Annotated in this window: 106 protein-coding genes, 3 tRNA genes and 1 CRISPR repeat array (1 of these 110 running past the window's edge); of the genes, 52 read left to right on the top strand and 57 right to left on the bottom strand. The window is 61.1% G+C overall.

The window, feature by feature from the left end; genetic code table 11:
• Nucleotides 1-991: the 5' portion of an MFS transporter gene (locus tag ASAC_RS07280; RefSeq protein ID WP_013267354.1), read on the bottom strand. Its footprint begins 299 nt before the window's first position; only the first 991 of its 1,290 coding nucleotides appear in the window; the start codon lies at nt 989-991; its stop codon lies off the left edge, out of view.
• A 152-nt stretch (nt 992-1,143) separates the two neighbouring features.
• Here ASAC_RS07280 and ASAC_RS07275 point away from each other — a divergent pair, with 152 nt between their 5' ends.
• From ASAC_RS07275 to ASAC_RS07260, 4 genes are read left to right on the top strand one after another with little or no spacing between them, the layout of a single operon-like run.
• A complete protein-coding gene (locus ASAC_RS07275; RefSeq protein WP_013267353.1) occupies nt 1,144-1,959 on the top strand; it encodes an HpcH/HpaI aldolase/citrate lyase family protein in 816 nt (271 codons plus the stop codon).
• The gene (locus ASAC_RS07270) at nt 1,956-3,125 is read left to right on the top strand and encodes a CaiB/BaiF CoA transferase family protein (RefSeq protein WP_013267352.1); all 1,170 of its coding nucleotides are present in this window, start codon (nt 1,956-1,958) and stop codon (nt 3,123-3,125) included. The genes ASAC_RS07275 and ASAC_RS07270 overlap by 4 nt, the downstream gene beginning before the upstream one ends.
• A 40-nt stretch (nt 3,126-3,165) precedes the next feature.
• Nucleotides 3,166-3,531 carry a hypothetical protein gene (locus ASAC_RS07265; RefSeq protein ID WP_013267351.1) on the top strand — a complete coding sequence of 122 codons (366 nt, stop codon included), beginning with the start codon at nt 3,166-3,168 and terminating at the stop codon, nt 3,529-3,531.
• Nucleotides 3,532-3,563: 32 nt separating this feature from the next.
• A complete protein-coding gene (locus ASAC_RS07260) occupies nt 3,564-4,319 on the top strand; it encodes an enoyl-CoA hydratase/isomerase family protein (protein ID WP_013267350.1) in 756 nt (251 codons plus the stop codon).
• Here ASAC_RS07260 and upp read toward each other — a convergent pair.
• Nucleotides 4,316-4,951 (bottom strand): uracil phosphoribosyltransferase, encoded by a 636-nt coding sequence (gene upp / locus ASAC_RS07255; RefSeq protein ID WP_013267349.1) that lies wholly within the window; start codon nt 4,949-4,951, stop codon nt 4,316-4,318. The genes ASAC_RS07260 and upp overlap by 4 nt on opposite strands.
• Before the next feature lie 227 nt (nt 4,952-5,178).
• Here upp and ASAC_RS07250 point away from each other — a divergent pair, with 227 nt between their 5' ends.
• The 3 genes from ASAC_RS07250 to ASAC_RS07240 are packed head-to-tail and all read left to right on the top strand — an operon-like array spanning nt 5,179 to nt 7,325.
• Entirely contained in the window at nt 5,179-5,517 is a 339-nt protein-coding gene (locus ASAC_RS07250) for a hypothetical protein (RefSeq protein WP_148217213.1), read from the top strand.
• A 10-nt stretch (nt 5,518-5,527) separates the two neighbouring features.
• On the top strand, nt 5,528-6,556 hold the full coding sequence (locus ASAC_RS07245; RefSeq protein ID WP_013267347.1) for a V-type ATPase subunit: 1,029 nt from the start codon (nt 5,528-5,530) through the stop codon (nt 6,554-6,556).
• Between the two features lie 46 nt (nt 6,557-6,602).
• Nucleotides 6,603-7,325, top strand: coding sequence for a class I SAM-dependent methyltransferase (locus tag ASAC_RS07240; protein ID WP_013267346.1), 723 nt, complete (start codon nt 6,603-6,605; stop codon nt 7,323-7,325).
• Here the strand turns inward: ASAC_RS07240 and ASAC_RS07825 are convergent.
• Both ASAC_RS07825 and ASAC_RS07235 read right to left on the bottom strand, forming a co-directional pair.
• Nucleotides 7,309-7,476: a hypothetical protein gene (locus ASAC_RS07825; RefSeq protein ID WP_013267345.1), complete on the bottom strand. Its 168-nt coding sequence runs from the start codon at nt 7,474-7,476 to the stop codon at nt 7,309-7,311. The two genes, ASAC_RS07240 and ASAC_RS07825, sit on opposite strands and share 17 nt — an antisense overlap.
• Before the next feature lie 104 nt (nt 7,477-7,580).
• Nucleotides 7,581-7,925 (bottom strand): hypothetical protein, encoded by a 345-nt coding sequence (locus ASAC_RS07235; protein WP_013267344.1) that lies wholly within the window; start codon nt 7,923-7,925, stop codon nt 7,581-7,583.
• 72 nt (nt 7,926-7,997) lie between these two features.
• Here ASAC_RS07235 and ASAC_RS07230 point away from each other — a divergent pair, with 72 nt between their 5' ends.
• Nucleotides 7,998-9,062 (top strand): FAD-dependent oxidoreductase, encoded by a 1,065-nt coding sequence (locus tag ASAC_RS07230; protein ID WP_048812896.1) that lies wholly within the window; start codon nt 7,998-8,000, stop codon nt 9,060-9,062.
• Here the strand turns inward: ASAC_RS07230 and ASAC_RS07225 are convergent.
• Both ASAC_RS07225 and ASAC_RS07220 read right to left on the bottom strand, forming a co-directional pair.
• A complete protein-coding gene (locus tag ASAC_RS07225; RefSeq protein ID WP_013267342.1) occupies nt 9,028-9,483 on the bottom strand; it encodes an NUDIX hydrolase in 456 nt (151 codons plus the stop codon). The two genes, ASAC_RS07230 and ASAC_RS07225, sit on opposite strands and share 35 nt — an antisense overlap.
• Before the next feature lie 87 nt (nt 9,484-9,570).
• Nucleotides 9,571-9,897, bottom strand: coding sequence for a transcriptional regulator (locus ASAC_RS07220; RefSeq protein ID WP_148217212.1), 327 nt, complete (start codon nt 9,895-9,897; stop codon nt 9,571-9,573).
• Nucleotides 9,898-10,076: 179 nt separating this feature from the next.
• Here ASAC_RS07220 and gapN point away from each other — a divergent pair, with 179 nt between their 5' ends.
• Nucleotides 10,077-11,609 (top strand): NADP-dependent glyceraldehyde-3-phosphate dehydrogenase, encoded by a 1,533-nt coding sequence (gene gapN / locus ASAC_RS07215; RefSeq protein WP_048812895.1) that lies wholly within the window; start codon nt 10,077-10,079, stop codon nt 11,607-11,609.
• A gap of 79 nt (nt 11,610-11,688) precedes the next feature.
• Nucleotides 11,689-12,102: direct repeats of the CRISPR family, unit length 24 nt; unit sequence CTTTCAATTCCATTGAGCGGATTC.
• Nucleotides 12,103-12,515: 413 nt separating this feature from the next.
• Here gapN and ASAC_RS07210 read toward each other — a convergent pair.
• The gene (locus ASAC_RS07210; protein ID WP_013267339.1) at nt 12,516-13,955 is read right to left on the bottom strand and encodes an ABC transporter substrate-binding protein; all 1,440 of its coding nucleotides are present in this window, start codon (nt 13,953-13,955) and stop codon (nt 12,516-12,518) included.
• A gap of 134 nt (nt 13,956-14,089) precedes the next feature.
• Here ASAC_RS07210 and ASAC_RS07205 point away from each other — a divergent pair, with 134 nt between their 5' ends.
• Nucleotides 14,090-15,625: an ABC transporter substrate-binding protein gene (locus ASAC_RS07205; RefSeq protein WP_013267338.1), complete on the top strand. Its 1,536-nt coding sequence runs from the start codon at nt 14,090-14,092 to the stop codon at nt 15,623-15,625.
• Nucleotides 15,626-15,637: 12 nt separating this feature from the next.
• Here the strand turns inward: ASAC_RS07205 and ASAC_RS07200 are convergent, their stop codons facing one another.
• Entirely contained in the window at nt 15,638-19,471 is a 3,834-nt protein-coding gene (locus ASAC_RS07200; RefSeq protein ID WP_048812894.1) for a protease pro-enzyme activation domain-containing protein, read from the bottom strand.
• A 405-nt stretch (nt 19,472-19,876) separates the two neighbouring features.
• Here ASAC_RS07200 and ASAC_RS07195 point away from each other — a divergent pair, with 405 nt between their 5' ends.
• Nucleotides 19,877-21,196 carry an MFS transporter gene (locus tag ASAC_RS07195; protein ID WP_013267336.1) on the top strand — a complete coding sequence of 440 codons (1,320 nt, stop codon included), beginning with the start codon at nt 19,877-19,879 and terminating at the stop codon, nt 21,194-21,196.
• Between the two features lie 121 nt (nt 21,197-21,317).
• On the opposite strand, the gene ASAC_RS07190 is transcribed toward ASAC_RS07195, so the two are convergent.
• From ASAC_RS07190 to ASAC_RS07165, 6 genes are all read right to left on the bottom strand, one after another.
• Nucleotides 21,318-22,772 carry an APC family permease gene (locus ASAC_RS07190; protein WP_013267335.1) on the bottom strand — a complete coding sequence of 485 codons (1,455 nt, stop codon included), beginning with the start codon at nt 22,770-22,772 and terminating at the stop codon, nt 21,318-21,320.
• A 164-nt stretch (nt 22,773-22,936) separates the two neighbouring features.
• Nucleotides 22,937-23,015: transfer RNA gene (locus ASAC_RS07185), tRNA-Gly, on the bottom strand.
• A 237-nt stretch (nt 23,016-23,252) separates the two neighbouring features.
• On the bottom strand, nt 23,253-25,061 hold the full coding sequence (locus ASAC_RS07180) for a peptide-N4-asparagine amidase (RefSeq protein WP_148217211.1): 1,809 nt from the start codon (nt 25,059-25,061) through the stop codon (nt 23,253-23,255).
• A 102-nt stretch (nt 25,062-25,163) separates the two neighbouring features.
• A tRNA-Arg gene (locus ASAC_RS07175) sits at nt 25,164-25,239 on the bottom strand.
• A 41-nt stretch (nt 25,240-25,280) separates the two neighbouring features.
• On the bottom strand, nt 25,281-27,866 hold the full coding sequence (locus ASAC_RS07170) for an ABC transporter substrate-binding protein (protein WP_013267333.1): 2,586 nt from the start codon (nt 27,864-27,866) through the stop codon (nt 25,281-25,283).
• Between the two features lie 274 nt (nt 27,867-28,140).
• Nucleotides 28,141-29,016, bottom strand: a complete 876-nt coding sequence (locus ASAC_RS07165) for a GH12 family glycosyl hydrolase domain-containing protein (RefSeq protein WP_013267332.1) — start codon at nt 29,014-29,016, stop codon at nt 28,141-28,143.
• Between the two features lie 114 nt (nt 29,017-29,130).
• Here ASAC_RS07165 and ASAC_RS07160 point away from each other — a divergent pair, with 114 nt between their 5' ends.
• Nucleotides 29,131-30,273 carry a glycosyltransferase family 4 protein gene (locus ASAC_RS07160; protein ID WP_013267331.1) on the top strand — a complete coding sequence of 381 codons (1,143 nt, stop codon included), beginning with the start codon at nt 29,131-29,133 and terminating at the stop codon, nt 30,271-30,273.
• Here the strand turns inward: ASAC_RS07160 and ASAC_RS07155 are convergent, their stop codons facing one another.
• Together ASAC_RS07155 and ASAC_RS07150 are read right to left on the bottom strand one after the other, a co-directional pair.
• A complete protein-coding gene (locus ASAC_RS07155; RefSeq protein WP_013267330.1) occupies nt 30,274-30,990 on the bottom strand; it encodes an ABC transporter permease in 717 nt (238 codons plus the stop codon). It abuts the gene before it with no gap.
• A complete protein-coding gene (locus ASAC_RS07150) occupies nt 30,974-31,807 on the bottom strand; it encodes an ABC transporter ATP-binding protein (protein WP_013267329.1) in 834 nt (277 codons plus the stop codon). The genes ASAC_RS07155 and ASAC_RS07150 overlap by 17 nt, the downstream gene beginning before the upstream one ends.
• Nucleotides 31,808-31,826: 19 nt before the next feature.
• Here ASAC_RS07150 and ASAC_RS07145 point away from each other — a divergent pair, with 19 nt between their 5' ends.
• Nucleotides 31,827-32,030 carry a hypothetical protein gene (locus ASAC_RS07145; RefSeq protein WP_013267328.1) on the top strand — a complete coding sequence of 68 codons (204 nt, stop codon included), beginning with the start codon at nt 31,827-31,829 and terminating at the stop codon, nt 32,028-32,030.
• Here the strand turns inward: ASAC_RS07145 and ASAC_RS07140 are convergent.
• The 5 genes from ASAC_RS07140 to ASAC_RS07120 all read right to left on the bottom strand — a co-directional run bounded on the left by ASAC_RS07140 (nt 32,011) and on the right by ASAC_RS07120 (nt 36,538).
• Nucleotides 32,011-33,081 (bottom strand): winged helix-turn-helix domain-containing protein, encoded by a 1,071-nt coding sequence (locus ASAC_RS07140; RefSeq protein WP_013267327.1) that lies wholly within the window; start codon nt 33,079-33,081, stop codon nt 32,011-32,013. The genes ASAC_RS07145 and ASAC_RS07140 overlap by 20 nt on opposite strands.
• Nucleotides 33,082-33,206: 125 nt before the next feature.
• Nucleotides 33,207-33,947, bottom strand: a complete 741-nt coding sequence (locus ASAC_RS07135) for a DUF5131 family protein (protein ID WP_013267326.1) — start codon at nt 33,945-33,947, stop codon at nt 33,207-33,209.
• Between the two features lie 52 nt (nt 33,948-33,999).
• Nucleotides 34,000-35,055 carry a TIGR04084 family radical SAM/SPASM domain-containing protein gene (locus ASAC_RS07130; RefSeq protein ID WP_013267325.1) on the bottom strand — a complete coding sequence of 352 codons (1,056 nt, stop codon included), beginning with the start codon at nt 35,053-35,055 and terminating at the stop codon, nt 34,000-34,002.
• 20 nt (nt 35,056-35,075) lie between these two features.
• Entirely contained in the window at nt 35,076-35,987 is a 912-nt protein-coding gene (locus ASAC_RS07125; protein WP_013267324.1) for a hypothetical protein, read from the bottom strand.
• Nucleotides 35,988-35,992: 5 nt separating this feature from the next.
• On the bottom strand, nt 35,993-36,538 hold the full coding sequence (locus tag ASAC_RS07120) for an aspartate racemase/maleate isomerase family protein (protein WP_013267323.1): 546 nt from the start codon (nt 36,536-36,538) through the stop codon (nt 35,993-35,995).
• Between the two features lie 188 nt (nt 36,539-36,726).
• Here ASAC_RS07120 and ASAC_RS07115 point away from each other — a divergent pair, with 188 nt between their 5' ends.
• Together ASAC_RS07115 and ASAC_RS07110 are read left to right on the top strand one after the other, a co-directional pair.
• Nucleotides 36,727-37,653: an MBL fold metallo-hydrolase gene (locus ASAC_RS07115; RefSeq protein ID WP_013267322.1), complete on the top strand. Its 927-nt coding sequence runs from the start codon at nt 36,727-36,729 to the stop codon at nt 37,651-37,653.
• 77 nt (nt 37,654-37,730) lie between these two features.
• Nucleotides 37,731-38,378 (top strand): ribosome biogenesis protein, encoded by a 648-nt coding sequence (locus ASAC_RS07110; protein ID WP_013267321.1) that lies wholly within the window; start codon nt 37,731-37,733, stop codon nt 38,376-38,378.
• Here the strand turns inward: ASAC_RS07110 and ASAC_RS07105 are convergent.
• The gene (locus ASAC_RS07105) at nt 38,375-39,574 is read right to left on the bottom strand and encodes a M24 family metallopeptidase (RefSeq protein ID WP_013267320.1); all 1,200 of its coding nucleotides are present in this window, start codon (nt 39,572-39,574) and stop codon (nt 38,375-38,377) included. The two genes, ASAC_RS07110 and ASAC_RS07105, sit on opposite strands and share 4 nt — an antisense overlap.
• Nucleotides 39,575-39,743: 169 nt before the next feature.
• Here ASAC_RS07105 and ASAC_RS07100 point away from each other — a divergent pair, with 169 nt between their 5' ends.
• Both ASAC_RS07100 and ASAC_RS07095 read left to right on the top strand, forming a co-directional pair.
• Entirely contained in the window at nt 39,744-41,132 is a 1,389-nt protein-coding gene (locus ASAC_RS07100) for an RAD55 family ATPase (protein WP_013267319.1), read from the top strand.
• Between the two features lie 33 nt (nt 41,133-41,165).
• Entirely contained in the window at nt 41,166-42,479 is a 1,314-nt protein-coding gene (locus tag ASAC_RS07095) for an FAD-dependent oxidoreductase (protein WP_013267318.1), read from the top strand.
• Between the two features lie 50 nt (nt 42,480-42,529).
• Here the strand turns inward: ASAC_RS07095 and ASAC_RS07090 are convergent, their stop codons facing one another.
• Nucleotides 42,530-42,952 (bottom strand): putative metallopeptidase, encoded by a 423-nt coding sequence (locus tag ASAC_RS07090; protein WP_013267317.1) that lies wholly within the window; start codon nt 42,950-42,952, stop codon nt 42,530-42,532.
• A gap of 163 nt (nt 42,953-43,115) precedes the next feature.
• Here ASAC_RS07090 and ASAC_RS07820 point away from each other — a divergent pair, with 163 nt between their 5' ends.
• Both ASAC_RS07820 and mobA read left to right on the top strand, forming a co-directional pair.
• A complete protein-coding gene (locus ASAC_RS07820; RefSeq protein ID WP_013267316.1) occupies nt 43,116-43,379 on the top strand; it encodes a hypothetical protein in 264 nt (87 codons plus the stop codon).
• On the top strand, nt 43,363-44,199 hold the full coding sequence (mobA, locus tag ASAC_RS07080; RefSeq protein WP_048812889.1) for a molybdenum cofactor guanylyltransferase: 837 nt from the start codon (nt 43,363-43,365) through the stop codon (nt 44,197-44,199). The genes ASAC_RS07820 and mobA overlap by 17 nt, the downstream gene beginning before the upstream one ends.
• On the opposite strand, the gene fdhF is transcribed toward mobA, so the two are convergent.
• On the bottom strand, nt 44,177-46,837 hold the full coding sequence (fdhF, locus tag ASAC_RS07075) for a formate dehydrogenase subunit alpha (RefSeq protein WP_013267314.1): 2,661 nt from the start codon (nt 46,835-46,837) through the stop codon (nt 44,177-44,179). The two genes, mobA and fdhF, sit on opposite strands and share 23 nt — an antisense overlap.
• Before the next feature lie 5 nt (nt 46,838-46,842).
• Nucleotides 46,843-48,306 (bottom strand): complex I 51 kDa subunit family protein, encoded by a 1,464-nt coding sequence (locus tag ASAC_RS07070; RefSeq protein WP_013267313.1) that lies wholly within the window; start codon nt 48,304-48,306, stop codon nt 46,843-46,845.
• A 185-nt stretch (nt 48,307-48,491) separates the two neighbouring features.
• On the opposite strand from ASAC_RS07070, the gene ASAC_RS07065 reads away from it, so the two are divergent.
• From ASAC_RS07065 to bgaS, 6 genes are all read left to right on the top strand, one after another.
• Nucleotides 48,492-49,499 carry an ABC transporter substrate-binding protein gene (locus tag ASAC_RS07065; RefSeq protein WP_013267312.1) on the top strand — a complete coding sequence of 336 codons (1,008 nt, stop codon included), beginning with the start codon at nt 48,492-48,494 and terminating at the stop codon, nt 49,497-49,499.
• A gap of 1 nt (nt 49,500) precedes the next feature.
• Nucleotides 49,501-50,241, top strand: coding sequence for an ABC transporter permease (locus tag ASAC_RS07060; RefSeq protein ID WP_013267311.1), 741 nt, complete (start codon nt 49,501-49,503; stop codon nt 50,239-50,241).
• Nucleotides 50,229-50,918: an ABC transporter ATP-binding protein gene (locus tag ASAC_RS07055; RefSeq protein WP_158303801.1), complete on the top strand. Its 690-nt coding sequence runs from the start codon at nt 50,229-50,231 to the stop codon at nt 50,916-50,918. The genes ASAC_RS07060 and ASAC_RS07055 overlap by 13 nt, the downstream gene beginning before the upstream one ends.
• On the top strand, nt 50,915-52,339 hold the full coding sequence (locus ASAC_RS07050) for a UbiD family decarboxylase (RefSeq protein ID WP_013267309.1): 1,425 nt from the start codon (nt 50,915-50,917) through the stop codon (nt 52,337-52,339). Before ASAC_RS07055 ends, ASAC_RS07050 begins: the two co-directional genes overlap by 4 nt.
• Before the next feature lie 64 nt (nt 52,340-52,403).
• Nucleotides 52,404-53,222, top strand: coding sequence for a prenyltransferase (locus ASAC_RS07045; RefSeq protein WP_238523606.1), 819 nt, complete (start codon nt 52,404-52,406; stop codon nt 53,220-53,222).
• Nucleotides 53,223-53,266: 44 nt separating this feature from the next.
• Complete coding sequence (bgaS, locus tag ASAC_RS07040) at nt 53,267-54,739, top strand: beta-galactosidase BgaS (protein WP_013267307.1); 1,473 nt, start codon at nt 53,267-53,269, stop codon at nt 54,737-54,739.
• A 50-nt stretch (nt 54,740-54,789) separates the two neighbouring features.
• Here bgaS and ASAC_RS07035 read toward each other — a convergent pair whose 3' ends face one another.
• The 5 genes from ASAC_RS07035 to ASAC_RS07890 form a co-directional block, all read right to left on the bottom strand.
• Complete coding sequence (locus tag ASAC_RS07035; RefSeq protein WP_148217209.1) at nt 54,790-55,923, bottom strand: MFS transporter; 1,134 nt, start codon at nt 55,921-55,923, stop codon at nt 54,790-54,792.
• 59 nt (nt 55,924-55,982) lie between these two features.
• Nucleotides 55,983-56,408 carry a universal stress protein gene (locus ASAC_RS07030; protein WP_013267305.1) on the bottom strand — a complete coding sequence of 142 codons (426 nt, stop codon included), beginning with the start codon at nt 56,406-56,408 and terminating at the stop codon, nt 55,983-55,985.
• Entirely contained in the window at nt 56,405-57,649 is a 1,245-nt protein-coding gene (locus tag ASAC_RS07025; protein ID WP_013267304.1) for a phosphoglycerate kinase, read from the bottom strand. The genes ASAC_RS07030 and ASAC_RS07025 overlap by 4 nt, the downstream gene beginning before the upstream one ends.
• A 259-nt stretch (nt 57,650-57,908) precedes the next feature.
• Nucleotides 57,909-59,030, bottom strand: a complete 1,122-nt coding sequence (locus tag ASAC_RS07020; protein WP_013267303.1) for a GH12 family glycosyl hydrolase domain-containing protein — start codon at nt 59,028-59,030, stop codon at nt 57,909-57,911.
• Nucleotides 59,031-59,143: 113 nt separating this feature from the next.
• Nucleotides 59,144-61,318 carry an ABC transporter substrate-binding protein gene (locus tag ASAC_RS07890; RefSeq protein WP_173072227.1) on the bottom strand — a complete coding sequence of 725 codons (2,175 nt, stop codon included), beginning with the start codon at nt 61,316-61,318 and terminating at the stop codon, nt 59,144-59,146.
• Between the two features lie 160 nt (nt 61,319-61,478).
• Between ASAC_RS07890 and ASAC_RS07010 the strand changes: the two genes are divergently transcribed.
• The 9 genes from ASAC_RS07010 (at nt 61,479) to ASAC_RS06970 (ending at nt 72,536) form a co-directional block, all read left to right on the top strand.
• Complete coding sequence (locus tag ASAC_RS07010; RefSeq protein WP_013267301.1) at nt 61,479-62,471, top strand: ABC transporter permease; 993 nt, start codon at nt 61,479-61,481, stop codon at nt 62,469-62,471.
• 7 nt (nt 62,472-62,478) lie between these two features.
• A complete protein-coding gene (locus ASAC_RS07005; protein ID WP_013267300.1) occupies nt 62,479-63,366 on the top strand; it encodes an ABC transporter permease in 888 nt (295 codons plus the stop codon).
• Between the two features lie 3 nt (nt 63,367-63,369).
• The gene (locus ASAC_RS07000; RefSeq protein WP_013267299.1) at nt 63,370-64,359 is read left to right on the top strand and encodes an ABC transporter ATP-binding protein; all 990 of its coding nucleotides are present in this window, start codon (nt 63,370-63,372) and stop codon (nt 64,357-64,359) included.
• Nucleotides 64,356-65,327 (top strand): ABC transporter ATP-binding protein, encoded by a 972-nt coding sequence (locus tag ASAC_RS06995; RefSeq protein ID WP_013267298.1) that lies wholly within the window; start codon nt 64,356-64,358, stop codon nt 65,325-65,327. Before ASAC_RS07000 ends, ASAC_RS06995 begins: the two co-directional genes overlap by 4 nt.
• A 13-nt stretch (nt 65,328-65,340) precedes the next feature.
• Entirely contained in the window at nt 65,341-66,537 is a 1,197-nt protein-coding gene (locus ASAC_RS06990; protein WP_148217207.1) for a hypothetical protein, read from the top strand.
• Between the two features lie 291 nt (nt 66,538-66,828).
• A complete protein-coding gene (locus ASAC_RS06985) occupies nt 66,829-69,060 on the top strand; it encodes a beta-glucosidase (protein ID WP_013267295.1) in 2,232 nt (743 codons plus the stop codon).
• 10 nt (nt 69,061-69,070) lie between these two features.
• Nucleotides 69,071-69,649, top strand: a complete 579-nt coding sequence (locus tag ASAC_RS06980) for an endonuclease dU (RefSeq protein ID WP_013267294.1) — start codon at nt 69,071-69,073, stop codon at nt 69,647-69,649.
• Between the two features lie 196 nt (nt 69,650-69,845).
• A complete protein-coding gene (locus ASAC_RS06975) occupies nt 69,846-71,507 on the top strand; it encodes a hypothetical protein (RefSeq protein WP_013267293.1) in 1,662 nt (553 codons plus the stop codon).
• A gap of 324 nt (nt 71,508-71,831) precedes the next feature.
• Nucleotides 71,832-72,536: an HAD family hydrolase gene (locus tag ASAC_RS06970; RefSeq protein WP_013267292.1), complete on the top strand. Its 705-nt coding sequence runs from the start codon at nt 71,832-71,834 to the stop codon at nt 72,534-72,536.
• Here ASAC_RS06970 and ASAC_RS06965 read toward each other — a convergent pair.
• The 3 genes from ASAC_RS06965 to ASAC_RS06955 form a co-directional block, all read right to left on the bottom strand.
• Nucleotides 72,523-73,359 (bottom strand): ABC transporter permease, encoded by an 837-nt coding sequence (locus ASAC_RS06965; RefSeq protein ID WP_013267291.1) that lies wholly within the window; start codon nt 73,357-73,359, stop codon nt 72,523-72,525. The genes ASAC_RS06970 and ASAC_RS06965 overlap by 14 nt on opposite strands.
• Complete coding sequence (locus ASAC_RS06960; protein ID WP_013267290.1) at nt 73,356-74,273, bottom strand: ABC transporter ATP-binding protein; 918 nt, start codon at nt 74,271-74,273, stop codon at nt 73,356-73,358. Before ASAC_RS06960 ends, ASAC_RS06965 begins: the two co-directional genes overlap by 4 nt.
• 81 nt (nt 74,274-74,354) lie before the next feature.
• A complete protein-coding gene (locus ASAC_RS06955) occupies nt 74,355-75,038 on the bottom strand; it encodes an endonuclease of RecB family (RefSeq protein WP_013267289.1) in 684 nt (227 codons plus the stop codon).
• Between the two features lie 22 nt (nt 75,039-75,060).
• Here ASAC_RS06955 and ASAC_RS06950 point away from each other — a divergent pair, with 22 nt between their 5' ends.
• Nucleotides 75,061-76,440 carry a dihydrolipoyl dehydrogenase family protein gene (locus ASAC_RS06950; RefSeq protein WP_048812886.1) on the top strand — a complete coding sequence of 460 codons (1,380 nt, stop codon included), beginning with the start codon at nt 75,061-75,063 and terminating at the stop codon, nt 76,438-76,440.
• Between the two features lie 22 nt (nt 76,441-76,462).
• Here the strand turns inward: ASAC_RS06950 and ASAC_RS06945 are convergent, their stop codons facing one another.
• From ASAC_RS06945 to ASAC_RS06935, 3 genes are read right to left on the bottom strand one after another with little or no spacing between them, the layout of a single operon-like run.
• Nucleotides 76,463-77,539, bottom strand: coding sequence for a tyrosine--tRNA ligase (locus ASAC_RS06945; protein ID WP_013267287.1), 1,077 nt, complete (start codon nt 77,537-77,539; stop codon nt 76,463-76,465).
• A 43-nt stretch (nt 77,540-77,582) separates the two neighbouring features.
• Nucleotides 77,583-78,854: a UbiD family decarboxylase gene (locus ASAC_RS06940; protein WP_013267286.1), complete on the bottom strand. Its 1,272-nt coding sequence runs from the start codon at nt 78,852-78,854 to the stop codon at nt 77,583-77,585.
• A gap of 40 nt (nt 78,855-78,894) precedes the next feature.
• Nucleotides 78,895-79,404: a hypothetical protein gene (locus ASAC_RS06935; RefSeq protein ID WP_013267285.1), complete on the bottom strand. Its 510-nt coding sequence runs from the start codon at nt 79,402-79,404 to the stop codon at nt 78,895-78,897.
• 214 nt (nt 79,405-79,618) lie between these two features.
• Between ASAC_RS06935 and ASAC_RS06930 the strand changes: the two genes are divergently transcribed.
• Nucleotides 79,619-82,582 (top strand): alpha-mannosidase, encoded by a 2,964-nt coding sequence (locus ASAC_RS06930; RefSeq protein WP_148217205.1) that lies wholly within the window; start codon nt 79,619-79,621, stop codon nt 82,580-82,582.
• Here ASAC_RS06930 and ASAC_RS06925 read toward each other — a convergent pair.
• Nucleotides 82,566-83,597, bottom strand: coding sequence for a Clp1/GlmU family protein (locus tag ASAC_RS06925; RefSeq protein WP_083774112.1), 1,032 nt, complete (start codon nt 83,595-83,597; stop codon nt 82,566-82,568). The genes ASAC_RS06930 and ASAC_RS06925 overlap by 17 nt on opposite strands.
• A gap of 41 nt (nt 83,598-83,638) precedes the next feature.
• On the opposite strand from ASAC_RS06925, the gene ASAC_RS06920 reads away from it, so the two are divergent.
• Nucleotides 83,639-83,716 (top strand) — tRNA-Asp (locus ASAC_RS06920).
• Nucleotides 83,717-83,731: 15 nt separating this feature from the next.
• On the opposite strand, the gene ASAC_RS06915 is transcribed toward ASAC_RS06920, so the two are convergent.
• The 5 genes from ASAC_RS06915 to ASAC_RS06895 are packed head-to-tail and all read right to left on the bottom strand — an operon-like array spanning nt 83,732 to nt 87,513.
• A complete protein-coding gene (locus tag ASAC_RS06915) occupies nt 83,732-84,721 on the bottom strand; it encodes an NAD(P)-dependent oxidoreductase (protein WP_202965449.1) in 990 nt (329 codons plus the stop codon).
• Nucleotides 84,722-84,773: 52 nt separating this feature from the next.
• Nucleotides 84,774-85,367 carry a KH domain-containing protein gene (locus ASAC_RS06910; protein WP_013267281.1) on the bottom strand — a complete coding sequence of 198 codons (594 nt, stop codon included), beginning with the start codon at nt 85,365-85,367 and terminating at the stop codon, nt 84,774-84,776.
• Nucleotides 85,349-86,131, bottom strand: coding sequence for a serine protein kinase RIO (locus ASAC_RS06905; protein WP_013267280.1), 783 nt, complete (start codon nt 86,129-86,131; stop codon nt 85,349-85,351). Before ASAC_RS06905 ends, ASAC_RS06910 begins: the two co-directional genes overlap by 19 nt.
• The gene (locus ASAC_RS06900) at nt 86,128-86,460 is read right to left on the bottom strand and encodes a S1 domain-containing protein (protein ID WP_013267279.1); all 333 of its coding nucleotides are present in this window, start codon (nt 86,458-86,460) and stop codon (nt 86,128-86,130) included. The genes ASAC_RS06905 and ASAC_RS06900 overlap by 4 nt, the downstream gene beginning before the upstream one ends.
• 6 nt (nt 86,461-86,466) lie before the next feature.
• Nucleotides 86,467-87,513, bottom strand: coding sequence for an NMD3-related protein (locus tag ASAC_RS06895; protein ID WP_148217204.1), 1,047 nt, complete (start codon nt 87,511-87,513; stop codon nt 86,467-86,469).
• A 68-nt stretch (nt 87,514-87,581) separates the two neighbouring features.
• On the opposite strand from ASAC_RS06895, the gene ASAC_RS06890 reads away from it, so the two are divergent.
• A complete protein-coding gene (locus tag ASAC_RS06890) occupies nt 87,582-88,436 on the top strand; it encodes an NAD(P)-dependent oxidoreductase (RefSeq protein ID WP_013267277.1) in 855 nt (284 codons plus the stop codon).
• A 146-nt stretch (nt 88,437-88,582) separates the two neighbouring features.
• Here ASAC_RS06890 and ASAC_RS06885 read toward each other — a convergent pair whose 3' ends face one another.
• The 4 genes from ASAC_RS06885 to tmk all read right to left on the bottom strand — a co-directional run bounded on the left by ASAC_RS06885 (nt 88,583) and on the right by tmk (nt 90,903).
• Nucleotides 88,583-89,035 carry a hypothetical protein gene (locus tag ASAC_RS06885; RefSeq protein WP_013267276.1) on the bottom strand — a complete coding sequence of 151 codons (453 nt, stop codon included), beginning with the start codon at nt 89,033-89,035 and terminating at the stop codon, nt 88,583-88,585.
• Complete coding sequence (locus tag ASAC_RS06880) at nt 89,028-89,798, bottom strand: DsbA family protein (protein WP_148217203.1); 771 nt, start codon at nt 89,796-89,798, stop codon at nt 89,028-89,030. Before ASAC_RS06880 ends, ASAC_RS06885 begins: the two co-directional genes overlap by 8 nt.
• An 81-nt stretch (nt 89,799-89,879) precedes the next feature.
• Nucleotides 89,880-90,197: a hypothetical protein gene (locus tag ASAC_RS06875; protein WP_013267274.1), complete on the bottom strand. Its 318-nt coding sequence runs from the start codon at nt 90,195-90,197 to the stop codon at nt 89,880-89,882.
• Between the two features lie 61 nt (nt 90,198-90,258).
• Complete coding sequence (tmk, locus tag ASAC_RS06870) at nt 90,259-90,903, bottom strand: dTMP kinase (RefSeq protein WP_013267273.1); 645 nt, start codon at nt 90,901-90,903, stop codon at nt 90,259-90,261.
• Between the two features lie 131 nt (nt 90,904-91,034).
• On the opposite strand from tmk, the gene ASAC_RS06865 reads away from it, so the two are divergent.
• Both ASAC_RS06865 and ASAC_RS06860 read left to right on the top strand, forming a co-directional pair.
• Complete coding sequence (locus tag ASAC_RS06865) at nt 91,035-92,240, top strand: NRAMP family divalent metal transporter (RefSeq protein WP_013267272.1); 1,206 nt, start codon at nt 91,035-91,037, stop codon at nt 92,238-92,240.
• 40 nt (nt 92,241-92,280) lie between these two features.
• Nucleotides 92,281-94,689: a DNA-directed DNA polymerase gene (locus ASAC_RS06860; protein WP_013267271.1), complete on the top strand. Its 2,409-nt coding sequence runs from the start codon at nt 92,281-92,283 to the stop codon at nt 94,687-94,689.
• A gap of 31 nt (nt 94,690-94,720) precedes the next feature.
• On the opposite strand, the gene dnaG is transcribed toward ASAC_RS06860, so the two are convergent.
• Both dnaG and ASAC_RS06850 read right to left on the bottom strand, forming a co-directional pair.
• Nucleotides 94,721-96,040, bottom strand: coding sequence for a DNA primase DnaG (gene dnaG / locus ASAC_RS06855; protein ID WP_013267270.1), 1,320 nt, complete (start codon nt 96,038-96,040; stop codon nt 94,721-94,723).
• Between the two features lie 145 nt (nt 96,041-96,185).
• Nucleotides 96,186-96,734, bottom strand: a complete 549-nt coding sequence (locus ASAC_RS06850) for a hypothetical protein (protein ID WP_013267269.1) — start codon at nt 96,732-96,734, stop codon at nt 96,186-96,188.
• Nucleotides 96,735-96,825: 91 nt separating this feature from the next.
• Here ASAC_RS06850 and ASAC_RS06845 point away from each other — a divergent pair, with 91 nt between their 5' ends.
• The 5 genes from ASAC_RS06845 to ASAC_RS06825 are packed head-to-tail and all read left to right on the top strand — an operon-like array spanning nt 96,826 to nt 101,056.
• On the top strand, nt 96,826-97,383 hold the full coding sequence (locus tag ASAC_RS06845) for a DUF1616 domain-containing protein (protein WP_013267268.1): 558 nt from the start codon (nt 96,826-96,828) through the stop codon (nt 97,381-97,383).
• Nucleotides 97,384-97,428: 45 nt separating this feature from the next.
• Complete coding sequence (locus ASAC_RS06840) at nt 97,429-98,136, top strand: hypothetical protein (protein ID WP_013267267.1); 708 nt, start codon at nt 97,429-97,431, stop codon at nt 98,134-98,136.
• Complete coding sequence (locus tag ASAC_RS06835; RefSeq protein ID WP_013267266.1) at nt 98,123-98,365, top strand: hypothetical protein; 243 nt, start codon at nt 98,123-98,125, stop codon at nt 98,363-98,365. Before ASAC_RS06840 ends, ASAC_RS06835 begins: the two co-directional genes overlap by 14 nt.
• A complete protein-coding gene (locus tag ASAC_RS06830) occupies nt 98,355-100,136 on the top strand; it encodes a DUF4129 domain-containing protein (RefSeq protein WP_048812884.1) in 1,782 nt (593 codons plus the stop codon). The genes ASAC_RS06835 and ASAC_RS06830 overlap by 11 nt, the downstream gene beginning before the upstream one ends.
• Complete coding sequence (locus tag ASAC_RS06825; protein WP_013267264.1) at nt 100,133-101,056, top strand: DUF4350 domain-containing protein; 924 nt, start codon at nt 100,133-100,135, stop codon at nt 101,054-101,056. The genes ASAC_RS06830 and ASAC_RS06825 overlap by 4 nt, the downstream gene beginning before the upstream one ends.
• Here ASAC_RS06825 and ASAC_RS06820 read toward each other — a convergent pair.
• The 3 genes from ASAC_RS06820 to ASAC_RS06810 form a co-directional block, all read right to left on the bottom strand.
• Complete coding sequence (locus tag ASAC_RS06820; RefSeq protein WP_013267263.1) at nt 101,024-101,317, bottom strand: hypothetical protein; 294 nt, start codon at nt 101,315-101,317, stop codon at nt 101,024-101,026. The two genes, ASAC_RS06825 and ASAC_RS06820, sit on opposite strands and share 33 nt — an antisense overlap.
• On the bottom strand, nt 101,308-101,625 hold the full coding sequence (locus tag ASAC_RS06815) for a winged helix-turn-helix domain-containing protein (RefSeq protein WP_013267262.1): 318 nt from the start codon (nt 101,623-101,625) through the stop codon (nt 101,308-101,310). The genes ASAC_RS06820 and ASAC_RS06815 overlap by 10 nt, the downstream gene beginning before the upstream one ends.
• Before the next feature lie 105 nt (nt 101,626-101,730).
• Nucleotides 101,731-103,782 carry a hypothetical protein gene (locus tag ASAC_RS06810; protein WP_013267261.1) on the bottom strand — a complete coding sequence of 684 codons (2,052 nt, stop codon included), beginning with the start codon at nt 103,780-103,782 and terminating at the stop codon, nt 101,731-101,733.
• A gap of 175 nt (nt 103,783-103,957) precedes the next feature.
• On the opposite strand from ASAC_RS06810, the gene ASAC_RS06805 reads away from it, so the two are divergent.
• Nucleotides 103,958-104,536, top strand: a complete 579-nt coding sequence (locus ASAC_RS06805; protein WP_013267260.1) for an O-methyltransferase — start codon at nt 103,958-103,960, stop codon at nt 104,534-104,536.
• Here the strand turns inward: ASAC_RS06805 and ASAC_RS06800 are convergent.
• Nucleotides 104,533-105,198, bottom strand: coding sequence for a LysE family transporter (locus ASAC_RS06800; protein WP_013267259.1), 666 nt, complete (start codon nt 105,196-105,198; stop codon nt 104,533-104,535). The two genes, ASAC_RS06805 and ASAC_RS06800, sit on opposite strands and share 4 nt — an antisense overlap.
• A gap of 17 nt (nt 105,199-105,215) precedes the next feature.
• On the bottom strand, nt 105,216-106,379 hold the full coding sequence (gene nagA / locus ASAC_RS06795) for an N-acetylglucosamine-6-phosphate deacetylase (RefSeq protein ID WP_048812883.1): 1,164 nt from the start codon (nt 106,377-106,379) through the stop codon (nt 105,216-105,218).
• A 50-nt stretch (nt 106,380-106,429) separates the two neighbouring features.
• On the opposite strand from nagA, the gene glmS reads away from it, so the two are divergent.
• Together glmS and ASAC_RS07980 are read left to right on the top strand one after the other, a co-directional pair.
• On the top strand, nt 106,430-108,196 hold the full coding sequence (gene glmS / locus ASAC_RS06790) for a glutamine--fructose-6-phosphate transaminase (isomerizing) (protein ID WP_013267257.1): 1,767 nt from the start codon (nt 106,430-106,432) through the stop codon (nt 108,194-108,196).
• Between the two features lie 111 nt (nt 108,197-108,307).
• Entirely contained in the window at nt 108,308-108,430 is a 123-nt protein-coding gene (locus ASAC_RS07980) for a hypothetical protein (RefSeq protein WP_013267256.1), read from the top strand.
• Nucleotides 108,431-108,442: 12 nt separating this feature from the next.
• On the opposite strand, the gene ASAC_RS06785 is transcribed toward ASAC_RS07980, so the two are convergent.
• Nucleotides 108,443-109,852 carry an FAD-binding oxidoreductase gene (locus ASAC_RS06785; RefSeq protein WP_238523605.1) on the bottom strand — a complete coding sequence of 470 codons (1,410 nt, stop codon included), beginning with the start codon at nt 109,850-109,852 and terminating at the stop codon, nt 108,443-108,445.
• A gap of 54 nt (nt 109,853-109,906) precedes the next feature.
• On the opposite strand from ASAC_RS06785, the gene deoC reads away from it, so the two are divergent.
• Nucleotides 109,907-110,653, top strand: a complete 747-nt coding sequence (gene deoC / locus ASAC_RS06780; RefSeq protein ID WP_013267254.1) for a deoxyribose-phosphate aldolase — start codon at nt 109,907-109,909, stop codon at nt 110,651-110,653.
• On the opposite strand, the gene ASAC_RS06775 is transcribed toward deoC, so the two are convergent.
• From ASAC_RS06775 to ASAC_RS06765, 3 genes are all read right to left on the bottom strand, one after another.
• Complete coding sequence (locus tag ASAC_RS06775; RefSeq protein ID WP_013267253.1) at nt 110,639-110,830, bottom strand: hypothetical protein; 192 nt, start codon at nt 110,828-110,830, stop codon at nt 110,639-110,641. The two genes, deoC and ASAC_RS06775, sit on opposite strands and share 15 nt — an antisense overlap.
• 90 nt (nt 110,831-110,920) lie before the next feature.
• Nucleotides 110,921-111,442, bottom strand: coding sequence for a hypothetical protein (locus ASAC_RS06770; RefSeq protein ID WP_013267252.1), 522 nt, complete (start codon nt 111,440-111,442; stop codon nt 110,921-110,923).
• Nucleotides 111,443-111,535: 93 nt separating this feature from the next.
• The gene (locus tag ASAC_RS06765) at nt 111,536-112,867 is read right to left on the bottom strand and encodes an MFS transporter (RefSeq protein ID WP_148217202.1); all 1,332 of its coding nucleotides are present in this window, start codon (nt 112,865-112,867) and stop codon (nt 111,536-111,538) included.
• 157 nt (nt 112,868-113,024) lie between these two features.
• Between ASAC_RS06765 and ASAC_RS06760 the strand changes: the two genes are divergently transcribed.
• The 3 genes from ASAC_RS06760 (at nt 113,025) to ASAC_RS06750 (ending at nt 115,294) form a co-directional block, all read left to right on the top strand.
• A complete protein-coding gene (locus tag ASAC_RS06760) occupies nt 113,025-113,222 on the top strand; it encodes a DUF7128 family protein (protein ID WP_013267250.1) in 198 nt (65 codons plus the stop codon).
• 40 nt (nt 113,223-113,262) lie between these two features.
• A complete protein-coding gene (locus ASAC_RS06755; RefSeq protein WP_013267249.1) occupies nt 113,263-113,862 on the top strand; it encodes an alpha/beta fold hydrolase in 600 nt (199 codons plus the stop codon).
• Nucleotides 113,863-113,935: 73 nt separating this feature from the next.
• Nucleotides 113,936-115,294, top strand: coding sequence for an APC family permease (locus ASAC_RS06750; protein WP_013267248.1), 1,359 nt, complete (start codon nt 113,936-113,938; stop codon nt 115,292-115,294).
• Nucleotides 115,295-115,343: the final 49 nt, after the last annotated feature.

Below are 115,343 nucleotides of genomic sequence, written 5' to 3'. Positions count from 1 at the left end.
AGCTGCCGCTGTAGAGCATGCGGAGCACTGGATAGGAAGTAGCCGCTATCAGCGCGTAGGCAGCCGCCAGGTAAAGCTTCCTGGACCTTATTATGTCGCTTATGTAGCCGAAGAGGGGTGAGGTCACGAACCAGACGATGTTTGTGACGAGGACAACCATGGCGATCTCGCCGGATGGCATACCGACGTTGTTCTGGAGGAAGTCGGGCATGAAGGCGACCACCCCGTAGTAGACGGTGGCCTCGCCAACTATTATTAGGGTCGAAATTATCACGAGGCTCCACCACCTCCTGAACACGGTGAGTATTGGCACCTTCTCCGGGTCGCCCCTGGCCTTGGCCAGCCACTCCACGCTCTCCGAGACCCTCCACCTCACGGCGAGGGCTATTGCTAGGGGGATAGCGCCGAACCAGAACATTACCCTCCAGCCATATGACGCGAACTGCGCCGGCGTCGGGGCGAAGTAGCTTGCGACCTCGGAGGCTATGGCCGCAAATATGAGGCCGAGGGCAGCCCCTCCCTGCTGTATCCCGCCCAGGAGGCCGCGGAGGTGGTCAGGGGCGTTCTCAACGACAAAAGTCATCCCGCCGCTCCACTCGCCCGCCACGAAGAGCCCCTGGACCACCCTGAGGAGCACTATTGCAATGGGCGCCGCTATGCCTATGGCTGCGTAGGTCGGCAGGAAGCCTATGGCTATCGTGGAGATGCCCATGCCCAGGAGCGAGACGAACCAGAGCCTCTTCCTGCCCAGCCTGTCGCCGTAGTGGCCGAATATGACGCCGCCTACGGGCCTTGCGAGGTAGCCTATGACAAGGGTCAAGTAGAACTCCAGGAGGCTTGCTATCTTAACGCTTGACGGGAAGAAGAGCTCAGCCATAGTGGTTCCAGCGTAAAGGTATACGACGAAGTCGAAGAGCTCAAAGCCCCACCCCAGGTTCGCGGATATAGCCAGCTTAAGGGCCTCGCCCAGGCTCTTGCTGGACCCACTCAACCTGCGCCACCTGAGCTATTGCCTGAGGCTGAGCTGCGGCAGGATTAAAAGTATAGACAATTGTCAAGTAGACTTTAGACGAAAGTTATAATTAAAGCAAAAGGGCCTGTGCGTAATAAACGCTTCTCAGCGAGACAGCGGCGGTGCCGGGCTTGAGGAGGAGGTCCCAGCTCTACGTGCCCGGGAACAACGAGCACATGATAAGGAAGAGCACCGAGCTGGAGGCGGACAGCGTGATAATAGACCTTGAGGACGCGGTGCCGCCCGACAAGAAGGACGAGGCGAGGGACCTGCTCAGGAGGCTGGTCAAGGAGCTTGACTGGGGCAGGAGGGAGCTGGCCGTCAGGGTAAACTCGCCTTCTACCAAGGAGGGCCTCAAGGACCTTGCCCTGCTCTCTGAGCTCGACGTAGACCTGGTCGTCATACCTAAGGCGGAGGGGGACCTGAGCTTCATACACAGGTCCCTGGGGGTCAGCCTGGAGCCCATAGTTGAGACCGCCAGGGGGCTCGCGAGGATCGAGGACCTGGTGACCTCCGAGGGGGTGGCGGCCATAACCTACGGCCCAGCTGACCTGGCCCTGAGCGTCGGGGGACAGGCGCAGAGGTACCAGAGGAACGAGTACGCCAAGACTGCCATAGTGGTCTACGCCAAGGCCTACGGGGTGGACCCCATAGACTCCGTGTTCTTCGACCTGAGGGACCTCGCCGGCTTTGAGGCCGAGTGCAGGGAGGCCAGGGCCCTTGGGTACGTGGGCAAGCAGGTCATACACCCCTCCCAGATACCTATAGCAAACGCCGTCTTCACGCCGTCCAAGGAGGAGCTGGAGCTTGCCAGGGAGATAGTTAAGGCCTACGAGTCCGCGGCCAGGCAGGGCAGGGGGGCCATAAGGTTCAGGGACCAGCTGGTGGACTACGTGCACTACGCCACCGCCAAGAGGCTGCTCGAGGACTACGGTGAGGGCGCTTGAGCGGCCTGCCGCTTGAGGGCGTGAGGGTCCTTGACTTCACCCACGCGGTGGCCGGCCCCTTCGCCTCCATGCTACTGGCCGACATGGGGGCCGAGGTCATAAAGGTCGAGCCGCCCGAGGGCGACGAGGTCAGGCAGGCGGCCCCGGTGGTGGGAGGGCTCAGCGCCATATTTGCTGCGTCTAACAGGAACAAGAAGAGCGTGGCGGTTAACCTAAGGCACCCGAGGGCCAGGGAGGTCATAGCCAGGCTGGCTGGGTCCTCGCACGTGGTCCTCGAGAACTTCAGGCCAGGCGTAAGGGAGAGGCTCGGCGTCGACCCCGAGTCCCTGTTCAAGGTCAACAGGGACCTGGTGTACGTCAGCATAAAGGGCTTCAGGCCCGACTCTCAGTACGGCGACCTGCCGGCCTATGACATGGTAGTCCAGGCCATGAGCGGGCTCATGATGTCCCTCGGGACCCCCTCGGACCCTCCCCTCAGGGTCCCCTTCGCCCTCTTCGACATATTCACGGGCTACATGGCGGCCCTCGAGGCCCTGGCGGGGCTCTACTCGGGCAGGAGGCCCTACTACGCCGAGGCCTACCTGTTTGACGTAGGCCTATACTCCATGAACTACCTGGTCAACGCCTTCCTGGCCACCGGCAGGGACCCGGAGAGGCTGGGCCACGAACACCCGTCATATGCGCCTCACCAGGCCTACGTGGGCTCTGACGGCAGGTGGTTCGTGGTTGCTGTGGTTAACGACAGGCAGTGGGCCAAGCTGTGCGAGGCCCTTGGCCTGAGGGACCTGGCGGAGGACAGGGAGCTCCAGGGCAACCTGGCCAGGGTGAGCAGGAGGGAATACATAAACAGGAGGCTCCAGGAGGTCTTCTCGACGAGGCCCAGGGACCACTGGGTCGACCTCCTCAGGAAGGCTGGGGTGCCTGTGGCCCCCGTCTACACGCTGTCAGAGCTGTTCTCTGACCCCTACTCGAGGGAGGACATGGAGCGGGTCAGCGGGTCCCCCTACGGCCTCATCTCGTTCCCGGGCAGGCTCAACGGGGTCAGGCCCCAGATCAGGTCCCCGCCGCCCGCGAGGCAGGGGGAGCAGACGGAGGAGGTGCTCAGGGAGCTGGGCTTTGACGACAAGGAGTTGGAGTCCCTGAGGGCTGACGGCGTCGTTGGCTGAGCATTTATCTCCCGCGGCCCAGGCCGCTGCGGGGCTGAGCTTGAGGGCCGAGGGCCTCGCCATATCCTACAGGGTGGAGGGCGACGAGGTAATCCTGGTTACCCCAGGAGGGGAGCTCAGGCTCAGGGGCAGCGCCTCCCTTGGGAGGGCCAGCCTTGGGGGCTCCAGGGCCCTGGCGTCTCTGGCAATATCGCTCGCCCTGGCGGCCCTGATGGTGGCCTCCTACCCGCCGTGGTCGCTCAGGGCGGGCTTCGCGATAACTGTGGCATACTACGGCATACTCCTTGGCCTCGCCTTCGCCGCTTACCTCTCGGCCGACGCCGCGAGGCCCAGGAGGGCAGTCATAGTGTCGGGCCCGGGGTACAGGAGGGCCTTTATACTGCTGGACGACAATGAAAGGCATTAATACCTTGAGCGCGTTGGCTCACTGGGGATAACATGGCCATAAGGGTTGAGAGGAGCGAGCACACCTCCTGGATAATAGTTGACAGGCAGGAGGCCGGCAACTCGCTGGGCTACAGGGACCTCCAGGAGCTCACGCAGGCGATAAACGCCGAGTGCTCCAGCGGCTCGACGGCAACCGTAGCTATAACCGGGGCCGGCGAGAAGTTCTTCATAACTGGCATAGACCTCAAGGAGACCGCCGAGGCCCAGAGCGAGGAGGACGCCTGGAGGCTCATGTATGACGGCCTCGGGGGCTTCTGCAGGGCCGCCTTCAACTGCAGGAAGCCCGTCATAGCCGCGGTTAACGGCTACGCCCTGGGCGCCGGCTTTGAGGTGCTCTACGCCGCCGACCTGGCATACGCAGTTAAGTGGGCCAAGTTTGGCCTGCCGCCGCTGAGGTACGGCATGGTGCCCCCGGCCTCCTCGACCATAGGCATGCTGCTCGGCATGCCCAAGGTGATCTCATACCTTGTGCTCACGGGCGACCTCATAACTGCGGAGGAGGCGGCGAGGTACGGAATAATAAACGGCGTCGTGGACGGCGTGGAGCAGCTGAGGTCGACGGTCGAGGAGGTCTCAGCCAAGATAGCCGAAGCCGAGCCCGAGGCAGTTGCGGCGGCCAGGGCCCTCATGGCTGAGGCCAAGATGCAGGCCCTGAGCGACAAGGGGCTGAGGACCCTGGCTGCGTTCACCGCGAGGCCGGTGGTGCGCGAGAGGGTGCTGCAGTTCCTCAACAGGAAAAGGGCCTAAGGCGGCGAGACCCCGAGGCCCCTGTCCCCCGCGTCGCCCAGCCCCGGGACTATGAAGAACGACGTGTTAAGCTCTGGGTCCACGGCAAGCGTGTAAATGGACACGTCCGGGTGCCTTGAGAGTATAAAGGACAGCCCCTGCTTTGACGCTATGACCGAGCCAACTATCACCTTGCCAGAGCCGAGGGACTTGACCTCCGATATCACCCTGTCAAGGGTCCTGCCGGTGGCCAGCATAGGGTCGAGGACGACTGCAACCCCCTCGTGGACCCTCGGCAGCCTCCTGTAGTAGAGCTCGACTTTAACGCCGTCCCTGTCCTCGAGCCTCCTGGCCGCCACGAGGCCAACCGGGGCCTGTGGGTAGACCTCGGAGAAGCCCTCGAGGAGCGGCAGGGCGGCGCCCAGGACGCCCACAAGCAGCGGAGGGGCCGCCAGGTTAAGCTCCTCCGTCTGCACCCCCAGCGGCGTGGTGACGGACTCCTTGGTCCACTCCAGCTCAGCTGACGACATTATAGCCAGGAGCCTGCCCGCCTCCCTCATGTAGTACCTGAAGGTAGGCGAGTCGGTCCTCCTGTCCCTCAGCTTCAGGAGCAGCCACCTTGCGTATGGCAGCTCGTCACCTAAGACCCGCACGCGCTCCAAGCTCAGACGCCCTAACTATCTCCCTGCGGAGGTTTTTAGGGCCTCTTGCTCAGGCAGAGGCCTAGGGCATGGTCACGTTGGAGGGCAACTGTGAGTCCTCTCAGCGCTTAAAACAGGCTGCTGCAACCGTTAACGTTGGCCCTGACGACCCTGCTGACGAATAGCGCTGGCCTTAAACGCTTTTAACCAAGGCCGTGGCCAACTTACCGGTGCTGGGCTTGTCATCCAAGGGCGCCGTGGACAGGCTGCTGAACGCCGTGGTCAGCTTTGAGTCCAGGCTGAGGGACGCCGAGGCCTACGTGAAGGAGCAGCAGGCCAACATTGTTAAGGCCGCCGACGAGCTGTCATCGAGGCTGGCCTCCTCAGTTGACCCCCTAATAGCGGAGGCCTCCAGGGAGCTGGAGGAGGCCTACAACGCCGAGAAGGCCAAGGTCGATGAGGACCTGAGGAGGAGGCTGGCTGAGGCGGAGGAGAGGCTCAACAAACTCGCCCAGCAGAACAGGGAGGCGGCCGTTCAGGCTGTAGTGGAGGCCGTCAAGAAGGCCCTCTCCGGCTGAGGTGTAGCCCTTGGCTGGGCCTGCTGACTACGCTAAGGTAGTCCCCCTGCTGAGGTACCTCAAGTCTAGGATGCTTGGCCCCAAGGTGAGGGAGCTGGCCCCTCCGCTCGCCGAGGCCGTAGCAGTCCTCAGGGACAGCATGTACGCGCCCGTGGCCGAGGCCAAGGATCTGGAGGGCGTGGAGAGGGCCCTGGCGTCGCTCTACTTCTCGACGGTGGAGGAGGTCTACAGGCTCTCCCCTGACGAGGCCAAGGGGCTGGCAGCCGCTTTCGCCAAAGCTAAGGAGGTCGAGGACCTTATGATAGTGGCCAGGGCGATAGCTGAGGGCCAGAGGCCGCCGAGGTGGCTGCCCTCAGCGGAGTGGAGGCTCGGCTCCATGGCTTACGTCCTGCAGGAGGTCGAGGCCTCGCCCACGATGACGAGGCTCCAGGAGGTGGTGAGGGACAGGGACCTGGCCAAGACCCTTGCCATGGCCTCTGAGGCCTACGCTGAGCTCAGGCAGCCCGAGGTCTTCACGTTCTTCTCGCTCACCGGCTCGTTCATCATGTTCAGGAGCGCGGTGGCGGGCTTCACCAGCAAGGACGTGGGCGACGTAGAGAGCGTCGTGTGCCCGCTTATAGAGGAGAGGGCCGCCCTGGGCGTCCTGGAGGCCTGGGCCATAAGGGTGAACCCCAAGACCTTCGCCAGAGCCATAGAGGGGCCCAAGGTCTGCGGCGTCAGCTGGGACCTGATGGCAGCTGCCTACGAGAGGGGCTTCGAGGGCGAGCTCTCGGGGCTGATCCTCGACGTGGCCCCGCTGCTGAGGCGCTCAAGGCTTGAGGGGAAGACCAGGAGGGAGCTCATGGTCTCGGTCAGGAGGTCAGCCAGGCTGGCCGCCCAGAGGGCCGCCGAGGCCGTATACGAGGGCTACCCGTTCACGCCGGCCCTGGTGGCCGCCGCCCTGACGCTGCTTATGCTAGAGGTCGACAACATAAGGTCCGCGCTCAGCGGCATAATGCTCAACCTGACCCAGGAGGAGCTGGAGCAGGCCCTGGCCTAGCCTTTTAATTCCCAAGCGCCCAGGCCGCTAAAGGGCCTTTGACCTCATGTCCGGCCTCGAGGGCGAGCTGTGGAACCTGATAGTTGACGACATACAGAGGCTCTCGACCAAGGGCTGCTACGAGCCCGTGAGCGACGCCATAAGCTTCTACCTAGCCAGGAAGCTCAGGGTGCTCGCCGCCGCCCTGATAGGCCTTAACAGGGACCCCCCTGAGGCCATACTTGACGCGGGCTGCGGCCCGGGCACCTCAACCAAGGTGGTCAGGGCCCTGTACCCCAGGGCCAAGGTAGTGGCCATGGACCCCGGCGCGCTCAACCTGCTCAGGGCCTCAAGGGCTGCCGGGGACGGCACGGGGGCCGCGCAGGGAATGTTCGAGCACATGCCCTTCAGGGAGGGGAGCTTTGACGGGGCCGTGGCCATGTTCTCCTTCAGGGACGCGGCCAACTACCTGATGGCGCTGGACGAGTTCTCAAGGGTGCTGAAGGACGACGGGAGGCTCGCCATACTTGACCTCTACAGGCCCGAGAACTCCCTGGAGCTGGCCATGTCGCTCATGCAGTTCAGGTACATAGGCCCCGCCATAGGCCTTGCCATGGGGTGCGGCAGGGACGGCCTCAAGTTCGGCGACATCTACAGGACTGTGCTCAGCATGCTGACCCCGAGCCAGCTGGTGAGGGAGGCCTCGAGGAGGTTCAGGAGGGTGTCCTTCAAGCCCACGCCGTTCCTGGTGGGCATACTGTACGCCGAGGGGCCTAGGAGACCCTCGTGAACCTGAACCTTATCACGTTGCCGTCCTTGTCAACGTCGACCCTGACCTTCCTGTTCTCCTTGAGGGAGTAAATTATCATGGCGGCGCACCTCCAGGAGTCCATGAGCACCTCCGCCTCCTCGCCAACGCTGAGCCTGTCTATCACCCTCATGGCCAGGACGTAGCCCTCGGGGCACTCCTTCCCCCTGTAGTCGAAGACCTGCAGGGCCCACCACCAGCTACGCCGAGGGGTCCAGCGATTTTAACGGCAGGTACTTAGAGGGGAAACATCACACTGGTTATTATGTACTCAACCACGGCCTTGTGCGGGTCCCCCTCGAGGACCTCGTCGACCCTGTTCATGAGCTCCTCCTTGACCCTCTGGGCGCAGGCGGGGTTGTTGAAGTCCTCGTTCCTCATGGCTAGGTAGAAGCCCGCCCCGGCCTCGTTGAAGTAGAGGAAGTAGGCCCACTCCATGTCCTGGGAGACCGCGGGCAGCAGGGAGCCCGGCCTGAGGTACCTGAAAGGTTTAGCCGCCTCCCCGATGGCCCCTGGGAGGCCTGAGGAGCAGACAATCCACGAGACGCTGCAGTCCCCGATAGTCCCCCTCTCGCACTGCAAGGCGCCGCACCAATGTCCTGGGCCTCTTAATGCATAAATTCTTTGACACGTGTGAAGCAAGGGGTGCTCGGCTTGAAGTTCCTGAGGTGTAAGCCCAACCAGGTGCCCCCGAGCAACGGGAAGAAGGTTGCCATCATAGGCGCTGGGACCGCCGGCCTGGGGGCGGCCGGAGTCCTTAAGTGCAAGGGATACGACGTCACCGTATACGACATGCTGCCCGAGCCGGGAGGCATGCTGATATTCGGCATTCACGTTGACAGGATACCGAAGCCCCCCATAAGGGAGGGGGTCAGGGAGCTCATGGACGCAGGCGTGGAGTTCGTCCTCAACACCAAGGTCGGCAACAGGGACCTTGAAAGGATGGACGAGCTTGTGAAGGCTAAGAACGTGGTCGACCTTGAGGACATAATAAAGTCCTACGACGCCGTCCTGATAGCCACGGGCACGTGGACCAGCAACAAGTCAAAGGTGCCCGGCGAGGAGCTGCCCTGGGTGTACCCCGCGATGGAGTTCCTCGTTGCGACCCACCTGGCTAAGTTCGGCTACAGGCCCTGGGACATAGTGCCCGACGTCAAGGGCGACCTGCTGGTCGTGGGTGGAGGTTACACTGCCGAGGACGCGGCCTACGTGCCGAGGACATACCCAGAGTACAGGGACAGGATGAGGAGGATAGTGCTAAGCTACAGGAGGACCAGGAACGAGGCCCCCATGGGCCCCATGGAGATGACTAACATAGAGGCCTCCGGCGTCGAGATCTGGGAGCTAACAGTGCCCATAGCTTACAGGGAGGAGAACGGCAGAAGGATTGCAAGGATCATAAGGAACAGGCTGGTCCAGGCGCCGGGCGAGAAGAGGCCGAGGCCAGAGCCCATACCTGGGAGCGAGTTTGACGCCTACTTTGACTTCGTGCTGGAGGCCATAGGCGAGAGGCCCACCCCGCCGTTCGAGGGGAAGGAGTGCTGCGGCATAAAGCTGACAGACTGGGGCACCATAGTTGTCGACAAGGACATGATGACCTCCAGGAAGGGGGTCTTCGCGGCCGGCGACGTGGTCCACGGGCCGAGCCAGCTGGGCCCGGCCCTCAAGAGCGGCATGGACGCCGCTAACGCGATAATGAAGTACCTGAGCCAGAGGTGACCGAGTCCAGGGCCACGGCGAGCCTCACGATCCTTTTTACGTTCTCATAAGTCCTTGACCTCTCCACCTCCTCGGGCGTCATCCACGTGCCCTCCCTGAGCTCCCCTCCGACCCTCCTGACCCTGAATATCAGGTCGTAGTGGAGGTGCGTCTCCTGGGGGTACCTCACTGTCTCAAGCAGTATCGCCATGGGCATGGGCTCGTCGCTGACCTCGCCCGAGCCCAGGTTGTAGACAGGGCCCACGGCCTCCACGTCAAGTCCCGTCTCCTCCTTGAACTCCCTCACGACGGCCTCCCTCGGGGTCTCGTTGGGCTCCACGTGCCCTCCCGGGTAGAGCCAGACGCCGAGCTTCCTGTGCCATATCATGAGTACCCTGCCGTCCTCCACGAGGACCCCGCTGGCCACTATGCACTTCCTCAAGGCGTCCCCCAGAAAGCCTTGCCAGCCCCGGTTAAAGGGGCTAGAGCCCAAAAGAAAAAATCAGAAAGGTAATGGAGCGCGGTCGCCTCACTTGAGCAAGGACATGACCTTGTTAGCGTAGGGGCTCTCGCTTATGGCCTGCATCAGCAGGCGCTGGTCCCTCTCCTTCAGTCCAGGGGGAAGCCTCGACTGGGCCTCCAGCCTCATCTGGACCACCTGCTTGGCCACGTCCTCGGGCAGCTTCCCTATGATGCCTACGTTGGTCTTGCACACCTCCTTGTACTGCTCGTCCGTGGCGACGGCCGCCAGCTGCCTTATGAACTCCACCAGCGTCGACACCACCTGCTCCCTGCTCATGCCCATCAGCTGGTTAAAGACCTGCGTCATGAACCTCTCCCTCTCGTCAGGACTCATGCTTACTACCTGCCTTACGTCAAAGGACATACCTGGTCACACGTTCCCAGTGTTACAGGAAGGATAAACGCCTTCCCAGGGCCTTGGCATGTATAAATTTTAATACACATCCTAAGGCAGAATCACAGTACTAACACTCTTTTAAACCCTCTCCCCGCACATACATCATGAGTGAGATCATGAGGAAGGCCGAGCTGAGCCTGAGCTCAGAGGCGGTGAAGGAGTTCGTGAGGCAGGGGGAGGTGCCGGCTTTCCCCTACTTCGCCGCGGGCCAGTGGAGCCTCGAGGGCGACAGGCTTGAGGTCAGGTCGCCCATAGACCTCGGCACCGCTGCGGTTACCGCCAGGCCCTCCGTGCAGACGGCCCTCTCGATCCTTGAGAGGGTCTACTCCATAGGCAGGAGGAAGATCAGGGAGACGCCGGGCGAGGAGAGGGTTGAGATCTTCGAGAGGACGGCCGACGCCCTGGAGAGGATGAAGGAGGACCTGGTGAACATACTAATGATAAACGCGGGCAAGACAAGGAAGGCGGCGGAGGGCGAGGTGGCCGCGAGCATAGAGAGGCTGAGGCTGGCAAAGCTTGACGTCAGGAGGATATACGGCGACTTCGTGCCCGGGGACTGGTCCGCTGACACGCTTGAGACGGAGGCAATAGTTAAGAAGGAGCCCCTGGGCGTCGTGGCTGCAATACTTCCGTTCAACTACCCGCTCTTTGACGCGGTGAACAAGATAGTCTACTCCGCGATAGCCGGCAACGCCGTGATAGTGAAGCCCGCCGAGGCCGACCCGCTGCCGGCCCTGGCGCTTGCAAAGGCCCTGGTGGACTCCGGCTTCCCGCCGGAGGCGCTGGCGGTGGTCCCCATGAGGGGCAGGGACATGGGCGAGGTCCTGGCGGACAGGAGGGTTGCGGCGGTGTCGTTCACGGGCAGCACAGAGACGGGCCTGCAGGTGATAAAGGAGGCGGGCGTGAAGCAGTACGTCATGGAGCTCGGGGGAGGGGACCCCGCAATAGTTCTAAGTGACGCTGACGTAAAACAGACCGCATCTAAGATAGTGACTGGGATTACAAGCTACTCGGGCCAGAGGTGCGACTCCATAAAGTACATACTGGCCGAGCCCGAGGTCTACGACGAGCTCAAGGAGGAGGTGACCGAGCAGCTCTCCAAGGTCAGGGTCGGCGACCCGAGGGACGAGGGCACCGACATGGGTCCGCTGATTGACGTGAGGACGGCCGACGAAGTCATAGAGGCCACCAAGGACGCTGTGTCCAAGGGAGGCAAGGTGCTCCACGGGGGCGAGAAGGTGGAGGAGCTGGGGCCGAACTACATTAAGCCGACGCTGATAGAGGTCGAGGCCTCCAGGCTGCCCGACCTCTACATGTACAACAAGGAGGTGTTCGCCTCACTGGCAGCCATAGTCAAGGTAAATAGCCTGGACGAGGCCATAGCCTTAGCCAACGGCAGGAGGTACGGCCTTGACGCGGCCATATTCGGCAGCGACGTAAGCAAGATAAGGAAGGCCGCCAGGCTGCTCGAGGTCGGGGCGGTTTACATAAACGACTACCCGAAGCACGGCATAGGCTACTACCCCTTCGGCGGCATGAAGGACTCCGGCATAGGGAGGGAGGGCATAGGGTACACGATAGACTTCGTCACTGCGTATAAGTCCATAATCTACAACTACAAGGGCAAGGGGGTCTGGGACTACCTGTGAGCGACTTTTAATTTCAATAACCCTTTTCAATTAAATTGGATGGATTCCTGTCGTTGAGCTCCCACCTTGGACGGATTCTCTTTCAATTCCATTGAGCGGATTCAATAGTCCGGGAGGCTATAGAGGACTACATAAAGGCTAACCTTTCAATTCCATTGAGCGGATTCCAAGCGTAAGGGCCTTTGCCCGGGACTTTTTCTTGAATAACTTTCAATTCCATTGAGCGGATTCCCGCGACCTAGCAGACGCTGCGGTTGCGCTGGCTAACATGGGCGAGCTTTCAATTCCATTGAGCGGATTCAGTAAGTCTTGCCGCTTCCGCCCATGCCGAGGACTAAAATAGCTTTCAATTCCATTGAGCGGATTCCTGAGAATGGCACCTATGGCAAGGCCGACGTATTTACCCTGCTTTCAATTCCATTGAGCGGATTCGAAAATTTATAAACGCTCTGTGATAACTAATAGTATTCTTTCAATTCCATTGAGCGGATTCCGAGCCTTGGCCCCTCCGTGAGTTCACGTGGTGGGGCCCGGGTGTACCTCCCCTGTCTCTCTGAGTCCGCTTGGGACTATTTAAGCCCGCCCTGACGCTTAGCCGATACTCCCCAGGGGCCGCCTGGGAGGGGCGCCATCAACTCAAATTTTTATTTTTATTAAAATATTTAAGTTAACCTAAATTAACGGTCCCCCGCGGGCGCTGCCCTTAAGTTCTTCCCATGTGAGCCGTGGGAGGCCTAAGCTTCGGGGGCGCGGCTTCCCAAGGAGAGCGGGCACTAGCGGAAGGCCCCATTAACAAATGATGGTAGTTACACAGTATATTACATGCCCCGTTGATTTAAGCCCACGGTACTTTAACTCACAGCGCTTTAACGTTTCATATTAAAAAGGCTTCACCCCAAGGCTGGTTTATGATGAGCTGCCGCTGTAGTAGACCTCTATCGCCCTGGCCAGGGTCGCCGCCGCCTGCTGGAGGGCCTGCTCCGCGCTGGGCGTTGTGCCAACTATGTAGTTAAAGAGGTACTCGCCGACCTGGCTGTTCACAGACGACGTTATGGCAGGGAAGTAAGGCGCCACGTATGCGGTCTTCCCAGCTGCGGCGAGGGCTGCCTGGGCCCACTGCCTCAGGTACGCCGGTATGGAAGTGTTCGATATTATCATCTGATACGCCTGCCTGCTTGACGGGAACACGAAAGTCCTGAGGAACGCCTCCACCTGGAACTGCGGGGACTCGACGAGCTGGAGGAACTCAAGGGCGAGCTGCTTGTGCTGCGAGTACCTGCTAACCCCTATGTAGGTCAGCCCTATCCTTATTGAGTCCCCCGGCAGCGGGGCGACCCCGACCAAGCTCGCGTTGGAGCTGTTGGCTATGCTCGGCAGCTGGCCCAGGTAGCCAGCTATGGCCGGAGCCTGGCCGCTGAGCATCAGGGGCAGCGAGTTGTAGAATGTTACCTGGAGCTGGGTGGGCGGCGGCATGTAGCTGACGAGCTCCTTGAGCGTCTCCAGCGCCTGCACCCCGGCCGAGGTGTTTATGGCGGGCGGCGGGAAGCCGTGGCCCCACCAGCTGGGCACGCACCCCATGAACATTGTGCCAAAGCTTGTCATTCCAAACAGGTTCCCGCAGTTGAGGCTCGAGTTCCTGACGTAGTACCACCCGAAGACCGCCATGAACGAGTTCGCCGGCAGGTCGGCCTGGTCAGTGTACAGCAGCAACCCGTACTTGGTTATGTTGTGGCTGACGAAGAACTTGTCAACGTCAAGTACGGTGCTCCAGTTGCCCCAGGTCTCCGGGCTCAGCTGCACGTGGTACTCGTTGTAGAACTCCTGCTGCAGGGTGGCGTTGTCGAAGTACTTGGCGTTGTAAAGTATAACTATGCCGTCGGTCTGTATGGGCACGCCCACCCACGTCGTGTTGCCTGTCAGGGGGTTGTAGTAGAGGCCTGCAGCGTGCAGGTCAGGCGGAAGTATGTCGCTCTCGTTTATGACTGAGGAGTTCAGGGGCAGCAGGTAAGGCGCCACCTGGCCCACGGTAGTCGTAGTGTAGGTGACCACGTCGTACTCCGGGCTCTTGGCCTCAAGCACCGAGAGCTCGTTCGATATGTACTCACTGTAGGGGAACGTGACCACGTCAACCTTGACGCCGGGGTGCTCCTTCTCAAACAAGCTGGCCGCAAGGCTGAGCAGCGGCTGGGCCGGGGCGCCGCTGTAGGTGACCACTGTCAGGGTGACAGGCCTCCTGGTCGCCGTGGCCGCGTAGTAGGCACCGAGGGCCGCCACAACCACAACAACTACTATGACTGCTCCTAGGACAGCCCTTGAGATCGAGGCCCTGTTCAGGGCAACCACCATTTTTAAGTCGTACCCTTCTATTTAAAGGTTACCTACTGAACCTACATAAACGGCTGTTCTCTATATATGTTCGGCGGCGCTCCAGGGCCCTACAGCTTTTATTTCACTTTCAGCCGGGGAAAGTAGGTGATAGTTTGAACTCCCTGAGCAGGGCGACCCTCGCGGCGGTCGTAATTATTGTGGTTATAGTCGCTGCCGTCGGCGCCTTCCTATACTACTCAAGGCCCAGGACAACGACAGCTACTACCTCCACTAGCTCTCAGTCAACTTCTACCGCAACAACTTCATCGTCAGGCCCCCAGGTCACAATAACGGTGGTCACCTACACCGGCCCCTCGGGCCAGGGCTTCATGGACTTCGCGGCGCGCCTCTTTGAGAAGGAGCACCCTAACATACAGGTGCAGGTTATAGCGTTCCCGTTCACGCAGTACGTCACCAACGAGCTGACCGAGCTGGAGGCCGGGGAGAGCAAGTATGACATCATAACCTACACGCCCGCCAACGCCATGGAGTTCATACCCTACCTGGTGCCGCTCAACTCAACCTACATAAATGAGTCAGACCTGATCTACCCTGTCCAGGCCCTGGGAGGCACCATAAATAACGTGACCTACGGCGTGGCCAGGGGGACCAGCGTCATGCTGTTGGCCTACTACGCCAACTACTTTGACAACGCCACGCTGCAACACGAGTTCCAGGAGGAGTACGGCTTCAGCCTCAACCCCTGGACCTGGAGCAACTGGAGCCAGGTCGTGGATGTAGACAAGTTCTTCGTGAGCCACAACATAACGAAGTACGGTATACTGCTCTGGGACCAGCCGGGCGACCTAGACCTCTATGAGGCATACGCCCTCGTCTTCGAGTGGTACTACATGCACAACAGCAGCCTGAGCTGCGGCAACGTCATGGGAATGATGCCCCTCTACGGCGACCTGTTCATGGGGTGCGTGCCGAGCTGGTGGGGCCACGGCTTCCCGCCGCCCGCGTTCAACAGCACAGCAGGCGTTGAGGCCCTAGAGGTCCAGAGGCAGCTCGTCAGCTACATGCCGCCGCCCACCCAGCTCCTGGTGTCCTATGATAACATAGTGCCCCTGCTGGAGGAGCCCAACTACGCCCCAGGAGGCTTCATATTCGCGATACAGCTCTCCTACTTCACCAACAAGAACAACCTGTCCGAGATAAGGCTTGCCCCCGCGCCTGGAGGCTACGCCCTCGGCGGCGCCACGTTCTTCGGCGTCAGCAAGTACTCGCAGCACAAGGCAGCGGCGCTGGAGTTCCTGAGCTTCATAGCAAGCCCGCAGCTGCAGGTGGCCTCGTTTTACAACATGACCAACTTCCCAATATCGAAGGAGGCCTACCACTTGCTGCTCGAGAACAGCTCGCTCCCAGCATATGAGAGGGAGTGGATAAACGCCACCTACTACGCGGCGGAGCACGCTTACGCCGCCATACCTGCGGTCTCGATAAGCACCACCGCCCTTGAGCCGGCCCTTGAGAAGGAGGTGCTCGGCTACCTTGAGGGGCAGATAACAAACGCCTCCCAGGCGCTGCAGCAGGCCGCCGCGGCGTGGGTCCAGGACATGGAGGCCTACACCAGCACGACCACTACCACGGCGGCGGCCACTGAGCCCTACTATATAGCTGCTCCCTTCGAGCCGAGGAGGCTCTGACGGTTCCCTCCGCTAGGAACCCCTCTTGCTTTTTCTTGTCACACTTACCAGCGCCGCCACTGAGATTATAGCCGAGGCCGCGCTGACCACCATAGCGTCCATGTAAAGGCCTGCCTCCCTCAGGGCCCTCTGGGAGCCGGCCTGCGCCTCAAGGGCTGTGGAGTTCGCGGCGTTGACCTCCTGGCTAAGGAAGTGGAGCTGGAGGCTCAGCTGGGTGACGTTGGAGCTCAGCTCCTCGGACTGCTTGGCGACGTCACCGCTCAACATCGCCACGGTGCTGTTCAGCTCCCTCAGCGAGAGGCTTAGGCCCTCAGCGGTCTGGTTGAGGCTGGATATCCTTGAGTTCAGGTAGTAATAGATGGACCTCAGCTGCCTGCTGAGGTTGGCTATTGCAGTGTTGGTGTCAAGCTCTATTATGTTCATCAGCCTGCTGGGCAGCACGTAGCTGACCGTGCCGTTGGAGCTCAGCCTGTTAACCACGTCTGAGGCGTAGAGGTACACCGTGCCGCCCCTCACGCCAAGGTAGCTGAGCTGGGACTCCATCAGCTTCGCCGTGCTGTTGACCAAGTAGAGCCGGCCCAGGGACCTCACGTTTACCAGGGTCACGTTGCTGTCCACTATGTAGACCGTGCCGTTGAGGATGGAGTCCTCTATGGGGCCGCTGTAGCCAGTTATGTTAACGTCATAGAAGAGGTCGTCATAGGGGTAGAAGCTGCCGGGCCCGAGGGTCTCGTTGGCGTAGTAGGCGTACTTGGTCTCCATTATAGTTACGTTTACCGCTGGCCTGGCAGGCATGCCGTTAAACGACGCTCCCGTGATGACGGCGACCCAGGGCTCTCCGAGGTAGAGGCCCGAGAGCCCCGTGCTCCCCTGCGAGTAAAGTGATGGCATGACGGCGCTGCCGACCCACAGGCCGAGGGTCGAGTTGTAGTAAAGCATTACTGTGGCCTGCGGCTCGCCGTCAAGCTGCCAGTAGGCGCTGGCATCTGCCTTGGGCACCAGGACCGCCGAGAAGAGGCCGTACCTGACGGGGGTGCCGTTCTGGTAGGTGACGTCCGCGTAAATGGTCACCCCCTGCCCCTCGGCCGGCTCGCTAGGCGCGGCCCAGGCCCTGATATTGAGCTGCTGCCCCACGTATATCATGTCGACCCCGTAGCCCTCCACGAGGCCGCCCAGCGTGGTGGAGTTATAGGAGGCGTTGAGCAGCACCCAGTAGAGGCCAGGCCTCAGCTGCGGCACCTTCAGGGTACCCAGGTAGTAGCCCAGGGCCGGGTCGTAGAACGCCTGGGAGGAGGCCACGGGCGTCCCGTTGAGGTACTCAAGGGTCACCGTGACGTTGCTGCCCAACGCTATGGTGTCGAAGAGGGACTGGCCCGTGCTGTAGGAGGTGTAGGCCTGGGTCTCAACGGGCGGGAGCACGTAGCCCATGACAACTATATCCTGGCCTGGCTCAACTGTGCCAGGCATCATGGCGCTCTCGCCGAGGACAACCGTGTCCTGCAGGCTGTCCCCGAAGAACATCGGCACCACGCCGAAGGCCGGCGGCCTGGCCTCCATGAGCACGTAGCCGTAGGGCGCGCGGAACGTCACCACGCCCTGGGCGAAGTTGCCCTGAACCACAATTACAGTGCTGTTGTAAACCGAGTAGGAGTTCGTGACGTAATTATAGTACAGCAGCGACACGTTATAGGTTATCTGGGGCCCCGGCGTCCCGTTAACGTACGTCAGGTTGACCTCTACCGGGAGCCCAAGCGAGGGGTCCCACGGGTACGCGGCGGTGGGGTACGCGAACGACACAAAGTAGCCTATGAAGCCCTCGATGAACGACTCGCCCCTGAGGCCCCCCGAGGAGCCGCCCACAACTATTAGCGTGGGGCCTGAGACGTTGGCCGGCACTGTAACCTCTGCCTCCCAGAGGGTGCCGTTGAACGTCATGCTTTGCGTGAGCCCGACCCCCTGGGCTGTCTCCAGAGTCACCTGGAAGCTGCCGAAGGCCACAGGGGCCCCGTCAGGGTATGTTATGTTAGCTACGACCGTCACCCTGTGCCCCGGCACCAGCTCCAGGTCGCTCGGCGCGCCGATGACGTTGACCTTAACTGAGAGGGACGGGAGCATCGACTTGACCCTGTCCATTATGTATTTGTTGCTCAACGCGAAGGCCAGCTGGCCAGCGTTTATAGTGCCTAGGCCCGTGACGAGGCTGTAGTTGCCCCTGGCCCTCCACGGTATGTTGTAGCCGAAGGTGACCCCATCTATGGCCGCTGGGTAGGCCCTGTACATCGCGTAGAGCGTTGGCGCTATGAGGCCGAGCCCGTGGCCAACGTAGCCCTCGACCAGGGCCAGGAGGCCAGCCGTCAGGGGCGACGCCTCGCTAGTGCCTCCCTCGACTATAGTTACGTTATTGTATGTCACCTCATAGACGCCTGGGAATATGTTTGCGTTGGCCGAGACGTCGGGCACGGCCCTGCCGTGCGGGAAGCCCTCGGGGGGCCTCGGCGCCACCCCCTCCTGCCACCACGGCATCGGCTCATAGGCGCTGTAGCCGCCCGTGGAGCCGCCCACGTTCTGCATGTACGGCACGAAGCCCGCCGAGGACCAGGCAGTGCTGTAATAGGAGCTCACGCTGCCGTTGGGGTAAAAGTCCAGGTACGTCGTGGTGCCCCCCACCGCCAAAACCCAGGGCGAGGAGGCAGGGTAGTTGACGTCCCCCACGGGCCCAGCGCTGTAGCCCATGCCCCCGCCGTTGCCGCTGGCCGCCAGGAATGTTATGCCCTCCGCCGCGCCGAGGGCGTAGTAGACGTCGCTCAGGTAGACGTTGTAGTAGTAGAATGGCGCCCCCATGTTAGAGAACATGGACTCCGGTATGCCGAAGCTCTGGCTCACTATTGAGACGTTGTCGTGCTGGTCTATGTAGGCTATCACTGCGGAGAGCGGCAGGTAGCCAGCCGCTATGTAAAGGTATATGTGGGCCCTCGGCGCAATGGAGTGCACTGCCTCCACGTCCAGGTCTATCTCCACGTCCCAGCCCGTCAGCACGCCCAGGTTAGGGTTATATGGGCCTATGGGCACGACCGTGAGGTTGACCGGCGGGAGGCCGAACGCCTTATCGTAATAAGACATTACCTGGTAGATCTCAGGGTCGCCATAGAGGTCGACAATTCCAACGTTTACCCCCTGTCCCGTGTAGCCCCTGGAGTAGAGCGGCGTCACGTTATAGGCGAGGGCCACCTTGGTCAGGGGGTAGGCCTCGGTGGTCACGTACACCTCCTGGCCCTTAATTGGCGTGAATGAGGCGAGCGATAGCAGCGGCCTGAAAACGAGGCCCGTGACGTTTGAGACGTAGGGCAGTAGGCCCAGCGGGTTGCCCCTGTAGCCTGTGACGGCGTAGTAGCTGGAGGTGCCGTTGCTGAAGACCCCTATTGAGACCCCCAGGGCCCTCTCTATGGCCGAGGCCGGGCCGCTGAAGGCTATCATTGAGCCCGCGACAGCTATCACCCTCAGGCCGTGGGACCTGAGGTAGCCCACGGCCTCCCTTACCTCCCCTGAGGGGTAGAACATGCTTGCTGCCTGGGAGGGCGTCAGGAACTTATGGTAGAGCGGCGAGCCGGGGTCGCTGACGGCCTGGGCGTAGTAGAATATGAGGGGCACGTCCCTCAGCGGCACGTAGAGGACACCAACAACCTGCGACTGCGGAGGCGCCTGGCCTACCAGCCTGAAGCCCGGCAGCGGCTCGGCGAGCCTCTGTGGCGGCTGCTGCGGCCTAATCCCCATGGCCTCCGCCTCTGCAGGCGATACCATCGCTATCAGGAGAATAGCCACCAGCAGGAGGCCCAGGACTCCCTTCAAGCGGCCACCCAGTAGCTGACCGTTGGAGGCGTTAATATTCATTGAACAAGGCCGGAGGGCCGGAGCGATGTGCAGGACCGCCGCCTCATTTAATTCCCACTGAGCTGGGATAGACCCGGCGCGATAAGTGTTACTGTTTAAAAACTTCGCCCGCTATCCTATACTAATAACTAAGGCAAAAAGAGGTGATAGCAAGTGAGCCTGCTGAGGAAGTCCAAGAGGAGGCAGTCGCCTGAGGTCTACTCCCCCATGCCTCCCTGTGAGGCCATGTTAGTGGCTCAGGCCTTCCTGCCGCCCCAGTGGTAGGCCTTTTTAGGGGACTCTTCCTCGCACCTTTCTACATCAGCCCAACCTATGTAGGAAAGGCATTTTACCACCCCCAGTAGTAACAACGCGGTGTAGGGCTTGGAGGAGCTGGCCCGTCGGCTCGACAGCTCAAGGTGGACCTCGGCCCACGGGCTAATATTCACGTCAACGAGCCTCGGCATGTTCATATGGGGCCTTGAGGCCATGATAGGCCCCGCGGGGTACTTCGCGTTTCACAGGAGCCTGGCCTTCCTCATAGCCTTCTATGCGTTTGACTTCATAGGTGACATAGCCATAGGCAGGCTCTCGGACACCACGCTCGCCAGGAAGGGGGCCTTCTACGTCACCATGTCCCTGATAGGCGTCGGCCTCCTAGTTCTTGGCCTCGACCTCGTGATCACGGCCGGCAGGGGGCTTATCGCTGTCCTCGCTGGCCTCGCCGGGGCGGCCGTAATGAAAATTGGCATAGAGGGCGACGTGCCCGTGTCGCTCGCGTTCCTCGCTGAGAACACGCCGGCCAAGTACAGGAACAGGGTGCTCGTGCTCTCGCCCAACTTTAACAACATAGGGGGCGCCGTGGGGGCAGCCGTGCTGTACCTTACGTATACTAGCACCAACTCCTACCTCTACGCCGCCCTTGCGCTGCTGGTAGCCACGGCCGTCGCGCTGGCTGTCACCTTCGCTGTGAGGGCGACGATGCCGGAGTCCGTCAGGTGGCTCATGACTAAGGGGATGAGCGATAGGGCCTCAAGGGAGGCCTCGGCCCTGGTCTCGCAGCCCAGCGAGCAGGTGTCAAGCGTGAGCCCGACAGTTGGCATAGGCGGCAGGTACGCCTTCCTTGCGCTGCTTGGCCTCTCCCAGTACTTAACGTTCGGCCTCATGGCGTTCACCATAGCCTACTTCTACTACAGCGGCGCCACGGTGTACTTCATACAGCTGGTGGCCCTCCTGGGCGCTTCCATAGCGGGGGTGCCGGCGGCCTTCCTGCCTGACATCATGGACACCAGGAACTTCACGTTACTTGCCTACGTAGGCGGCTTCCTCTCAATGATACCAATAGCTTTGGCGCTCCGCTACCTTGGCTCCCAGGGGTTCCTCTCCCTCTTCTACCCGCTGCTCTTCCTAAACATGGTCTTCAGCGAGCTCGCGTGGGCCGTCAGGACGATCTATGAGCCGGTGCTCTTCCCGACGCACATTAGGGCGACCATGATAGGCCTGGTGAGGGCGGTGCCCATAGCCTCCTACGACGTGTCCCTCTACGTCACCAGCAGCTGGAGCGAGTGGCAGTTCGTGCTCTTTAACATAGCCCTCTGGGGCGTTGGGGCCGCGACCTCGGTGCTCTGGAGGCTCAGGGGCTACGACACCAGGAGGGCCCTGCTGGAGAGCGTGTCCTCACCCAGGCCAGCCGCGCCTCTGTAATGCTGTTCCCTGAGGAGGGCCTCACGCTGAACCGCAGCGCGAAGCTCAAAGCACAAAAACTAAGCCTGTGAACCTCTAGGGGAGGCCTTCAAGGGCCCGGGCAGGCTCTGGGCTGCTTACCTCACTCCTTGGACCTCCCAGCCTCGACAGCCATGTAGCTCACGACGCTCTCGCCGAGGGCCCCCTTGGAGGCCCTGTACGCCGTGTAGGCTGCGATGCCAACAACCACCAGCAGCGACGTCACCATGAAGGCAAAGTAAGGCTCCACAAGGTCGCTCACGACGCCCTCGTAGAAGGTGTAGACGAAGAGCGCGGTGCCAAGCACTGGGAAGGCCAGGCCTGAGACCGCGAGCCTAAGCTTTGAGAACCCCAGCTCAGGGTGCCTCCTCACGTACGGGAAGAGGCCGAACTCGGGCACGAAGTGGTGGAAGTACCACGTTATGCTTGACGCGGTGCCCATGACATACCAGGCCACGGCCACCGTGTTGGGGTTGTACCCGTAGACCTTGACCAGGGAGGCCGCCACCGCAAGGGTCGTTGCGAGGGCCAGCGCGAAGTCTAGGAGGGCCGCGTTCGCTGGAACGCCGTGCCTGTTGAGCTCCTTAAGCCAGCCGCTTGATATGAAGTTATCCCTGGCCATGGCCCAGAGGAGCCTGGCCTGCGACCCCCCTCCCGCGCCGAAGGCTATCAGGGAGACCACGAGTATGAGGAAGTTAAGCCCCACCAGGGCGCTGAGGGGGAAGTACCTTGACCAGGCCACCAGCTGGGGCAGGGCCGAGGACGTCACCTGGGACAGCTCGCTCCTGGGGACGGCCACCAGCTCCGAGTAGGCCGCCAGAGCTATGGCCACGGCAGACACGGTGAGCCCCACGTATATTGCCTTCCAGACGTCCCTGGTCGGGTTGACACCCTCCTCGGAGTAGAAGAGGGCCGTGCCGTAGCCAGCGAAGGTGAAGAAGCCCACTATGGCGGTGGCCAGCATGAGGCCCCTGAGGCCGCCTGCGCTGTTGGCAGGGTTGAGGTAGTAGGCCGAGTTGTACGGGCTCCTGGCTATCACGGCCGCCGTGAAGGCCACCACAATCACAAGCGTTGTAAGCACGGCTGCAGTTATGGCTATGCCAAGCCTCCTGGCGGGCTGTACCGACATTGCATAGGTCACCACAAGCGTGGCCACGCTGGCGAGCAGCCAGGCCCAGATGGGCAGCATGACGTGGTATGCGTAGTAAACGGTGTCAACGAGCAGCCAGCCTATGAAGAACGCGTTGGCGGCCTGCCACCAGTTGTAGAAGAAGTAGTTGCCCAGGGCCGTGAACTTGCCGGCGCCCTTGCCGAAGCCCAGCTCGGCCAGGCCGTAGTAGCCGCCGGCAAATGACACTATCCTGGTGTACTCCAGTATTGGAAGGGAGACCAGCACGAAGAGCACGTAACCTATAATAACAGGCCATATGGCGGCGGGTCCTGAGTCGCTTATGAACGCCGTGACCTCTATGGGGCCTATGATTGGAAGGACTCCGGCGACCACGGCAGCAACCATGGCGTAAAAAGGCATGGAGCCCCTCCTAAGTTGGGATCCCACAGAAGCCCACCCTCTGCGCAGGGGGCGGGGCAAAGTCTAAAGGCCTTTCCTTAGATGATGTCGCCAGACGGGCCTTTCAGCCCTTAGGCCTCGCTTGACAGCTGTCACTGTCGCAGTCCAACGCTAATTAAAGCCGTGGCTCATAGGTGTGCGACTCCAAGAAGTGGTGCGGCGGCCGGGATTTGAACCCGGGACCTTCGGCTTGGAGGGCCGACGTCCTAGTCCAGGCTAGACTACCGCCGCACCTTGCTGGTTCCAGGTGCTTGGAGTTTTAAGTTTAAGGCCGCCTCGGCTTGAGCTTATTAGCCCTGGGACCTACCTTAGCCCAGGCCGATGAGGACAAACGTTCCCACGGAGCCCAACCGCGAGAACTGTGACGAGGCTTCACGGCCTGAGGCCTTATCGTCAGCGCGGAGGAAACTTCAAGATAAGATAAAAGATAAAAGAAAAATAAAATTAAGGGTTAGCTGAAACCGACCCTTACTGGAGGCCCCCGTTTATGAGCTGGTAGCTGAACTGGTTAGCTATTAGGTAGCCTGCCGTGTTAACGGTGCTGTTCTGGAAGCCCTCAAGGTAGGCGTTCTCCTCGAAGCCCCTGCCGTTCACCAGCACCTCAGCCGTTAAGGACTTCTGGGTCAGCGCGTTGTTCGACGTCAGCCCAATTATGACCGCGCCCGTCGGGTTTATGAACTCCAGTATGCCCGCGAAGCCTCCCACGGCGCTGAGGTCGTAGTTGAGGCTCTCGGTGAAGTTATAGCCTGGCCAGGCGTAGCTTAAAGCGTAGGTTGGCGCTAGGGCTATGCTCCCGTTCTGCAGGAAGGTCGCGTTGTACGGGAACCTCGTCGGCGGGGTTATGGGTATCGCCACGAAGTCGTAGTAGAGGGTCACGGGCCAGTTGGCGCTCACCCACAGCCTGTAGGGCCCGTAGCCCTGGGCCCACGAGCTCACGGTGAAGTCCTCGTCAAGGTAGTTGTAGGCAAACGTGCCGGCGTAGTTGTACGCCTGGTCCACGGTGGCCACTCCCTCCTGCTGGCTGCTCACGACCTCCTGGCCGTGCTCGAACTCAAGCAGGGACGTGTAGTTTATGAAGTAGCTGGCCCCCTCCTGGAAGTAGAGGCCGGCAACGCCTTGGTTCATTATGAGCGGGCCCGAGTCGTGGTACGAGGCCTGGCCAGTTATCACCTTGGCTCCAACGAGCGGGTTGCTGCTGTTGACCCAAAGCAGCAGCACGCCCCCGAGGTTCCAGTTGAACTCGGTGCCCGGCACGCCCAGGGCCTCTGAGGAGGCCAGCAGGTCAGCTATGTGTATCGCTAACGTCGCGTTGAGCCCGTAGGCCAGCAGCGGTGTCAGGTCAACTATGTCAGGCATGTGGAACGAGAGCGTGTTTATTGAGGGCACAGGCTTCCACCAGAACAGGTCTATGCCGCCAGTGTAGATGGTCTCGAACGGGTTCACCACGCCTGCCAGGTGACCGTTGTAGTAGACCTTGACGTACCTGACCGCTGGTATGTTGGTGTACCAGAACTCGTCATAGGCGTTGCCCTTGGTGTAGAGTATCAACCACGCCCTGTAGGTGCCGTTGGGTATCGTCACCTGCTGCTCAACGTAGTCATTGTACGCGTTTATTGAAGGCGTCATAGAGTAGCCAAGCTTGTTCACGAAGAGCGGTATGAAGTAGTTCGGCAGGCCGGGCGGCGGGCTCCCCTTGTAGAGCAGCAGGCTGACGTTGGCCACGTAGTAGCCCGTTATCCCTATGGAGGGGGCGTAGCCGTTGGGCACCATGAACTGGAACCTCACGGGACCCCTGAGCAGGTTCTCGAAAAGCGTCACGTCAACCGTTGTAGTGGAGTTCAGTATCTCCTGAGTAGAGCCCCAGAGCAGCGGGGTCCCGTTGGCGAAGACGTACGCTACCGTGTCATACTGAGTGCCCCCAAGCTCCCTTATTGACATGTTGAGCAGTATCAGGCTGTAGTTCCCAGGAGGTATGTAGACCGTGGCGTTGTAGGGCAGGCCAGTGTGGTTGAAGACCACGTTCTTGCCTATCCATATGACAGTGGGCGTCTCGTTGGGCGGCACGTACCTGAAGGCCTGGAAGGAGTAGTAGCCGTCATGGTTGCCCGCGACCCCCAGGTCCCTAGCAGCTAAGTTAAGGGGGCCTGGGTATGGCGCGGCCTCGTGGGCGGCTGGCAGCTGCGGGTAAGCCCTGGGGGAAGACACGGCGCCTGCCATGGGGGCCATAAGCAGGACGGCCAGCAGGACAGCCACGAGCGCGGGGATTGAAGACCTCATAATGTCCACCACTTAGCCTCTGCAAGTGTGTAACTCTGGAGGGAAAATATATTTTATGTTACAAAGTTACGGGCGCTTACTTTACCGATAATGACTAAACAGCGGGCCCGCCGGGATTTGAACCCGGGACCACCAGCTCCGGAGGCTGGCGCGCTGATCCTGGCTGCGCCACGGGCCCAGGAACTGGGGGCCCTCTGGCCTATAAAACATGGGCCCCGCCTAGGCCTTGACCCACCACCAGTATATGGCGTCCCCTCCGCCGCCTATCATGGGGTTCTCCTCCCATGCGACAGAGCCCATGTAGCCCGTTATGTAGGGCTTCACTATCCAGTATGCGTTGGGCTGTATCGTGTAGACGTACATATAGAGCTCTATGGCCAGGTCCTCAGAATGCTTAAAGAGCGGCAAAGCCGCCGTGGAGTTCGTCAGCTCGACGCTGTCAGCCTCCGCTATGAGGTTCTGGAGCTCCTGGTACTCCACTGCCTCCTGCCAGAGCCACCTGCCTATCTCAGGCTCGACGCTCGGGCTCAGCCCTGGGTAGCTTACCCTTGACTGGTTGAAGTACGCGCTGAGGTTCTCGAGGTAGGTCGCGTTCCAGCCGTCAGGCTCCACCCACACGGTGCCCGTGTACTGGGCGTTCATCATGTCCGAGGCCAGCGGGTAGTCGGCCACGTAGCCGCTGTTCCATATAGCCATAGGGTTCATGCCAGGCACCCAGTAGGAGAGCATTGTGGGCCACGGGAGGTAGAGGGGCTGGGCCACTATGTTCGGGTCTATGTTGTGGAGGGCCGCGGCCCACATCTGGGCGGCGGTGTAGTCGGTGGTGTCGCCGCTTGATATCACGATGGGGAAGTAGACGCTTATGTTGTAGAACCCGCTCTCCTCCAGCAGCTGCTTTGCGTACGTGAGGTTGAAGGTCGGGCAGCCCGTGAGCTCGGAGGGGGGTATGTATATATCTAGTCCCTTGATTATAGCTCCGCAGTAAAGACTGCCGAAGTTGAAGTGATACTTCACGTTGCCGACTATGTCGTCTATGTACTCGGTGTAGTTGAAGGCGTAGGCGAAGGCCTCCCTGACGAGCGGGTTGGCTAAGTACCAGCCCGGTATGTGGTAGGCCGGGTTGAGCTGAGAGAGCAGGGACTCGGTTATGTTAAGGTTAAAGCCGAAGAACTCCTCAAGGAGGCTCGGGAACTCGTAAACCCTCGCCTCGCCCTCGCTCTCCAGCTGCTCTATGCTCGGCATGAAGCTGTTCGGCAGGTTCGTGACTATGTCGGCCTGGCCTGAGGCGAAGAGCTCGTAAGCGGTTGTCGGGTCCTTGACCCACTCTATGATTACGGTGTCGTTGGGCCTCGGTATATCAGTTATGTTGGTCGGCCAGTATGGGTTTGGCTTGAGCACTATGCTCTGGCCCGGCGTGTAGGCAGCTATGTAGTAGGGCCCTGTAGCCATGGGATCCCACCTGACCTCCTCGTTATAGTCCCACTCGTTGGCCGTCTGCTCGTAGCTGTAGAAGGCCTCCGCCAGCTGGGTCATGTTGTGGTCGTAGAGCCCAGTGAGGTTTATACCGTCGCCGACCTCCTCAAGCCACTTGGCGTCAAGTATCCCAGGCCCCCAGCCTTCGGCCAGTGCTGTGAAGAACACCTGAGGGGCCACGGGCCTCACCAGGTGGAACGTCACCGTGTCGGTGGCGTTGTCATAGGTTACGGCGTTCACTATCTCCTCCGCGCCCTGAGTGTCGTTGGGGGAGGTCACAACGAAGGTGAACGGCGTGTAGTTCGGTATGAGGTACTGAGCCAGGATCCAGCCCCTCGTGGAGGGCACACCTCCGGCCAGCAGTATGTCCCTGACAAGGCTGTACCAGACGTCATAAGCTGTTATGGGGTCGCCGTTGGCCGCCCTGAGGCCTGGCCTGACCTTGAAAACGTAAACTGTGTAGTTGGGCGATATGGCCCCGTAGAGGTGCCTGGCGGTGACGTTTGACCAGTTGCCCACAGTAGGTATGTACTCAGCAGCCATGGGTATGAACTTGGTAGTGTACGGGCCGTCGTATATCAGCAGGGACGCGAATATGTTGTCTATGACCTCAAAGCCCACGGTCTCGTAGTCTATTGCCGGGTCGAAGCTGAAGGGCCCTCCTGGCACGTTCTCGGCAACCACAATGGTGCCGGGGTTGGGGACCGAGAGCTGCGGCGCGAATATTGAGAACCTCTCCTTGGACGAGCTCACGGCCAACGTGTAGCACGAGGTGTAGTTATACGTGGCCCCGCTGCTCGCGTTCTCCGTAACTACTGTGAGACACACCGTGTAGAGGCCCGGCTTTGTGTACTTGACTGTCACCGGGTTCTCCTTTGGCTCCAGGTAGGTCACGTTCCCTGAGCCCGTGAGGGCCACCTGCTCGGCGTAGCCCGTGCCGTTGACTGAAGGTATGGTTATCGTCGTGCCGTTGCCCAGGTTCCAGACGTACTCCTCTATGGTCATGTTGGTGCCCGAGGGCGGCTGCAGGAAGCCCGCCGAGAGGTTGACGGGCTGGCTTACGTTGATGACCTGGGCCGAGGGGGCTATGACGGGCACTGTTATGAGCTGGGCGTAGCTCTCGTTGAACTGCGGCGGGGCCACGAGGACCTCCAGCAGGTTGCCCTGGGAGCTGCCCACGAGCTGGCCGTTCTTATATATGGCGTAGTACACCAGGTAGTGGCCTGGGTAGGCATACGTGACCTGCGCGGAGCCCGCAGTTGAGTTCACGTCGCTGCCGTCTCCTGTGTAGATGATAACGTACTGGCCGGGCGACGGCGAGTACGAGGTCACGGTTATGTAAAGGGGCTGCCCGGCTATTGCCGTGTAGGAGCTCAGGGCTGGGGGCAGCAGGGAGTGCGCCTGCTGCTCCGTCGTGCTTGTGGGCGTTGCGCTGCCATTAAAGTGGTGCCACAGGAGGACGCCCAGGAGCGCGAGAACTACAATAAAGACTACCGCTAGACCTAACGCGGGCTTACCAATGGAGGCCCGCGAGTGCCACGCGAACTGACATCCCCCAATCCCTCCTCAGAGGCCACGGAGTGGCTTCAGCGGGGGCTATTAAGTCTTAAGCCTGGGGGAGGACCAGGACACCGTATGAGTTCAGCCTGTACCTGGCCATGACGCTCACCCTGGTAGGCGGCCAGGTCAGCGAGGTGTACTCCATGCCAAGCTCAAGGCCGTTGAGGTAGAGGTCGCTCACCTCGTTGCCCCATGGCAGTAGGTCCCTCAGCGACCTCAGCACAAGGGTCAGGGGCACCACAACGCTTCCCGAGGCCAGCGGGGGCTCGAGGGTGAAGGCAACGTAGGTCCAGCGGCCCGGGCCCATGGGGTCGGCTATGTAAACTCCCCAGTTAACAATCCCAGGCCTGCCATTAACTATGGTCGGCAGGGCAAGGGTTGAGCTGGGCGACTGGTAGCCCATGGGGTTGAAGCCCGGGGTGCGGTAGAGCCATATCATGACCTCGAGCTCCCGGGGCCCCACGCCGTTCTGGCCCGGCCCCCTCGTGAGCCACAGGTCGAACGCCAGGTTGCCCCTGCCGTTGGGGAACTCCACTGAGTAGTCAACGTACACGAGCGCCTGGGGGAGCTGGCCAACCTTGGCGGGCAGCTGGAGCAGGGGGGACGTCGGCGTTGAGAGGGCGCCCCACGGCTTGTAGCCGTATATCACCTCCGGGTAGCCGAGCACCGTCTCGGGCGGCCTCGCCGCCGTGGCCTCGCTGTAGGAGACCACCACGTCAAGTCCGTCACTACAGAGCTTCACCGAGGAGCTGCCTGAGCCCTCCCAGGTGTTCCACGGGTTGGGGTCAACGGCTATGCCATGGCCCTGAGGGTCCTTCACTGTAACCCAGCTTGACTCCCCCGCCTTGGTTGAGGACGCGGCGACGCAGTCCCTGAGGCCGCTGGGAGGGACCAGGTTTAGGTAGCCTCCAAGGGACGCCAAGAGGGCTTTCCCAGCTAGGGGGGCTGCAGGGGGCTATATCCTCTGTTGGCGCGCACATGCCGTGGGGCCCTCACGCTTTTATTTGCTGCATGGCATTTCCAGCTATGGTAAGTCATGAAGGTAGCAGTTGTTCACACGCTGATAGAGGAGGCGGGCGGCGGGGAGAGGCTGGCCATAAGCGTCTACAGGGCGCTGAGGGAGCTGGGGCACGAGGCGGACCTCTACACGATGAGGCTCAGCGCCAGCGCCTGGCAGCTCCTGGCCCCTGGGGAGCCTCCGCCCAGGGTCCTGGACATAGGGTTCCCGCTCGAGGGCATCTCCAGGAACAGGCTGACCAGGCTCAGGAGGATACTGGCCCTGAGGGCCTTCATGAGGGATGGCCTCCCCAGGCTCAGGGAGGAGGGCTACGAGCTGATATTCGAGACCCAGGCCAACGTGCCCTTCCCCTCGGACGCCGTCTACATACATTACCCGGCCCTCCTGGACTACATGGGAGGGGGCGGCCTGAGGCGGGCCTACAACCTGGCCGTGAGGCTCGCAGCGAGGCCCGTGCTGAGGGAGGCCTCCAGGAGGCCCCCGAGGCTGGTGCTGACCAACAGCTCGTGGACTGCCGAAAAGGTTAAGCAGGCCTACGGCGTTGAGGCGAGGGTCCTCTACCCCCCAGTTGAGGTGGAGGCCATAGGCGAGGCCGCTAGGAAGGTCGAGAAGGAGCCCCTGGTGCTCACCGTGTCCAGGTTCAGCCCCGAGAAGAGGCTTGATGTCATCCCTGCAATAGCCAGGGCCGCCAGGGAGATGGGCGTGAGGGCGGAGTTCTACATAGTAGGCTCCACGGCCAGCTACTCGGGGCCGGTCATAGAGGCCATAATGGGGGAGGCCAGGAGGCTGGGGGTTGACGACATGGTTCACCTGAAGTTCAACGTGCCCAGGGGCGAGCTGCTGGGGCTCTACGCCAGGGCCAAAATCTACCTCCACCCTCCCTTCGCGGAGCACTTCGGCATCGCGATAGCTGAGGGCATGGCAGCCGGGGCCGTGCCGGTGGTCTACAGGGACGGGGGAGGGTGGACCGACATGGCCTCAAGGGTGGATCGGGGGCTCGGCTACGCCACGCCCGAGGAGGCCGCCAGGGCCATATCGGGGCTCCTGGGCGACGAGGAGAGGTGGTCCAAGCTGTCGGCCGCCTCAGCCGAGGTAGCAAGGAGGTTCAGCTACAGCTCATTCAAGGAGAGCCTGGCCAAGTACGTCAACGAGCTAAAGTGATCACGCCAGCCCCCACCTGCCCGCCACAGCTCCAAAGACAGCGCCGTAGGCCAGGGCCGCCAGCCCCCAGAGAAGCGACGCCGGGCTGCCGAGGAGCGAGAGCCTTATGGCCTGCGCCGCGTAAGTCGTGGGCTCAAGCATGGCCAGCGGCAGCAGGTACCTGGGCACCGCCGAGAGCGGGAAGTAGACCGGCGCGAAGAAGGTGAGCGTGAACGACGCTATCTGCGTCACCTGCTGCAGCAGCCTCCAGTTCCTTATCCTTGCAGCTATCAGCAGGCCAACCATGGAGCCCTCGAACGTGCTTAGGAGCAGTGCAACTGTGAGGTAGGCAACGTCGACGGCGCTGACCGCTATGTACCTTAGCGCCGCCGCCACCCCAACTATGAGCAGGCCTGACAGCACGGCAAAGACGTTGTTGACGAGCGCGGACGTCATAGCATACGCCCACAGCGGCACCCCGCTGGCTATCATGATTGAGATCCTGCCGCCCTGCCTGTCCATGCCTATGTTGTTCGGCACTGAGAGCATGCCGGAGAGGGCCACCTGGAAGACTATTGTCCCCGACACCAGGTAGTAGGCGTCCTGCCTGCTCACTATGTAGCCGAACGACGCTATTATGGCCACCGGGAACACTATCATGAAGAACAGGTTCACCGCTATCCAGGTCCTGGCCTCCTTGATGAACATCTCGGCCAGCGACTCAAGCTCCCTGAGCACCCTTCATCACCTCCAGGTACACCTCCTCGAGGGACGGGGCCCTCACCTCGAACCTCCCCCTAAGCCTTGACACGAAGTCCCTGACCTCGTCCTCCCTGACCTTGTAGACCCTGCCCTCCTCCAGGTCAACGACCTCGTAGTAGTAGGCGAACCTCTTCCTCAGCTCCGCCGGCGTCCCCTCGGCTATCACCTTCCTGTTTATGAAGTACACCCTGTCCGAGAGCGCCTCGGCCTCCTCCATGTAGTGTGTCGTCAGGAGTATGGCCCTCCCCTCGCCCTTGAGCTGCCTCAGCAGGTCCCACAGCTCCCTCCTGGCCTCGGGGTCAAGGCCGGTCGTGGGCTCGTCAAGTATGAGGACCTCGGGCCTGTGGACCACCGCCATGGCTATCAGGGTCCTCCTCTTAAGCCCTCCGGAGAGGTCTATGACGTACTTGTCCCTGTGCTCCCAGAGCCCCAGGGCCCTCACGGTCTCCTCGGCCATGGCCTTGGCCTTGCTGCCCGGGACACCCCTTATCCTGGCCGCGTAGTAGACGTTGTCAAATACCGTGAGGTCCATGAAGGGGGTCGCCTCCTGCGGGGCTACGCCGAGCCTTAGCCTCACCCTCCTGTCGCAGGGGTCGCCGCCCAGCACCCTGACGCTGCCTGACTGGGGCCTGAGCTCGCAGTACAGGTGCTTCACAAGGGTCGTCTTGCCGGCGCCGTTGGGGCCCAGGAGGGATACCAGCTCGCCCCTCATCACCTTCAGGCTGACGCCCTCCAGGGCGACCACCTTACCGTATGACCTGCTCAGCCCCTCCACCTCTATGGCAGCATCCACTCTTCATTCCCTCCTGAACTTGGCCTTCACGCGGCTCTCGCTCGAGCTCAGCTCAAAGACTATGGAGCCCTCGCCGCCGCCCAGGGAGCTGTCGACGTCTATTGAGATTGAGCTGTCCTCGCTCTCCTTAACCCTCGGCGTTACCGAGGCGCTCCCCCTGACGGTGGCATTAATGTCAACGCTGCTTCCCTCGGCGTCAACCGCTATCCTGGACCCCCCCTGAGCTCACCATACGACAGTTCAAGGTTGGCCTCGCTGTCGCTGAGGTCGAGCTCAGCCGTCATTCTGCCCAGGTCCCTCAGGGAGGCTGAGAGGGAGGACTCCAGCATGTCAGCCTCAAACGAGCTCAGGCCGCCGTAGGCCAGCTTGATGTCGCCCTTCTCGGCCTCCAGTGCGAGGGAGGAGGCGCCAGGGGGCAGGGAGACCTCAACGTAGCAGCCGTCAGAGCTTATTATGAGCTCTTCGTCCTTAACGCTCACGTCGTGCTTGCAACCCCTCCAGTATGGGTAAACCGTTACCTTGCCCTCTCCCTGCTCCAGCCTCAGGGAGCTCCTCTTCAGGTTTACCCTCACAGCCCTGACCGGCCCTATTGAGGTGGAGTACACCTCGGACCCCTTCCCGGCCGCCTCGCCCAAGGCAGCTCCAACAGCGTTACCTACGGCTTTCCCCAGCAGCCTGTCCAGCCAGCCGAGGCCTAAGGCGTAGGCGCCTCCGTGCCCCTTGACGTGGTCCCTGTAGCTTACAACCACCACGTCGCTGAGCCTGGGCTCAAGGACGCCAGCCAGCCACTTGGGCGCCTCGACGCTCACGACATCCCTTATACCCTCCAGGGCCTCCCTGACGAGGGCCTCGTCCACGTCATCGGTTACGCTCACGCTTATGCAGTCGCTGACGAGCACCCTCTTGCCCTGGGCCCTCGCGTCCTCCAGCAGGGACCTTGTGATGTCAACGTGAAGCCTATTAGATATAACAAGGAGGCCCTCCTCGCCGCCCCTCGCCTCAGCCCTGACGTTGGCCTGCTCCTGGCCCTTCTGCTCCACCACCTTTATAGCCTCGTAGGCCCTCCTCCCGAGCTCCGTCAGCTCATACTCGCCTGAGCTGTTCCTCGCGATGAGCTGCGAGAGCCTCCTCAGGTGGAAGGTCATGGTGCCCGTGTCCTTGACCCCGGCGGCGTCCATGAGCTCTGTAAAGGTCAGGTGCCCCCTGTCGCCCAGGGCCCTTATTATGGCCCTCCTGGTCGGGTGCGACAGGGCGTCAAACACGTCCTCTGACAACCGCCCACCCGCTCAGTTACGTGAAGCGACTCGTCAAAGATAAAGCCTTCTGACGAGCGCGCTCCTCAGCCCCTCGGGCCCAAGTGGCGAGGGAACTCGTCAGTTAACAGAGATGCTCCAGGACTTCAGAGAACTGCGCTCCCCAGCCTCCTCCTAAACGCGGCTTCGTACCACGGCTCCCTCATGGAGCCCAGGGCCACGGGGGCCACGGAGGAGAGCCTCCTGACCAGCTCCCTTGCCTTCCATAGAGGAGGCTCAGGCAGCCTTGAGTTCCAGTTGTCGTAGCCCACGTGAACGCTCACCGGCCTTATGTCAGCCACCCAGGAGACCATGACGTCCAGGTCGAAGTCCATTATCGGCTCTATTGAGACGTACTTGTAGGGCCACCTGAGCTCAGCCATGGCCTCGTGCCTGGCCGACGGCGGAGGGGCCCTAGACACCGACCTAGCAAGGTCGTCCCTGTTGGTCTCTATGGTGGCCCCCAGCACCGAGCTCCTGGGGAAGAGGTCCAGGAACTCGCTGTACCTGGCAGGGTTCTTGGTCAGGAACATGAACCTCGTTGATGGGAACTCCCTGGCCCTCCTGAGCACCCTAGCTATCCACTCAGAGGGCACGGCGTCACTAAACAGGTCGCCCATGTCGACCACGAACACGGTGTCGCCGGGCCTGAACCTAGCCCTCTCAAGGTCCTCCTCATGGAGCGTCGGCGCGAAGCCGTTCCTGTACTTGGGGCTGTCCCTGAGCTTCCCCTCTATCAGCTTCATGGCCCAGCAGTAGGTGCACAGGTGGGGGCAGCCAGTGACCGGGTTCCAGGACCTGTTCGGCCTGACGGGCCTCCTGTTGCCTAGGTCGGGCAGCAGCGACATGACCTTCAGCTACAGCGCGGGCTCCAAGGCTAATAACCCTGAGCCCCGAGGCTCACGGTATGACCTCAGTGGAGTCCTCAGTTGGGTCATACCTCAGGTCCTCCAGCCTCACGGCGCCCTCCTTTACCAGCCGCTCCACCTCCGGTATTATTGAGAGCACGGCGTCAAGGTAGGCCCTGGTGACCCTGTCAACTGCCGTGAAGCCCTCCTCGCCCCAGTCCCTCTCTATCGAGGCGTAGAGGCAGCGGCCGCCGCAGTACCTCCTGTAGGGGCAGGAGGCGCACTCCTTGGCCAGGTAGGGGCCCATGAGCCTGAACCCCCCGTCCACGGTGCCCAGCTCGGCCCACCTCTCGTAAACTGCTATGGGGCAGGCGAGCACCCTGCCGTCAGTGCTCACGGCCACGCTCCTGTAGCCCGCGCCGCACGGCGAGCCGGGGTAGCCGCCGAAGAAGTGGGCGCTCACCACGCCGAGTATTGGAATTATCTTGAGCACCCTGCCCCTCCTGAGCTCCGAGATGAAGAGGTCCACGAGCCTCCTCACCCCGGGCAAGTAGCTCCTCTCGGCCCACCCCTCGAAGTCCCACCTGGGCGACCAGACCACGTCAAGCTGCCAGTGCACCTTGTCGAAGAGCCCGAGGCCCAGGAGGTGCATGACGTCCTCGTATATGTCCGTGTCCTGGGTCACCGCCATCCTAGCTATCGTCTCAACCCCTAGGGACTTGAGGTGTCTGGCGGCCTCCAGCACCCTCCTGTAGACCCCCCTGCCCCTGTGCCTGTCGGTGACCGACTCCCTGCCGTCTATTGAGAGGAGGGCCACGCTCATCCTTTTCCAGTAGGGGTCGGGCAGCAGCCTGTAGAGCGTTCCGTTGGTCTGCACGCCGTACCTCCTGGCCCTGACCCTGTCCATGAACTCCTCTACGAACCTGGGGTTGGCCAGGGGCTCGCCGCCGTAAAATATGACCGTGGCCTGGGGGTCCGCCTCCACGAGCCTCTTAAGCTTCTCAATGTCGTACCTCACCGTGTAGGGCACCACCTTGCTTGGGAAGGAGCCGCCGCAGTAGTCACACCTCAGGTTGCAGAAGCCCGTGGTAAACACCAGCCACAGCAACCTACTTCCCTTGGGGAGCCCTATGCGGGGGCATTTGAGGCCTCGTCAGTGTCGCTTATGGACAGCAGCTGCTCGAGCGCGGCCTCGGCCGGGGCCTTCCTCGGGCTGACCCTCGGCAGCGGGAAGCCGAGCATGGAGTTAACGTAGAAGGCCGCAGTCAGCATGTCCCTGGCCCACACGGTGAACGCCGCCTCGGGTCTCAGCCACGAGAAGCCGTAGGGGTGGAGAACCCTGGAGAGGTTTGAGTAGAGCTCCATGGGCCCCTCGGGGTTAAGGCCGGCCAGGTAGCTCGCTATGAAGACCAGGGCGCTGGCCTTTATCATGGGTAAGGTGAAGTACCTGGCCTCCCTGTTGCAGAACGCGCACCTTATTGCCGAGCCCTTCTTCCTCTTCCTGGTGTCGAGGGTCGCCTTAAGGTACTTCTTCTCGAGGGGCAGCTCCTCAATGGGCTTTGAGTACTCGGGCCACTTAAGGTGCCTTTCGCACACGGGCTTCCCGGCAAGGAATATGGCGTCCCCCTCAAGGCTCTTCCTGCCGCTCAGCTTCTTCACCCTGCCCACGGCCTCCGGCCCGCTCCTCACTATGTAGCCGTCATCTACCATGGCGTGCCAGGCCCTCTCCCTAAGGGCCTTTATGTAGAGCTCCGTGGTCCTCGACGCTATGAGGCACAGCGAGCCCCTCTCGAGGAAGAACCTGACGGCCACCTCGGCCGGGTAGAGGAGCCCTGAGGACGCGTTGGTGAGGCCCACGTCTATGGCGTACTTCATGTCGTCGCCCAGCCTGAGGCCCGACACCAGGGACTTCTCCCTCTCCATGGCCTCCTTGACTAGCCCCACCAGCTGCTCGTCAGAGGGAGGGGCCCTGTCTATGACCTCTACCGTGCCCTCCCTGAGCCTGAGGAACCCGAGCAGCTCGGAGCTTATGGAGAGCAACCGGCTCACCCCTTGAAGATGCCGATCTCCCTGGCCACGTCGAGCATCGCTGAGGAGGCCGTGACCACGGGCAGCCTCCCCCTCAGCCTGTCGAGGACGGGGAGCGTTGAAAGTATCGTGCACGCCACGTATATCGCGTCGGCCTCGCTCCTCTGGGCCACGCTGACAGCGTCTATCACAAGCTCGTGGGGCGTTGACGCTATGGCCTTGCCCCCCGTCCTGCCCAGCGCTATGGAGCCCACCACCTCGAAGCCGTTATCCCTGAGCCACCTGACCTCGTAGTCGTGCCTCCAATGGTTGTAGGGGGTCACCAGGTAGACCCTCCTGGCCCTGAGCTCCCTGAGCCTGGTGAGTATGGCCTCGGTGGCTATCACCACGGGCACCGAGAAGAAGTCCCTGAGCAGCCTGAACTGGAACTCCTTGAAGGCGCCGTAGGACCTGGCGTAGAGTATGCCGTCGGCCCGCTCCGCCTCCCCCTTTATCTTGGAGAGCTCGGCGAACATGATGTCCATCTCGTCCTTCCTTATGCCGTGGCCGGGCCTGTACTGCATGTAGAAGAACTTGAACTGGCCCGGGTAGAGGGCCTCAAGGTCCCTCTGCAGCGTCGGGTTCTCGCTCGAGAGTATTACTGAGAGCGCCTCTAACCCCTCCCAGGCCCAGGTCCGCTTGTGCCTTTAACCCTGAGCCGCAGGTGTAAACGCTTACTATCGCCGGGGGCCACAGGGTCCTCGGCGGGAGCTTGGTAAGGGCTGGGCCCTTCGACGTCTCTATACTCGCGGCCGACAGCATGGGCGTGAGGAGCATAGCGACCGTGGCAGAGGCCTGCGGCGTCAGGCTCGGCATAGACCTCGGCGCCTCGCTCGCGCCCAGGAGGTACGGCCTGCCGCCCCACCAGCTTGAGCTCCAGGCGCTTCACAGCGCCCTTGAGAGGATAGCCGAGGAGGTCTCCAGCTCGGACGCTATAATAATAACGCACTACCACTACGACCACTACCTCAAGGACAGGCCAGACCTCTACTACGGCAAGAGGCTCCTCATCAAGGACCCAAACAGTAACATCAACTGGAGCCAGAGGGGGAGGGCCAGGAGGTTCCTTGTTGAGGGCAAGGTTGAGCAGAACTCCCAGGTGTCCTACGCCGACGGGCAGACCTTCAGGGTGGGGGACCTGACGCTCGAGTTCTCCCCGCCCGTGTGGCACGGCGAGCCGGGCACCAAGGTGGGGAGGCTGATAATGGTCAGGGCCTCGTGCGACGGCGAATCCATAATATTCGCCAGCGACTCCCAGGGGCCCGCGGACCCCCAGGCCGTGGAGCAGCTAAAGTCATGGGCGGGGGCCAGGCTCCTGGTGCTCAGCGGCCCTCCCACCTACTTCGCCGGCTTCAAGGTGCCCGTTGAGGCCGTCCAGAGGGGCCTGGATGGCCTGATGGAGCTGATCAAGGCCCGTGTGGCCGAAACCATAGTAGTTGACCACCACCTCCTCAGGGACCTCAACTACAGGGAGAGGCTGAGGGAGCACTACAGGGCCGCTGAGGACACCGGCGTCAGGCTGCTCACGGCGGCTGAGCTGATGGGGGTTGAGGTGAACCAGCTGGAGGCCAGGAGAAGGGAGCTCTGGGGCAGGGAGGGCAAGGGGGAGGCCGAGGAGGGCGGCGAAGACTATGAGTAGACGCCGCTGCGCAGCCCTTTCTCCATCTCTGTATTTCCTATGTTAGTATAGGGTGAGGGGGCCTGGCCAAGCTCACCGTGCTCCTCCTGGACTCCGCGCTGGAGGTCATCCCCAGGGAGCTCGCCTCCCACCCCCAGGTGGTCAAGACGGCCAGGAGGTACGGCCTCAGGCCGGAGGAGATGGTCCTCGACGCTGGCCTGCACTGGAAGGCTATGAGGTCGCTGGAGGGCTGGTGGAGGAGGGGCAGGCCGGACATAGTGCACCTCAGCCTCCTGAACCTGCTCGAGAAGAGGCCGGTGCTGGAGGGCAAGGTGGAGGTCTACATGCACGTCCAGGACGGCAGGGTGTTCGCTTTCGCCCCAGACGTAAGGGTTCCAAAGAACTACGACAGGTTCAAGGGACTCATGGCGCAGCTGCTGAGGGACAACAGGGTGCCGCCGAGCGGGAGGCCGCTAGCGTGGAAGGTGGCGGACAGCCTCAGGGATTTCCTGGGGGACAGGAGGATCATAGTGTTCTCTGAGGGCGGGGCCAGCTCAGACACGCTCTCAGTCCTCAGGGAGGCCTCGTCCCTCGGTGTTCCAGTAGGCTTCGGGGCCTTCCCGAGGGGCGACTTCTCTGACGAGGTGAAGTCCCTGGCCCTCAAGTACTACAGGATAAGGGAGGGGGAGCCCCTCAAGTCGTGGGACGTGGCGTGCTCTATAGCTAACGCCTACTACGAGCTCTAGCGCCTTACTGTGAGCTCGTCTATGTCCTCCGGGTAACTTGTCAGCCTCCTGGCGCCGTCCTCAGTTATGACGAAGGTGTCGCTGTGCCTGAAGCCCCCGAGGCCGGGCACGTAAAGGCCCGGCTCTATGGTCACTACCATGCCCGGCCTGAGCTCCTGGCCATTGCCGACGTCGAGGAACGGGGGCTCGTGCTCCTCAAGCCCCAGGCCGTGGCCGCTGTGGTGCCTCAGCAGGCCATCCACCCCGAGCTCCCTTGCCCTGGTCCTCATGGCCCTGTCCACGTCTGAGGCCCTGGCGCCTGGCCTCAGGGACTCAATGGCCGCCTGCCTCACCTTCAGCATCTTGTCGAAGTGCTCCCTCACCTCCCTGCTCGGCGTCCCAAGGACGAGGGTCCTCTCGAGCTCAGCGAAGTAGCCCCCCACCTCGGGCCCGGAGCCTATCCCAATGACGTCCCCCTCCCTCATGGGCCTCTCCGCCACCAGGGCGTGGGGGTAGGCCGAGAACTCGCCCACCTGCCCCCTGAAGCCCACGACCCAGCCCACGGTGCCCCTGAGGGGCACGTAGGGCGAGTAGCGGCTGTTCATCTCCCTGCTGACCTCGAGGCTGGCCTCCAGCGAGACCTCCCAGTCCCACCTGCCCGGGGCCATAAGCTCCATGGCCTTGTCTATGGCCCTTGAGGCCCACCTGCCGCTCTCCTCTATAAGCGAGAGCTCCTCCTGCGACTTAGTGAGCCTCATCTCCGCCACCAGGTCGCCCATGTCGGTCCACTTGACCCCCCTCTTGGCAAGCAGCTCCTGGAGAGGCGGGCCAGAGTAGCCGTAGGCCCCCTTGGGCCCCAGGGACTCCCCCATGACATGCCTTAGCCCAGAGCCTGCTATGGCGTCGGCTATGAAGTTGGCCACGTGCACCTCCCCGGGGTAGTCAAAGTAGTACTCAAAGCGCTTGACAACGCCTCCCCACCTGGAGTTCCTGTACTCCGCGTGGCCCATCTCGACGCTCGGCAGGACCGCGAAGGGCTCACCGTCCACAGGCACTATGACTACAACGGGCCTTTCAGTGGTTATGAACGAGAGGTTTGTGAAGTAGAATATGCTTACGGAGGAAGTAAGCACGGCCGCCTGGGCCCCTGCGGCGGCTACCCTTTCCCTGAGGGCCCTCAGCCTCCTGTTGAGCTCGGCCTCGGAGACCCTCGACATCAAGCCCTCTTGCACCGCGCCCTTTGCTGCCTGGGGAAGATAAAAATACGCCCATGGAAAGGTCTGGTCCCATAAAAGGGTTTACTTTCTAGGGTTAACGCGCCGGGGGAGTTAGATTAAAAACCCACTGCGACAATATCCTGTCCATGACTGAGCAGAGGTTGTAGCGTTGAGCCAGAGCAGCCAGGCCGCCAGGCAGAGGATACTCCTTGGGGTGCCAGGCCTAGACGACATGTTCTCTGAGGGCGTGCCGAGGGGCTCCATAATACTGGTCGCCGGCTACCCCGGGGCGGGGAAGACCACGCTGGCGAGCCAGTTCGCCTACCAGGGCGCCTCATCCGGGGAGCCCTCCCTTTACGTGAGCTTCGTTGAGCCCAGGGAGGACTTCATGGCCAACGCCCTTCAGTTCAACATGGACTTCAGGCCCCTGGAGGGCAGGGGCCTGTTCAGGTACTACGAGGCGCTGAGCGTCAGCGACCCGGAGGCCCTGGGGGACGTGGTCGAGGACGTGCTGTCTCAGGCCGACAGCATGGGGGCGAAGAGGGTTGTAATTGACAGCGTCACAGCGGTTGAGCAGCTCGCCAGGGACCCTCCCAGGGCGAGGGAGATAATGCACTCGGCCCTCTACCTTGGGCTCAAGAGGAGGGGGGCGACGGCGCTGCTTATCTCAGAGCTCCCCGTGGGCCAGGAGGCCTCAGGCCTGGGGCCCGAGGAGTTCATAGTTGACGGCATAATAGTCCTGAGGTACAGGGTCGTCAAGGGTAAGCTGGAGAGGTACGCGGAGGTGAGGAAGATGAGGGGGACGAACATAGGGTACGCGTCCCTCCCCTACGCCTTCACCGGGAGGGGCGTCGAGTTCGCACCGCCCCTCAGGCCCGAGGCACTGCCCAGCGGGGTGAAGCCCGCGCGCAGGTACCGCCTCGACGACCTTGTGATGCCCATGGGCACCGGCACGCTAATAGTATACGACCCTTCGCTCGATCCCACCAAGTTCTCCCTCTGGTACCTGGCCGCGCCAGCCCTGGCCTCGGGCCTCAGGGTCAAGATGGGCTCCTTCATACATGGCATAGCAAGCATGAGAGACGTAATGGAGGGCTGTGGGCCTGAAGTCACTAATAGGGCTGATAACCTCTTCGTCGAGAGCTACGACGCGTCCTCGCTCACCATAGGCGAGGCTGAAATAATGACTTACTCCAGCGACGTCAGCTTCAGGCCGGACGTAGTTATAGTTGAGGGGATCCACCTGCTCAGCGAGTTCAGCGAGAGGGGCGATTACGTGGGGCTCGTCTACAGGACGCTGCTCAGGAGGGCCTCAATGAACATAAGCACGTTCCACCTCTACGCCTCGCCCAGGGACTCCGTCTGGAGCGTGCCGCTCTCGGGCTACTATGACTATGTCTTCTACCTCTCCGCCAGGGGGAACAGGGCGATCCTTGAGCCGCTCAGGGTCTGGGGGGAGCCCATGCCGTCAATGAGGCCAATAGAGGTCGACCTGAGCGGGGGCTGCAGGCCGCTTCTCAACAGGGGCTTCAGGCCGGAGGCAGTAGCTGAGCGTTAAACTCCCGGCATCAGCGGGTAGCAAGGGAAGTGCATGGAGATACTCGTCATAGGCGGCGGAGCTGCCGGCATGTCAGCGGCCTCCTGGGCCAGGAGGAGGGCCCCTGACGCAAGGATAACGGTCCTCGAGAGGACCAACATAATAAGCCACGCCCCCTGCGGCGTGCCCTACTACATAGGCGGGCTGTTCAAGGATTACTGGCTGCTCCAGGCCTACGACGTCAAGTTCTTCAGGGAGAGGAGGAACATAGAGGTTATAACGAACGCCGAGGCGGAGGAGCTTGACGTTAAGTCAAGGGTAGCGGTTGCCAGGATGGGCGGTCAGAGGGTCAAGCTTGAGTTCGACAGGCTCGTCATAGCCACGGGCGCGAGGCCCAGGAGGCTCAACAACGTCGACGACGCCAAGGTGATCTACGTTCACCACCCTGCTGACGCCGAAACCGCCAGGAGGGCCGCAGAGGCGGCCAGGGAGGTCACCGTGGTTGGCGGAGGCGTCCTGGGCGTCGAGATGGCCGAGCAGCTGAGGAACATGGGCAAGGTCATTCACCTGGTGCACAGGGGGCCCTACCTGATGAGCAGGGACCTGGACGAGGAGCTGGGCTCAGGCCTGACGGAGATGGCCAGGAGGGCGGGCGTCGACCTGAGGCTCGGGGTGACTGTGGCCGAGGCGAGCGGGGACAGGGTTAGGCTCAGCGACGGCAGCGAGCTGAGGTCTGACCTGGTGGTGGCCGCCGTAGGGGTTGAGCCAGACGTTGACCTTGTCAGGGGACAGCTGAGGCTGGGCCCCCATGGGGCCATTGCAGTTGACGACAGGCTGCAGGCGACCTACGACTACGCCTTCGCTGCTGGTGACGCCATGGAACACAGGAACATGGTCACGGGGCAGCCTGACTGGAGGCCCCTGGCCCCCATAGCCAACAAGTCCGGCCTTGTGGCGGGGGTCAACGCGGCTGGGGGCGACAAGAGGTTCCCCGGCGTCCTGGGCGACATAGTGACTAGGTTTGAGGGCGTCGCCTTTGGCAGGGTTGGCCTCAACGAGGCCGAGGCGAGGAGGGCCAACATAAGGTACGTGACGTCAATAATAACCACCAGGTCGAGGGCCAGGTACTACCCGGGCGGCGGCGATGTGACTGTGAAGCTCCTGGCCGAGGAGTCCAGCGGGGTCATAATAGGGGGCCAGGTCGCGGGGCCTGAGGAGGTCATAGGGAGGCTGGGCGTCATAGCCGCAGCTATTATGAAGAGGATGACCGCCGAGGAGCTGTTCTTCGTCGAGATAGGCTACCACCCCAGCTCTGGGAGGGCCTGGGACCCGGTGGTTTTGGCGGCCAGGCAGCTGATGAGGATCTAGGGGCCTCAGGGGGATAACCCGTCTTCACGGCTCCGACACTGATGGTGACATCATCGGCCCAGTCCCTGCTGTCCTGTCAAGCTTAAAGCCTCAAGGCAGCTCCTGTCAACCCTAGCGGCTATCCTCGCCGCCACCCTGTCGTTGACGTACTTGCCGTGGGGCCTCAGGCCGCCGCTGAAGGCCATGGGTATGTGGAGCAGCTCGTGAACTATGACCTCGGCCTTCCTCCCTGGCGTGAGCCTGTCGAACTTCTCAGAGATGAACTCTATGAGGTAGGCAGGCTCCATGTTAAGGGCGTACCTCCAGGCGGACGGCATTGAGTATATCCTGGCTATGGCCCTTGACCTCGAGCCCCTGCTCCTTATGACATAGACCCTGCCGGGGTCTATGTAGTTAAGCCCAGCGCTCTCTATTACGCACTTGACGGCCCTCTCAAGCGCCTCGTCCCTCTGATAGGTTATCAGCGCGCCCACCGCAGGGCTAGGCGGAAGGGAAATATTTGGCGCGAGACGCCTGGGCGTGTCGCAAACCCACTTCGCCCCCGAGGGCGGCCGCCCTGGGGCAGGTCTCCCACGTTGACGGCCTTCCCAGGGCCCAGCGGGCTCACTCACATAATAGGCCTCCGCGGTGCATGCTTTGGCTGCCGCTGCAGACATAAGGCCTGCAGGGCGTCAGGTAAGGGGGATCCCGTTGGAAAAGGACGACGTCTCCACTCTTGCGGCGTCGCTCCTCGGAGGCGTTGGCGCCGTAGCCATGTTCCTGAGCGCCCTGGCCGTGGCCCTTGGCTGCGGCGCCTGCAGGTACACTATGTACGCCGGGGTCGCCATGCTCCTTGCCTCCGTGGCCTTCTGGGCCGCGCTGCTCGTGCCCCGCGGTGAAAGGGGTGCCGGGGAAGCCTGAAGTAATAGTAGTGGCGGGCGGCTCCTCATCAAGGTTTGGCTCGGACAAGCTGCTGGCCCCCTTCAACGGGAGGCCTCTGATATCAAGGGTTCTTAGCGTGGCCGCGGAGGTGGGCGACGTCATAGTGGTGTCCTCGCGGGAGGAGATCTCAAGGCTTGGCGGGCTCCTGGCCGGCGCGAGGGTTGTCGAGGACCTGCCCCAGCTCCCGTGCGGGGGCCCGCCGAGGGGCGTTGCAAGCGCAATAGGGCACGTGAGCTCGGACCGCGTGCTCGTAATGCCGGGCGACGCGGCGTGGGCGACGACAGGAAGCCTTGAGGCCCTGCTCAGGCAGTGCGCCGAGAGGCTCGCCTCGCCTCTGATGAGCGGGGGCCTCGTCAACCCCTCCTTCGTCTGCGGCCCCACAGGCCTGCTGAGGGAGGCCGTGGACCTCATGTGCTCTAAGGCGTCGCTCGGGCTAAGGGCGAGGATGACGGACCTGCTGAGGTCCTCAAGTTCTAGGCTCGTTGGCGCCTCGCCGCTGGGCGGCCAGGCCAGGTTCTATGACCTTGACGTCCCGGGCGACAGGCCTCCGAGGTCGAGGGGGCCGCGGAGGACCGTTGAGCTCGACCCGACCGCCTACAGGAAGGCAGTCTCGCTGGCAGCTGCTGGCGACGTTCAGGGGGCGGCCCTGGCCTTCCGAGAGGAGTCGGCGGCCTACAGGCGGCTGAGGGTGTGGCACCTCGAGCTCCACTCACTGCTTGACGCCCAGGCCCTTGGACTTGACGTGGCCAGGAGGGTCGAGAGGCTGAGGGCCCTGCTCAGGAGACCCTCTCTATCCTGACGGCCGTCACCTTGTACTCCGGTATGTGGGATATCCTGTCGACCGCAGGCGAGACCACGTAGTTAATTGAGGCCTCGGGGTGGTGCACCGTGGCGAAGGCTGTGCCCCTGGAGACCCTCCTTGATATCCTCGCCCTGACCACCGCTGAGCCCCACCTGCTGGTGACCCTGACCATGTCGCCGTCGCCTATGCCCAGGGCCCTGGCGTCGTCCTCACTTATCTCTATGAAGTCCTCGGGCTCTATGACCTGGTCCCCGGTGCGCCTCGTCATGGAGCCCATGTTGAAGTGGTAGAGGGTCCTGCCGGTTATCAGCGTGAACGGGTACTCCTCCGTTGGCTGCTCCGGCGACGGTATGTAGGCCACGGGCCTCAGCCTGGCCCTCCTGCCTACGGTGAACTGGTTAACGTGGAGCACCTTGACCGGCGGGGCGTCGAGGCCTGGGGTTGGGTAGGGCAGGCCCCCCTCCCTCTCCAGCCTCTCGTAAGTTATGCCGTAGACCGCCGGCCACGCGGACCTTATCTCGTTCCACACGTCCTCGGGCGACGAGTACCTGAAGTAGTCCCCGTAACCCATGGCTTTGGCCAGCCTAATTATTATCTGCCAGTCGGGCAGGGACTCGCCCAGGGGCTCTATGACCTTCCTCACCCTCTGGATCCTCCTCTCGGCGTTGGTGAAGGTGCCCTCCTTCTCAAAGGAGCTGGCCGCCGGCAGGAAGACGTGGGCGTACCTGGAGGTCTCGTTGTGGAACATGTCAACAAGCACTAGGAGCTCCAGCTTTGAGAGCGCCCTCTCGGTCATCTCCCTGTACGGGTGCGACATGACCACGTCCTCGCCGAACACTATGAGCGCCTTCAGGTCACCCCTCATGGCAGCGTCGACCATCTCGATGCCGTCGAGCCCGGGGTTGGGGTTAAGCCTGACCCCCCAAAGCTTCTCAAACCTCTCCAAGTTCTGGGCCAGCGGCACCGAGCCGGGCAGCTTCTTAGGGTGGTCCCCCATTATAGCAGTGCCCTGGACGTTGTTCTTGCCCCTCAGCGGCATGAGGCCTGAGCCCGGCCTGCCAACGTTGCCCGTGAGGAGCGCGAGGTCTATGAGCTGATATATGATCTCCGTCCCCTGTATGTGCTCGGTGGCGCCGAGGCCCCAGAATATCATTGAGGGCCTGTTAGTTGCGTAGAGCCTCGCCGCCTCCCTTATTAGGTTTGCCTTAACCCCTGTTATCCTCTCAGCGAACTCAGGCGTGTAGTTCCTGACTACGTCCTCGAACTCCTCAAGGCCGTCGACCCTCTCTGCCACGAACTCCCTGTCTATGAGGCCCTCGCTTATTATCACGTTAGCCATTGCATTAAAGAGCACCACGTCGGTGCCAGGCCTCAGGGCCAGGTGGTAGTCGGCGTACTCAGCGATCTCCGTCCTCCTTGGGTCCACGACTATCAGCTTCACCTTGCCCTGCTCCGCGAGCAGCTTGATCCTGTTCCCTATGACCGGGTGGTTCTCGGTGGTGTTAGAGCCCACGACCATTATTGTCCTGGCCAGGTCTATGTCCTCAAACGTGTTTGTGGCGCCTCCCGTGCCCAACATGTCCTCAAGGCCCTGGGCGGAGGGCTCGTGGCAGACCCTCGCGCAGCTGTCAACGTTGTTCGTTCCCAGCACCACCCTGGCAAACCTGCCGGCCAGGTACTCCTCCTCGTTAGTTACCCTCGCACCTACAAGTACCCCCACGCTGCCCGGGCCGTACTTGGCCAGTATCTCCTTCAGCCTTGAGGCGACGAAGCCTATCGCCTCGTCCCAGCTGACCTCGCGCCACTCGCCGTTGACCTTGATCAGCGGCCTCAGCACTCTGTCCTGTGAATATATGTAGTCCCACGCGTACCTGCCCTTGACGCAGAGGTTCCCCCTGTTCACAACTGACGTCCTGGACGGCCTGACGTCCACTATCCTCCCGTCCTTGACTCCGACGTCAAGCTCACAGCCGACGCCGCAGTAGGGACACGTTGTCTTGACCCACGAGTCCGGCCACCCGTAGATCAGCACGCTCCTGTCCTCAAGGGCCCCCGTGGGGCAGACGTCGACGCAGAGGCCACAGCTCACGCAGGAGCTGTGGGCGAAGTCAGGGCCGTCTGGCCTTATCATTATCCTGCCGCCGCGGCCCCACGCCCTCCAGACGTGGTAGCCCTGAACCTCGTCGCAGGCCTTCACGCACCTGAAGCACTTGATGCACCTGTTCATGTCAACGACTATGTAGGGGTGCGAGAGGTCCACGAGGTCCTGCCTCTCGGTTCCCTGAGGCTCAACGCCGTACTTGCTCATAGCCACGTGGAACTCCTTGAACGGGTACCTGGCGTAAGCGTCCCTTGGGTAGCTCCTTGCCAGGAGCCTCAGCACCTCCCTCCTAACCTGGTTCACCTGCTCGCTGTCGGTCCTGACTTCCATGCCGTCCTGGACCTTAGTGGTGCAGCTGGTCACCAGCCTGCCGTTTACCTCGACGACGCACAGCCTACACGACCCCTGGGGGCCAAGCCTGTCGTCGTAGCATAGGCTTGGCACGTAGTAGCCGAGCCTCCTGAGGGCCTCGAGGAGGCTCAGGTTGCCATCAACTTCATGCTCGACGCCGTTAACCTTAATCCTGACTGCCACCCCGCTCACCCCCTGACCATTTCGTCCGCCCCCTTCGCCAGGAACGAGAGTATGGCGTCGCCCGTGGCCTGGCCGTGGCCGCAGAGGCTGGCAGCTCTCATTGCCGTGGCTATTGACTTCAGCTCGTCCGCCTCAGCGGGAGTCAGGTATCCCCTGCTGAGGGCCTCCTCCAATATCTCGTCAGCCCTGGCCGTGCCGAGCCTGCACGGGAAGCACTTGCCGCACGACTCGAAGGAGGCGAAGTGAACGATCTCGTGAAGCGCCTCAAGCATACTGGTGTCGTCGCTGAAAGCTATGACGTTGCCGTGGCCCAGGCTGGCCCCTATGGCCCTCAGCTCCTCCACGCCGAGCTTCACGTCAAGCTCTGAGGGGAGCACAGGCCCCGCGAGGGGTCCCCCAACCACCAGGAACTTCAGCTTCCCGAACCTCACCCCCCCTCCCATGTCGTAGACCACCTCCCTGAGGCTGACGCCGAACTCGACCTCGTAGAGGCCAGGCCTCGAGAACGTTGAGCTCAGGCTAAGCACCTTGGTCCCCCTGCTCCTGCTGAAGCCCAGCTCCGCGTAGGCATCGCCTCCGTTCTCTATTATCCAGGGGACGCTGGAGAGCGTCTCCACGTTGTTCACAACTGTCGGCATGCCGAATAGCCCCCTCTCGGTTGGGTAAGGAGGCCTCGGGGTGGGCTCGGGCCTCCTGCCCATTATGGCGTTTATCATAGCGGTCTCCTCGCCCACAACGTAGGAGCCCCTGCCCACGTGGACCTCAAGTTCAACGTTAGGCCCCCTGCTGGCCTTGCTTCCTATGTAGCCGGCCTCCCTGACCTCCTCTACTGCCCTCCTCACCGCAGCCACAGCGCCCGGGTACTCCCTCCTTATGTAGAAGTAAACCTTGCCTGCGCCTATTGCATAGGCAGCTATCAGCGCGCCCTCAATAACAAGGTAAGGGTCCCACTCCATGAGGAACCTGTCCACGTAGGCCCCCGCGTCCCCCTCGTCCCCGTTGACGACGACGTACTTGGTTGGCGCCGCCTGCCTCATGGCTGACTCCCACTTGAGGCCCGTTGGGAAGTAAGCGCCTCCCCTGCCCCTGAGCTGGGACCTCTTTACCTCATCAATGACCTCGGCCTGGGGCATGGAGAGGGCCCTCTCCAGGCCCCTCATGCCGCCGAGCTGAAGGTACTGCTGCAGCGACCTGACCGGCCCGTCCACTATGTGCCTGAGCACTATGGCCTTCCTGGACCTGACCTCAACCCTTGGAAGGTCGCGGGTCAGAGTGCTTGAGGGCCCGGCGTAGCACTTGCCGAGGCAGTAGGTGGGCGGCTGCTGTGCCACAGCCTTCTTCCAGGCCTCAGGGTTGAGGGACCTGGCCGCGTAACACGCCAGACCCCTGCAGTGCTCCTCGCCCACGGCAACCTTGTAGAAGGAGTAGAAGGAGTCGACCTCAGGCCTTAGAATGACCTTTGCGGGCAACCTTCACTCCGGCTCTGTGTGAGGTGATCTAACTTAATATTGTTAAGCCTTTTTGCCATATGCTATCCCAGCTAAGGGTTTGAGGGGTTTCAATCAGCGATTTTAATGGTGTTTTAATTATAACCTCTAGAAATTTTAACTCTAACAGGTTAAGTTTAAATTTAAGGCCTGCACACCACCCTTTGGTGGTTATCACGAGGCCTGCGCTGCTGGTGGCCGCGGTCATTATCATAGTTATTGTCATAGGGGCCTCGGTGGCCCTCGTGGTCAGCCATGGCAGCAGCTCGGTGAGCGTCGGGAGCATATCGGTTGGCGTCTCCTCCTTCGACGCCTACAGGGTTGACCCGTCGATATCAAACGTCCCCGTCAAGGTTAACTACGTGATTTACTCGCTCACGCCCTCGCTCTTCGACGCCCTGCTCAGGGGCGAGGTTGACATAGCCATACTGCCAGCTGACCTGGCCGGGCTGGCCCTGCTGCAGAGCAACAACACCTACGTGGTCGCCGTCGACTTCCCGCTATTCCAGGGAATAGTTGTGCCCGCGGGCTCGAACATAACTTCGCCGGCCCAGCTGGCAGGCAAGACAGTCGCCATACCCGTGGGCACGGGCACCTACTACCTCTTCGTGATAATGATGAAGGAGCTCTACAACCTAACCGTGTCGCCTAACCTGACGGGCCCCGACGTGGTCCACGTCATAAACGCCGCCCCAGGGAACGTCATAGACGCCGTGCTCACAGGCTCGGCCCAGGCGGGCGTCATATGGCAGCCCATGCTGGCCGAGGCGGTGGAGCTCTACCACATGAGGGTCATAGCCACCTACCAGGAGATGTGGCACAACCTGACCGGGCAGGAGACGGCTCCTTTCCTCGTCTGGGTGGCCACGTCAAAGCTTGTCAGCAACAGGCACCTGCTGGTCAACGTGCTCACCCTGCACGCTGAGTCGGCCGAGGCCTGGGACCACAACGAGAGCCTGGCGGCCCTCGCCCTTGAGAAGCTCTACGGCGTGCCCGGCAACGTGTCCCAGCTGGTGTGGGCCTCCACCAACGACACCCCAACGTCTGTCTGCATAAACCAGCAGGAGTACCAGGAGCTGGTGTCCGAGTGGCAGTACCTGGTCAGGTCAGGCTTCTTCACAGCGATGCCCAACACCTCAAGGATATTAACGTGCAGCGACCTGGGGCTCAGCTGACATGACCGCCAGAAGGGCTGCCGGCTACCTGCTAGGCGTCGCCCTGGTGATAGCGGTCTGGCAGCTCTCCTCCGAGCTCTCCTCAGGCCTCATACCTGGCCCCGCGCCCGCCATCAGGTACCTTGCAGCCCACCCAGCCGAGGCCGCGTGGAGCACCGCGGTAACACTTATTGACGCCATAGGGGGGTATGCCGTGGCCTCTGCCATGGCCGTCGCCGGGGTGGCCGTCTACGAGCTCGGCGACCTTGGCGAGTCAACGGTTGAGACCGTCAGGGAGATACTACACAGCGTCACCCCAGTGGCCTGGAGCCTGGCCCTGCTCATACTGCTCGGTTTCTCAAGCAGGCTCGTGCCCATACTGGTCAGCGGCCTCTCGGCGTTCCCTCCCCTTGAGACCTCGCTTATAGAGGGCCTCAACGCCTCAAGGGCAAGGTTCGGGGACCTGGCGGCCGCCCTGGGGCTCAGGGGGCTCAGGAGGCTCGCCTACATAGACCTACCGGCCTCCGTCCCCTACTTCGCCTCAGGCTCCAGGTCAGCCCTGGGCGTGGCCCTCATAGTGTCCCCCGTGGCCGAGGCCTTCGGCACGGCCGGGGGCATAGGGTACGGGCTCTACCTCTTCTTCGAGCTCCACCAGTACGCCGCCTTCGAGGCCTGGTCCCTGCTGCTGGTGCTCGTCATGGTTATCATTGACCTGGGCGCCCTGAGGCCCATAGAGAGGTGGGCCATGAAGTGGATGGAGTGACAGCGCTGGTCAGGGACGTGTCAAAGGCCTTCGGTAGGGTCGCAGTCCTGCAGCGGGTCAGCCTTGAGGCCAGGGCGGGCGAGGTCCACGCCGTGGTCGGGCCAAACGGTGTCGGCAAGACCACGCTGCTCAGGATAATAGCTGGCATAATAAGGCCTGACGAGGGCCTCGTCAAGGTGGAGGGAAGGGTCTCGCTGGTTCCCCAGGGCGACTCACTCCTGCCGTGGAGGTCAGCGCTGAGAAACATAACGCTGCCCCTGGAGGTCGCCGGCATGCCCATGGAGAGGGCCAGGGAGGAGGCAGTTAAGATAGCTGAGAGGCTCGGCATAACCAGGTTCCTGGGCTCATACCCCAGGGAGCTCAGCGGCGGCACCAGGAGGAAGGTGGCTATAGCCAGGTCCCTGATCACAGACCCTGACGTGCTCCTCCTCGACGAGCCCTACACGGGCCTCGACCTGGAGGCCGTCAGGTCGCTCAACGACATAGTCAGGTCGCTGGCGCGCGAGGGGAAGACAATTATAATCGTGAGCCACCAGATCGAGGAGACGGCCCAGGTGGCCGACGTGGTCACTGCTATAGCTGGAAGGCCAGGCAGGGTGGTAGCCCACGAGGACCTAAGGAAGGTCCCGCCAAGCGGGAGGGCTGAGCTGATAAGGAAGGCCGCGGGGTGGTCATGATGGCCCTGAGGGACCTGAGGCAGTACCTGGACCTCCTCGAGTCCAGGGGGATGCTGAGGAGGGTTAAGGCCAGGGTCTCCCCAGTGCTTGAGATACCCGAGATCCTGAGGAGGCTCATGAGGTCAGGGGGGCCCGCGGTGCTCTTTGAGGACGTCGAGGGGAGCCCAGGGTGGAGGGTCGCGGGCAACATATTCTGCTGCGAGGACGCGGTGAAGCTTGGCCTCGGCGTCAGCAGCCTTGACGAGCTCGGGTCCAGGATGCCGTCCCCGGCTGACGTAATCAGGGGCAACGTGACCTCCCTGCTCAGGGCGGCCTCATATCTGCCGAGGCAGGGGAGGCCCGACTTCGAGGAGAGGCCGGACCTGAGGCTTACAGACCTCCCGGCCTTTAAGACGTGGCCCAAGGACGGGGGCAGGTACCTCACCTACGCGCTGCTCGTGCACAGGGAGTCCGGCGAGCTGGGCGAGTCGACCAACTTCGGCGTCTACAGGGTCATGATAGTAAATGAGAGGGAGGCCGTGGTCCACTGGCAGACCTACAAGAGGGGCTACGCTGAGGAGGCCAGGGCGAGGGAGAGGGGCGAGGGCAGGATGCCGGCGGCCCTAGTGATAGGCGCTGACCCGGGCACGCTGCTGGCCGGAGTGATGCCCGCGCCATACCCACTTGACAAGTACCTAGTGGCCGGCTCGCTGAGGGGGGAGGGCGTCGAGGTGCACCAGCTCCCCAACGGCATAAGGGTGCCCGCCCACGCCGAGGTCGTGCTTGAGGGCTACATAGACCTGGAGGACCTGAGGCCGGAGGGGCCCTTCGGGGACCACGTCGGGTTCTACGACAGGCCCGACAGGCAGTTCCCGACCTTCAAGCTTGAGAGGGCCTACGCGAGGCCCGACCCCATCTACTACGGCACGGTCGTGGGAAGGCCACCCATGGAGGACTCCGTGATAGCCAAGGTGGTGGAGAGGACCTTCCTGCCCCTGATCAGGTACCTCTTCCCAGAGGTGGTTGACGTCTCGTTCCCGGCGGAGGGGTGGGTCCAGGGGCTGGCCGTAGTGTCAATAAGGAAGAGGTTCCCAGGCGAGGCCGTGAGGGTCGCCATGGGCCTCCTGGGCACCGGCCAGATGTCGCTCACAAAGATAATAATTGTGGTTGACAGCGACGTGAACCCGCACGACCTGGGGCAGGTAACCTGGGCGGTCTCAAGCTTCGTGGACCCCTCGAGGGACGTCATAGTAGTGCCCCAGGCCCCTGCCGACGAGCTCGACGTCTCCTACCTGCCGAGGAGGAGGGTGGGCAGCAAGCTGATAGTTGACGCCACCAGGAAGCTGAAGGACGAGACTGGAGGGGAGCCCCCGGAGGAGCTGGAGCCCGACAGGGACACCGTGGAGCTTGTGAACAGGAGGTGGGCCGAGTACGGCCTGTAGCCTGAGGAAGTACTTTACCGCGACCAGGCCATGGTCGCTCCTCAACAGCCTCACCAGGGCAGTGGTGGGCGGCGTGATAGCTATGAGCTACTTCTGCGGCTTCAGGCCAATGTCCATAGCGCTCACGGCAATGGTGGCCTTAGGGGTCGTCTCGTTCCAGGCGGCTGAGAACGTGCTGAACGATTATTTTGACACTGTCAGGGGCGTGGACGCCCCCGGGGCCCCGGGCGTAATGATGAGGCCGCACAGCTTCTACGGCCTTGGCATAGACCTGGGGAGACTCAAGGCCTTCGGGGCATCGCTCTTCGCCTTCGGCTCCGCCCTCGTGGCCATCGCTACCCTGGCCTTCAACAGGCCGCTGCTGCCCCTCTTCCTGGCCGTGGGCGCCTTCCTGCTTTTCTGTTACAGCGGCCCAGTAGGGCTTAAGTACATGGGGCTGGGCGAGCTTGACGTCTTCGTGACAGCAGTCCTAATGATAGTGGGCGCCGCCTACACCGTATCCGGCGCGCTCTCCCTCAGGGAGGCCGTCCTCTCGCTGCCAATGGCCTTCATAACCTCCTCTGTGGTGCTGGCTGACAACATAAGGGACTACGAGTGGGACAAGGCCCATGGGGTGAGGACCCTGCCCGTCAGGGTAGGCAAGGCAGCTGCGTCCTGGCTTTACGCTGCCATGGTGCTGACGTCCCTGCTGCTCCCGGCGGCCCTGCTCTGGCCCTGGGGGCTGCTCACCCTGGCAGTGGCCCCCGCCGCGGTGCCGGCCGTGCTGACGGTGTTAGGCGTCAGGAGCGAGCCCCTGTTGAAGGCCAACAGGTACAGGTTCTACGTCACCGTCCTCCTGGCCACGGCCTACTCCATTGCAATAGCCCTGTCGTCCCACCCCTGAAGCCTTTAAATTTTAGCGGGACCACCTGCTGAGCGGCGATGTAATTGGCAGTTACCTTCCCAAAGGACTTCCTGTTCGGCTGGTCCCAGGCGGGCTTCCAGTCCGAGATGGGGACCCCAGGCAGCGAGGACCCGAACAGCGACTGGTACGCCTGGGTCCACGACCGCGAGAACATAGCCGCCGGCCTCGTGAGCGGGGACTTCCCTGAGAACGGCCCCGGCTACTGGGGCAACTACAGGAAGTTCCACGACGCCGCCCAGGCGATGGGGCTTACAGCCGCCAGGATAGGGGTCGAGTGGAGCAGGATATTCCCAAGGCCTACCTTCGACGTCAAGGTGGACGCCGAGGTCAAGGGTGACGACGTGCTGTCAGTCTATGTAAGCGAGGGCGCGCTGGAGCAGCTGGACAAGATGGCCAACAGGGACGCCATTAACCACTACAGGGAGATGTTCAGCGACCTCAGGTCAAGGGGGATAACGTTCATACTGAACCTCTACCACTGGCCCCTGCCCCTCTGGCTCCACGACCCCATAGCGATAAGGAGAGGGAACCTCTCGGCACCCTCGGGCTGGCTTGACGTGAGGACCGTCATAGAGTTCGCCAAGTTCTCGGCCTACGTAGCCTGGAAGCTTGACGACCTGGTCTACATGTACTCAACCATGAATGAGCCAAACGTTGTCTGGGGGCTCGGCTACGCTGCCGTCAAGTCCGGCTTCCCGCCCGGCTACCTGTGCCTCGAGTGCGCTGGGAGGGCCATGAAGAACCTGGTGCAGGCCCACGCCAGGGCTTATGACGCGGTGAAGGCAATCACCAAGAAGCCCGTTGGGGTCATCTACGCCAACTCCGACTTCACGCCGCTCACCGACGCCGACAGGGAGGCCGCTGAGAGGGCTAAGTTTGACAACAGGTGGGCGTTCTTTGACGCCGTGGTAAGGGGGCAGCTCGGGGGCTCCACGAGGGATGACCTTAAAGGAAGGCTTGACTGGATAGGAGTTAATTACTACACTAGGCAGGTCGTGAGGGCAAGGGGAAGCGGATATGAAATAGTGCCCGGCTACGGCCACGGCTGCGAGCCCAACGGCGTGAGCCCGGCCGGGAGGCCGTGCAGCGACTTCGGCTGGGAGTTCTACCCTGAGGGCCTCTATAATGTGCTGAAGGAGTACTGGGACCGGTACCACCTGCCGCTGCTCGTAACTGAGAACGGCATAGCTGACGAGGGCGACTACCAGAGGCCCTACTACCTCGTCTCCCACGTGTACCAGGTGCACAGGGCCCTGCAGGACGGCGTCAACGTGATTGGCTACCTGCACTGGTCCCTGGCGGACAACTACGAGTGGGCCTCGGGCTTCAGCAAGAGGTTCGGGCTCCTCATGGTTGACTACTCGACCAAGAGGCTCCACTGGAGGCCCTCGGCATTCATATACAGGGAGATAGCCAAAAGCAGGGCGATAACGGACGAGATAGAGCACCTGAACTCAGTGCCCCCGCTCAGGGGCCTGAGCCCGGGGCACAGGTGACGGGCCCCGGGCAGCAGCCCAGCGCCTGGTGATGCCGCCCACCACAGCCTTCACTTGCCCTCAAGCCTTCTGCCGTAAAGGTAGACCCCTGAGCCCGCCAGGGCTATAACGTTGGCTATGATACACGTGAGCGCCGTGCCGACCCTCAGCGACGCGGGGAAGAGGGAGGCCGCCACGACTGCCGAGAGCCCTCCCATTATTCTGCCCACCACGAACACCACGTTGGTCGCCGTGGCCCTGTACTCGGCCGGGTAAGTCTCGCCTGCCCACACTCCGGCGTAGCCGAAGTAGCCGGTGAAGAAGAACATGAGGGCCAGGGCCAGGGCCCCGAGGAGGCCGCGGTAGGCAGGTATGAGGAGCGCCGAGGAGGCGAGGCCCATGGCGGCGAACGCGGCCTGGACGGGCAGCCTCCCATACCTGTCTGACAGGTACCCCGCCAGCGTGAAGCTAGCCAGCCCCAGGAGCGAGAGGCCCATGAGCAGCCCCTGGCCCAGCCCCATGCTGGGCAGGAAGGATGGGGTCACCGAGAGCAGGGGCACGGAGAACATGAAGGCCCCGGCGACTATGGCAGTGAGGCCAACAGTTACGACTGCGAGCCCCCTGCCCATCCTGGCCATGCTTGAGGCCGGCCTGGCCCACCTCCTGGCGGTCTCAGGGACCAGCAGCGAGGCGGCGAGCGAGGCCACAAGGCTTACGGCGCCGACTGTGAGGAAGTAAGGCCTCCAGTACCTGACCAGGGCAAAAGTGACGACGTCAAGCAGGAATCCAACGAAGTAGAGGCCCTGCATGAACCCCCCGAAGACCCCCTTGGAGGACCTGAGGACCTCAACCACAACGGCGTAGGAGACCCCGTTCAGCGAGTTCACCCCAACGCCGACCAGGAACCACAGGGCGTAGAGCTCCCAGAGGGCCCTCATGAACGACGCCATCAGCACCGAGGCCCCGAAGAGGATGGACGATATCATTATGGCCGGCCTCCTCCCGAGCCTGTCAGCCACGTAGCCAATCATGACGCCCCCCGCTGCGCCTCCTATGAAGCTCAGCAGCACCGCGACGAGGACCAGGGACGGCGGCTCCGAGAGGTACTCCGAGAGCTGGCTGACCGCCAGCGAGATCGAGAAGACGGCGTAAGCCGAGAGCATGAAGGGCACTAGGACCCCGACAAGGGCTGACCTTGAGCTCAACCAGGAGCCCACAGGGATGTGTGAGTTCTAGATATATTAGTTTACCTCATTATGTCGCGTCACCTGACGAGTATCACGGTGACCGGCGCGTGGGCCGCCACGGCCATTGCCACCGAGCCGACGTTTATGTCGCCATTTATGCTGGTCCCCCGGGCCCCCATTATTACAGCGTCGTATGAGCCCTCAGCTATGGCCTTCAGTATCTCGTTGGCGACGCTTGACGTGGAGGGGTCATAACTTACTGCCTTAAACGTTATCTCCGCCCTGCCCGAGGCCTTCTCCTCAACCTGCTTCCTCACGGACTCGACCCTTGAGGCGTCGGGGCACACGAAGAGGACTGTTATCCTGGAGCCGTACCTCATCGCAAAGTCTATGGCCAGGTCGAGGGCCTTCATGCTCGAGCCTGAGCCGTCGACAGGCACCAGGAGCTCCTTAAGCCAGAAGCTGACCGTGTAGCTCGGCTCGCCGCTTCCCTGTTCGCTCAAGCTCTCACCCCCTTAGCTGACTGCGACAGGGCCTCAAGGGCTGGCAGGCCCTCGCCGGAGAGGAATGCCAGGAACGCCGCGGCCCCGGTGGAGACGTGGACCCTGGAGTTGCTGGCGCCAGGTTCAAGGCCGCTGAGGGCGGCCACGTGGCCCCCTCCGATTACCGTGTACCCCTTGCCCTCCATGGCGGCCCTGAGGACGGCCATTGTGCCCTCCCTGAACTGGGGGAGCTCGACGACGCCCATGGGCCCCCTTATCACTGTGAGGCCCGCGTCCTCAATCATTGATGAGTAGACCTCGACCGTGCCGCTGCCTATGTCCATTATCAGCCCGCTCACCCTGCCCAAGGGTTCCTCCCTCACCTCGCCGCCGGCCATCACCCTGTAGTCCATGGGCACCTCTATGGGGGCCCCGCTCATTAATATCCTCCTTGCCCTGGGGAGAAGCGCCAGGGCCCCCGACCTCTCGAGGGCCTCCATGCTCTGTATGCTCAGCATTACGCCCTTGGCCACGGCGAACAGCTCGCCCACCAGCCCTCCCGTGAGTATCCTGTCTGCCAGCCTGTTCCTCACCAGGTTCTCTATGACCTTGAGGGTGTCGGCCACCTTAGCGCCTCCCAGCACGAAGACCTTTGGCCCCAGGGACCTGTCGAGCACCTTTGCCAGCGCCCTGACCTCGCTCTCCATGAGCCTCCCCGCGGCTGACGGCAGCACCAGGGGGAAGCCCACCACACTGGGCTGGCTCCTGTGGGCCGTGGCGAAGGCGTCGTTAACGTAGTAGTTGAAGAGGGGCGAGAGGTACCTGACCAGGAACGTGTTGGCCTGCTGCCTCGGGGGCGACTCGACCAGCTCCTCAGAGGCGAACCTGACGTTCTCAAGCATGGCCACCTCCCCCTGCCCCAGCGACCTTATGGACTGCCTCGCGTAGGGGCCCATGACGTCCTCTATGAACTTCACCTCAACCCCCAGGTACCTCGAGAGGACCTTGGCGTGCTGTGAGAGGCTCACGAAGTCTCTCCCGCCCGGCCTGCCCTGGTGCGACATGAGGACGACGCTGTTCCCCTCGTCTACGAGCTCCCTTACCGTCTGGAGGTGGGCCCTTATCCTTGAGTCGTCCATAAGCATGCCCGAGTCGTTAACCGGGGAGTTAAAGTCGACCCTGACCAGCACCTTGGAGTTCCTGGGCCTCAGGTCGTCAAGGGTAGGTATCAGCTGGTCGCCAAGCTGGATCAGCAGCGACACCCAGAGTTCCTTAAAAGGGGAGGAAGTTAAAGGCCTGAGGTCGCCGCCCGTTTAAACTATGGCGCTGACATCATGGCCAGAGTCACGTACCTGAGCCACCTGTCCCTTGAGTCCTCCTTCCTGGAGTCCCCCTGGGACCTCCTGCTCATTTTATCACCAGTCTTACTAACCTATTCTGAACTTTTAATATGTTTGTTATAACTTATGAATACATATTATTAAACATTAATGAATACAGAAAGAAATCTAATAACCTCTATTAATGCCCTGCCCTGCGCCTGCTGCCTAAATAAAAGCCAATCAATATGCCTACTATGGCTGCGGCCGCAGCTAAGTAAATGGAGTTGGCCTCCTGACGCCCTGCAGACGTTGCCTTGACTGAGCTGGTGATGATAGATGTCATAATAGTTGTTGTGGTTGTGGTGCTAGTTAATGCCATAGGTGAAGCCGTCTGGGTCACTACCTTCGTTACAGTGGTTGTGGCCTCCAGCGGCACTAGGAACCCAAAGGAGTAGAGCCTGTACCACGCGGTTACGCTGACGTCCACAGGGGGCCACTTCAGCGAGGTGTACTCCATTCCTAGCTCGATGTCGTTGAGGTACATGTCGTTAAAGCTGTAGTTCCACAGCCTATCGTAGAGCTGGCCCGCGTCGCCGAGCAGCTGGGTCAGCGGAACCTCTATGGAGCCGCTGCTCACCGGAGGGCTGAGGACCATCGCTATGTATGTCCACGGTATGCTCCTGGCCACGTAGGCCTGCCACGTCGCGTTCACAGGAGTTCCATTTATGAAGGTCGGCACGTAGAATGTCGCGTTGGGAGCGGGGTAACCCATGGGGTTGAAGCCGGGGGTGTGGTAGAACCACACCATGACCTCTAGGTCCCCTGATGTGACTGAGGATGGCTCATAGCTCCTGGTGACCCAGATGTCGAAGGAGAAGTCGCCCCTGCCGTTAGTGAAGTTAAGGGTGTAGTTAAGGTAGGCCAGTATGGGGGGCAGGCGGCCCACCATTTGTGGCAGCTGCAGGTAGGGGGACTCCCCTGTGACCGTCTGCCCCCAGGGCTTGTAGCCGTACATGATCTCAGGGTAGCCCATGACGGTGTCATAAATGTCTGACGCGGTGGCACTGCTGACGTTTACGTAAGCTGAGACGTGCGTCCTGCAGGCCCTTACTGTGACATCCCCGCCTCCGCTTCTGGTGTTCCAGACGTCTGTCATAATCACAGCGCTTACCTCTGAAGGCAACGTGAGGTTGAGCTGAGCGTACGGGCCGCCAGGGGCCTGCGATACTGCTATGCATGGAACTGCCTGAAGCTGAGTTGCATTAGTCGCTGGCACCAGCTGTATGTTATCCCATCCACCTATCCCTTGGCCCCTTGCCACTGGCCCTGCTGAACACTGCGAACTTAGGAAGCCGACAAGAACTAAAGGCACGACTATCACGGCAAGAAAAACAAAAATGCGTTTAGGCAATTAGTTCACCCTTAGGAGCCCTTTCATCTTCTCCTAAGGGCCAGAACGGCCGCCACTATCACAATTATTATTACTACTACAGCGATGCCTATGTAGAGCCCTGTGTATGAAGGCTTCTTGCTGGGCACGGGCGTTGAAGTAGTTGTAGGTGTTGTGGTTGTTGACGTAGTAGATGTAGTTGATGTAGTACTGGTGGTTGTGGTTGTTGAGGTGGTGGTCGTGGTGGTAGACGTGGTTGTCGTTGTGGTAGGTGTTGTGGTTGTTGAGGTGGTGGTCGTAATTGTGACCCCCTTGGGGTACAGGTGCACTAACACGTAGGCGTTGCCTGGGTTGTCCCATGGGGCTGGCGGGAAGAGGTAGCCCGTGGTCTCGTTGGGCCATCCCTGCCAGTACGTGGTTGAGTACTCGTACCATATACCGTTAGTTAACAGCGGTATGACGGGCGTGTAGTTTAACAGTATGGTTAGCAGGTTGTCGTAGAGCGGCATGAGGGCGCTCATGTTGTCTGGGTTTATTGTGTATATCTCCCTCATGTCGTTGTAGGCCTGCCACGCGGCCGTGTTGTTGAACCTCTCCATGTCAGCCCACGCCCAGCTGCCGACTGGCGCTGTGCCCGTGGTCCAGAGGAAGTACTCAAACCAGGTGTTGGGTATTACGCCCGACCATGACCACATCAGTGACATCGAGTACTCGCCCTCCGCCACATCGCTGTACCACTGGCTGTATGATGGGAACACCGTTGAGGCGTCAATCCCTATCTTAGACAGGTTCTGGGCTATGAGCTGGGCGTCCGTCATCCAGTCGGTCCAGCCGTAGGGCACTATTATTGTGGCGTTAACAACCCATCCCTGCGGCGTCACCCAGTAGCCCTGCGAGTTCATGTGCCAGCCGTACTCCTTAGCCACCTCGTCCATGAGGAGCTTGGCCTCGGTTAAGTTGAAGGTCCAGCCGTACTTCTGTACTATGCTCATGTTTATGTACCTGCCCCACGCCTTGCTGTAGATGTTGTATGGCGCGAAGAAGCCGAATCCGTTGCTTATGTTAGCTGGCTCCTCCTGCCCGTTCTCCCCTACCTGGGCCAGCTGCTCAGTGTTTATGGCATATGCTATTGCCCTCCTCACGAGGGTTATGTTGTACGGCGGGTACATCTCATTTATGAGGAGCGTCACCCACGGGCCCTCCTGCAGGTTCCATGGAGCGTGGCTCAGGTAGGTGTATATACCGTTGGTCCTGAGCTGCCACACGTTGGTCAGGAAGTAGCCGCCCCACGTCATCTCCCCGCTCTCAAACATTGATATGGCCTGTGGATTTGAGGTTATCACTACGTCCGCCAGGTATGTTGGAGCGTATGCGCCGTTGTCAGGCACGTTCCATATGTTCCAGCCCCACCAGCCGCTCCACTTCTTGAAGACTACCTCGCTTGGGGTGTAGGCGTATATCTCATATGGGCCGTCGCCTATCACCTGTGACGTGTTGGGGTTCCAAGTTATTGGGCTCCACTTAGAGGCGTTGGCGAAGAAGTCGCTGAGGCTCGGGTAGAACTCGTGAAGCGGGAGCACCGGGTACGACGGGCTTGTAAGTATCGCAAGTATGTTGCCCCACGGCGGCGACGAGGGTGAGCTGTTGAATATGAACTCGACCTCCTTATTGTTAACTGGCGTGACGTTCAGCAGCGCCCCAGGCCCTGGGGACCACAGCCAGCCCCATGCAAGCGAGGGGTAGTACTTGCCTAGGTAGTACGTGAAGGCAACGTCGTCCGCCGTCACAGGCTGGCCGTCCTGCCAGGTGGCGTTAGGCCATATCCACACGAGAAGCGCGGCCCTCTCCACAGTGCCCGTGGCGTTAGGCCCATAGACCATGGAGGCGGGCACCGTAACTGACGTTACCGTGAAGTTCTCGCCTAGGGCCGGGTAGTACTGCAGCGTCACGGGGGACCAGAGGAACAGCGGCAAGTACACTATGCCCAGCTCCAGCGCGTCTATCACGTTTGCCGTGGAGAACGGGTTGAGCGTGGTTATTGGGCTCCAGCTTACGCCGCCCGCGTACACCGTCTGATCCGGAGGCAGCGAAATCAGCGAGGTCGTAGTCTGGGCCCTGACAGGGCTAAAGTTTACAGCTGGGGCGAGGTACCCTGCCATGGCTATTATGAAGACCGCTATAACTGCTATGCCAAGAAATCCTAAAGACCTGCCTTTCACTCTCTCACTCATGTAGGTATAGAACATTGTGCACAGATTTAAGTGCATGTTTAACTTTGTTAAAGGTATACTTAAAACCACGCAGTCAGTTACACCTAATATACGAGGCGTGAAGATGTTTAGGCTTTCGCCGTTCGTAAAGCACGTACTGTATAAGGGATTGTATTACCTGCTTACGTGGTTCGTGGCGGTGACGGTGGCGTGGATCGTCCCTCGCCTCCTGCCCTACAACGCCGTTGAGATCACGGTCTCGCAGATGGTCAGGTCGCTGACCCAGGGCTCCTCCATGATATCGCCACAGGAGTATAAGGAGATGGTCAACTACATAGAGGGGCTCTTCGGCGCCAACGAGCCGCTGTGGCTGCAGTACGTCCACTTCTGGGAGGACCTGCTCCACGGGAACCTCGGGCCCTCGATAGCGTTCTTCCCAGCCACTGTCAACAAGGTTATAGCTGAGGCGCTGCCCTATGACCTTATATTAATAATACCTTCCACGGTGGTGGCCTGGGTCATTGGCAACATACTGGGGGCCCAGATAGGCTACAGGAAGACGGGCACCATAACTGACAAGGCCTCGATGATAGCCTTTGTGGCTATAAACAATATACCGTTCTTCGTGCTTGGCCTCCTGCTCATACTTGTGTTTGCGGTGGACCTCCACTGGCTCCCTGCCACTGGGTACACGTTTTCAGCGATACCCAGGCTCACCTGGTCCTACCTTCCGATATTCTTCAGGCACTGGATACTGCCTTTCGCCTCTGTAACCATAGTCTCGCTAGGCGGCTGGGTCCTCGGCATGAGGCAGCTCATAATTAACGAGAAGGGAAGCGACTACATGAACTACGGCGAGGCCCTGGGGATCCGCCCCTCGATACTGTCGAGGTACGCCATGAAGAACGCCTTCCTGCCTCAGATAACTGGCCTGGCGCTCAGCCTCGGAACCGTGGTGGGCGGCTCCTACGTGCTCGAGTTCATATTTGGCTACCCTGGCATGGGCTACATAATGGGCATAGCTGCCACAGACAACGACTACCTCACAGTGGCCGGGGTCTTCGTCGTTATAGCGACCGTGGTGCTGCTAGCTAACTACATTGTTGACATACTCTACAGCGTGCTTGACCCCAGGGTCAGGGTGGCCGAGGTAGGGGAGTGATGATGCCTTGAGCAGGAGAATCCCAAGGCCTAAGGTTGAGGTCCAGAGCATCAGGAACTCCCTGCTCTGGTCCCTCCTGAGGGAGAGGTTCTTCCTGGGGGGTGTGATAGTTCTCCTTATAGTAGTAGTCCCCGCCCTCCTGGCCGGCGTGATAGCCCCCTACAAGGACTACCTGGCCCCTGTGGGGCCACTGAACAGCCCCCCGTCGGCTAAGTACTTGTTAGGCACTACGGGCTTCGGGCAGGACGTCTTCTCCCAGCTCCTCTTCGGCACGCAGCACACGCTGTTCGTCGCTACAGTGGCGGCCGTCCTGGCCACTCTCATAGGCCTGGCCATAGGCATCATAGCCGGCTTCATGGGGGGCATACCTGACGCCGTGCTCAACTTCCTTACCAACACGTTCCTAGTCATACCCACCTTTACCATACTCCTGCTGATAGCCTCCATAGTTCACCATCCAGGCCTTCAGCTCGAGGCCGTAATAATAGGCGCGTTCTCGTGGCCCTGGGGGGCGAGGGCCTACAGGAGCTTTGCCCTGAACATGAGGAGCAGGGACTACGTCACCGTCGCCAGGCTCAACGGCATGGGCGGGCTGTCCATAGCCCTCACGGAGATAATGCCTCAGATGCTCCCCTACATAGCTATAATGCTCGTGATGACGCTCAACGGGGCGCTCATGGCAGACGTGGGGCTCGACGCCATAGGGCTTGGCCCCGGGAACACCATAACCCTTGGCCTCATGATAGGCTACGCCTGGGGCTGGGGAGCCCTAGTTTACAATTGGTGGTGGTGGTGGATGCCGCCAGTGGTAGTAATAATTCTCGTGGCAACCTCGCTCACGGCAATAGCAATAGGCATGGACAGGGTGTTTAACCCAAGGCTGAGGGGTGCATGAGGGTTGAAGCTGCTCGAGGTAAGGGACCTCAAGGCGTACTACTTCACGTCGGCCGGCGAGGTCAAGGCCGTGGACGGCGTCTCCTTTGACTTGGAGCAGGGGCAGGTCCTGGGAGTCGTGGGCGAGAGCGGCAGCGGGAAGAGCACGCTTGGAAGCGTCCTGTCAAACACCATGAGGCCCCCGCTTAAGGTGGTCTCGGGCGAGGTCCTGTTCAAGGGCGTGAACATCTTTAAGATGCACCCCGAGGAGCTTAGGAAGGTGAGGGCCGCAGGCATATCCATAATTCCCCAGTACGCCATGAACGCCCTGAACCCGACAAGCAAGATAAGGGATATAGTGAGGGACCTGCTGATATCCCATGAAGTTCCACCTGACGAGTTCGCGTACAGGGTGAAGCTGGCGAGGGAGAGGGCCCTGAAGCTCGGCCTTCCCCCGTGGGTCTTTGACAGGTACGCCATAGAGCTCAGCGGCGGCATGAGGCAGAGGGTGACTATCCTAATAAGCACCCTCCTGGACCCTGAGGTCCTTATAGCGGATGAGCCGACCAGCGCGCTTGACGTGGTGGTGCAGAGGCTGGTAATACAGTACCTGCAGGACCTGGTCAGCGAGGGCTCCATAAAGTCCATGGTGTTCATAACTCACGACATAGCCCTGGTGAATGAGATATCGACAGACATAGCGGTCATGTACGCCGGTCAGATAGTGGAGATGGGCCCTGCGGAGGACGTTATGACAAACCCCAGGCACCCCTACACCAAGGTCCTCATATCAAACATACCCGAGCCGGGGGTCAGGATAGCTAAGAAGCGCGTCGAGGGGCTCAGGGGGGAGCCGCCATCCCTGATATCACCTCCCAGCGGCTGCAGGTTCCACCCCAGGTGCCCGATGGCAAAGGACATATGCTCCCGCCAGGCCCCGCCCACAGTTCACTTAGACGGAGGAAGGAGGGCTGTGACGTGCTGGCTCTACGCCGGAGGAGGTGAGGCTCAGTGAACGGCGAGGGGCTTTACGAGGTTAAGGGCCTCACCAAGGTCTTCAGCACGGGCTTCTTCAGGACAACGAGGATCTACGCGCTTAACAACGTATCATTCAACGTGAGGGAGGGCGAGGTGCTCTCAATTGTGGGCGAGAGCGGCAGCGGGAAGAGCACGCTGCTCAAGATACTGATGAAGGTTGAGAGGCCCACCTCAGGCACCATACTGTACCGCGGCAGGCCGCTGGAGAGGTGGGACAGCAGGGAGTACTGGAAGGAGGTTCAGGCCGTGCTTCAGGACCCCTACTCCTCCTTCAACCCGTTCTACAGGGTTGAGAGGCCCCTCTACATGGCTGCAAAGACTTACATGCCCTCGGCATCCGAGGCCGAGAGGATGAAAGCCATAAGGGAGTCCCTGGAGTTCGTTGGCCTGGACCCCGACGAGACCCTGGGCAAGTACCCGCACCAGCTGAGCGGCGGACAGCTGCAGAGGATAATGATAGCCAGGGCCCTCCTGATAAAGCCCAGGGTGCTCCTGGCCGACGAGATAGTCTCAATGATAGACGCCTCACTAAGGGCCAACGTGCTCAACCTGCTCTACAAGCTCAAGACAGAGGCCGGGGTGTCCGTGCTCTTCGTGACCCACGACCTTGGCCTGGCGTCTTACATAGCAGACAGGATATTGGTGCTCTACAAGGGCGAGATCATGGAGTATGGCGACGTCGACAGCGTCTACAGCAGGCCTGCCCACCCCTACACCCAGCTGCTTATGAAGTCCATACCCCGCGTTACCTCCAAGTGGAGGGACCGCATAACCACGACAACCATAGAGTTCAAGACCGGCTACATAAAGGGCTGCGTCTTCGCCGACAGGTGTCCAATCGCAAGGGATTACTGCAGGTCCAACAAGCCCACGCTGAAGGAGGTTGAGCCGGGCCACTGGGCCTCATGCCATTACGCGCTGGAGGCCCTGAAGTCGGCCCACTGAGGGGTCCGATACCATGCGTGTGAGGCTTCTTTACCTGGCCCTAGCTGTTGGCGTAGTGGCTTTCGCACTGACAGGCCCCCAGGCGGCGGCCTGCAGCCAGTACTACACTATGATACCGAGGGGCAACTACTCGCTCCTCACGCTTGCCGGCGTCAACAACTACAACGCCTACATAGGCGGCCTCCAGGACGGGGCCACTGCAATGATATCCCCCATGCTCTGGAACCTTGTAGGCGGCACAGGCAACGTGACCATGGTGCTCTCAGGAGGGCGCCTTTACGTTTATATTAACGTCACGGGCGTCTCGAGGGCCATCAAGTTCACGCCGGTGGTGGGCTTCCCCGACATAATGTACGGCTGGTACTCCTGGGGGCCCTTCTATACCAGGACCTCAAGCTACGGCTTCCTGAGCCTCCCCATGCCGGCCTCTGAGGTGCCTGACCTCTGGTCCGTGGTGAACTACTCCCTCTCGCTCAGCAGGGGCGCCTACAACGACTTCTCATACGACATATGGCTGGTCAGAAGCCCTGGCGTCACCTCGCTTGGGCCAAGCGACGTTGAGCTAATGCTCTGGATGTTTGCCAACCAGAGCCTCGCTGGGCTGCCGTACTGGGTCACGTGGAGGCCTATAACGATGCCGACGCTCATCAACGGCGATATTGAAAACGTGACCTACCAGGTCTTCATACTTCCCCGCAACGGGGGTCCCTCGGGCTGGATGCTCATAATACTGATACCTGAGGTCAACACAAGTGGCGGCCAGTACCACGGGCTACTTAAGGGCGAGTACGGCGTCAACCTGGGCGAGCTTATGAATGAGACCCTTAACATAATCGGGGAGTTCAACGGCACCCGGTGGGAACAGGGGCTCTACCTGAGCGTTATACAGCTCGGGGCCGAGGTTGACGCCCCAGGCGGCGATATGATTATGAACTTCAACGTCAGCTCCTGGTACCTGGTTAACGGCTCCCCCACAAACCTCTGCAGCGCGATGACCACGACCACAACAACTTCAGTTACAGCCCCACAGTTAACGAGCACAACAAGTAACGTCAGCACGCCCGTGGTCTCTAGAAGCCTCACAACTTCTTCCTCCGTACAATCCCCCAGGCCAGGCGAGGCTCATGAAGTCGAGGAGCTACTGGTCCCCGCTGTAGTTGTTATAACTGCGTTAATCGTAGCCCTTGCCCTGCTGACTAAAAGAAAATGACCTCACTTGAACCCGTAGAGGCTGAGGCACGTGGTGTAGCCCAGCCTCTCGCATATCGCGTACCTGGTGTCCGTGGAGTACCTGGCTCCGCCCTCCCTTATGTCCTTCCTCTGGTAGGCCACTTTCATCACCACACTTCATTAACCTTTCTAATCTTTAAAAACCTTTCTTAGTATCAAAGAATCTATTAAAATAGACATGAATGAGTAGAAAAAAGTATACAGCGCTCGACACCCGCTGAGGCGCTGACATGCATTTATTCTGCCTAGGCAACAACGCCGCGGGGCGAGGTTGCTGGAGCTAAGGCCTGAGCACTTCCTCAGGGCGAGGGAAATAGTCTCAAGGCTGTCCCTGGAGGAGGCCATAGCCCAGCTGGAGGCCATACCGTTCACGGACCTCCTCGACGAGGACGGAAGGCTCTCGGAGGAGAAGGCAAGGGAACTGGTCGGCAGCGGGGTCGGCATAGTCAAGAGGGTCTACGGCAACGGCGTCGTGAGGGACCTGGCGGCCGCCGCCAGGGAGCTCAACAGGCTGCAGCGGTTCCTTATGGAGAGGGTTGGCATACCTGCCATACCTGAGGAGGAGGGGGCGGGAGGGCTGATGGTGCCCCAGGCCACGGCCTTCCCCTCGCCCCTGGCAATGGCCAGCACCTTTGACCCCGGCCTGATGCTGAGGGTTGCCCAGGCCATTGGAAGGCAGGCCTCAAGGCTTGGCGTCAGGCAGCTCTTCTCCCCAGTGCTTGACCTCTGCCTGGACCCCAGGTGGGGCAGGTGCGAGGAGACTTACGGCGAGGATCCCAAGCTGGCTGCAGCCATGGGGGTGAGCTACGTCAGGGGGGTGCAGTCCCAGGGGGTGGCCGCGACGCTGAAGCACTTCGTGGCCTACGGCGCCTCGGAGGGTGGCAGGAACGGCGCCAACGCCCCCATAGGCTACCTGGACCTCAGGAACCTCGTTATGGTCCCCTTCGAGGCGGCCGTCAAGGAGTCCTCGCCCCTCTCAGTCATGCCTTCATACAACGACGTTGACGGGGTCCCAAGCCACGCCAACGGGCTCCTCATAGACGGCGTCCTCAGGGGCGAGTGGGGCTTCGGCGGCTTCACAGCGTCAGACGCCGAGGCCCTGAGCATGCTCATTGACACCCAGGGCGTCGCCCAGGGGAGGGAGGAGGCCGCGCTCCTGGCCATAACGTCAGGAGTTGACGTGGAGAACGGCTACGCGCCCATGAGGGAGAGGCTCTACTGGGCCCTGGCAGACATGGCCAGGTCAGGCAGGGCGCCGGAGTCCGTGATAAGGAGGGCTGCCGAGAGGGTGGTCGCGGCTAAGGTGGCCCTCGGCCTCTTTGAGAACCCTTACGTGAGCTACTCGGGCGAGCCGCTGGAGGAGCCTGGCGACAGGGAGCTGGCCAGGGAGGCCGCTGAGAGGTCCCTGGTGCTGCTTAAGAACGAGGGGGCCCTGCCCCTGAGGCGCGACGCTAGGGTCCTGCTGACGGGCCCCAGCGCCGCAGATGGCAGGGCCCTGCTCTTCGACTACCACCTCCAGGCCCACAGGGGCCTCAGGGAGGAGGTCACCAGGGTTGTGAGCGTACTTGAGGGCCTCAGGGGCCTGGGGCTCAACGTCGACTTCGTCAGAGTGAGCAGCTGGACCAGGTGCAGCGACGAGGAGGTCAGGGCTGCGGCCGAGGCCACACCCGGGCACGACGTAGTCGTTGCCGTCGTCGGCGAGGTTGCGGGCGGCTTCTGGCTGGCGGACCCCGAGGTTACCTCGGGCGAGGGGATAGACAGGGACCCCGTGCTGCCCGAGTGCCAGGCGAGGCTTCTCAGGGAGCTGGCCAGCGCTGGAGTTAAGTTGGTCACAGTGATCGTCTCCGGCAGGCCCTTGGCCATACCTGATGACGTGGTCAGGTCATCCGTGGCGATCCTGTACTCGTTCTACCCGGGCGAGGAGGGGGGCAACGCTATAGCGAGGGCCCTGGCGGGCCTGGTGAACCCCTCGGGCAGGCTTCCAGTGACGATACCGGCCTCCGTTGGTGACCTGCCGGTCAGGTACAACCTCCGCAGGTCCTCATACTCCAGGATCACCAGGAGGAGGCCCTCGGCGGCCTTCCCGTTCGGCCACGGGCTGAGCTACTCAAGGGTCGAGTACTCTGACCTTGAGCTGATTACCTATGACAATGGAGTCAGGGCCTCCTTTACAGTGAGGAACCTGGGCCCCCTTGATGTTGAGGAGGTGTCACAGCTCTACATGAGCGCTCCCTCCCAGGCCTACGAGAGGCCAAAGGTGGAGCTGGTGGGCTTCGCCAGGGTGCCCCTTAAGGTCAACGAGGCCAGGCGGGTCACGTTCAGCGTCAGCTATGAAGCTCTCTCGGTTTACCTGCCGGGCGACAGGCTTGTAGTGCCCGGGGGCACCTACAGCTTCTACGTCGGCCCCTCCTCCGCGGACCTCAGGCTGAGCGGCTCACTGAGACTTGATGAGGTGAGGCTCGGCGGCCGCGGCGGCGGCCTGTGGGCTGCGGTCAGCTACTGAGGGGCCCGCCTTGGAGTTCACTGCTGTCGCGTGCGACGACGGCGTCGTCAAAAAGCTGGGGGGCGGGGTCACGGCGGTCGCCTGCGTCTCCTACAGGGAGCTGTGGCCTCGCAGCGCCTCAATAGGCCTGATACGCGTCGATGGCCTCGACGCCACCTCAGTGATATCAGGCATGGTGTCGCTCATGGCGAGGCCCCCAGGGGTCATAATGCTGGACTCCATAACCATAGGCGGCTTCAACTTCGTCTCGCTGCCGGGCCTCAGCAGGCTGACGGGCATGCCCGTGGTCGTGGTGTACTCCTACATGCCTAGCCTCGGGAGGCTCTCAAGGCCGCTGAGGCAGCACTTCAGGGACGCGGAGCTGAGGCTCAGGGCCATATCGTTGGTCTCGGGCGCGAGGGAGGTTAACACGAGGAGGGGCAGGCTCTACCTCGTTACGTGGGGCATGGGCGTCGATGAGGCCGCTAAGCTCGTTGAGCTATACCAGTTTTTCACCAGGGTGCCTGAGCCCATAAGGGTGGCCCACAGGCTCGCCTCCGAGGCATCTGAGGTCCTGGGGCTACAGGAGGGGGCAGGCAAGGTAGAGTGAGGCGAGGAACATCAACCCAGGCCCCGCGAGACATTAGTTCTTGTCTATTTATTACAAACTTTAAAATGTAAAACAGCTGCCCAAGTACATAATATATTGAAATATTAAAATTAAAATAAATAAAATTGAGATAAGAAAGTTTTATAAGAAAGATCTTATAAACACGCGTCCCTTAGTAACAATCGGCGGCTGCCCTGTGAAGGCTGTTGGCGCCTTAGCTGCCATTTTAGTCATAGTTGTCGCGACCTCCCTGCTAACAGGGCTTTATCTTATACCTAAGCTGCTGCGCCACGGGGAGGAAATAATAATAAAGGCCTATGCCGTCGCGAACGACAGCGAACCCGTCCAACTGACCAACGCCTCCTTCTCGGTGTGGGCCTGGGCGCCGACCCCCGATGGGACGCAGTTCATTGCGGTGTACAACGGCACCGGCCCGCAGGCGAACATAAGCGCAGGGAGGCTGACCGGCTGGGCTGAGGACTGGGTGCACAGGTATGGCAGGGCCGTCGTGTACTCCCTGGAGCCCTCAATAATAATATGGGTCTCATACGCCGTGGACCTCCCTAACGGAAGCGTTGAGGTTATAGCGCAGCCCATCTACCAGCCCCTGAACCTGAGCCTTGCCCTGAGCGGCAGGGGAGCTGTAATAAGCGTGATAGTGGGCCATCCATTCAGGACTATTCTGGAAACCTCCGGCAATGGCATTAAGGTTACGGAGAACATGGGTGGGACGACGCCAGCGCAAAGCGCTACTACGACAACAGTCAGCACCACTATAACTACTGAGCCCGCCTCGCCTCCGTATTACCTAGTGCCTCACGTTCTGGCGTGGTATCCCAACGACACAGGCATGGCTCCAATAAGCCTCGCCCTGGCGGCAGCGCAGCCCAGCACAGTCAGCGGGTCAGGCTCCGCAAACGCGGTCATAGAGATCCTTGACGCCTCTGAGCTGGTTGACCAGTTCAGCGTGAACTCAATTACCCTGCTCGGCAGTGAGTTCGAGTCAGCCCTAGGAGACGCTGAGTCGGGAAAGCTTTTCCAGGCGGTCAGCGAGCTGTCCCCCCTGATGGGTGCCGCATTTACGTTCACGACAGGGGGTAAGGTGGTCGAGGGTAACGGAACCGAGGCTGACACCCCAACGCTTACCCTCAACTTAGGCCAGCTCTATATAGTGGGCCAGGGCGCGCTTGTCAACTGGACCGAGGAGGCGGGTTCATCTGTAGTGGCCTGGTACCTTGGCCTCCAGCTAACAGAGGTCCAGGTAGTAGAAGATAACGGCGCTGAGGCTCCAGCAGTATACGTCTGGCAGGCCTACGACAGGTGCGTCAACCTGAGCATGTGGGCCTACGAGCAGGAGCTGCTCATGCAGTCTCCAGGCCGCTTCCTCGGGACTGGCATGAACTCGACCTGCCCCCTGCCCAACACGCCAGCGCCCGTCATATGGCAGGACTATGCGACGAACCTGGCTTATTATGCCACCGTGAGCCCTGGCAGCACCCTCACCAAGGCCTTCGTTGACCTCTCGGTCGGGGTTAACGGGGCCAGCTCCCCCCTGGGCGTGGGCCTTGATCTGGGCTCGGCCATAGCGTCGGCGAGCAAGACTATTTCAATGATATTTGGCCGGGCTGAGGCGGCAGCGGCCGCGGACCTGATAGCTGGGGTCCTCAACCCCTTCCAGTACCAAAGCTATTCAGTGGCAGTCAGCGCAAACACTATCTTGATAGGCAATGGCCTGCCGAAGGGCTACTATGCCAGCGCATACTACAGCAACCTGACGCCTGTGTACTATAACGCCAGCGGCTACGGCTTCACGCTGCCCAGGGAGCTCGTGTTCATAAACCTCACCTCCTCGCCCTGAAGATGCCAAGAGATGTAACGGGCCAAAGAGGCTCACGGTCGCCGCGCCGGAACACACGAAGTTTTAATTCTAAGCCTCAAAGGCGCAAAAGCTGAAACTCCTTTGATTAATTTAGGGAAGGCTCCGCGGCCCCACTTAACCTTGCAAGGAAAATATATGTGTACATGTGATATTATGAGATAATAGCGGCGTCCTCCTCAAGCGGTTCCAATGACTTAGAGGTGGCCGTATGTGACCCCTTAAGAGGACGCCGTGAAAGGTTAGATGTAATTAAAAGGCTTTAGGCTATGAGTAAACTCCCTGGCTTCCCTCCGGCGAGAGGCCATGATAAGGGCCGTTACGTTTGACGTCTGGGACACGCTGCTGAACCTCAAGGTGGCCAGGGAGGCGATGATAGGGGCCGTCTCAAGGGCCACGGGAAGGCCCGTGGACGACGTCAGGAAGGCAGTCAGCGAGGCGGACAGGCACGTCAGGAGGCTCAGGCAGCTCAGGGGGCTCAGCGGCGCCGAGAGCGTCAGGGCCTCGGTCAGCTACCTGGCGTCATCCCTCGGCTACGGGGGCGACCTGCTGCAGGTTATAAACGATGCCGTGGCCTCCCTTGACGTGAGCGCCGTCGCCTTCCAGGACTCGCTGGAGGCAGTGAGGGATGTGAGGGGGCTGGGCCTCAGGGTCGGGGTCCTGGGGAACACCCTGTTCTGGTCGAGCTCCGCCACCAGGAGGCTCCTGAGCAGGGCCTTCGGGGACGCCTTCGACTTCATGGGCTTTGCCGACGAGATAGGCCACTCAAAGCCGAGCCCTGAGGCCTTCCTGGCCGCAGCGAAGGGACTGGGGGTTGACGTCAGCGAGCTCGTGCACGTGGGCGACAGGGCGTCGGAGGACCTGGGGGGCGCCCTGGCGGCCGGCCTCAGGGCGGTGCTGGTCGCCAGGGGCAGGGTGAGCGAGGCGATTGTGCTCCCGGAGCTGGGGTTTGCGGTGGTGCCTGACCTCAGGGGGCTCAGGCAGGTGATCCTGGAGCTCAGTACTCGCTGAGCGTGCCGTCCCTCCTGGCCCTGTTGAAGCCGTACGTGTAAACTGCGACTCCCAGGGGCAGCAGGACCACGTCATAGGCCAGGAGCACAAGTATGTACCAGAGGGCGCCGCCCACGCCGACGCCATCAAGGAGCGACAGCCTGAGGCCCTGGAGGGCGGGCGTCAGGGGCACGGCGTAGCTCAAGTACCTGAGCCACGCCGGGAGCACGGACACGGGGAACACGGTGCCAGCTATCAGTGTGGTGACCGTTGAGAAGAAGAACGCCACCGGGTTGCCCTGCTTGGTTATCATCACTACGCCCCCTGCCACCATTGATATGCCGACGGTAGCTATGAGCAGCTCGGCCACTATGATCACCGCGGCCAGCAGGCCTGAGGCCGCGTACCTGACGCCCAGGCCGTAGCCTATGGCCAGGGTAACAGCCATGCTTATCGAGTTCATTATGAAGCCCCACAGCGTCGAGTATATAAGCATGCCGAGGACCCCGCTCTGCGTCATCAGGTAGTACTCTATGGTGCCCATGAGCTGCTCGTTCCTCATCCTCCCGCTTATCGTCGTTATGACGGAGGACACGTAGCCCTGGAAGGCCAGGCCAATGACGACGAAGGGCGTGTACTCCTGGGGCCTCATACTGAAGGCCCCGCTCACTATCCTGGCGCCGAGGGCTGTCCCAGTGAAGTAGTATGTGAACACGGGGAGGACCCAACTGACCACGTTAAGCGCTATCTGCGTCCTGTAGGTGCTCCAGACCCTGAAGCCCCTTAGGTAAACGTAGGCGTAGAGCCTGGCGGCCACAACGCTCAGCCTCCTGGCCAGGCTCAAGCCATCCCACCCCTCCAGGCCCAGCCTCCCCTGACCCTGGACCTGTGGTCTATCTCCATAGTCTCCTCGCCCACCAGGGCGGCGTAGACGTCCTCAAGGGTCGGCTCGTCCTCCCTGTAGTACTCGGCCCTCCCGTCGAGCCTGTCGGCCATGCTCCTGGGCACCCTGAGCACCGCCCTGCTCCCCCTGACGAACGCCATGAACCTCCTCAGGTCCTGGGGGACGGCGTCGTAGGGGAGCGAGGCCTCCACGACCTTGCCGACCGCAGCCTTGAGGCTGGCAGGAGTGCCCTCGGCTATTATCCTGCCGTACTTTATCACGTAGATGTAGTCTGCCAGGCCCTCCACCTCGCCCATGTAGTGGCTAGTCATGAGGACGGCCTTGTCCCTCGAGAGGGACTTGACAAGACCCCTCAGCTCCCTGGCTGAGACCGGGTCGAGGCCCAGGGTAGGCTCATCCAGCAGCAGCACCGGGGGGTCGTGGATCAGGGCCCTGGCTATGGCGAGCCTCCTCTGCATCCCCAGGCTGTACTTCATGTACTGCACGTTTGCCCACCTGCCCAGGCCCACGAGCTCCAGCGTCTCCCTCGCCCTCCGCCTGGCCTCGCCGAGGCTCATGTCGTAGAGGCTCGCGAAGAAGAGCAGGTTCTCGTAGCCCGTGAGCCTGTAGTAGAAAAGCCTCTCGCCCGTCAGCACGAGCCCTATGCTTCCCCTGACCTCCTTGACGTCCCTTGTGACGTCATAGCTCATGACGTAGGCCTTCCCGGAGGTGGGGAGCAGGAGAGTTGAGAGTATCTTTATCAGCGTCGTCTTGCCCGAGCCGTTGGGGCCCACCAGGGCGACCACCGAGCTCCTGGGGACCCTGATGCTCACCCCGTCCAGGGCCCTGACCTCCAGCGACTTGACCTTGAACACCCTCGTCAGGTCCTGGGTCTCAACTGCCTCCGTGCCGCTTCACTCTCTCACTGATATATCGGAAACACTAGCCAAATAAGCTCAGCGGCTGCACAGGAGCAAAAGCCTCGAGGCCACCCTCATGGCCCTGAAGTCGCCCCTCGGCATAACGCCCCTCCTCCTCATGGACTCCACGAGCCTTCCCAGCTGCTCCGTCGTGACCCCGAGCGCCTTGGCCGCGGAGCTGAAGTCCTCGGCCGACGCTATGGCCTTGACCGCCCTGAGCTCCTCCTCGCTCAGGCTGCCGCAGAAGGAGAGCGGCAGCGTCACCCTCTCCAGGGCCTCCTCCACGGCGTCAACTATCAGCTCCCTCAGCTCGTCGGGCTGAACGAAGAGCTGGTCATCCAAAATTATCACCTCAACCCCGAGCCTCGAGGCCACCGCCCTGGCCGCCTCGTCCGAGTAGCCCCTGGCCACTATGGCTGGCCTCATGCCCGTGAGCACGGAGTTAACGTAGGCCTGCCTGACGGAAGACACGTCAACCAGGCCGGCCTTGACCTCGACTGCGTATAGGACGTTGTCCTTCTCTGCAACTATGTCTATGTCCGAGGCCTCGACGCCGTCTACTATGACCTTCCTGTGGAACTCCAGCACCCTGAAGCCCATGGACTCCAGGCGGGAGGCCGCTATGGACTCGCTGGCCCTGAGCACCGGCTCACCGAGCTCCCTGTGGAGGCCAAGGTAAATACTGTAATGCCTAAGGATAAGGCTGAAATACCTTGGCATCCCGCGCTCTGCGGTGAAGCTTTTGTCCGGCGCCCTGACGGTAGACGTGGCCCTCATAGGAGGGGGCGGTGCCTCCTACCCAGGAGCCTTCGAGCTCGCCAGGGCGGGCCTTAGGGTGGCCCTAGTTGACGACAGGGAGTTCCTAGGGGGCGAGTGCCTCCACAGCGGCTGCGTGCCCTCAAAGGCCCTCAGGGAGTGGGCCCTGAAGGTTGACGAGGCAGTCTCCATCGGCGCTAAGGTGGACCCCGACGAGGTCTGGAGGAGGGCCGTTGACGCTAAGGACAGGGTCCAGTCCCAGGTGTTCTCGCAGCTGAAGTGGATGGCCGAGCAGCTGTCCGAGAGGCTGACCGTGCTCAGGGGCTGGGCCACCATAGTGAGCGACAGGGAGCTCAGGGTCAGGACCCAGGAGGGCGAGCTCACCGTAAACTTCAGGTACCTCCACATAGGGGCGGGCTCGGTTAACGTGGTGCCCAGGATCCCTGGAGCGGAGCTCTGCATGACCAGCGATGACCTCTACACCTACATGAGGACCCCCAGGGAGCTGCCGGACTCAGTGGCCATAGTGGGGGGCGGCTACATAGGTGTCGAGGCGGCCGAGGTGCTCTCAAGGTTTGGAGTCAAGGTGACCCTCGTCGAGATGATGGACAGGCTCCTGCCCAACATGCCCATGGACCTCTCGAGGGCGGCCCTCAGGGCACTGCAGAGGAGGGGCGTTGACGTGAGGCTCGGCTACGCCGCCTCCTCGGTTGAGAGGAGGGGCCAGGCCAAGGTCCTCAGGGCGACCTCAAGGGACGGGGGCTCCATAGAGGTTCGGGCCGACGAGGTTATAATGGCGGTTGGCAGGAGGCCCAGGCTTGAGGGCTACGGCCTCGAGGTCCTGGGCCTTGACGTTGGCCCCGGCATAAAGGTGTCCCCAGGCATGAGGACGAGCAGGGAAAACGTGTTCGCTGCCGGCGACGTCACTGGAAAGGCCATGCTTTACCACGCGGCCGTGAGGGGCAGCCTGGTGGCGGCCAGGAACATCCTAGTCGGCAGGGAGGCCTACAGGATGAGCTACCTGGACGTTCCCTCCGTCGTCTATACCGTGCCGGAGATGGGCTACGTGGGCTACACCGAGGAGGAGCTCAGGGCCATGGGCGTTAAGTTCGACGTCATAAGGTACAGCATGAAGGCCAACTCCTACACGTTAATGCTGGGCCACCAGGACTCGTGGGTCAAGGTGCTTGTTGACGAGCCCGGCAGGGTGCTCGGGGCCCAGGCCTTCGCCCCCGAGGCCCACGCCATACTGACTGCCTTCGCCATGGCCATGGGCTCAGGCCTTGACGCGGAGAGGCTCTACTGGCTGGCCCCGCCACACCCGTCGCCGATGGAGGTCCTGGCCGAGGCCTTCAGGCAGGCCTGATCGCCGCGGCGAGGCCCCCAGCTCACCTGGTCACCTTGGACTCCAGCTGGGCCACGAGCTCGGCTATGTCGGGCCTCTCGAACAGCTTCCTGGGCCCCTCGAGCATCTTATTGAGGGCCTCGGCAACGGCCTCCTTGAGGTCCAGCGGGTGGAGCCTCCCCTCCACGTAGGCCTTCTCGAGCTCAGCGTAGCTCGTGAAGTCAACGGGCCCGCCGTACTTGGCAGGCCTCTCAACGTGCAACGTGAAGCCGGGCCTCGAGAACAGTATGTACTTAGCTATCTCGATCACCGGGTTGAGCTCCACCTGCCTTGGAGGGCAGTAGGCAGCCCTTATCTTGGCCCTGACCTGCTCGGGGCTGTCATTGAGGAATATGGCCGAGGAGGCCTTTGACTTGGACATCTTGAAGGCGGCGGCCTGCTCGTCGCTCTCCACGTTGTCCATTCTCTTGCCGCCCTCGAGGCCAGTCAGTATCGGCGTGTGGAGCGCTATCACCTTCTTCCTCCCCATCCTCTCGGCCACCTCGCGCTGGAGGACGTGGGCCTTCCTCTGGTCAAGCCCGCCGAGCGCTATGTCCAGGTCCATGTAAATTATGTCAGACACCTGCATGGCTGGGTAGACAAGCTTGGACGAGTCGAGCTCCGCCTCGTCCATGGTTCTCCCCATTATGGTGAGGGCCCTCTTCATCCTGGCGAGGCTGGTCATCTTCATCACCTTGAGCACCAGGGCCCAGTAGTCCTTGTCAGAGACCATGGTCTCGGCGTCAACGAAGTTTATCCTGTCAACCGGTATGTCCAGGGACCTCATGATCTCCCTGAAGAGGACCGCCGCCCTCCTTATGAGCTCCATGTTGCCCCCGAACTTGTCGTTTATCATGGCGTGCCAGGTGGCCTCAAGGACGTTGAACTGCACGCCCGCCTCCACGAGGTCCTTAACCTTGAACATCCATATTAGGTGCCCTATGTGGGCCAGGCCGCTGGGCTCGTAGCCTATGTAACCCTTGAGCTGGGCCCCGGAGCTCACCTTCTCCTTGAGCTCGTCATAGGTTATGACCTCTACCAGGTTCCTCGTAATTAATGACAGCCTCTCCTCCGCGTCCAAGCTGATCCCAAGATGTGAGCCTACCAGGGGTAAAATTACGTTATCAGAGCCCGGGTATCCTGGCCCTCTCGAAGCGCTCCCCCTGCCCCATGGGCTTCGTGGCGTCCACCCCCACCTTGGCGGTGAGGCCGTCCTGGGAGCTGCTGGGGTCAAGGGTTGACCCCCTGGCCCCCGTGACTATGACGAGCCCCCTGTCGGCCTGGAAGCGGGTTGCTATGGCCCACTCCACGTCGTAGGGGTCGTCAACGTTTATATCGTCATCCACGACGACCACGTGCTTGAGGCTCGGGTGGGCCGCAAAGGCTGCCATTATGGCGTTCTTCGCGTCCCCGTCGTGGCTCTTCCTTATGGAGATCACAGCGTGAAGCCAGGTGCCGCTGGCGGGGGTCAGCCTCACGGCCACCACCTCAGGCACGACCCTTGAGACGGCGTCGTATATCGCGGCCTCCCTGGGGAAGCCCATCAACATGCCGTGCTCAAGGCCGCCGGGGAGGATCACGTGGGAAACCTCGTCCGGGTTTATTAGGACTGACCTCACCTCGAGCACGGGCTGCTTCCTCACCCTGTCATACCCTCCCATGGCCTCGACGAAGGGTCCCTCGTCGGCCTGCTCCGAGGTCAGGTAGCCCTCCACCACCGCTGAGGCGCCAGCCGGCACCGGGTTGCCGTGGAGGGGGCTCCTGAAGACCTCAAGCCCGCCAACCATAGCCGACGCGCCCCTGAGCTCGAAGAACCCCAGTGGCGGTGATGAGGCCGCGGCCAGCAGGACCGCCGGGTGAACGCCAACAACAACCGTGACGGGCAGGGGCTCGCCCCTTGACATGGCCTTGTTGTAGAGGTACCACAGGTGCCTGGGCACGAGCCTCACGGCCGCCCTCCTCTCGCCCAACAGCATGACCCTGTGTATGCTCGCGTTGCACACGCCGTCGTAGCATGCAATGAACATGGCGCTTGACAGGTAGAGGCCGCCGTCCCTCTCGTAGAACTTGACCGCGGGGAGCGAGAGGAGGCCCCTGGAGGCCTCCCTGAGCCTTGGCATGCCGACCTCCCTCAGCTCGCCCTGCTCGCTCATCGCCTTCAGCACCCTGCGGTACGCGTCCCTTAGGTCGCTCGCCGAGAGCGCCTTGATTACCTTGTCCCTGTTGTCAACCACGTTACCTACCGCCTCCTGCTCCGAGCCCTCCACCAGGAACCTGACGGCTTTGCCCCTGCCCTGCCTCCTCTTCAGCTCGGCCGCGGCCGCGAACTCCCTGGGCAGGCGGCCCACGTCTTCGTAGCCTATCTCCTCGACAAACTCGCTGAGCGAGGCCCTCAAGCCAAGCCCTCGCTAAGTACATGGGTCCAGGTTAAAGACCCTAATCCTCAGGAGGCGTCAGCGCGAGCCTCACGGCGGCCCTCATGTTCTTATCCTTCAATGGGAGCGGGAGGCCCAGGTCGCCCCTTGACGTGCCATACTCGTCGACCACCTTAAACTCGACCCCAGCCTCGAGCAGTGAGCTGGCCACCTCCTCCCAGCCTGTCCCGGAGCCCAGGAACACGGAGAAGCTCTCGGCCGGCGCCGCCCTAATTATCGAGGCCGCCTCGCGGCCCACGTCGCTGCAGCCCACGGAGGAGGCGTGAAATATCATGCCGTCAGCTAGCGCCGCCACGCCGCAGGACCTCCTGCCGGGGTCTATCCCTACCCTGAGGCTCGAGAAACTGCTGAGGGGGTAAGCTATGGCAAGGAGCAGCGCCCTGAGCGGGTCCTCCTCAAATATCTTGGGCCTGCCGTCCACCTTGTCTGCCAGCAGCCTGTACTCCGGGGAGCCCGGCACCGGCATGACGGCGACCTCCCAGGAGGAGGCGACCTCAAACGTTACGTTCACGCCCTGGGGGGCCAGCAGCCACAGCCTCCTCCTCAGCTCCCTTATCCCATCTGGGTCTGCCCTGAGCCAGAGTATCCTCCTGGCGACCCGCTCCTCACCGTGAGGGCTTTGGCCTGCTGAAGTTAAAAACCCTCACAAGGTTTGAGCCGTGAGGGCCGCTATAGCAAAGGAAGAAATAAGGGTGAGCTGCAAGCCTTTTACTTTGGTGTCAATCTTGGAGAAGCTTACGCCTCAAGCAATAGCCCACAGGGTCCTGCTGGTCCTTGCGTCCTCCTTCAGGGAGGTAAGGCCAGTCCCCTGGTCCCGCGAGGGGACGACGCTCTACTCTTACAGGTATTCGTCTGAGTCGCCTAAGGACCTCTACATGGTAGTCACGGCGCACTCCGTGCCCGCCCTTGTGAGGCTTGACGGAAGGCCCTACTATGAAATTGACAGGGAGCACCACCAGGTGCCCCTGCCCCGGGGCCAGCACACGGTGACGGCTGAGCTCACAATATATGACGACTTCGGCGAGCCCGCCCTCAAGATGGGCAGGCCCCTGGGGCCCCCGAGGGCCTACACGGCCCTGAGGGACCCCGAGGGCTACGCGCTGTTCCTCTACGCGTCCTCGGCCCTTGAGGTGGCCCAGTCAACGCGTGACCAGCAGCTCAGGGACGACCTTCTGTCGCTGCTCTCAAGGTCGCTGTCGCTGGTCAGGGTCCCCTCGATCTCGCCGGCGCAGCTTGAGATAGCGTCAACCCTTTACAGGACCAGCTACGACGCTGGGAGAGTGCTGGTCTCGCTCGACGAGAGCCTCTCAAGCGTCTACGTGGAGCCCGAGGGAGTTCAGTTCTCAGAGGCGCTGAGGGTCCTCAGGGAGGGGCTCAAGGACCTCGTGGAGAGGCACGGCAAGCCGGGCGTCGCCCACGTCGTTGGCCACGCCCACATAGACGCGGCGTGGCTGTGGCCGTTCAGCGAGACCAGGAGGAAGGTGCTCAGGACCACGGCTACAGTGCTCACCCTCATGGACCAGTTCAGGGACATGAAGTACGTCCAGTCCTCGTCGCTCTACTACGAGTGGCTCCAGCAGGACGCCCCCGAGCTCATTGAAAGGATAGCCCAGCTAATCAAGGAGGGCAGGTGGGAGCTGGGGGCGGGCTACATCGAGTTCGACCCAAACGTGACGTCGGGCGAATCCATGGCGAGGCAGCTGCTGTACTCCCAGAGGTTCTTCGAGCGTGCCTTCGGCAGGAGGGCTGAGGTCCTGTGGCTGCCCGACAGCTTCGGCTACCAGGCGACGCTGGCCCAGATAGCCAGGCTCTCCGGCGTAAAGTACTTCGCGACCCACAAGCTCACCTGGAACGACACCAACCAGTTCCCCTACGGGCCCTTCCTCTGGGACGGGGGCGACGGGGTCCCAATACCCTCCGTGGTCTTCGGCTTCGGGGGCAGGGGCTACAACTCGCCGCTGACGGCATCCTCAGTCCTGGAGCAGTGGGACAGGTGGCCTACCAAGGAGTACCCGACGCTCATATCATATGGCTACGGCGACGGCGGCGGGGGGCCAACTGAGGACATGGAGCTGCTGTTTGACGTAATAAATGAGATGCCGGGGCTGCCGAGGCTCGTCCACTCGCGGCCCTCGGAGTACTTTAACTATATAGAAGTCTCCTCCCTCGACAGGTGGAGGGGCAGGCTTTACGTTGAGACCCACAGGGGCACGTACACGAGCCACTCGGCCATGAAGGCCCTTCACTTTGACGCCGAGAGGTGGATGAGGGAGCTCGAGGCCTGGTCCGCCCTGGCCAACGCCTACGACAGGTCGGAGGCGCAGTCGCTCTGGAAGGTTATAATGAAGGACGAGTTCCACGACGTCCTTCCAGGGTCCGCCATAAGGGAGGTCTACGATGAGGTCTACAGGGAGCTGCAGGATGTAATAGACAAGGCCAGGGCCGAGGCAGCCAAGGCCATGTCCCTCCTGGCAGGCGGCTCAGGCAACGCGGTGTTCAACTCGCTGCCGTGGCCGAGGGCAGGGTACGTGGTTGTAAACTCCCCGGTGGACGGGGCCCAGAGGGTTGACGAGGGCTACCTGGCTTTCGTCAAGGTCCCACCCATGGGTTACTCGTCCCTCAGGCCAGCTGACCCAGGCGACTCAGTAAGCGCCAGGACAGAGGGCGACAAGGTCATACTTGAGGGCTCCAGGCTCAGGGTCGTCATAGAGCGCGATGGAACCATATCGTCAATACTGCTGAAGGACAGCGGCCACGAGTTCGTCTCGGGCAGGGCCAACGAGCTCGCGGTTTACCAGAACTCGCCGGGCTGGGCGGACGCGTGGGACATAGAGCCTGGCTACCGCCTGGGCGAGGTCAAGCTTAAGGCGGACTCCGTGACGGTCAAGGAGTCAGGCCCCCTCAGGGCCTCAGCAGCCATAACGTACTCCTTCGGCAGGAGCAGTGTCACGGAGGAGGTCAGACTGTACGCTGGGCTCCCGCTGGTAGAGTTCAAGGTCACTATTGACGCCGTGGACAGGGAGCAGATGCTCAAGGCCTGGCACTCGTTTAATGTCAACAATGACTACTACGCCTACGGCGCCCCGCTGGGGGTGCTGGAGGAGCCTGCCCGCAGGAACAACAGCTGGGAGAGAGCGATGTTTGAGGTGCCGTTCCAGAAGTTCATAGACGTCTACGACTCCTCAAGGGGGGCAGCGATACTCTCGCCTAAGAAGTACGGAGCGAGCGTCATGGACAACAGGGTAGGCCTCACCCTCCTCAGGACGCCCGTCTTCCCTGACCCCGCCACTGACCTTGGGAGGCAGGAGTTCACCTACGCCATATACGTCCACCCGGGCGACTGGAGGTCGGCCAACGTGCCCAGGGTTGCCTACGAATACGCCTTCCAGCTCACCGTAGGCCCGGGGAGCGGTGAGGGGTCGTTCATGGAGCTCTCGCCCAGTAACCTGGTGCTGGAGGCCGTGAAGGTCCCGGAGGACGGGGACGGCATAGTGGTGAGGGTCTTCGAGGCCCACAACTCCTCCGGCGTTGGCGTGCTCAGGGCGCCGTTCAGGGTAGGCGAGGCCAGGAGCGTTAACATACTTGAGGAGGACGAGGTGCCGAGGGAGCTGAGCGTCGAGGGCGACCTCGTGAGGTTCTCCTACAGGCCCAGGGAGATCATAACGCTGCTACTCAGGCCTGCCCGATGAGTCCGCTGAAGGCCCCCAGGTCGACCCTCGCCCTGCCGAGCTTAACAGCTGTCACATCGCCCAGGTACTCTGAGATAACTGTTATAGCGCCAGACCTTGAGGGCCCCCTCTCAACTACGCCGAAGTAGTCGCTCCCCGGCCCCTCAAGCCCCACTAGGAGGCCCTGCCAGTCCTCGCCGGGCCCCCTGCCCTCCATGGCAAGGCCCTCTAGCCTCAGCGTCCTCCTCTTCGACCTCATTATGCACGAGGCTATCAGCCTGTCCCTGTTGGCCCTCCTCTCAGGGACGCTCTTGGAGGCGGGCGCCAGCCTCGGCACGGCGACCAGGGGGCCTGCCTTCTCGTGCCTCAGGGCGACCACCGCGTCGCTGTCAAGGCCTATGGCCACCACAGCGTCAGCGTTAACTGCGAGCGACAGGGCCGCCTTAAGCTCAACCCCCTCCTGTGACACCCACCCGTCCGTGTCTATTACAAAGCTGCCAGAGAGCCTTGAGAGCCTTATGGCGCATGACATGTACCTGCCCTCGAGTCCCCTGGGCGTGAAGTCCCCGACCAGGCAGGCCGAGAGGGGCTGGTCCTGGGGGGAGCCCGGCAGGAAGGGCCTCCTGGGCATAGAGAGGGCCTCAAAGCCGGGGCAGTAGACCTCGTTCTGGCCCACGTCTGTTGATATGACGGAGTTCACGGCGCCGGAGTTGTAGAGGTACGCCGCCAGCGTGCTCTTGCCGCTGTCGCTGGGGCCCACAAGTATAATCCTCCTGGCCCCCCTTACCTCCTCCACGACGCCCTCTATCGCCTTAAGGCTCTCGCCGTCGCAGGGCTCAAGCTGGCCGTTTACGCTTAGGTCTCCATTGCCCTCAACTATCACCGCCCTGCCAACCGGCACAGTGAGCGAGGAGCCCGGGGGCACCTGGGCCCCGAGCACCCTGATGTCCCCGTCGTTGACCGCTATTATCGATGGCCCTCTGACGGCTACACAGCCGCTGAGCCTCAAGGTGAAGCCCAGGCAGAGTTCACGCAAAAAGGTTAATAGCCCCTAGCATGGGCTATATGCGATGGCACGCCGCGGTAGTACAGCCCGGCATAGTATGCGGGCCTGTCAAGCCCGTGACCCGGGTTCAAATCCCGGCCGCGGCGCCACGGCGCGCCGCCCGCTTACCTCCTTCCCAGCAGCCTGAACAGCCCGTCCTCCCCCCTGGCCATGTCTGAGCCCCTGGCGGCGTCCCACAGGGCGTTGAACTTTGGCTTGCCGGCCAGCTGCTCAAGGGTCCACTCCCTGGCGAAGTCCCCAAGCCATATCTGGGACGCCTCGTCCTCGACCACCCGCCTAACCATGTCATAGAACTTGAAGGCCCTGCTCAGCTGCCCGTACTGGCTTGTCGTGGAGTGAAGCCTCAGCTGCTCAAAGGCGCCCAAGCTCGCCATCCTTGAGGCCACCTCGGCCATCTCGCCGGAGGCGTACATCTCCAGCAGCACGGCCTCGGGCGGCACCCCATACTTCTCCGTGGCCACGTCGAAGAACGCCATGAAGCTGGCCAATATGAGAGGCCAGTTGGTGTGCTCATCGAGGAGATCTATGAAGGCCTCCTGCTTGAAAGTCACCTTAACTCCAATGCCCCCTGGCCTCCCAATGGCCCCTATGCCAGCCGCTATGGCGACCGCGTAGTCCCACGCCCTGCCGCTGTGATCATTAGCGACCCCTATCAGCACCGGGTAGCCCATGCCCTTGGAGTGAAGCTCCAGGATGCCGGCCCCTATCATCCTGGGGGCCACCATGACCACGTCATACCTGTCGGGGGGCCTTATGAGGCCGAAGGCGACGTTGTAGCCGCTGGCGAAGTCTATTACGGCGTCCCTGTCCCCCACGGCCTTGACCACGTCGTTAAACACCAGGGGCTGGACCTCGTCGGGGAGGAGCACCATTATTATGTCGGCCCTTGAGGCTGCCTCAGGTATGTCGTAGACCCTGAAGCCGTCCCTCTCGGCCCTCCTCCTGTACTCGTCGTTAACGTTGCCTACTATTACCTCAAGCCCGCTGTCCCTGAGGACCTTGGCCTGCGCCTCGCCCTGGTTGCCATAGCCGAGGACCGCTATCACCTTGCCCTTCAGGAGCGACGCGTCCCCTGAGAGGACCATCGAGGACAAGCCCTTTCCCAGTAGGGTGGGGTGTACCCGGAAATAAAATTGGTTATCCGCGTCACTTGTACCAGAGCTCCGTGGACTCCCTCCTCTTGAGCTCCCTCATCATGGCCTCAAGCCTCTTGTAAACGGTGCCGTGCATCTTGCCCTCCACGAGCATCTCAATCCCATGCCTTGCTATCATGGCCCTCTCGTAGTCGCCAATTATGCCGACCAGCCCCCTGCCGTCGTTGACTGCTATCTTGACGCCCACCATCTCCTCTATGGCCCTCTTGGCCCTCCCGCCCTCCCCTATTATCCTGCCCAGCACCCTCCTCACGTGGTTCTCCTTGTCCTCCAGGGCGGAGGCCACGTCAACCACGACCAATATTACATCGTCGTCAAATAGCTCTGTAACGTCGGACTGCTGAAAGCCTATGACCAGCGCCCTGACTATGTCCTTCGCCTTGAGCACGTTGGCTGAGCCCTGAGGCGTCAGGGGCTCTACTATGACAGCTGAGTTCTGCTCGTCAACGCTTATGGAGACCCCGAGCCTCTCCATGACCTGCTTGGATATCCCACCTATGACCTCCTTAACCCTCCCCAGCTCCTCGGGCGGCACGGGCTCGTAGGCCCTGGCCTGGGGCTGGGGCCTCAGCTCGCTTCCAGGCATTGTTCTAAGGACCTCCTGAGGCTCTCCTCCTTCTCGCTCACGTCCAGCCTGTGAGAGAAGAAGCTAAAGACGTTACTCAGGTCCCTCTCAAGGAGCTCCCTTGACTTGGGGTGGTCGAGGCTCACCGCCTGGGCCACGTCAATTATCCAGGGCCTCCCCTCCCATATCATTATGTTGTACTCGCTCAGGTCCCCGTGGACCAGCCTGGCCTTACACACCATCCTCTCTATGTCGTCAACCAACAAGTTGAACATCCTCTCCACGTCCTCGTCCTCGAGCTCCCTCCAGGCCTCGACCAGCAGGGGGGCCCTGAGGCCGTTCTCGCCCAGGAACCTCATTACGAGCACGTTGCCCGAGACGGCCACGGGGGCAGGGACGCTGACGCCGGCCTTAGCCATGTCCTCAAGGTTACCGTACTCCTTCCTGGCCCAGAGGTAGACGAGGTCCCTGAACTTGGACGGCACCGAGGGGAACCTGGGGTCGCCAGCTATGTAGTTCTTTATGCTCTTCCTGAACTCGGCCGAGGATGTGAGGTATATCTTGACCGCCAGGTCCTCGCCCCTCCACCCCTTGGCCCAGTAAACCCTGGCCTCCTTGCCCGCGCTTACGGCCCCCCTGAGCTCCTTGAACGCCTTCAGCGAGTTCCTGAGCCTGTAGACGTGGTAGTTTGTGAAGGAGTCAAAGACCTCCTCCACGGTCTTTATTACGTCCTCGTCCTTTACCTTGCTCTCCTCCCTGTCAATCCTTATCCTGTGCGGGCTCAAGTGGCGCCCTCACCACTCATGAGGTCGAGGAGGTCCTTTGGCACGAGGCCCTTCTTTGTGAGCTCCTTGGACTCCGACTCGCTGTACCTGTAGACCAGCTCCCCCTTGTTGTCCGGGGTGCCCCAGGGCAGGAAGAGCACCAGGTCGCCCTCGTGTATCCACACCCTCCTCCTCATCTTGCCCGGTATCATGGCCCTGTACTTGTTGCCGTCAGCGCACATTATCTCCACGAAGTTACCTCCGAGTATCCTCTCGGTCACGCAGAGCATGGTCCCCTCCTCGTCGTTTGGAAGGGGGGTCTCTCCCTTGCCCTGCTTCCTCTTCTCCACCAAGCGCTACTCTTCCCTCCTCACGAGGTAGATGCGCCTCCTGGATAAATAAACTAAGAAGTGGTCGCCTTCATTTACACTTTCAGTGAAGGCCTCGACCTGGTCGGAGGGCACCTCTATGGAGCCCTCGTCGCCGACAAGCACGTACCTGTTGCCCTGCCTGCTGAGCAGCATCATCCTCTCCAGGTTCTGGCCCTCGTAGAGCTTGAAGCCCTGGTCCCACAGCTCGTCCGGGGTCATGACAGCCCTCTTGCCCGTCTCAAGGTTTATCAGCAGCAGGCCGTTCTGGCTGTCCCCCATGTAGAAGTAGGGCGTGCCGTCCACTTCAAGCACGTCCCCTGGGGACACTGTGGCCAGCCTCACGGAGACGTAGAGCTTCAGCCTGTCGCCCCTCCCCTTGTAGGTCTCTATGACCTTAGCGTTGAACTCAGACCTGAGCCTCGTCGCGAGCACCCTGGCGGCCGAGTGCTCCCTGACGTACACGTCGAGGCCCTCCTTGCGCTCCTCAACCTTGACTATGTCGTCACCTATCGAGGCCACTATCCTCTGCACCCTTTCGCTCAGGCGCCTGACCTCGCTGATGGATCTTGGGTATGACCTCAGCTGCACCACAGCCGTGTAGCCCTCGCCCGTCTTCCTTGAGGAGCACACGGGGCACAGGGTCGGCTTAAGCATCACCTTGACGACCGCCGTCCCCTTAACTTTGACGTCACCATAGCTTCCCTCTAGGTCAACGTAGGCGGTCGCCGTGCCCCCCTGCAGCTCCAGCCTCACGCCGTCTATGCCTACGCTCTCCAGGGGCTCCACGGGCTTAACCTTGTTGGCAAGGTACGCCTCCAAGTAGTCAGTGAGCGACTCCTCCAGGCTCGGGTACGGGTCCGACCACCTGCCAGAGGTCCTGTGGGCGTGACAGGACGTGCAATATGTCACCTCCACCTGCTCCGGCAGCCTCGCGATGCCGTACCTCTTAACGAAGCAGTCCTTGCAGAGGCTGCCTATGAACTCCACCTCCCTGCTGCTCCTGCCGCACATGGGACAGATCCTTTCAGGCAAGGCTGTGCTTCCGACCTCCCTGCGCAGGCAGAAATAGTCCCCTGAAGCTAAATACTTCGGTGGCTTAGTTGAAAGTCGCGGTCTTAGGGGCCGGCCTCATGGGCTCAGCCATGGCCATGAGGCTCAGCTCCCAGGGCTTCCAGGTGCACGTGTGGGACAGGACCAGGGAGAAGGCGGAGGCCCTTGCGAAGCAGGCAGGGGGCCAGGCCTTCGGCTCCCCGTGGAGGGCCGTGGAGGCAGCTGACGCGGCCATAGCCTTCCTCTCCGACGACAGCGCGATGATATCGGTTGCCACTGACATGAGGAGGGCCGACGGCCTCCTCTTCATAAACTCCTCAACAATAACCCCCAACACCAGCAGGGCGCTGGCAGAGCACTTCGCAGGGCTTGGCATATGTTACGTCGAGGCCCCCGTCGTCGGCGGGGCCAACGACCTGGAGAGGGGGAGCGCTCTCTTCCTGGTGGCCGGGGACCAGGGCTGCGTCAGGCTCTCGAGGGGCGTCCTGAGCGCCGCCGGGGAGCTGATTGAGGTGGGCGGCGGCCCGGGCTCAGCCATGGCGCTTAAGCTTGCCTACAACTCCGTGCTGATAACAACCATGTCGTCGCTTGCCGAGGCAATATCCCTCGCTGAGGCCTACGGCGTTGGCCCTGAGAAGCTGAAGGAGGTTATGAAGAGGACAGCCTTTGCAGGGGTGGCCGAAAAGTACATAGACAGGATGCTCTCGGGCTCACAGCTTCACTTCAGGCTCTCGCTGGCAGCTAAGGACCTTGAATACGCCAGCAGGGCGTCCTTTGACGTCGGACTGCCGGCGGCTGTGACTTCGGCAGCAGCAAGGCTCTACAAGAGCGCCGAGGCCCACGGAATGGGGGACCTGGACTACACCAAGATAATAGAGTTCGTGAGGCCTAAGAGGCCCTCATAGCCTTGGATTCCATCCTCACGGCTCAGCAGCGGTCCACCCAATCATCGGGCCGCGAGTACCTCGCACTCAGAGCTCAAATTCTCTACCGGCTGAGCGTCCCGCCGTAACAGGCAGGAAAGGTCAGGGCCGCTTTAAAATTGACGCGCTCAGCTGAGCAGCAGCTGAAGCCTGAAGGAGCTTAGGTCCTGAAGCGATGAGGGGTCGCAGCTGGCCTCCTTAACGTTGCCCAGGCCCAGGCCGAGCCTTGAGGCAACGCCCTCAAGCCTTGAGGGGTCGTCCGATACGACCACGATGGTGCTGCCTCCCTTTGACCTGCTCAGGGCCTCGGAGAGCTGCTTCGACCTGGTGGCATACAGGAGGGCCTGCAGGTGCTGCTTCCTTAGCCTCACCCTGCCCTGGTCCGCGTCCTCCCTGGAGTAGGCCAGGTAGAGGGCCGCCTCGCAGGGGTCGGGCCTCCTGGCGAGCCTCAGAACCAGCGCCTTGAGGCCCTGCTCCGTTGACACCCTCTCAAGCTCGTGGTCATCCACGTGGCCCTCGCAGATCGCCACAAGGTACCTTCCCCACGGGACCCTGACCTCGCTCAGCTCGCAGTCAGCCAAGCCCAGGCACCTGCAGGCCAAGCCTCTCTGTGAGGTTGCCCTCTATATACAGGGGCTGCTCCAGGCCGACCTCGTAATACACGGGAGCGCCAGTTTCATTAAAGGCCAGCAAGGCCGGCGTGGCGCTTATGTTGTGTGACAGAAGGAAGTTAGCGACCTCCTCGACTGCCGGATACCAGACCTCCGACTCCTGCTGGGTGACGTTGTAGCCCAGGGCGTCTGCCATGTATATTAGGGTGTAGTTGGTGGGTATGATGAGCTGGTTAGTCTCGTGATTCAGGTACAGCTCTATGTTCCTCGTGTAGTAGGCGTAGTTGGCGTCAAGCAGCTTTACGAAGGCCACAGGACCATAGAGGTGATATACCTCGTAGAGAATTTCGAGCATCTGGACCGAGTACTCGTGTATCGGAAGCCCGAGAAATATCACCCTGGCCTGGCTGGTGTTCTCCGAGACGTAGTAGAGGAAGGGCAGGGTGGCGTTGAGCTCAAGGGAGCAGTAGGGGCACTCGGGATCGTAGACCACAACTATGACCTTTGACGAGTTAGGGGGGCCCAGCGATATTATCCAGCTGGAGTTCAGGGACTCTATGTCGCTCAGCGTCAGGGGGCCTGACGACGTTGTAGTTGACGAGCTTGCCTGGGACTCCGGCGCTGTGGTCTTTGGAACGCTGCTGTGAAACGGCGACTGCCTAATCACGTAAGCGGCCCCGGCCACTGCGGCCACCGCTATAACGATTATTACTATGGCTTCAGCCTTACTCAAGGACCCCCTGTCCTTCAAAACACCACCCAGGGGCTCCTAGCGGCTGACGTTAATAAAACTCCTTGAATAGCCTCTGTTAAGTTAAGAATGCTCGCCGCTCTTGCTGCTGCCCGAGCTGGATGACGAGCTCCCCTGCTGCGAGGTCAGGCTCTTGAGCTCGCTCTCGAGCTCCTTCTCTATCTCCTCTATGGGCTTAGGCGGAGGGGTCGTGACGAGCGTGTAGCCTATCCACGCGAGTATTGCAAGCACCACTATGACTATTATTGAGTCCGTGAGCTTCAGCAGGAACGACGCGGCCAGGCTGGAGAGGGGCGGGTACCACATGGCAACGTTGTATATTATTATTATGAAAACGGAGATTATCAGCAGCGCCGCGCCGGTAACCTTGTCCCTGGCCATCTACTTTCACCGTCCAGTGGAACTGCTATTTGCCTAAGTTTTAAGCGTTTCCCAGCATGCCTTATCTTAATGTCTTAAGGAACCTGAGGGCCTCCTCCAGAACTAATGAGGAGAACTCGTCGACGCTGAGGGGCCTGTCGTCCTTTACCTGGCTCAGCCTGACCACGGTCACGCCCCTGGCCTCGGCCTGAGCTAGGACCTCGTAAAACCTCTCCTTGGCCCTCCTGAGGAACCCCTCGACCTCGTAGCCCTCCCTCCTCTGCCTCTCGGCCACCCTGGACAGGGCCACCTCAACAGGGACATCTATGAATATCAGGAGGTCAGCCTCTGGGGCGAAGCTGTTGACCTCCCAGAGCCAGCCTGGGTCGGCGCCGGAGGCCCCCTGGTACGCTATGGAGCTGTACTTGTATCTGTCCATCACAACTACGTAGCCTTGCTCTAGGGCCCCCATGACGCCTCCCGGCAGGGAGGGGTCGCAGCAGAGGTGCCACGACCTGTCGGCGGCGAAGAGCAGCGCCGCGAGCCTCGGCTCAGGTCTTCCCTGGGCCAGGAGCTGCCTTATGACCTGCCCCACGGGACCCTCGGTGGGCTCCTTAGTGTATATGGCCCTGTAGCCCATAGATGAGAGCCTCTGGGCCAGCAGCTTCGAGTGCGTTGTTATGCCGCTGCCATCTATCCCCTCAAGAGCCACTATGGCGCCTTTCAAGGCCTGACCAGCTAACAGCTGGAGGGCCTTAATTTACCGCTTACTTCGGATAACCGATATTAGTTAAATAACCTTAAAAATTAGGCACACTTAAAAAAGCTCCAGGCAACTTAGAAAGCCTAGAGCTGAAGATGGACGCCAGCAGGCTGAGCAGGGAGCTAAAGGACTCGCTTAGGACGTTCGGGCCAGCGTGGCTTGTAATGATGGCAGACGTCGACGTGGCCTCCATAGTCACCGGCTTCCAGGTCGGGGCGGCCTGGGGCTACATAATGGTCAGCGTCATGCTGGCCCTCACGGTGCCCCTCTTTGTAATCCAGGACGCCGCGGGCACCCTCGGGACGGTCTCAGGCATGGGGCTGGGCACGGCCATAAAGAGGCTCTACGGCCGAAGGATGGCCCAGCTGGCCTCAATCCCCATGGCGGTCGCTGACATCATGGAGTACGTGGCGGAGTACGCAGGGATCGCGGTTGGCCTTAAGCTCCTGGGCCTCCCCCTCCTCCCCGGCCTGCTGGCGGTCTTTGCAATACACATAGCGGTGGCCTGGAGCGGCAGGTACAGGCACGCCGAGGCCTTCCTGCTTCCAGTGAGCTTCCTGCTTGTTGCGGCGCTGCTCTACACGGCCCTAGTCACGAGGCCCGACCCAGGGAGGATCAGCGACGCCCTGCTCAGCCCCTGGCCGCTCTGGAGGCCGAGCTTTGACTACATGCTGGCCGCCAGCGTGGGCTCCGTGATAATGCCATGGATGCTCTTCTTCCACTCAGGCGCCGACGTCAGGAAGGGGCTGAGGCCCGAGGAGCTGAGGCCGGAGAGGCTTGAGACCCTGGTTGGCGCCATAGTGTCAGAGCTCCTCATGGTTGCCACTGTAGTCGTCGGCATATTCCTGGGCGGCAGGGCTGGGGCCGCGCTTGACGCCAACGTTTTGGCAAGCGCGCTGGAGCCGCTGGGCCTGGCGAGCAGGTACATAATGGGACTCGGCTTCATGGCGTCGGGCTTCCTGGCCCTGGTAGTCATATCGCTTGGCTCCGCCTGGGGCTTCCTCGAGGCAGTGAACTTTAAGAGGGGGACCCTGGCCTACAGGCTGACCTACGTGCTTGAGAGCGTCCCAGCCCTCGTGATAGTAGCCCTCTCGCTGGGCGACCTCATCAACCTGATACTTGACCTCATGGCGGCCTTCACTATAATACTGGCGCCGCTGCTCTACATGCTGGGCAGGATAGCCTCCAGGGAGGACGTCATGGGGAGCGCCAGGCTCAGGGGCGCGAGGGCAGTAGCTTACTGGATCATGTCAGCCCTCGTCGTGGCCTCGGGGCTTATAGCGATAGCCGCGTCGCTGTGAAGAGCAAGGGCTTAAGCCTTCGGTCGCCCCTGTTAGCCTGGTGCAGCTGGTGGCCGAGAGGCTGACGTTTCAGCTCCTTGACGTGAGCTACTCAGTGGAGGGCGGGAGGCCTGTAATAGAGATCTGGGCCAGGGACGTCAAGGGCAGGAGGCTCCTGCTCCTGGACGACACCTTCAGGCCCTACTTCTACGTGCTGCCTCAGAACGGCGCGGACCTGGACAAGCTTGCCGAGGAGCTGAGGAGGCTCTCGAGGCCCAGGAGCCCAGTGACCTCCGTCGAGAAGGTTGACATGAAGTACTTCGGAAGGCCCGTGACCGCGCTCAGGGTGACGACGCTCATACCCGAGAGCGTGAGGGAGTACCGTGACCTCGCCGCCAAGCTCCCAGGGGTGGCTGAGGTCCTCGAGGCCGACGTGAGGTTCTCCATGAGGTACCTGATAGACCTGAACCTGTACCCGATGAGGTGGTACGTCGCAGACGCGGAGCCGGTCAACAGGAGCGACATAATTGCTGACGGCGCCTACAGGCTGGTAAGTAGGCCGTCGGAGGAGCCCTCCATGGCTGACGTCGACCCGCTCGACGGCCTCAGGATAATGGCGTTTGACATTGAGGCCTACAACCCGCAGGGCTCGCCCAACCCCTCAAAGGACCCAGTCATTATCATAGGGGTGGCCTTTAACGACGGCGAGAGGCTGCAGCTCGAGGCCGCGGGACACTCCGACAAGGAGCTCATACAGAAGTTCGTCGACGTCATAAGGAGGAAGGACCCAGATGTAATAGTTGGCTACAACCAGAACTCCTTTGACTGGCCCTACCTCCTGGAGAGGGCCAAGGTAAACGGCGTCAAGCTTGAGGTGGGCAGGAAGAGGGGCGCCGAGCCCAACCCCAGCGTCTTCGGGCACATCTCCGTGCAGGGTAGGCTTAACGTGGACCTCTACAACTTCGCGGAGGAGATAGAGGAGGTCAAGGTCAAGACCCTCGATGAGGTCGCAGACTACCTTGGCGTTATGCCTAAGGACAAGAGGGTCAACGTCGACTGGTGGAGGATAGCTGAGTACTGGGACGACTCGGAGAAGAGGAAGACGCTGCTAGCATACAACATGGACGACGTGACGTCAACCCTTGGCCTCGCCTACCAGTTCCTGCCCTTCGGGGCGCAGCTGAGCCAGATAAGCGGCCTGCCCCTTGACCAGGTGGCCGCCGCCAGCGTGGCCTTCAGGCTTGAGATGAGGTTCATGAGGGAGGCCAGGAAGCTGGGGGAGCTGGTGCCCAACAGGGCCGAGGAGGAGACCAGGGAGCTCGAGACCTACACTGGCGCTATCGTGCTGGAGCCCAAGCCGGGGATCCACCACAACGTGGCAGTCCTGGACTTCGCCAGCATGTACCCCAGCATAATGGTTAAGTACAACGTTGGCCCAGACACGCTGCTCAAGGAGGGGGAGGCCTGCGAGAGGGTAAACGAGGCGCCGGGGGTCAGGCACAGGTTCTGCGCCGACAGGGACGCGTTCTTCAAGAGGGTCCTGGAGAGGTTCCTGAAGTGGAGGGCTGAGGTCAAGGCGGCCATGAAGAAGTACCCCGAGGGGAGCCCGCAGTACAGGCTCCTCAACGAGAGGCAGAGGGCCATAAAGGTGCTCGCCAACGCCAGCTACGGCTACATGGGCTGGGCCGGGGCCAGGTGGTACTGCAGGCAGTGCGCTGAGTCTGTAACCGCGTGGGGCAGGGACCTCATCACTAGGGCCGCCTCCCTGGCCAGGTCCCTCGGGCTCAAGGTCTACTACGGCGACACCGACAGCCTCTTCGTTGAGAACGACCCCGAGAAGGTTGAGAAGGTCATAGAGGGCATAACCAAGGGCCTTGAGTTTGACATAAAGATAGACAAGGTTTACAGCAGGGTCTTCTTCACTGAGGCCAAGAAGAGGTACGCGGGCCTCACGCCGGAGGGCAAGATAGACATAGTGGGCTTTGAGGCCGTCAGGGGCGACTGGAGCGACCTGGCCAAGGACACCCAGGCCAAGGTGGCGGAGATAGTGCTCAGGAGCGACGACGTGAGGAAAGCCGTGGACTACGTGAGGCAGGTCATAAATGACCTCAGGAACGGCAAGGTGGAGGTGGAGAAGCTCATAATATGGAAGACCCTGACCAAGAGCGTTGACAAGTACGAGGCCGAGGCGCCGCACGTGTACGTGGCGAAGATGATGGAGAAGCTGGGCTTCAAGATAGACGTCGGCTCAAAGATAGGCTACGTCATTGTTAAGGGTGACGGGCCGCTGAGCAGGAGGGCCAGGCCCTACTTCCTGGTGAAGCCGCAGGACATAGACGTTAACTACTACATAGACAAGCAGATAGTGCCGGCCGCCCTCAGGATACTCAGCTTCTTTGGCATCAGCGAGAGGGAGCTCAAGGCGGGCGGCAGGCAGGCCTCGCTCTTCGACTACATAAACAAGAAGTAGGCAACAAAAAACAAAGGGGAGGGGCCCCGGCTCACACAATGTCGCTGAAAGTCATGAAGACCACGTCGCCCTTCCTTGATGACACCTTGCTCCCTATCCTGGCCCCTATGAGCAGGGCCACGCCCTTCTCGGAGGCGGCGTCGATGAGCCTCTGCGTTATTATCCCGTCAAAGACGACCGCGTAGACCTTGCCGGGCTCTATCTGCTGCATCCAGTTGAACAGGTCCTTAACCTTGAGCCTGGCGACCTCGTTCCACGACCTGTCGTAGGCCACCGCCTCCAGGGTCCCCTTGAGCTCCTTCATGTTGTCTAGGACCTGTTTGGGCATTATCAGTGACGTAACGCCGGCCTGCTGCTGAGCCACCTCAGCCTGTTGAGGCTGAGCCTCTTGGGCCACTGCCTGAGCCTCAGCCTGGGGCTGCTGAGGAGGCTGGGCCGCGGGGGGCTGGACTACCGCCTGTTGCTCCTGCTGGGCCGCCGCCCCGGCGGGAGGCTGAGGCTGCTGGACCTGCTGGGCCGGCTGGGCAGGAGCCATGCCGAGCTGCTTCATCATCTCTTCAGCTGGCACCATCTGGGCCAGGGCCCTGGCGACCTCCTTCCCTGTCAGCTGCTCCACCTCCATGCCCTTGGGGGCCCTGGCCACGTAGTCGACGTGCATCTGGCTCAGCACGGTCCTCATTATCATCTCTCCGCCCCTGTCGCCGTCAACGAACAGTATGACCTTCTTGCCCTTGGCCAGGTCAATTATGGTCTTGGGCACCCTCTCCTTGGCTCCCCCTATGGCTATGGTGTTGGTGTAGCCGTAGCGGCCCAGGTTTATTACGTCGGCCCTGCCCTCGACTATTATTATGGTGTCTGACTTCTCAACGTCCGGCCCAGCTGGGAGCTTGTCCTCGCCGTACTCTATTACCTTGGGCTGCGCCTCTATCCTCTGCGTGACCTCCCTTATGATCTCCTTTATGTCCGGCTCCTGCTCCTTAACCGTCTGCAGCAGCTCCCTGGCCCTCTGCACTATCCACTTCAGCTTCTCCGCCCTCAGGTCCTCTATGGACTCCACCGTTATCCTTGCAGTGTACGGGCCCACCTTGTCCACGGTCTCTATCATGGCAGCAAGTAGGACGGTCTCAACCCTGTCCAGGTTGCTGGGTATCTGTATCTCGCCCACGGTCTTGGTGCCCTGGTACTTCAGGTCTATGTGAACCCTGCCAATCTTATCCTTGTTCTGGAGCTCCTCTAGGTTGAACTCAGAGCCCAGGAGCCCCTCCGTCTGCCCGAAGACCGCACCTATTATGTCGTGCTTCTCCACCCTTCCGTCGACTTCAAATGACGCCCTTATGAGGTACTTCAACACCTCGCGTCACACCTCTTCTCTTCTAAGAGGGCTGTGGCTTGGCTACCCTCTTGCCTCAAGAGGTATGTGGGGGCGCAGGATAAAAGCCCTTTAATAAGGCCTCCAGGGCTTAACCTAAGCCATGCCACCATGAAGGGATATAGCGCTAAGGCTTCGCCCCTGCGCCTCCCTGCGCGAGGGTCTTTGACAGCCGTTCTATCATTTCCTCCTCCGTTAAGGGCCTCTCGACCTTCTCGCCCCTGGCCGCCCTCTCGGCCCTCTCCGGGAACGTGAAGACTATGTTGTTCAGGTCCCTCTCAGTGAGCAGGCCTTCGTACCTCTCAGTGTATATCACCTTTGAGCCGTCGCTCAGCATTAACATGGTAGTCGGCGACGCCCTCACTTTGTACTCTATGAAGGTCATGGCCCCCTTGGCTGAGGTGCACTGCTGCGTGAACCAGTCGCAGAGCACCACGTAAAGCCCGAAGCCCCTGAGCCTCTCGAGGTTTGACTCAACGAACGGGTACCAGTGCAAATCGTACCTCCTGCAGACGGGGCACAGGGTGTTGTCAAAGTAGACGAGGGAGTACCTCTCCTTGGGGATGAGCGGCGAGGCCGACTCCTCCATCATTACCCAGTAGCCGCTGCTGAAGTCAAAATAGTAGACGCCGTCCGTGGACTCCCTGCCAAGCCTTCTGGCCTTTATGGGCTCCATGGCTCCCCTGAAGTTAGGTGAGTCCTTAGTCGAAGTAAAACGCTTTGCGTTAAGGTATTAAGCACGCCCAAGCCCTCTGCCCTGGGCAGAGTTGAGCGAGGAAGCCATAAGGAGGGCCATCAAGGAAGGGGGAGGCTCGCTTTACGTCTGGGAGATAGCGAGCTCCATGGGCTACGGCGAGGAGGTCGCCAGGGCCCTGTGGTCCATGAGGGAGTCAGGCGAAATAGACGTCAGGGGCGAGGGCAGGGGCTTCGCAGCTTACATGCTGAGCCCCGCCTCGTGGTGGGCCTGGCTGGCCCTCCTGGGGGTAGCCCTTGGCGTTGTAGCGGCCCTCCTCGTGCCCCACTCGCCAGTGCAGCTCGAGTTCATAAAGGTCGCCATGGGCGCGCCGTCCCTCTTCTACATACCCGGCCTGGCCCTCGTGAGGGCCCTGTACCCCGAGTGGAAGTGGAAGGGGTTCGACGAGGCGGCCCTGGCCATAGCAATGAGCCTGTCCCTGCTGCCCATCATAGGAATAACGCTGGTCACCATAGGCGTGGACCTGACCGTCAACACTACCCTAATTTCCGTGGACGGCCTCTCCGTGGCGCTAATCCTAGTTGCAGCGGCCAGGAGGGCCAGCTACGAGGAGGCCCTGAGGAGGAGCTGACGTCGTGTTTTTAATGGCGTTAGCCGCCCTCCACTGGGACACTGTGTGGCCATTAGGGAGCTGGGCTACGCCACCACGGCCTTTGCCGCGGCTCTGGGGCTCATAGCATACTTCTCGCTAGGCTACAGGCCCCTGGCGTTCTCCATGATAGGCGTTGCCATAGCTGGCCTAAGCGCGATAGTGATCGGCGACTCGCCGAGGCCGCAGCCGCCGCAGCTCAGGTCCATGCTCTCAGCGCTGGGAGTTAACCTTGAAGCGCTCCTTGAGGAGGCCGACGCCAGGGGGAAGGCAATAGTGATGCCTCCAGTCGGGGGGAGGTGCGCGGCCTTCATACCCCTCAGCGAGGACGCGGACCCTGAGGCTGTGGCCAGGGCCTTAAGAAGCGCGCCTCAGAGCCTGTTCCCGTCGCCCGCAGGGCGCAGGGGGGTGCTCGCCTTCCTGCCCTCGCCGCTCCCGCTGAGCTCCACGGACATGGAGTCAGCCCTCAGGGAGGTGGTCGTAGAGAGGTCTGAGATGGCCAAGGCCATTAGGCTTGAGGAGAGGGGCAACGTCATAGTGCTTGAGGCTGTGAGGCCTGTCATGGATGACCTGCCCAGGCTGAACAGGGCCGGGACCCTCCCGCTGCTGCTCGGGGCGACCGTGGTGGCCTCCCTTAAGGGAGTCCCAGTTGCGGTCGCTGACTCCTACAGGACGCAGGACGGCTGGGCCGTTGAGCTCAGGCCTCTGGGGGCTGAGAGCGGTGGACAGAAGTGAGGCGTTCTTAATATACATCTTCTTCGTGACGGCCCTCATAGAGCTTGCGCTCGTCATAGGCGGGGAGGAGTCCCTGGGAGTTTACCTGGGGCTCTACTCCTTAAGCTATTTACCCGCGGCCTGGTACGCCAAGCCCAGAGGATACAGGCACTTGATGACAATAGCCGCAGCCGTGACCTCCGCGTTCATACTTTACAGCGCCCTTAAGGTGGTGGGCCTTGTGCCTTAGGCAGGCCGTGGCACTCGCCCTCGCCCTGGCGCTGGTTGGAGGCATAATAGTGGCGTCAGTCAGCTACTACTCATGGGAGAGGTCAAGGGTCGTCCAGAGCTTTAACCATGTTAAGCTGCCCCAGTTTCAATATTACATTGCTCCTCTTGCCGTCATCTCTGAAGGGTTCATAAACAACCTCTCCTCGGCGTCAACACCGTCACAGGTGGAGTCAACGGTCAATGCCGCCTACAGGGAGTTCGCCACAATTCCCCAGCTTAAGCCCCTGTTAGACCAGATCGAGGAGGCCCTCAACCTTACCAGAAAGGGAGGGGGATACTACCTTATGTCACAAAGCTACTACAGCAAAGGCAACTACACGCTCGCCGCGTACTATGCTAACCTGTCCCTCCAGTACCTGGCCAGGGCAAACGCCACCATCTACTCGCTTATGTCGTATATCTACGCGGAGCAGGCCGAGCTGGGTCCCCAGGCCTACCAGGACGCTATGAAGCTGGTCAACAGGGCTTTAGGGGTGACGGGCCTCTTCACGGGGGAGGATTACCTTGAGCTTAAGATTATACAGCTGTCCGTGGCCAGAAAGGTAAACGGCCTCGTGACAGTAGACCTGCGGGCCCCCGCTCACTATAAGCTTGGCCAGAAGTTCTATGTAAATGGCACTGTGCTGGTGAACGGGTCCTCACCGCTCGGCAACGCACTTGTTGAGGTGGGCGTCGGCGACCTCAACGTGTTAGCTGTTTCCAACTCGTCAGGCTACTTCAGCGTAGGGCTGCAGGCGGTCTTCAACGCGTCGGGCATGGAGTGCGTTCACGCCAAGGTAATCCCGACCGGGTCATTAATAATAAACAGGAGCCTGACGTCATATGTGTGTGGGCAGCTGAGCTTCGTCCCGACACGCCTTAACGTCTCCGTGAGGCCGCCCGTAGTGATGCCAGGTCACGTCATTTCAATTTACATAAGGTATTCTAACGCCTCGTGCAGCCCAGCTTACACTGTTACCCTGGGCAGCCTTAGCTATGGAGGCGTCATAAACAATGGCACAGCGACGGTCAACCTAACCGTGCCCCTGGGGCTTTCCGGGTACAATAATGTGAGCGTAACGACCTCTCAATACGGCAGCTGCGCCCCCTCGTCGGCTTCAGCCGAGGTCTACATATATAGGCCTCCAGACAGGCCAGGCAAGCTAAGCGCCTGGGCCCTCTCGCCCGGCGTGCTGGTGGTCTCTGGCGCATCACCGGTGCCGTCAAGGCTTAGCATAAGCTTCGGTGACAATGAGGTTAACGGCCTGACTTCCAGGGGGTCTTTTATTTTAATACTTCCGCTACTCCAGCCCCAGCTGGCCTTCTCGGTTAACGTAACTATGTACCCGGTCAATGCGACCTTCTCGCCTTACTCTCAAAGTGTAAGGGCCGCGTCGGTGCCCACCGAGGTGCCCGTGGCGGCCGCGGTGGCCCTGCTTTACGCGCTGCGCAGGCGTCGTACAGCTCCATCGCCGCTTATGCCAAGGAAGTTAGCGTCCGTCGGCGCGCTTAACGATGCCTGGGACCTGCTGGTTAGGATGGGCCGCAAGTTCAGGGTTCCGGTGCTGCCTTCAACTACCATTAGAGAGCTGAGCGGAGCCATAGCGTCAAGGAGGGTGGAGCTGGCGGACAGGCTTTCGTCGCTTGCCGACCTCATGGAGAGGGTTGCCTACGGCGGGCTGAGGGATGAGGCCGCCATCAACAACATAAAGAAACTTGTCGACGAGCTGAGGAGGTCCGAGGGGATGTGAAGCTCAGGGCCCCGCTGGGCTACATAGCTCTCGGCCTCGCCCTGGCGGTAGCGGTGGGGTTAGCCATAGGGGCCTCGTGGGGGCACCAGCCTGGGTCTTCCCTGGCCCGCGTTGTTAACCTAGTTCCCATCCCCCAGCCAGGCGACCTCCTCAACGGCAGGGCCACCGTGGCAATAGTTGTGGACCCAGAGCTCAGGCCCACCGCAGGCGAGGCCTCTTCCCTCAGGGAGTTCCTCTACATGGGCGGGAGGCTCATAGTTATAGGCTCGGGCGCCGGCGTTAACGAGCTCCTCAGGTCCTTGAACTCCAACATAACTGTCGCGGAGGGCGTGGTGGTCAACCCGACAATTAACGCCGGCACCCCCCTGGCGCCGCTGGCGACCTTCAGGAACTTCACGATAGCGCTCTTCAACGCCTCCCCCCTTGAGCTTGGCCCTGGCGCCGAGCCGCTCATAGAGGTGCCCCCTAACTCAAGGATCCTCGTCAACGGCACGCTGGAGGGTAATGGGTCATATGTGGTCGCAGCCTATCAGCAGGTTGGAGCAGGGAAGCTAATAGTGATCTCTGACCCCTACATAGCCTCCGGCGGGCTCCTCTCCCAGGCAGACAACTCAAACGCCTTGAAGCTACTTATTAACAGCACAGACGCCTACCTGGTTGAGTTCCTCTGGCTGAGCCCCCCGCTGCAGGTGTTCGCCCAGGAAACCCTCCACTTCGTCCGCTCGCTGGAGGGCCAGGCCCTCGTGGCCCTGCTCCTCACGGCCGTCGTTGTCCTTTACCACGCCAGGCCACCGACGGCTGAAGAAGTAGAGGACGAGGTTGATGCTCTTCTAAGGCTGCACCCCGACTGGGACAGAGAGAAGCTTATAGAAATAGCTAGGGAGAGGTCACTCCCTGACGGCCAGAGTGATGAGGGTTAGCCCGACCACCTCCAGCGTCGTTATCGCTAGCATTGGCACCGCCACGTCGGCTGAGAACCTCCTGGCAAGGTAGAACGAGAGGGCTATGGTGACCAGCATCTGGGCGGTGAACACGCCAACGGCTGCTGTTAGCTTCCTCCCTATGGAGGTCCTCCTGACGCCTGAGCTGTAGTAAAATGAGAACACGTAGGCGGCGAGCGCCAGCCCAACTACTGAGACCGCTATCTCAAGGCTCCAAAATGACATGAGCGTCAGCGCCACCTGAGACTCCCCTCCTTGACCATCCCCTTCACCCTCCCCAGGGACTCAAGCATGTCCTTTGACAGGTAGTAGAGCTGCCCGTACCTGGGGCCCTCTGTAATCACCAGGCCGGACTCCACAAGGAGCTCCAGGTGGTGCCTGACCGTCCTGTAGTTGACACCCAGGGCCTCGGCTATCTGGTTCGCGTTGGCCGGCCCCTTGGCGAGCAGCTCCACGATCCTCAGCCTCATCTCCCCTCCCCTCGAGCCGATGAAGAGCCACCAGAGCAGGTGGTCTTTGTCTCGAAAGCCGAGGCCCCTCTCAGGCATTCATAGGTTTCCCAGGAGGTCATATGTAGGCCTGAGTAAATAAGCGAATTGAGCAAGAACAAAAAAGACCCTGTATTTACGTTTGGGTCATCCAAGTCGGGCCCCTCAGCCCTGGTACTGGCCAGGCGAGTAGCCTGGGGCCACGTCTGATATTGACAGCGGGTGCACTATCCAGTACTCGTTGACTATCTGCCACTGCATGGCGGTCGCGTTGTAGTTGTAGTAGAGTATCTCCGTCACGTTGAGCACCAGCTCAACCGGGTGCGGGTTGGACGCCGTTGGGTACGGGAACACCACGAACTGCAGCGGGGCCTTTACCATGGCCATGTCACCCTTGACCTGCACCGTCGGCGGCACCAGGGCGTACCAGACGACGTACTCGTACATGTTGTCGAACTTTGTCCAGGTGGCGTTAATCGTTGATATACCGGTGTAGTTGCCGCTCAGGGGGCCTCCTATCCAGTGCAGCGTGGCGTTTGGAGCGTACTCAGTTATTATTAGGGAGGCGTTCTCTATTGCTATGTCGTTCCAGTGCGCGTAGGCCTGGGCGAGCGCCATCTGCTCCTCTATGTATGTCTGCGGCGGGTAGCCCGCTATCACGTCGCTGAGCGACAGTGGCTTGACCTTCCAGACCTCATGCGTTATCTGGAACTGGGCGGCTGACTCGTTGTAGACGTAGGTCAGTATCTCCGTCACGTTGAGCACCAGCGGGTGTATCGGAACTGCCGTAGGCGCTACGAAGAACTGGGCGTACCCGGTCACATTGTACTCCGTCGGGCTTATCATAGTTACGGTGGGCGGTATTATTGTGTACCAGTAGACGGTCTCATACATGTTGAAGAACTTGTTCCACGTCGCGTTAATAGCTGAGATGCCAGTATACACGCCGCTCAGGGGGCCTCCCACCCAGTCGAGCGTCGCGTTGGGAGCGTACTCAGCTATCACGAGCGGAGCGCTCTCTATGGCTATCTCATTCCAGTGGCTCATGGCTGCGGCCAGAACGGTGCCCTCTATGAGCTGCTCCTGGCCTGGGTAGCCAGCTATTACGTCAGTAAGCGGTATGGGCTTGACCTTCCAGACCTCATGCGTTATCTGGAATGAGGCCGCGCTGGAGTTGTAGGTGTAGGTGAGAACCTCTGTCACGTTAAGCACGAATATGTCAAGAGGCGCGGCGGTTGGGGCCACGAAGAACTGGGCGTAGCCAGTCACGTTGTACTCCACTGGGCTTATCATGGTGACCGTCGGAGGCACTATGGTGTACCAGTAGACGGTCTCATACATGTTGAAGAACTTGTTCCAAGTTGCATTGATCGCGGGGATTCCCGTGTAGACTCCGCTCAGCGGTCCGCCGACCCAGTCAAGTGTCGCATCTGGGGCGTACTGCATGATAACAAGGCTGGGGCTCTCTATGGCTATGTCGTTCCAGTGGCTCATAGCGTCTGCAAGGACCGCGCTCTCGGCCAGCTGCTCCTGGCCTGGGTATCCAGCAATTACGTCGGTCAGAGGTATGGGCTTGACCTTCCAGACCTCGTTCTCTATGAGGTAGCCGCTCGAAGTGTTAACGTAAGTCAGGACCTCTGTCACGTTGAGCACCAGCACGTTTATTGGTGCCGCCGTGGGCGCCACGAGGAACTGAACGTAGCCCGTGACGTTGTAGACGCCAGGCGACACAGGGGTGACCGTCGGAGGCACTATGGTGTACCAGTAGACGGTCTCATACATGTTGAAGAACTTGTTCCACGTCGCGTTAATAGCTGAGATGCCAGTATACACGCCGCTCAGGGGGCCTCCTATCCAGTGCAGCGTGGCGTTAGACAGGTACTGCGGGGCCACCAGGCTGGGGCTCTCTATTGCGATGTCGTTCCAGTGGCTCATGGCTGCGGCCAGGACCACGTCAGCCTGCTGGTTCTTGTACATGCTCTCAAGGGCTGAGTACATGTTCTGCAGCGAGGAGTACTCGCCCTTAAGCGATGAGTAGCTGGCGCTGAGGCTTGTGTAGCTTGTGTTTAGGCTGGAGTAGCTGCCCTTGAGCGAGGAATAGCTTGACTTTAGGCTGGAGTACTTTGAGGCAAGCGATGAGTACATGACCCCCAGGGCGCCGGCGACTATCACTAGCACTATAACCAGCGCCGAGAGGCCCGCTAGCTTTACGTCCACGGTCTCGCCTCAGGAGGTTTAGGCTAGATTAAAATTAAAATCACTTTTCCAAAATTATGTGCAATTCGTATACAAATCCTAAGCCTCTCCATTACGTTTTAAATTAGAAAATATTTTGTTTCAAAATAGAGTTACCTTAAATTAGTAATGCCCCACTGAACCCTGGGGTAACTGCTTGAGGGAGAGCGACTTCAGGGACCTGGAGCTGAAGCTCAGGCTGGACTCGGACTCAGCTGGCGTCAGCAGAATAGACTTTGAGGATGGCCTCGTAATCTACTCCGCCCTCTTCACCCACCTGAGCGGGGCCTCCGGAGCCAAGGTTCTTGACCTGGGCTCGGCCATGGGGTACTCAACGCTCTGGATATCTAAGGCCCTTGAGGACTCCTGCTCGGGCGAGTGCGACGTCGTCGCCGTTGAGCTCAGGGGCGACAGGGTCAAGGCTGCCCAGGAGTTCTTCAGGGACGTCAAGCTCGAGAAGGTTAAGGTGACGTTTATCGAGGGCAACGCCGTCAACGTGCTTGAGGGAGTTGATGATGAGAGCATAGACGCGGCCTTCGTTGATGTTCACGTGAGCCTCTACCCCAGGGTCGCCGAGCTCATGCTCAGGAAGCTCAAGAGGGGAGGCCTAGTCCTGTTCCACAACGCCATAAGGCCCCCGCCCCCGGCTGAGACCTTCCAGCAGCTCAGCGGCGCGGGCTGGAGGTACGCTGTGGTGCCCACGCTTGAGGGCGTCCTGATAGCGAGGAGGCCCTAGGCAAGGGCCATCAGCGCGTAAGCTCCAGCCGCCAGCATGACTGTTGAGAGCGCCAGAAGGAGGAGGCCGTACTTCCTGCCCGGGAGCCTCCTGCCCTGGTAGCCGAGGCCCGAGAGGAGGGTGAGCCAGGCGTAGTCCATCCAAACGTGGCTCGGGTACATTATTGAGTACCCCACCACGAGGCCCATCGTGGACGCCGCCTCCACGAGCACAAGCCCTACCGTGAGCCACCACAGGAGGAAGAAGGGGTTAAGGGCCGTGAGGGCGAGGCCCGTAACGTACGGCGTTGAGGCAAGCGATGCCTTCACCTCGGGGTCCCCGCCCCTGAGCATCCTCAAGCCATCAATGGCGGTGGCCGCGGAGAAGTAAACTATGAAGGCCCCGAGCACCCCTCCAAGGGCGTACCTAACTATGCTAAGGCTGAGGGCCCACCTGAGCTCGTAGGCGGCCAGGCCTATCGCAACCACGAAGGGCAGCTCAAAGGTCATGTGGCCCGCGGCCATCTTAACCCCCGCCCTCCAGGATTGCCTGGCGCCGTTAACCACCGCCGCGGCCGAAAGGGGCCCAGGTGAAAGCGCTCCACTTGCAGACAGGGCCACGGTCAGACCTATGAGCTGGAGCGCCTGCAGCTCTAGCACCCCTGTTGGTGGGAAAGGCTTCACTATATAACCCTGAGTCCTTAAAGGCTCCCGCAGACGGTCTCGCCGTCAACTACCGAGGCCACTACCCTCAGCTCCTTGTTGAGGATTACTAAGTCGCCTCTCATGCCAGCCCTCAGCTCCCCAACCCCTTCCTTTAAGTGAGCCCCTATTGACATAGCTGGGTTCTGGGTGGCCGCCCCCACGGCGTCTGAGATGTCAATCCCAACCCTGTAGAGGTTGGCCATGTCAGTCTCCAGAGTAGAGGCGCTCCCAGCTAACGTGTTAGAGCCCCTGATCCAAGCGGCCCCGCCCCTTGAGACCACGCTGAGGCCCCAGAACGAGTACTCCCCCTCGGGCAGTCCGGCCGCTGGCGTGGCGTCTGAGACTAGGACTAGCCTGCGAGGCCCGATAACCCTGTATGCAAGGAGAATCGCCTCAGGTGAGACGTGGACCAGGTCCCCTATCAGCTCAACGTAGGCGTTGCTGAGCAGCGCGGCGCCCACAGTCCCCGGCTCCCTGTGGTGGAAGGGCCTCATGGCGTCGAAGAGGTGCGTGAACTTGGTGGCCCCGGCCCTGAGGGCCTCCATGGCCTGGGAGAACGTCGCGTCGGTGTGGCCCAGCTGGACTGTGACCCCGCTGGAAGACAACAGCCTTATAGCGTCGATGGCCCCTGGCAGCTCAGGCGCTATGGTGACCTCCCTTATAACGCCCCTGCACGAGGCGAGCAGCTCCCTAAGCTCCCCGAGGTCCGGGGCTCTGAGGTTCTCAGCGAGGTGAGCGCCGCGCCTTGCAGGGCTTATGTAGGGCCCCTCCAGGTGAAGCCCCAGGGCCCTGGCCGCGCCCCTCGGCCTGGAGTCCATGAAGCTGATTAGAGCCGTGCACGCCCTCTTTATGTCCTCGGGCGGAAGGCTAACGGTTGTCGGCACAAAGGAAGTCACGCCCCTGCAGGCGAGGAACTTGGCCATCCCCTCCAGGTCCCTTGACTTCAGGCTCATAACGTCGTAGCCGCCCGCGCCGTGTATGTGCACATCAACAAGGCCTGGGGCCACCAGGTGGCCCCTCACGTTGACGTCATCAGGCCCCTGCTCCGCGGGCTCGGGGCCTACGCCCGCCACCGCTCCGTCAACTATCCTCACGAAGCCATCCGGTATGACCTCGCGCGGGGTTAATATCACGGCGTGCCTCAGGGTCAAGCTGCCCATGGATCTAGCCCCCTTTATAGCTCCCACGGCCCAGATTACTTGGTGGAAGCTTGGGAGGAATATTCGCGTTCGCCTGCAGGTCGCCTAGGGATGGCTCAGCAATACTTGAGGGGCTTAGGAGGCTGACCTACAGGGGCTATGACAGCGTCGGCGTGGCGTTCCTTGACGATAAAATTGAGGTCAAGAAGGCCATGGGCCCCGCCGACAGGAACCCTGGGCTGTTCTCGTTCACCTCGCGGGTGGCCCTGGGCCACACAAGGTACGCCACCAGGGGGTGGCCAACCGTCGAGAACGCCCACCCAATACTTGACTGCACCGGCAGGGTGGCCGTTGTAATGGATGGAGTCATAGACAACTACGAGCAGCTCCGCTCGTCGTTGGCCTCGAGGGGGCACAGGCTTGTGACAACCACGGACACTGAGGTCATACCGCACCTCCTTGAGGAGGGCAAGGGGCCCGGGGACCTTCTGAGCGCGCTCCGCGGCACGTTCTCGGCGGCCTACGTGAGGTCAGGCGACGAGAGGGTCTGGTTCGTGCAGGACGGCCAGCCCCTGGTTATAGGCAGGGGTCAGGACTGCCTGTACCTGGCCAGCGACCTGCCCAGCCTCTACGGCTTCGCCGATGAGGCGGTGATAGTGCCCGAGGGCTCCTACGGCTACATATCAGCTTCAGGCGAGCTCTCTGTCTTCAGCGCCGACGGTAGCCCTGTGCAGCAGCTCACCTCCAAGAGGGTCAAGTATGAGCCAGGCTCCCTTGACAAGGCCGGCTACCCGCACTACATGCTTAAGGAGATCTATGAGATACCTGAGGCCCTGGAGAGGACGACCCACTCGCTGATGGACAAGTACCTGAGGCTCTCTGGCATGATACTCTACGGCGCCAGGAGGGCCTTTATAATAGGCAACGGCACCAGCCTCCACGCGGGCATGGTCTCGGCCTACTACTTCTCGTCTCTTGGGGGCATGAGCATAGATGTCGTCAGCGCCGCCGAGTTCCCCTATTACGCGCTCGACAGCGTGGGCACGGGCACCGTTGTGCTGGCCGTCAGCCAGAGCGGCGAGACCAGCGACGTCATAAGGAGCGTCAAGATGGCCAAGCAGAGGGGGGCGGTGATAGTCGGGGTGACCAACGTCCTGGGCTCAAGGCTCGCCCTGGAGTCCAACGTCTACCTCCCAATAGGCGCTGGGCCTGAGCTCGCGGTGCCGGCCACTAAGACGTTCACGTCAACCCTCGTGGCCCTCATGCTGCTGGCGGCCCACGTGGGCCTCACTGCGGGCAGGCTCTCACAGGCGGAGCTAAACGAGCTCTACAACGACATAAGGTCCTTCTCCAGGTCCCTAGCCGAGGACATGCCAGCCATAGATGCGGCCGCGTCAAAGATAGCGGGGGAGCTGAGGGACTCCAGGGACGCCTACGTGGTGAGCAGCGGCATAACTTACCCCGTGGCCCTGGAGGGGGCCCTCAAGCTCAAGGAGGCCGCAATGCTCCACGCGGAGGGGGTTCAGCTCGGCGAGCTCAGGCACGGCCCCATGGTATTGGCAAGGGGCAACTACCCAATAATAGTCATAAAGCCCAGGGAGGAGGCCGCGGAGGAGCTCTACTCTAGGGTCATGTCAGAGCTGAGGGCCAGGGAGGCCAAGGTGATAGAGGTCTCCGACTCAACGCAGGCCGCCCTGCAGGCGCCCCGCGCGCCGAGGCCTGAGCTTTACCCAATAGCTGCTGTAGCGCCGCTTCAGCTCCTTGCATACAGGGTGGGCTTTGAGAGGGGGCTGCCCATAGACTCGCCGCCAGGCCTGGCCAAGGCTATAACTACGTGAACAGCTCGCTGTACACATTTTATTATCAATCAATGTCTATTTTTACTGATTCATTAATACGAATAACTGTTTAAAAGTGCTGAAACAGTACACCTGGGCTGGGAGAGATAAATGTCGACCATAAGGCACGAGAACAGGAGCTCCGCCAGGATAGTGAGGTCGCCGCACGGGCAGCAGGACTCCCTGCAGATGAGCTTCCTGGTGCAGAGCGGGCTCTACAGGTTCACGAGGTAACTTCCTTTTTGCTCAGAAAAGCTTCCCAGGGTTTAGTATGCCCCTCGGGTCAAAGGCTGCCTTGATGGACCTCATCAGCTCGAGCTGCCTGTCGCCCACCGCCCTCCTGAGCGCCTCCCTCTTTATCACGCCAATGCCGTGCTCAGCGCTCACAGCACCTCCCAGCCTCAGCGCTATGTCAACAACGTCGTCAAACCACTGCAGGGCGACCTTAGTAGACTCAGGGTCCGTGGGGTCAAAGCCTATGGCTGGGTGCAGGTTGCCGTCACCAATGTGGCCCCCCAGGGACGAGGTCAGGCCGTACTTGTCGTCAAGGGCCCTGAGCTCCCTTATGGCCTCCGGCACCCTTGACGGGGGCACGACTATGTCCTCTATGAGGAGCTGGAAGGGCCTCCCAGGCCTCCTGAACATGTTGACCTGGGCTGGGAAGAGGGACCTCCTGAGCTGGTAGAGGGGCTCGGCGTCCTTATCGTTATCAGCCGTGTAGACGTTCCTGGCCCCCGAGGACCTCATGACGCCCTCAAGCCACCTGAGGTGCCTCTCCGAGCTCTCCGGCGTGCTCTCAAGGCTCACCAGGAACATGTTGCTGCTGGCCTCGAAGGGGAGGCTCACGGCCTGCGAGGCCAGCCTAACAGTAGGCGCGTCCATGAACTCGGCTATGTAGGGCTGCACCCTGCTGGTCTTAATAGCCATGTAAGCCTTCATCAGCGAGCCTATGTCGTCAAAGAAGGCAAGCGCCGTCACCACCTTCTCGGGCAGCGGCGCTATCCTGAGGGCAGCCCTAGTCACGACGGCCAGCGTGCCCTCACTGCCAACTATGAGCCTTACCAGGTCGTAGCCCTCCCTGCACTTAACTGTGCGGCACCCGAGCCAGAGCCTCGTGCCGGACTCGTCGGCCAGAACCACCTCAAGGCCGTTGACCCAGTCCCTCATGGTGCCGTACTTTGCCCCCCTCATGCCGCCGGCCCCGTTGTTTATAGCCCCTCCCACGGTTGCAACCGCCTGGCTGGCCGGGTCTACTGGAAACATGTAGCCAACCTTTGAGAGCTCGACGTTCAGGTCATCTATCCTGACCCCAGGCTCAACGTCAGCGACGGAGTCCGCCAGGCTGACGTCAAGTATTGACGACATCCTCTCAAGGCTCAGCACGAGCCCTCCCTTCAAGGGTACTGCGTTTCCCGAGAGGCTGCTAGAGCTTCCCTGCGGGTATATCGGGACCTCATAGGAGTAGCTGGTCGCCACTACCCTGCTGACCTCGTCAGGCGTGGAGGGGAAGACGACTGCGTTGGCCTGGTGGGCCAGCCCGTCAGGCTCCCTTGAGTACAGCATCACCACGTTGGGGTCAGTTATAACTTTGTCGTCGCCGAGTTCATCCCTTAGCAGCCTGACAGCCTCGCCTACCTTGTCCTCCAACCGCTGCACCAGGTACCTTAGGCTTAATAATGGCAATAAGCCTAGCGCTCGAGGGAAAAGGGCTTGGGGCTCCCAGGAGCTGATATAATGAAGCTTGTGGACCACACCATCCTCAAGCCGTACTCTACGAAGGAGGACGTGAGGAGGGTGTTCCAGGAGGCAGTAAGCTTTGGCTGCTACTCAATATGCGTCAACCCCGTTTACGTGAGCTTCGCCAGGAGCCTCGTTGACGACGCCGGGGCCAACCTGAGGGTCTGCTCAGTCATAGACTTCCCATTCGGGGCCATGGACACGGAGTCCAGGGTTGAGGCGATAGCCAGGGCCGCGGCCAACGGAGCTGACGAGGTAGATATAGTTGCCCCCATCACACTAGTGAAGTCCGGCCGCTGGGCTGAGGTCACCAGGGACCTGAGCAGGGTCGTCAGGGCCGCCCACGGCGAGGGCCTCGTGATAAAGGTAATCGTTGAGGACGCCTACACCACCAGGGATGAGAAGCTTAAGCTCTACGAGATCGTGGCCACCTCGGGGGCTGACTTCATAAAGACCGGCACGGGCTTTGAGGACAGGGAGTACGCGTCGTCGATAGGCAACAGGCCAGGGGCCCAGGCTGACAACGTGAGGCTCATGGCTGAGGTGGCCAACAAGTACAACCCCTCGCTTGGAATAAAGGCGGCCGGAGGCATAAGGACCCTGAGGCAGGTCCAGGAGCTTCTTGAGGCCTCGGGTAGGCCCCCGGACCCCTCAAAGTTTAGGATTGGCACGAGCGCGGCGGCCTCCATATGGAGGGACGTCAGCTCAGGCAGGGCCTGAGCCTTTAATTATCCCGGCTGCCTTCAGAGCCTTCATCAGCAGGGGGGCGGCCGCTATTATCACGTCGTCTATCATTGAGACTCCAACGGTTCCCGCCAGCGAGGCAAGGGAAACGTGATGGGTCGCCAACACCCATGCCAGGGACGCAAGAAACGCCAGGCCCTGGGCCACATACATAACCTTACCCGGCTTCCGTCGTTTCAACTCTGGAGGATCACCCGCTTACCCCTATACTTGTTTAGGGCAGGTTAAAAAGTTTAACTGAGCTTAAAGAATTATGGCGTCGTCGCTCAGGACCCTGACGCCGCTGGACCAGCCCCTCTTTGAAAGTGCGCCTACCCTAAGCAGCTCCTCCACGGCCTGAGTTAGCTGGGGAATGCTGGCCCCCAGCCTGTCGACAAGCTTCCATATGGCATCGCTTGCCGCCTTAACCTCCTCCTTACGTATTACGCCCCTTGAGACCAGCTCAGGCGCCACGGAGACAAAGACTGCCTTAAGGTAGTCCTCGGGGCCTATGGAGCTCAGCGCCTCTACATAATACTTGCCCAGCGGCCTCAGGTCGTCCTCGCTCAGGAGCCCCTCCTTGAGCAGGGCCACGGCCACTGGCCAGGCGGCCATCCTGACCTGCAGGCTCCTTGAGGACAGCATTGATAGGAGCCTCGCCCTGTTAGCTATCACCTTTGCCTTCACGTCATCCGCTGACAGGTTCTTAACGGCCTCGCCCCACGCCTTAACTGCTATGCTGTCGTCCTGGTAGTCTAACAGGTCCAGGTAGCTTGGAAGCTCCAAAGCAGGTGTCCCGTGTGTTGTAAAGGCAGCGAATCCTTTAAAACTAATGTACTAATTAATTTAGTTTATAAAAATCTATTGATACTTCTTTTTTCAGGATAGCGGCCTGTAGGACGGCCTTGATGGTATGGCCGACAGCGAGTCCGTGGACTTCATCCTCACGTCATAGCCCTTGAAGGCCCACCACAGGGCTCCGGCCAGCCCGACAAGCTCCATGATAAGTCCGTAGAGCGCGAAATCGAGCTCCGAGAAGTTGTACGTAACGTAAGTGGAGGCCGTGAAAGCGCTCATCGCCACGGCCCTAACGGAGCCCACCATGAAGGCCCTCCTCTCAGTTGGGAAGAGCAGGGGCTCGTATATAGTTCTGGCAAACCAGGTAAATGTTATGAAGAAGAGGTTAGTGAAGGTCAGGGCGTAAAATATGGTGGCGTTATCAAGGCCTAAAGCCACATAGAGCAGCACCGGTATAAAGCTTAGCGATGCCAGCGCGAAGGACAGCAGGCTGTAGCTCCTGGTGTTGATTTTCTCTATGAAAAGCGGGACTACCAGGCCGGCCGCTGCGGCGCCTAGGTTAGCATAGAACATTACCAGGTACAGCTGCGGTGGCTTGAAGTAATAGTCTGCCAGCACGAACGCCATGAGCGACCAGGTCAGGTAGTTCGCGATGCTCCACGACGTGAGCACCAGGAACCTTGACTTCACGCCCAGCCTGTTGTTTACTTCCTCGACCTTCACGCCGGGGTCCTCAGTGAAGTTGACTTTCTTCACCTCCCTCTCAGCGACGTTGGCCAGCCCCCTGGCCGTGAGCCACCTTATGGACTCCGGCATCATGAGTCTGATGACTATGGCGGCGACGAGCCCTCCCACAGCTATGCCTACTATTGATATTGCATCGACGACAGGGGCATGAGGGCCCAGGAAGTAAGTCAAGTATATAGCTGCGGCGCCCGCCGCGGCCCCTATGTTCTCAAAGTTAGGGCTCAGGATCAGGCTCTTCTGCCTCCACTTGACTGGCATGATCTCCGCCAGGAGCGCCAGCCCCACGGGCACCTCGCCTTCAACGCCAATCATGGAGAGCGCGTAGGCCGCCAGGAAAATGACCATCTGCCGGAGGCCAGGCTTAAGCAGCAACAAGTCCAACACTATTACAGCACTTCCTATTCCATAGAGGCTCATGGTTATTATGTACATGTTCTTCCTGCCGAGGGACTGGTCCGAGATCCATGGAAGCAATAGGTCGCCCAGCAGGGGCGCCGCGGCAACCACCACTATGTAGTAGACGTTGTTATAACTTGGGTAAACAGAGAATGCCAGCGCGTTAATTATGCCCCATATGAAGAAGCCTATCGCCGTTGAGGCAAATATTAGCGTGTGGGCCCTCCCCCAGCGGGCCCTGTCTATTAGGCCTCCAAGGTCCTCGGGCAAGCCTGCCACCATTAAGAACAACTGTTCTTAATTATATAAAAGCGTTCTTAAGCGTGCTAAAGGCCCACCAAAAGCACCGCCGCTTACGGCTAGCCGATAAAAGCATGACTATAAGGACCTTTCTTTAAAACCTCAAACAGGTACATCTTCATCAACGGTGATACCAACGCTGGAGGTTGTCCTGGGAAGCTCAAGGTACTACGCGTGCGAGGTCTGCGGAATGATATATGCCGACAGCGACACCGCCAGGAGCTGCGAGTCGTGGTGCTCTGCCCACGGATCCTGTAACATGGAGATAACCAAGAGGGCCATAGGTAAGATAAGGAGGGCCGGGCTGAGGCTTAAGCGGAGTTAACCGTTTTTCTTCAAACGCCCAAGCCTCCCTGGGACCTGGAGTGCCTGACAGGTACGTGACCGTTGGAGGAGTTAAGGTTCACTACATAGAGGAGGGCTCCGGCACCCCTGTTGTCATGATGCCGGGAGCAGCCTACAACGCCAGGACGTGGGTACAGGTGGGCCTAGTTAAGGCCGTGGCCGACGCCGGGTTCAGGGCCATATCCGTTGACCCTCCTGGACAGGGCGAGACTCCTCAGGGCAAGTATGGCTTTGGGGGAGGCCTGAAGTTCCTGGAGGACTTCCTGCCCATGGTTAACTTCAACGCGGGAGTGCTGCTGGGCGCGAGCCTTGGAGGCAACACAGTTGCAACCTACGCCCTGGCCCACCCCGACAAGGTGCTCGGCCTGGTCCTGGTGGGCGCCGTGGACCTGGTGAGGCACGGGCCTCAGTTCAAGGTGCTGACCGGCAGGCCGATACTGCTCATATGGGGCAAACACGACGACGTGTCACCAGTAGACAACGCAGAGGCCGTCATGAGCAGGGTCAACACGGCCGAGCTGGTCAGGATAGGTGAGAGGCACGCCTGCTACCTTGACGACCCTCAGGGCTTTGTACAGACCGTCGTTGAGTTCTTGAAGAGCAGGGTAGCGCAGGCCTGAACCTTATTAATAAGTTTTTGCACATCAAACGTCCTTTAGCCCTCCCGGCTCAGAGCTCTGCGGCTGAGTCCTGGTGTCAGAGCCAAGGGCTGAGATCCTGCAGGCGAAGGAGGACAAACGCGAGAGGCTCAGCCTCCGCGAGCTCTTCTTCCTATCGTTCGGAGGCCAGGCGCCCCTTATATCGCTGCTCACGTTCGGGACAGCCATGGTTATACTTGCAGGTGAGGCCGCACCCCTGGCCATGCTCATAGCCACAGCCGTGGTCAGCATAAACGGCCTCGTAGTTTACTTCATGAGCAGGAGGTTCAAGAGGGGAGGGGGCTATTACGTCTACGCCTACTACTCCCTAACTCCAAACCTCGGCCTTAACGCGGGCTGGACCTACGTGGCTTACGCCATAGCCTACGGCGGCACCCTGCTCGCAGGAGGCGCCTACGTGCTTCAGCAGGGCGTTGGCAATGTAGTGCCCCAGTGGGCCTTCGCGCTCCTAGTGAGCTCCGCGGCGGCCACGGTAGTGATGTTAGGCATAAGGTACTCCGCCAAGTACGCCGAGGCCGTCTCCATAGCGGAGATGATCATAATTGTGACGCTTTCAGTGGTCTTCCTCAGGGACTCGGGCTGGAGGCTCTACGACCCGTTTAGGTTCGGGCTGAGCTCGACGCTCCTTGCGGCCACCCTACTAGGGCTTGGGATACCGACGGGCTACGGCTCCATAGCGCCCCTCGGCGGCGACGCTGAGTCCAGGAGCATAGGTAAAGCAGCTATCATGGTTGTCCTCTACGGTGGCCTGCTGGCCTCTCTGTTCCTCTACTCGCTCGAGGCCATGAAGTTCTCAGGGAACCTGGTGGAGTACTCGCTCCACAGGTTTGGCCTCTACAGCCTGGTGCCGCTGGCGATCATAGCTATAAATGACGGCGCCCTCGGCGGAGTCTCGTACATGCTTGCGCTCTCAAGGACCATAGAGGCCATGGCCCTGGACGGCTACATGCCAAGGTCGCTTTCAGCCAGGGCCAGGGGCAGGCCCCTCTACGCCGAGGCCATGGCTGCCGCGCTCTTCGTCGCAGTTCTCACCCTACTGGCCTATCGGCTTGGGCTCTTCTACACTTTCGTCGCGCTCGGCTCCCTCGCAGGCATGTTCAACCTGTTCATACACTCCTCCGCTAACTTCTCCCTGGCCAGGCTCTCCGCCAGGAGGGCCCTCAAGCACCTGCACGAGCTCATTATAGGGCTCCTCGGCGCCTCCCTCAGCATCTTCGTGCTCCTCTACTCGCTTCCCAGCGTCAACAAGTACGTGGTCTACGTCTTCATGGGCTGGATAATCCTCGGCTTCTTCTACGCCGAGATATTAGACATGCTGGGGAGTGAGCGGCCTGGAAGGCGGTCGATTTCAAGAAATCCCGTAAGAGGGCACCTGGGCCGCGCCCGCGTGTGAACATTTATAACTTCCGCCTGTTACCCACTTCTGTGGGAGGTGAAGGAAC

It is taken from the genome of Acidilobus saccharovorans 345-15 (genome assembly GCF_000144915.1).
GTDB lineage: Archaea > Thermoproteota > Thermoprotei_A > Sulfolobales > Acidilobaceae > Acidilobus > Acidilobus saccharovorans.
This window is presented reverse-complemented; position numbering and strand designations above follow the sequence as displayed.

Bases quoted from the DNA above. Each gene is read 5' to 3' on its own strand.
- ASAC_RS07050 (WP_013267309.1), top strand. From the start codon at position 50,915: ATGATGGCCCTGAGGGACCTGAGGCAGTACCTGGACCTCCTCGAGTCC.
- nagA (WP_048812883.1), bottom strand. From the start codon at position 106,379: ATGGGCAGCTTGACCCTGAGGCACGCCGTGATATTAACCCCGCGCGAG.
- ASAC_RS06815 (WP_013267262.1), bottom strand. From the start codon at position 101,625: ATGCCTGAGAGGGGCCTCGGCTTTCGAGACAAAGACCACCTGCTCTGG.
- ASAC_RS07095 (WP_013267318.1), top strand. From the start codon at position 41,166: ATGGAGATACTCGTCATAGGCGGCGGAGCTGCCGGCATGTCAGCGGCC.
- ASAC_RS07210 (WP_013267339.1), bottom strand. From the start codon at position 13,955: ATGGTGGTTGCCCTGAACAGGGCCTCGATCTCAAGGGCTGTCCTAGGA.
- ASAC_RS07120 (WP_013267323.1), bottom strand. From the start codon at position 36,538: ATGCAGTACAGGCCCGGCCACGGCATAAGGAAGGACGAGATGGACATC.
- ASAC_RS07060 (WP_013267311.1), top strand. From the start codon at position 49,501: ATGACCGCCAGAAGGGCTGCCGGCTACCTGCTAGGCGTCGCCCTGGTG.
- ASAC_RS06775 (WP_013267253.1), bottom strand. From the start codon at position 110,830: ATGTATGTGGCCCAGGGCCTGGCGTTTCTTGCGTCCCTGGCATGGGTG.
- gapN (WP_048812895.1), top strand. From the start codon at position 10,077: ATGAGGAAGGCCGAGCTGAGCCTGAGCTCAGAGGCGGTGAAGGAGTTC.
- ASAC_RS07980 (WP_013267256.1), top strand. From the start codon at position 108,308: ATGTCGACCATAAGGCACGAGAACAGGAGCTCCGCCAGGATAGTGAGG.
- ASAC_RS07135 (WP_013267326.1), bottom strand. From the start codon at position 33,947: ATGTCGCTGCTGCCCGACCTAGGCAACAGGAGGCCCGTCAGGCCGAAC.
- ASAC_RS07825 (WP_013267345.1), bottom strand. From the start codon at position 7,476: ATGAGGGTGATAGACAGGCTCAGCGTTGGCGAGGAGGCGGAGGTGCTC.
- ASAC_RS06955 (WP_013267289.1), bottom strand. From the start codon at position 75,038: ATGCCAAGGTATTTCAGCCTTATCCTTAGGCATTACAGTATTTACCTT.
- ASAC_RS06850 (WP_013267269.1), bottom strand. From the start codon at position 96,734: ATGGAGCCCATAAAGGCCAGAAGGCTTGGCAGGGAGTCCACGGACGGC.
- ASAC_RS06990 (WP_148217207.1), top strand. From the start codon at position 65,341: ATGCGTGTGAGGCTTCTTTACCTGGCCCTAGCTGTTGGCGTAGTGGCT.
- ASAC_RS06865 (WP_013267272.1), top strand. From the start codon at position 91,035: ATGGACGCCAGCAGGCTGAGCAGGGAGCTAAAGGACTCGCTTAGGACG.
- ASAC_RS07220 (WP_148217212.1), bottom strand. From the start codon at position 9,897: ATGAGTCCTGACGAGAGGGAGAGGTTCATGACGCAGGTCTTTAACCAG.
- ASAC_RS07260 (WP_013267350.1), top strand. From the start codon at position 3,564: ATGGCCATAAGGGTTGAGAGGAGCGAGCACACCTCCTGGATAATAGTT.
- ASAC_RS06910 (WP_013267281.1), bottom strand. From the start codon at position 85,367: ATGCCTGGAAGCGAGCTGAGGCCCCAGCCCCAGGCCAGGGCCTACGAG.
- ASAC_RS07105 (WP_013267320.1), bottom strand. From the start codon at position 39,574: ATGTCGAGGGTCTCCGAGGCCGAGCTCAACAGGAGGCTGAGGGCCCTC.
- ASAC_RS06875 (WP_013267274.1), bottom strand. From the start codon at position 90,197: ATGGCCAGGGACAAGGTTACCGGCGCGGCGCTGCTGATAATCTCCGTT.
- ASAC_RS07180 (WP_148217211.1), bottom strand. From the start codon at position 25,061: ATGAGGTCTTCAATCCCCGCGCTCGTGGCTGTCCTGCTGGCCGTCCTG.
- ASAC_RS07160 (WP_013267331.1), top strand. From the start codon at position 29,131: ATGAAGGTAGCAGTTGTTCACACGCTGATAGAGGAGGCGGGCGGCGGG.
- ASAC_RS07240 (WP_013267346.1), top strand. From the start codon at position 6,603: ATGTCCGGCCTCGAGGGCGAGCTGTGGAACCTGATAGTTGACGACATA.
- ASAC_RS06970 (WP_013267292.1), top strand. From the start codon at position 71,832: ATGATAAGGGCCGTTACGTTTGACGTCTGGGACACGCTGCTGAACCTC.